Below are 115343 nucleotides of genomic sequence, written 5' to 3'. Positions count from 1 at the left end.
GATCCTCACGCAGCCGGTGGTCTACGAACTCGGCGCGATCCGCGTGCCGACGCTGCTGATGATCGGCGACAAGGACACGACCGCGATCGGCAAGGACGTCGCGCCGCCCGACGTTCACGCGAAGCTCGGCCACTACCCGGAACTCGCGAAGCGCACGCAGGCGGCGATCCCCGGCGCGCAGCTCGTCGAATTCCCGGCGCTCGGGCACGCCCCGCAGATCCAGGACCCGGACGCGTTCCACAAGGCGCTGCTCGACGGGCTGGCGGCCGTACACCCGCAGTGATGCGGGGCGGCCTGCGCCGTCAGCGCGCCTCGTTCGCGAGCTCGTCGCGGATCTGCGCGGTCAGTTCGAAGGAGCGCAGCCGCGCGGCGTGATCGTAGATCTGCGCGGTGGCGATCAGCTCGTCCGCGCCCGTCTGCGCGATACGGTCGCGCAGCTTGTCGCGCACCGTGTCGCGCGAGCCGACCGCCGCGAACGACAGCGAATGCGCGACGGTCGCGAGTTCGAGCTCGTTTGCCTCGAGCGCGTCGACGGGCGGCGGCAGCTTGCCCGGCGTGCCGCGCCGCAGGTTGATGAACTGCTGCTGCAGCGACGTGAACAGGCGCCGCGCTTCGTCGTCGGTATCGGCTGCGAACACGTTGACGCCGACCATCGCGTGCGGCTTAGGCCACGCGGCCGACGGCCGGTACTGCGCGCGATAGATCTCGAGCGCGCGCATCAGGTAGTCCGGCGCGAAGTGCGACGCGAACGCGAACGGCAGCCCGAGCATCGCGGCGAGCTGGGCGCTGAACAGGCTCGAGCCGAGCAGCCACACGGGCACGTCGAGCCCGGCGCCGGGCACCGCGCGCACGCGCTGGCCGGGCACCGGCTCCGCGAAGTAGCGCAGCAGTTCGGCGACGTCGTCCGGAAACGAATCGGCGCTGCCGATCAGGTCGCGGCGCAACGCGCGCGACGTGGTCTGGTCGGTGCCGGGCGCACGGCCGAGCCCGAGATCGATGCGCCCCGGATACAGCGACGCGAGCGTGCCGAACTGCTCGGCGATCACGAGCGGCGCGTGATTCGGCAACATGATGCCGCCCGACCCGACGCGGATCGTTTTCGTCGCGCCCGCGACATGGCCGATCACGACGGCGGTCGCCGCGCTCGCGATGCCGGGCATGTTGTGATGCTCGGCGAGCCAGTAGCGCTGGTAGCCCCAGCGTTCCGTGTGCTGCGCGAGATCGACGGTGTTGCGGAAAGCCTGCGAGGCGTCGGCGCCGGCCGGAATGGGGGCGAGATCGAGTACGGAAAACGGAGTCATCGGGTGGCCTTCGAAAGAGGGGGGCGCGGTGATGCGCCTACGCAACAAATGCCAAGGATTTTGCCAAAGGGTTCCGGAACGTGCTGGCGGCGCACCGATACCCATGCGCCTTACAGGGGTGCAGGGTTGCATTCGGCGATTGTTGCAAAAATCAATTCAATCGCCGATTAGTTACCAATCTTTACGGTGATTGGATGTGAATCCGCATCGACGTACAAATTTGCACGAAACGTCTTATTTTCAAGACTGCAATACGCCTGCAAAGCGCTTACGTTAACGTGAACGCGGTTGCGCCGAAATGGTTTGCCGGCCGCACAGCTTTGCTGGAATTGCACCAGTCCGTTTCTCGTAGCGCTGAGCGCGGGGTGCCGCGGACTGATAAAATCCGGCGCCTGCCCATGTTGTGCGGATGGTAGCCATTCGAGTCTTCCCGCATCCCGTTCGGGCGTTGCGCGGAAGTGCGCCACGCGAAGCCGGGCATGGCCATACCCGAAGCATGGGTCGTGCCTCCCCCAAACACAGACGCTGCTGGAACAAGGAGTCGGGTCGTGCCCGCGTTCGTCGCTGTCGGAATACCGAATCACGCTCAATCACGCGCAAGCGTTCGCCGTGGCGTTCAGGTCGCCGGGAGGCGTCGCGCATGACGCCAACCGCCACGCTGCTCGACTGGCTCCTGATCGCCTTCACGCTGGCCGCGGCCGGCTATGCGCTCGTCGCCGCCTTCGCGCCGCGTCCGCGCACGCCGCGCACGGCTGCGCGCGACGGATTCGAGCCGGTCAGCGTGCTCAAGCCGCTGTGTGGCGCGGAGCCGCACCTGTACGAAAATCTCGCGACCTTCTGCGAGCAGCGCCATCCGCGCTATGAAGTGCTGTTCGGCGTCCAGTCGGCGGTCGATCCGGCCATCGCCGTCGTCGAGCGGCTGCGCGCCGATTACCCCGAGTGCGACATCACGCTGGTGGTCGACTCGCGCGTGCACGGCAAGAACCTGAAAGTCAGCAACCTGATCAATCTTGCCGAGCGTGCGAAGTACGGCCGCATCGTGATCGCGGACAGCGACATCGCGGTGCAGCCCGACTATCTGGAGCGCGTGACGGCGCCGCTCGCCGATGTGTCGGTCGGTGTCGTCACGTGCCTGTATCATGCGCGCAGCGTCGGCGGGTTCTGGACGCGCATCGGCGCGCAGTTCGTCGACGCATGGTTCGCGCCGTCGGTGCGGATTACCCACCTCGGCCGCTCGAGCCGCTTCGGCTTCGGCGCGACGCTCGCGCTGACGCGCGACACGCTCGACCGGATCGGCGGTTTCGTCGCGCTGAAGGACGAGCTGGCCGACGATTTCTGGCTTGCCGAGCTGCCGCGCCGCCTCGGGCGACGCACCGTGCTGTCGGAAGTCGAGGTCGCGACCGACGTGATCGAGCCGTCGTTCGGGCCGCTGTGGCACCGCGAGACGCGCTGGCTGCGCACGATCCGTTCGCTGAATCCGGCCGGCTTCGCGTTCCTGTTCATTACGTTTACTGCGCCGTGGCTCGCGACCGGCGCGGCGCTCGCGCTGCGTCTCGACGGGACTTTTGCGGGTACGCTGGCAGGCGGTGCGGCCGTCGTCGGCGCATTCGGGCGGCTCGTGCTGCACGCGCGCGGCGAGGACGGCTGGCGCGCGTTCTGGCGCGACCTGCCGCTCGTCGTGGTGCGCGACACGCTGCTCGCGCTCGAATGGCTCGTGGCCGCGTTCGGCACGCACGTCGTGTGGCGCGGAGCAAGGATGACGGTCGTCGGCGGCGAACGCGCGACGGCGGCCGTGGAAGTGGCGGACGGCCGCTAAGGCCGCCGCCGACCGAATCCGGCCCGAAGGCCGAGACGCGCTGCGCGGCGAAACCGCGCGGCGCGACAGGATTGAGAGGCGGGCGCCGGCAGGGCGGCCCGCGGTTTTTTGACTGAATCGTTGAAACGAATCGAACTATGCAGGCTACCGGAGCACTCATGAAAACGCTGTTCTTGCAGGCCCCTTCGTATGACGGCTTCGACGGCGGAGCCGGCTCGCGCTATCAGGCGAAGCGCGAAATCCGTTCCTTCTGGTATCCGACGTGGCTCGCGCAGCCGGCCGCGCTCGTGCCGGGCAGCCGCGTCGTCGATGCGCCGGCCGACGGCCTGTCGGTCGAGGAAACGCTGAAGATCGCCAACGACTACGACCTCGTGATCATCCACACGAGCACGCCGTCGTTCCCGACCGACGCGATGTTCGCGCAGGATCTCAAGAAGATGAAGCCGTCGCTGCTGGTCGGCATGGTGGGCGCGAAGGTGATGGTCGATCCGCACAACTCGCTCACGGCGAGCGAGGCGATCGACTTCGTGTGCCGCGAGGAATTCGACTACACCTGCAAGGAAATCGCCGAAGGCAAGCCGTTCCCCGAGATCAAGGGCTTGAGCTGGCGCGCGAAGGACGGCTCGATCGAGCACAACGAAGCGCGTCCGATCCTCGAGAACATGGACGAACTGCCGTTCGTCGCGCCCATCTACAAGCGCGACCTGAAGATCGACAACTACTTCATCGGCTACCTGAACTACCCGTACGTGTCGATCTACACGGGCCGCGGCTGCAAGTCGCGCTGCACGTTCTGCCTGTGGCCGCAGACGGTCAGCGGCCATCGCTACCGCACGCGCTCGGTCGAGAACGTGCTCGCGGAAGCGAAGTGGATCCGCGACAACATGCCGGAAGTGAAGGAGCTGATGTTCGACGACGACACCTTCACCGACGACCTGCCGCGCGCCGAAGCCATCGCCATCGGTCTGGGCAAGCTCGGCATCACGTGGTCGTGCAACGCGAAGGCCAACGTGCCGTACAAGTCGCTCAAGGTCATGAAGGAAAACGGCCTGCGCCTGCTGCTGGTCGGCTTCGAATCCGGCGACGACCAGATCCTCGTGAACATCAAGAAGGGCGTGCGCACCGATTTCGCGCGCCGCTTCAGCGCGGACTGCAAGAAGCTCGGCATCAAGATCCACGGCACCTTCATTCTCGGCCTGCCGGGCGAGACGCAGGAAACCATCAAGAAGACGATCGAGTACGCGAAGGAAATCAATCCGCACACGATCCAGGTCTCGCTCGCCGCGCCGTATCCGGGCACGACGCTCTACAAGCAGGCCGTGGAAAACGGCTGGATGGAAGAGAACAAGACCATCAACCTGGTGAGCAAGGAAGGCGTGCAGCTCGCGGCGATCGGCTACGCGCACCTGTCGCGCGACGAGATCTATCACCACCTCGAGCAGTTCTATCGCCAGTTCTACTTCCGTCCGTCGAAGATCTGGGAAATTGTGCGCGAGATGCTGACGAGCTGGGACATGATGAAGCGCCGCCTGCGCGAAGGTGTCGAGTTCTTCCGCTTCCTGCGTGCACACGAGGCCTGATTCGTGGCGACGCAGCGGGCGGCGCGGGCGCTGATCTTCACCGCGGACGACTTCGGATTGCATCCGCGAGTCAACGCGGCGGTCGAGCGCGCGCACCGCGACGGCGTGCTGAACGCCGCGAGCCTGATGGTCGGCGCGAGCGCCGCGCAGGATGCGATCGAGCGCGCGCGGCGGCTGCCGTCGCTCTCGGTCGGCCTGCATCTCGTCCTCGCGGACGGGCCGGCCACGCTGCCCGCGCATGAGATTCCGGCGCTCGTCGGCCCCGACGGGCGCTTCGGTGACGCGATGGCGAAGGACGGCTGTCGCTTTTTCTTCCTGCCGCACGTGCGTGCGCAACTGCGCCGCGAGATCCGCGCGCAGTTCGACGCGTTCGCGGCGAGTGGCCTGCCGCTCGACCACGTGAACGCGCACAAGCATTTCCACCTGCATCCGACCGTGCTGTCGCTGATCATCGAGATCGGCCGCGACTACGGGCTGCGCGCGGTGCGGCTGCCGTACGAGACGAGCGCGCCCGCGCTGCTCAAGCCGTGGATCGCGCTCGTGCGCGCGCGGCTCGACCGCGCGGGGCTCGCGCACAACGACTACGTGGTCGGGATCGAGCATACGGGTGCGATGGACGAGGCTGTGCTGCTCGACGCGCTTGCGAAGCTGCCGCCGGGCGTCGGCGAGATCTACTGCCACCCGGCCGAGGCCGGCGACGGCCCGATCACGCCGACGATGGCCGGCTATCGTCCGGTGGACGAGCTGGACGCGCTGCTGTCGCCGCGCGTCGCGGCCGCGTTGAAGGCGTCGGGCATCGCGACCGGCGGCTTTGCCGACGTGTTCGGCCAGCCCGCGGCACGGTGCGGTGCGCCGGCGTCGCGCGCACCGGGAGCGCAGCCGTCATGACCAAGTGGATCAAATGGCTCGGCTGGCCGATCGGCATCGGCATCCTGCTCGCGCTGGGGCTGCACGAGGGTGTCGGCGACGTATCGCAGATGCTCGCGCGCGCCGGTTACGCGCTGCTGTGGCTCGTGCCGTTCCACGCGCTGCCGCTGCTGCTCGATGCGTACGCGTGGCACCTGCTGCTCGACAAGCGCAGCTCGCTGCCGTTCCTGTGGTGGATCGCGACCGTGCGCGAAGCGGTGAACCGGCTCTTGCCCGTGGTCGGGATCGGCGGCGAACTCGTCGGCATCCGGCTCGCGCGCTGGCAGGTGCCCGATGCGAGCCGCGTGACGGCGTCGGTGATCGTCGAGGTGCTCGTGACGATCGTCGTCCAGTATGCGTTCGCCGCGCTCGGCCTCGTGCTGCTGCTCGCGACGACGGACAACATGGGCGGCGGCACGATCGGCCTCGCGCTGCTGCTGACGCTGCCGCTGCCCGTGCTCGGCGTCGTGCTGATGCGGCGCGGCGGCATCTTCCACGCGATCGAGCGTTTCGCGGGCCGCCTGCTCGGCGATTCGCACCGGCTGCTGCAGGGCGTCGACGGCCGCCGGCTCGACGCCGACATCGACGGGTTGATGTCGCGCACGGGCCTGCTGTTCAGCGCATTCTTCTGGCAGCTGGCCGGCTACGTGCTCGGCGCGCTCGAGATCTACTGGGCGCTCGCGCTGCTCGGCCATCCGGTGTCGATCGGCGGCGCGATCGCGATCGAGGCGATGACGCAGGCCGTGCGGCATGCCGCGTTCATGGTGCCGGGCGGCCTCGGCGTGCAGGAGGCGACCGTCGTGCTGCTCGCGCAGATGTTCGGCGTCGACCGCGAGACGGCGCTATCGCTCGCGCTGGTCAAGCGCGGCCGCGAGGTGCTGTTCGGCTGCCTGGCGCTCGGTTCGTGGCAGCTTGCCGAACTCGTGCGCACGCGCCGTCGCATCAGTGTGCTGCCGGCCGGGCCGCGCGCGCCGCACACGGCGAGCCGCGCGGCGGAAACCGAAACCGAAACGACGCATTGAATACGAGACGGGCCGCGCGCCCGTCTCGCGCTTTTGGCCCCGTGCGGGTATGCTTGCCGCGTGTTTTCTCGACGCGCATTTCTTCCGATGATTTTTCGTTTCCGGCTGCTTCCCGTGACGATGCTGGCTGCCGCGCTGGCGCTGACCGGCTGCGACGACAAGCAAGGCAACCTCGACGTGCAACGTATCAGGGACTTCTTCAACGCGATCAAGCCCGCGCCGCTGCTGCTGAAGGGGCTGAAGGTCGGTGAATCGACCGAGGCCGACGTGCGCGGCACGATGGGCAAGCCCGAAACCGAGCGCGAGTTCACCGACGGTTCGAAACGTCTCGAATATCCGCGCGGCCCGATGGGCAACCAGACGTGGTTCGTCGATCTCGATGCGAACGGCCGCTACACCGGCGCGACGCAGGTGCTGACCGCCGAGAATTTCGCGAAGGTGCGCCCCGGGATGAACGAGGACGAGGTGCGGCGCCTGCTCGGCAAGCCCGGCGACATCGCGCAGTATCCGCTGAAGCCCGAGACGGTCTGGAGCTGGCGCTGGCTCGAGGACGGCGTCAACACCGATGCATTCTTCAATATCCATTTCGGCCCGGACGGGCTTGTCTATACGACTTCGCGCTCCGACATCCTGAAGGGGCGCTGAGTGCCGCCTTCGGCGCTATATCGAAAAAGCGACCGGAAAATTGCAAAAAGTCCGCTTCCCTGCGTGTTGTGCGGTTGTCAGGGAGCGGCTTTTTTCCTTTTGAAACAGCGGCGTAGGCCGCAGTTGCAAATGGTGGGACGGGTTGCTGCGATGCAGCAATCGCGTGCAAGGTGATTTGAGGCAATCAATTTCGCTTGCGACTATCCGCGTCAGCCCGGCGCGGGACAGGCATTCGCGTCGGCATCCATTCCAACTCTGGAGACGCGCGTGTTCCTTTACGGCTTTGGTCCTGTCCTCTGGGCCGGCACCGTGCAGACCATCGAGCTGTCGGTGCTGTCGCTCGCCACTGCGGTGGCGCTGGGGCTGATCGGCGCGGTGGCGAAGCTGTCGCACAACCGGGTGCTGCGAGCGATCGCGACCGGTTATACGACGCTGATCCGCTCGGTGCCCGATCTCGTCCTGATGCTGCTGCTGTTCTACAGCATCCAGATCTGGCTGAACCAGTTCACCGACCTCGTCGGCTGGGACCAGATCGACATCGACCCGTTCGTGGCCGGCGTGCTGACGCTCGGCTTCATCTACGGCGCGTACTTCACCGAGACCTTTCGCGGCGCGTTCCTGTCGGTCCCGCGCGGCCAGCTCGAAGCCGGCGCGGCTTACGGGATGAGCGGCGCACGCGTGTTCGCGCGGATCATGTTTCCTCAGATGATGCGCTTTGCGCTGCCGGGCATCGGCAACAACTGGCAGGTGCTCGTGAAGGCGACCGCGCTGGTGTCGATCATCGGCCTCGCGGACGTCGTGAAGGCCGCGCAGGACGCCGGCAAGAGCACGTTCAACATGTTCTTCTTCATCCTCGTCGCGGCGCTGATCTATCTCGCGATCACGACCGTTTCCAACCTCGTGCTGATCCAGCTCGAGAAGCGTTACTCCATGGGCGTGCGGCACGCAGAACTATGATCGAGATCCTCCAGGAATTCGGCAAGGCGTTCCTTTACTGGGACGGCCAGCGCCTGTCCGGCCTTGCGGTGACGCTGTGGCTGCTCGTTGCGTCGATTTCGCTCGGCTTCGTGTGCGCGGTGCCGCTCGCGGTCGCGCGCGTGTCGAAGAAGAAGTGGGTGTCGATGCCCGTGCGGTTCTACACGTACGTGTTCCGCGGCACGCCGCTCTACGTGCAGTTGCTGCTGATGTACACGGGCATGTACAGCCTCGAGTTCGTGCGTTCGCACTCGCTGCTCGACGCGTTCTTCAGGAGCGGCTTCAACTGCGCGATTCTCGCGTTCGCGCTGAACACCTGCGCGTACACGACCGAGATCTTCGCGGGTGCGATCCGCGCGATTCCGCACGGTGAGGTCGAGGCTGCGCGTGCGTACGGGATGTCGCCGTTCACGATGTACCGCCGCGTGATCCTGCCGTCGGCGCTGCGCCGTGCGCTGCCGCTGTACAGCAACGAAGTGATCCTGATGCTGCACGCGACGACCGTGGCGTTCACGGCGACCGTGCCCGACATCCTGAAGGTCGCACGCGACGCGAATTCCGCGACCTACATGGCGTTCCAGTCGTTCGGAATCGCCGCGCTGATCTATCTTGCGGTATCTTTCGCACTCGTCGCGGCATTTCGCCGTGCGGAGCGCCACTGGCTCGCGTATCTCGCGGCCGCCCGTCATTGATTTCACTTCGAGGAGAGCCAGTTGGCCGAGATCACTCAATCGAGCGCTGCCACCAAGCTTGCGGCGCTCGACATCCACAAGCGCTACGGCGACAACGAGGTGCTCAAGGGCGTGTCGCTGAACGCGAAGGCCGGTGACGTCATCAGCATCATCGGCGCGAGCGGTTCGGGCAAGAGCACGTTCCTGCGCTGCATCAATTTCCTCGAGCGGCCCAATGCGGGGCAGATCGTCGTCGACGGCGAGGCCGTCCGCACGAAGACCGACCGCGCCGGCGCGCTCGAAGTTGCCGATCACAAGCAGCTTCAGCGCATCCGCACGAAGCTCGCGATGGTGTTCCAGCACTTCAATCTGTGGGCGCACATGAACGTGCTCGAGAACGTGATGGAAGCCCCGGTGCACGTGCTCGGCATTTCGAAGAAGGAAGCCGAGGAGCGTGCGCGCGAGTACCTGGAGAAGGTCGGCCTCGCGCCGCGCGTCGAGAAGCAGTATCCGTCGCATCTTTCCGGCGGCCAGCAGCAGCGTGTCGCGATCGCGCGCGCGCTCGCGATGCATCCGGACGTGATGCTGTTCGACGAGCCGACCTCGGCGCTCGACCCGGAGCTGGTGGGCGAAGTGCTGAAGGTGATGCAGAAGCTGGCCGAGGAAGGCCGCACGATGATCGTCGTCACGCACGAGATGGGCTTTGCGCGCAACGTGTCGAACCACGTGATGTTCCTGCATCAGGGGCGGACCGAGGAAGAGGGCGATCCCAAGGAAGTGCTGGTGCGCCCGCAGAGCGAGCGGCTCAAGCAGTTCCTGTCGGGCAGTCTCAAGTAACGCGAAGGGCAGGTTTCATCCGTGGTACCGGTGTCCCGTCCCGCAGGCGCCACCCGCACGACGCAGGTGGTGATCGTCGCATTGCCGCCCGTGTCGATGTCGGGCGTGGGTCCGATCGTCGATGCGCTGAATCTGGCGAACGAGATCGACGGCCGGCTGCTGTATCGCTGGCAGGTATGTTCGTGGGACGGGCGGCCCGTGCCGCTCGCGGGCGGCGCGCAATGGCATGCCGATGCCGCCTTCAACGATGCGATCGCGTGCGACTGGCTGATCGTCGTGACCGAGCGATTCCAGCAGTTCGCCGACTATCGGCTGTTTCTCGCGAGTCTCGCGCGGGTCGGGCAGCGTACGCCGCTCGTGACCGGCATTCATCACGGCGTGTGGTGGCTTGCGATGGCCGGGCAGCTTTCCGGTTATCGCGTGAGCGTGAACTGGGAAACGTATCAGCAGTTCGCCGAGCAGTTCGAGCGGTCGATCGTCACGCAGCAGATCTTCGAGATCGATCGGGATCGCGCGACCTGCGCGGGCGGGCAGGCGACCGTCGATTTCATGCTGGCCATGATTGGCCGGGAACATGGGCCCGAGCTGGGGGAGCGCATTGCCGATGCGCTCGGCGCGGGGACCTTGCGCAGTGGCGAGGAGCGGCAGCGGATTCCTTTCGTGACCGCGCCCGGTGAGCGGCATCCCCGGTTGAACGATGCGTTGCAGTTGATGGAAGCCAATGTCGAAGATCCTTTGACCACTGACGAGATCGCCGGGTTGGTCGGCGTTTCGCGCCGGCAACTGGAGCGGCTCTTTCGGCAGTATCTCGGGGCAATGCCCTCGAAGTATTACCTCAATCTCCGGTTGCTCAAGGCAAGGACGCAGTTGCAGCGGACTAGCAAGTCCGTCGTGCAGGTTAGTCTCGCCTGTGGGTTTTCTTCTGCTGCGCATTTTTCTAATGCGTATCGCGAACGGTTTGGTGTTACGCCTCGGGAGGATCGGCGGGCGTGGCTCGAAAAACAGACAGGTGGGGAACCCCGCGGGGGCGCGTTGGTGGAGAGGGGGGGAAGGATTGATGGGTGGTTCGTCTGCTTTTTTCGTGAAGTACCTGTGATCTTTTCGGTCTATTAGTGTCGCCCCTGCGCGGGGCGGCGGTTACTTTTCTTTGTCTTGCCAAAGAAAAGTAACCAAAAGAAAGGCGCTCGGAAAACGCATGACTTCCCGGTGCCGTGGCCACCAAAGTGGCCCTCGCCTAAGTGTCCGCGCCAGGCCAGAACCCGGAGTGGCTCGAGCAATGGTTCTGACACCACTCACCACCCAACAGAGCGGTATACCGCTCATCAGCTCCGTCCTCGCTTCGCTCGGCCGACAGGGACACCCCCTCCAGCACCGCCAATGGGATAGCCCCAAAAATCCAATACGTGAGTGATCCCAACGAAAAAGGATGCAGCCGACCAACGACGTAACAGTAGCCAACACAACGTTGTTGAATAGGCGGCGAAGCAAGTGGCTGGACAGCATGGCATGAATCGCAGAATGCCTGCGCGCGATGTTCCGGGCAGGAGCAGAACGGCCCGCAGTCCGACCTGAAGTACCTTGCAGCCGAGCGTAGCGAGGATGGAGCTGATGAGCGGTATACCGCTCTGTTGGGTGGTGAGTGGTGTCAGAACCATTGCTCGAACCACTCCGGGTTCTGGCCTGGCGCGGACACTTAGGCGAGGGCCACTTTGGTGGCCATGGCACCGGGAAGTCATGCGTTTTCCGAGCGCCTTTCTTTTGGTTACTTTTCTTTGGCAAGACAAAGAAAAGTGACCGCTGCCCCGCGCAGGGGCGACGCTAATAGACCGAAAAGATCACAGGTGCTTCACGAAAAAAGCAGACGAACCACCCAACAAAGCAAACCCCCCAAAAAAAACCGAACCAGAACCCACCCCCACCGGGCAGGCAAAATAGCGAAAGAGAAAAGGCCCTTCCGATAGAACCCGTCGCAATTCCGCAAGACGCTTGCGTCACCCTTACCTAAACTTGATCCTGTTGAACCCTCTTACGAAACCGAAAGGAACGACCATGACGACCTCGACCGTGAACCGCCAGACATTCGACGAAGTGATGGTGCCGGTATTTTCCCCCGCGCCGTTCGTGCCGGATCGCGCAGAGGGCTCCCGCGTGTGGGACACGGCCGGCCGCGAGTACGTGGATTTCGCGTGCGGTATCGCGGTGACGTCGCTCGGCCACGGCCACCCGGAACTGCTGAAAGTCCTGGACGAACAAAGCCGCAAGCTCTGGCACATCGGCAACGGCTACACGAACGAGCCGGTGCTGCGTCTCGCGAAGCGCCTCGAATCGCTGACCTTCGCCGACCGCGCATTCTTCGCGAACTCGGGCGCGGAAGCGAACGAAGCGGCACTGAAGCTCGCTCGCCGCGTCGCGTTCGATCGCCACGGCGCCGATAAAGCCGAAATCATCTCGTTCGTGCAGTCGTTCCACGGCCGCACGTTCTTCACGGTCAGCGTCGGCGGCCAGCCGAAGTACTCGGAAGGCTTCGGCCCCGTGCCGGCCGGCATCAAGCACCTGCCGTACAACGACATCGAAGCCGCCAAGGCCGCGATCGGCCCGCAAACCTGCGCGGTGATCGTCGAGCCCGTACAGGGCGAGGGCGGCGTGATCCCGGCCGATCCGGCCTTCCTGAAGGCACTGCGCGAAGCGTGCGATGCAAACAATGCACTGCTGATCTTTGACGAAGTGCAAACGGGCGTCGGCCGCACGGGCCAGTTCTACGCATACATGGACACGGGCGTCACGCCGGACATCCTGACGACCGCGAAGGCACTCGGCAACGGCTTCCCGATCGGCGCGATGCTGACGACGAACGAACTGGCCGCGCACTTCAAGGTCGGCGTGCACGGCACGACGTACGGCGGCAACCCGCTCGCGTCGGCGATCGCGGACAAGGTCGTCGAACTGATCGGCGACCCGGCACTGCTTGAAGGCGTGCGCGAACGCAGCGTGCGCCTGAAAGGCGCGCTCGAACGCATCAATGCGCGCTTCGGCATCTTCAAGGACGTGCGCGGCAAGGGCCTGCTCGTCGGCGCTGAACTCACCGCCGCATTCGACGGTCGCGCGAAGGACTTCGTCAACGCGGCAGCCGAGAACGGCCTCATCATGCTGATCGCCGGCCCGAACGTGCTGCGCTTCGTCCCGTCGCTGGTGATCCCGTTCGACCTGCTCGACGAAGGCATGAAGCGCTTCGAGAAGGCGGTCGAACAGGTGCTCGCCGCACAGGAAGCCACCGCGCGCTGATCGGCGCCTCCATCGCAGACAGGAACGACGATGCTATTTGTTCGCCCCGGCAAACTCACGGATCTCGATGCGCTCGCGCACATGGCGCGCACGGCGCAGCCGGTCCTGCACTCGCTGCCGCACGACCGCGCGGCGCTCGAAGCGCGCGTGGCGCTCTCCGAGGATTCGTTTCGCGCGGACGTCGATTTCGCCGGCGAGGAGTTCTACCTCTTCGTGCTCGAGGATTCGTCGACGGGCAAGCTGCTCGGCACGGCGAGCATCGTGGCCGCGGCCGGCTACTCGGAACCGTTCTACGCGTTCCGCAACGACGCGCTGATCCACGCGTCGCGCGAGCTGCACGTGAACCGCAAGATCCACGCGCTCACGATGTCGCACGAGCTGACGGGCAAGAGCCGGCTCGCCGGCTTCTACGTCGATCCGTCGCTGCGCGGCGACGCGGCCGCGCACCTGATCTCGCGCGCGCGGATGATGTACATCGCCGCGAACCGCCGCCGCTTCACGCCCGAAGTGTTCACGCTGCTGCTCGGCGTGAGCGACGGCAACGGCGCGTCGCCGTTCTGGGAAGCGGTGGGCCGCAAGTTCTTCGGCCGCGATTTCACCGACGTCGACATCGCGTCGGGCGGCCGCAGCCGCACGTTCATCGCGGAAGTGATGCCGGCGTATCCGCTCTACGTGCCGCTGCTGCCGGAAGCCGCGCAGCGCGTGCTCGGCGAGCCGAACGAGACGGCGCTGCTCGCGTACGACATCCATCTCGAGGAAGGTTTCGAGCCCGACCGCTTCGTCGACATCTTCGACGCGGGCCCGGTGCTGACCGCACAGGTCGATCGCACCGCGTGCGTGAAGCACGGCACGGAGCGCGTCGTGCGCGAGGCGGCGCACCAGCAGGGCGACGTCGCATACATGGTATCGACGGGCAGCGGCGAATCGTTCCGCTGCGTGCTGGCCGACCTGCCGGGCGAGACGGGCGACGCGCCGCTGGCCGGCGACGTGCGCGCGGCGCTCGATGTGAAGGATGGCGATGTCGTGCGCTGCGTGCCGCTGCACCGCCGCGACGATGAAGATTTGAAGGGAGACGCAGCATGATCGTCGTTCGGGTCGTACAAACGGGCGACGTCGACGCGCTCGTGTCGCTCGCGAAGGAAACCGGGCCGGGCCTGACCACGTTCAAGCCCGACCGCGACGCGCTCGCCGCGCGTATCGAGCGCTCGCGCCGCACGCTGGACGGCCAGGCCGCGCCGGGCGAAGCCGGCTACTTCTTCGTGATGGAAGAATCGACGACGGGCGACATCGCGGGCGTATGCGGGATCGAGACGCAGGTCGGGCTCGAACAGCCGTTCTACAACTATCGCGTGAGCACGGTCGTGCACGCGAGCCAGGAGCTCGGCGTGTGGACGCGGATGTCCGCGCTGAACATCTCGCACGACCTGACGGGCTACGCGGAAGTGTGCTCGCTGTTCCTGAGCCCGCGCTATCGCACGGGCGGCGTCGGCGGCCTGCTGTCGCGCTCGCGCTTCATGTTCATCGCGCAGTTCCGCGAACGCTTTCCGGAACGCATCTGCGCGGAACTGCGCGGCCACTTCGACGAAGACGGCACGTCGCCGTTCTGGCGCGCGGTCGGTTCGCACTTCTACCAGATCGATTTCAACGCGGCCGACTATCTCAGCTCGCACGGCCGCAAGTCGTTCCTCGCGGAACTGATGCCGCGCTATCCGGTGTACGTCGACCTGCTGCCGCAGGACGCGCAGGACGCGGTCGGCCTCACGCACCGCGACACGCTGCCGGCCCGCAAGATGCTGGAAGCGGAAGGGCTGCGCTACCAGAACCACGTCGACATCTTCGACGCGGGCCCGGTGCTCGAATGCCACGTGAACGATCTGCGCACGGTGCGCGAGAGCGTCGTCGTGCCGGTCGCGATCGGCGTGCCCGATGCGCGGGACGACGCACCCAAATCGCTCGTGTCGAACACGTCGCTCGGCGACTTCCGCGTCGGCGTCGCGCCGGGCGTCGTCGCGAACGGCTCGTTCGTGCTGTCGGCCGCCGATGCCGCCGCGCTCGACGTGAAGGCCGGCGATCCGGTCCGCGTGCTGCCGCTCAAAGTCAAACAGGGATAAACGAATCATGACGGAACTCTTCATCGACGGCGCCTGGGTCGCAGGCTCGGGCCCCGTGTTCGCTTCGCGCAACCCGGGCACCGACGAAATCGCATGGCAGGGCGCGAGCGCGTCGGCGGCCGACGTCGACCGCGCGGTCGCGAGCGCGCGCCGCGCGTTCGCCGGCTGGTCGGCGCTCGACTTCGAATCGCGCTGCGCGATCGTCAAGCGTTTCGCGGCGTTGCTCAACGAACGCAAGGAAGCGATCGCGGCCGCGATCGGCCGCGAGACGGGCAAGCCGCTGTGGGAAGCGCGCACCGAAGTGGCGTCGATGGCCGCGAAGGTCGGCATCTCGATCCAGGCATACCAGGAACGCACGGGCGAGAAGCGCCAGGACATGGCCGACGGCGTCGCGGTGCTGCGTCATCGCCCGCATGGCGTCGTCGCGGTGTTCGGCCCGTACAACTTCCCCGGCCACTTGCCGAACGGCCATATCGTGCCGGCGCTGATCGCCGGCAATGCGGTCGTGTTCAAGCCGTCGGAACTCGCACCGGGCGTCGCGCGCGCGACGGTCGAAGTGTGGAAGGAAGCCGGGCTGCCGGACGGCGTGCTGAACCTCGTGCAGGGCGAGAAGGATACCGGCATCGCGCTGGCGAACCATCGGCAGATCGACGGGCTGTTCTTCACCGGCAGCTCGGACACCGGCACGCTGCTGCACAAGCAGTTCGGCGGCCGTCCGGAAATCGTGCTCGCGCTCGAGATGGGCGGCAACAACCCGCTCGTGATCGGCGAAGTCGAGGATATCGACGCGGCCGTCCATCACACGATCCAGTCGGCGTTCCTGTCGGCCGGCCAGCGCTGCACGTGCGCGCGCCGCATCTTCGTGCCGCAGGGCGCGTTCGGCGACCGCTTCCTCGCGCGCTTCGCCGACGTCACGTCGAAGATCACGGCCGACGTGTTCGATGCCGATCCGCAGCCGTTCATGGGCGCGGTGATTTCGGCGCGCGCGGCCGCGAAACTCGTCGACGCGCAATCGCGCCTGATCGAGCAGGGCGCGAAGCCGATCGTCGCGATGACGCAGCGCGACCCGCGCCTCGGGTTCGTGAATGCGGCGATCGTCGACGTGACGGGCGTGGCGAACCTGCCCGATGAAGAGCATTTCGGCCCGCTCGCGCAGATCGTGCGCTACGCGACGTTCGACGAAGCGATCGAGCGCGCCAACGACACGGCGTTCGGCCTGTCCGCCGGCCTGCTCGCCGATGACGCGCGCGCATGGGAGCACTTCCGCCGTACGATCCGCGCCGGGATCGTCAACTGGAACCGCCCGACCAACGGCGCATCGTCCGCCGCGCCGTTCGGCGGCACGGGCCGCTCGGGCAACCATCGCCCGAGCGCGTACTACGCGGCCGACTATTGCGCGTATCCGATGGCGTCGGTGGAAAGCACGCAACTGACCTTGCCCGCGAGCCTGTCGCCGGGCCTGCATTTCTGATCGAGGGAACGACGATGAACGCACAAGAAGCCAATTTCGACGGGCTCGTCGGCCCGACCCACAACTACGCCGGGCTGTCGTTCGGCAACGTGGCGTCGCTCAACAACGAGAAGTCGGCCGCGAACCCGAAGGCCGCCGCGAAGCAGGGGCTGCGCAAGATGAAGCAGCTCGCGGATCTCGGTTTCGCACAAGGCGTGCTGCCGCCGCAGGAGCGGCCGTCGCTGCGCCTGCTGCGCGAACTCGGCTTCTCGGGCAAGGACGCGGACGTGATCGCGAAAGCCGCGAAACAGGCGCCCGAACTGCTCGCCGCGGCGAGCTCGGCATCGGCGATGTGGACCGCGAACGCGGCCACCGTCAGCCCGTCGGCCGACACGAGCGACGGCCGCGTGCACTTCACGCCGGCAAACCTGTGCAGCAAGCTGCATCGCGCGATCGAGCACGAAGCGACGCGCCGCACGTTGTCGACGCTGTTCGCCGATCCCGCGCACTTCGCGGTGCACGAAGCGCTGACGGGCACGCCGGCGCTCGGCGACGAAGGCGCGGCGAACCACACGCGCTTTTGCGCCGAATACGGCAAGCCGGGCATCGAGTTCTTCGTGTACGGCCGCGCGGAATACCGCCGCGGCCCCGAGCCGAAGCGCTTCCCGGCACGCCAGACCTTCGAGGCGAGCCGCGCGGTCGCGCATCGCCACGGGCTCGCCGCAGAGGCGACGGTCTACGCGCAGCAGGACCCGGACGTGATCGACGCGGGCGTGTTCCACAACGACGTGATCTCGGTCGGCAACCGCGACACGCTGTTCACGCACGAGCGCGCGTTCGTCAACAAGCAGGCGACCTACGACACGCTGACCGCCGCGCTCGACGCACGCGGCGCGCGCCTGAACGTGATCGAGGTGCCCGAGGCAGCCGTGAGCGTGAACGACGCGGTGACGTCGTATCTGTTCAACAGCCAGCTGCTGTCGCGCGCGGACGGCTCGCAGGTGCTCGTCGTGCCGCAGGAATGCCGCGAGAACGCGAACGTCGCGGCCTATCTCGACCAGCTCGCGGCCGGCAACGGCCCGATTCACGACGTGCTCGTGTTCGACCTGCGCGAAAGCATGAAGAATGGCGGCGGCCCGGCCTGCCTGCGCCTGCGCGTCGTGTTGAACGACACGGAGCGCGCGGCGGTCACGTCGAACGTGTGGATCAACGACACGCTGTTCGCGTCGCTCGACGCATGGATCGACAAGCACTACCGCGATCGCCTCGCACCGGAAGACCTCGCCGATCCGGCGTTGCTCGACGAATCGCGCACGGCGCTCGACGCGCTCACGCAGATCCTGCGAGTCGGTTCGCTGTATGACTTCCAGCGCTGAGGTCTCGATGTCCGCCGCGCCGCTCGACGATTTTCTCGCGTTCACGCTGGCCGGCGGCGCGCCGGCCGTGACGGACGGCGCCTGCGCGGGCGGCGCGGTGCGCTGGCAATGGCTCGGCGACGGGCTGCTCGCGCTCGAACCGGCTGCGGCCGCCTCTGCTGCCTCTGTTGCCGATCTGCCGCGCGCGAGCGTGCTCGTGTCGGCCGGCGTGCACGGCGACGAGACGGCGCCGATCGAACTGCTGTCGATGCTCGTGCGTGATCTCGCGTCGGGCGCGCTGCCGCTCGCGTGCCGGCTGCTCGTCGTGCTCGGCAACGTGCCGGCGATGCGTGCCGGCGAACGTTATCTCGACGACGACCTGAACCGCCTGTTCAGCGGCCGTCATGCGCAGACGCCCGCGAGCCGCGAAGCGCCGCGCGCGGCCCAGCTCGAGGCGGCTGCTGCCGCGTTCTTCGCGGCTGCGCCGGCCGGCGGCGCGCGCTGGCACATCGACATGCATACGGCGATCCGCGCATCGGTGTTCGAGCAGTTCGCGCTGCTGCCGCACACGGGCACGCCGCCGACGCGCACGATGGTCGAATGGCTCGGCGATGCGCGCATCGCGGCCGTGCTGCTGCACACCGCGAAGGGCAACACGTATTCGCATTTCACGGCCGAGCACTGCGGTGCGCTCGCGTGCACGCTCGAACTCGGCAAGGTGCGGCCGTTCGGCCAGAACGACCTCGCGCGCTTCGCGCCGGCCGACTGCGCGGTGCGCAGGCTCGTATCGGGCGCATCGCCCGATGTCGATGCACGGGACGGCCAGCCGTCGTTGCCGCGCGTCTTCACGGTGATCGACCAGATCACGAAGCAGAGCGACGCGCTTGAACTGTTCGTCGCGGCCGACGTCGCGAACTTCACCGCGTTCGCGCGCGGCACGGTGCTCGCGCAGGACGGCGACTATCGCTACACGGTGACGCACGACGAGGAGCGGATCGTGTTTCCGAACCCGACCGTGAAGCCGGGCCTGCGCGCGGGCCTGCTCGTCATCGATACGACGCGCGAGACGATCGCGGCGCTCGTCTGACCGATCGGTACGGCCGCGATGAAGCGCGGCCTGCCTTGCGTATTTGCGACATCGTCTTGCAAGTTCGGCGGCCGGCATGAGCGGCGTCGTGCGCGCACTGCAGCATCGCGCGCCGGCAGCCGCTTTGCCATATCGGGCCGCGCGGATTGGTACAATCGCGGCCTTGCGGCTGTTGCGCCGCATCACGGCGCGGCATCGGCATTGCCGGTGTCATCTGGCCCTGCAATGATGCATGCGCCCGTAGTTCCGGAACATTCGAGTATCGAGGAGAGCACCTGATGAAGTTGGACTGGCGTAAAGTGGCCGCGCACGCGGTGGTGGCGGCATCGGCCGTGGCGGCAGGCAGCGCGTTTGCCGCGGATCTGAAAGAGATCCGCTTCGGCGTCGAGGCGTCGTACGCACCGTTCGAATACAAGACGCCCGACGGCAAGCTGACCGGCTTCGACATCGACATCGGCAACGCGGTGTGCGCGAAGCTGAAGACGAAGTGCGTGTGGGTCGAGAACGACTTCGACGGCCTGATCCCCGCGCTGCAGGCGCGCAAGTTCGATGCGATCAACTCGGACATGACGATCACCGACCAGCGCAAGCACGCGATCGCGTTCACCGATCCGATCTACACGATTCCGAACCAGCTGATCGCGAAGACGGGCAGCGGCCTGCTGCCGACCCCGCAATCGCTGAAGGGCAAGCGCGTCGGCGTGCTGCAGGGCACGATCCAGGAAGCGTACGCGAAGAAGAAGTGGGCGCCGGCCGGTGTTGAAGTCGTGCCGTACCAGACGCAGGATCTGGCGTATGCCGACCTGAAGTCGGGCCGTCTCGACGCGACGTTCCAGGATTCGGAAGCCGGTTCGAAGGGCTTCCTGTCGAAGCCGCAAGGCCAGGGCTTCGCGTTCGCGGGCGGCACCGTCAGCGATACCGAAATCCTCGGCTCGGGCGTCGGCTTCGGCCTGCGCAAGAACGACGCGGCACTGAAGACCGCGCTCGATCAGGCGCTGAAGGAGCTGAAGGCCGACGGCACGATCGACAACCTCGCGAAGAAGTACTTCAGCGTGCCCGTGACGCTCAAGTAAGCGTTGCGTTCTACCGCACGATGCAGCCGGCCGCTTATGCGGCCGGTTTGCTTTTGAGGACCGGAATCGGCAGAGGCGGGCCGGCCGGCGGCCGTGTCAGGCGGGGAAGAAGCGGCCCAGTTCGCGCGCGAGCTCGTTGAGCACGCTCATCTCCTGCTGCGTGATCTTGCGCGCGGGCTGCGCGCCGGCCCAGTCGCCGTAGAGCAGCGCGACGGTCGTCGTGCCGACGCGCACGGGCAGCAGCACGAACGCGCGCGTGTCGTCGAACGCGTCGAGATACCACGCGGGCAGCCGCTTGAGCATCTTCGGTTCCTGCGCCTGCTCGATGAAGATGCCGACCGAGTTCGTGATCGCGAGGTGGAACACGTCAGGCTCGAAACGCTCGTCGAAGCGCAGCCGGTCGAGCGCCGCATCGACGCCCGTGCCGAAGCCGAGGCGGGCGGCGAACATGCCGTCGTCGTGGCGCACGAACATCACGGTGCGCGTGAAGGCGAGGCCGGCCAGCAGGCTTTCCGACGCGAGCGCGAGCACCGGCGTCAGCACGTGCTCGGACGGCAGCGCGCGCAGGTCGGCGAGGCCGGCTTCGAGGCAGGCCTCGGGCTCGGCCTGCGCGCGCGCGATCGCATCGGCGTTCGCGCGCAGCTCGACGATCTCGCGCATCACGGTGTCGCTCGCTTCCTCGCGCGCGAGCCGGTCGGCGATCTCGACGAGCGCGTCGGAGTCCATCTCGAGTTCCGTGCCGTAGTGCTGCGCGAGCGTCGCGATGCGCGCATCGCGTTGCGGGCTCGCGGGCATCACGAGCGCGCTGGCCACATCGGTCGAGCAACGGCTCACCGCGCGCAGCCAGCGTACGCGGTCGTCCGGGTCGTCGTCGGCCGGATGGCCCGCGTTGCGGTCGTCGTCGTATTCGTCGTCGAACGCGTCGGCGCGGGCTGCGTGGTCGGTGTCGGCCATGCCCGCGCGGATCACGTCGGGCAGCCGCCAGCGCGTCGCGGCCTCGAGCCCGATCTCGTCGAAGCCGACGCCGAGCACGTCGGTGCAGGCGGCCGTTTCGTCGCCGTTCAGCTCGGCCGCGCGCCGGCGGATGCGGTCCCATTCGCTGTCGAGATAGCAGACCACGAGCAGCTTGCCGACCTGGCGCATCAGCGTGCAGACGACGGCTTCCTCGCCGGCGCGCAGTTCGGCGTGCTCGGTGAGCTTGCGCGCGACGCAGCCGGACAGGAGCGCGCGGTTCAGTTCGAGCTTCGCGTCGATGCGCCGCGGCGTGCTGTGGTGGAAATGGTCGACGAGCTTCAGCCCGACGACGAGATGGCCGACCGCGTCCATGCCGAGCACCATCAATGCGCGGGTGACGGTCGTGATGTTGCCGCCGAACGCCATGTACATCGCGGAGTTCGCGAGACGCAGCACTTTCTGCGTGAGCGCGAAATCGGACAGCACGACGCGCACGAGTGCGGTGAAGTCGAGGTCGTCGTTCTTCATCGCGGCCATCGTCGCGCGCAGCGATTCCGACAGCAGCGGGAAGTCGCCCCGTTCGCTCATCCGCGCCCACAGCTTGTCGAGCAATGCGGTGCGGGGCAGGTGTTCGGTGATTGACATACGGATCTGTCCGATTCGCCGCGCGCGTCAGGCGGCGGCGTGCAGGTGCAGTTGGTGTGCCTCGAAGCGCCGCGCGAGTTCCTCGGACGGTAGCGCCTGGCAGACGAGCCAGCCCTGGATATGATTGCAGCCCATCTCGGTCAGCAGCGCGCGCTGCGCCTCGGTCTCGACGCCTTCGGCGACGAGTTCGAGATCGAGCGTCTGCGCGAGACCGACCACGGCCGACACGATCGCGCGGTCGTTGCGCGACGTCAGCAGGTTCTCGACGAAGCTGCGGTCGATCTTCAGCTTCGCGAGCGGGAAGCGCTGCAGATACGCGAGGCTCGAATAGCCGGTGCCGAAATCGTCGATTGCGAAGCGGATGCCGAGGTCGGTCAGCTCCTCGAGCAAGACCTTGGCATGCGCGGGATCGTGCATCAGCAGGCTTTCGGTTATTTCGAGCACGATGCGGCGCGGGTCGATGCCCGTCAGCGCGATCGCCTCTCGCACGCTCTGCGTGAAGCGCGGGTCGCGGAACTGCTGCGGCGACACGTTGACCGCCACGTACTGCAGCGCGAGCCCCTGGCGGTCCCACGCGACGAGCTGCATGCACGCGGCCTTGAGCACCCAGTTGCCGAGGTAGTTGATCAGGCCGATCGATTCGGCGAGCGGAATGAAGGTGGCCGGCGGCACGAGGCCGTGCACCGGATGGCGCCAGCGGATCAGCGCCTCGACGCCGACCACCGCGCCCGACTGGCTGCGCGTGATCGGCTGGAAATGGAGCGAAAACTCGCCGTTGCGCACGCCGTCGTACAGGTCGGCTTCGAGCTTGAGCCGCTCGGCATCGGCCGGATCGTCGACGGGCGCGTGGAACGCGAGCGCGTTGCCGCCCGACGACTTCGCCTGCGCGAGCGCGTGGTCCGCGCGGCGCAGCAGCGGGCTGTGGTGCTGCGCGCGGTGGGGCGCGGCACGTTCGTCCGGATACAGCGCGATGCCGATACTCGCGGACAGGTGCACGGTCTGCCCCTGGTACACGTAGGGCTGGCGTACCGCAGCCTGCAGCCGGCGTGCCAGCGCGTCGGCGGTGTTGCTCGCCTGCGTGCGGTCCGGCGCGCCGAGCACGACCGCGAACTTGTCGCTCGCGACGCGCGCGAGCCGTTCGTTCGGCGTGACGAGCGCCTTCAGCCGCTGCGCGGTCTCGCGCAGCAGCGTGTCGCCCGCGTCGTAACCGAGCGCGCGGTTGATCCGCTGGTAGTCGTCGAGGTCGAGCAGCAGCAGCGCCGCGCAGGTGCCGTCCTCGTCGGCGGTCTGCTGCGCGCGCATCAGCGCCGGCACGAGCGCGGACAGGTTGTCGAGCCCGGTCATCGGGTCGTGGTGCATTTCATACGTGAGGCGCGCCTCGAGCGCGCGCCACGACGACACGTCGAACGCCGCGATCGCGAAGCCGTCGACGCCGTGGTGGCGGCTCTTGAACGCACGGATCTCGACGTCCAGCGGGTAGGTCAGCGACTTGACGATGCACATCGTCGCCTTCTCGACCTGGCCGGAACGTGCGGCGCGCGCAAGCAGGCCTTCGAGCGCCGGGGTATCCTGTTCGGCGATCAGGTCGCGCAACGTCAGCGTGTGCAGGTAGTCGCGGTGGTAGCCGATGAAGCGCAGGCTCGCGTCGGACACGTACAGAAAGCGCAGCTCGCGGTCGACATGGGCGAGGAAGTCCACCGTGCCGACCGTCTGTTCCAGCCAGTTGCGCACGGAGTCGTCGCGGCGCGGCGCGCCGGCGCGCGCGGGCATCAGCGCGCCGCCCGACCAGGCGAAGCGGCGCAGCGTATGCAAGGCGCTGCGCCAGGAGCCCTTGCGTGACGTCTGTTTCCTGTTGGCTTCCATGTTTCTCGCTGACGTGAAGGGCTGGAACCGGTTGTCCGGAAGGAATAACGGCAGACTGTGCGGAATCTTTAACGGACCGGCCTCGGATGGCGCTGCCGCCGGGCCGGATCATGCGCGGGCGTTCGACAGGCGAACGTCGACGTGGCCTACATCGAGGCTGACTTTATAAGAAATGAGGACGCAGATGAAGCGAAAACTGTTGGTGGGCGCCGTGGCGGCGCTGGTGGCCGGCCATGCGCTGATGGCGCAGGCGGAACTGAAGCCGGGCGCCGCGGCACCCGATTTCACGACGCAGGCGTCGCTGGGCGGCAAGACTTACACGTACTCGCTGGCCGACGCGCTGAAGCAGGGGCCGGTCGTGCTGTATTTCTACCCGGCCGCGTTCACGAAGGGCTGCACGATCGAGGCGCACGCGTTCGCGGATGCGGTCGATCGTTACAAGGCTTACGGCGCGACGGTGATCGGCGTATCGGCAGATAATATCGACACGCTGACGAAGTTCTCGGTGAGCGAGTGCCGCAGCAAGTTCCCGGTCGCGGCCGACCCGGACGCGAAGATCATCCGCGAATACGACGCGAAGCTGCCGGCGCTCGACCGCGCGAACCGCGTGTCGTACGTGATTTCGCCGGAAGGGAAGATTCTCTACGAGTACACGAGCCTGTCGCCGGACAAGCACGTCGAGAACACGCTTGCCGCCGTGAAGGCGTGGGCCGACGCGCATCCGAAGCAGTAAGCGGCCGCCGCGCGGCAAGACGGCCGGCGTGGCTGGCCTTGCCGCGGGCAGCGGAAAACGCGCCGCCGCACGGCGGCGCGTGCCGTGCGACTACGCGCGCAAGGCCTGTTCGATCGGCACGCTGCCGCCGACGAAGCCGACGATCTTGCGCGAAATGCCGAGCTTGATCGCCTCGATCGCAGCCCACGCCACGTCCTGGCGCGACACGGGCGGCGCGGGATCGAGCCAGGCGTCGGTCAGCGCGATCTTGCCGACGCCCGGGCCGTCGGCGAGCGGGCCGGGGCGCAGGATCACGTAGTCGACGCCCGATGCGATCACGCGCTCGTCGCCTTCGCGCTTCATCTGCGAATAGTGGCGCAGCGCGTCGGGGCCTTGCTCGGGGCGGTACGCGGACAGCGAGCTGATCACCACGAGCTTCTGCGCGTTGTAGGCAAGCGTGTATTCGGCCGCACGGGCGACCGCGTCGCGGTCGACCTGTTCCTCTTCGGCCGCGCCTTCCGATTCGGCCGAGCCGGCCGTGTAGATCACGTGCGTGATGCCCTGGAAGGCGTGCGAAAAATCGTTCGTCAGATCGGCCTCGACGACCCGCGCGCCCGCCAGCGCATAGCCGTGCCGGCGCACGAGCGCCGTGACTTCGAACTCCGGCTGCTTGAGCAGCAGATCCGCGCAGGCCTGGCCGGTGCGGCCGGTCGCGCCAATCAGCAGTACCTTCGTCGTCATGAAACCGCTCCTTGCTCGATGCGTCATCCTTCCAGATAGGGACGGACGACTGATAACTCAAGTGTAATGTCGATTTGGCCCGATGGCGGGCGGGTAATAAGGGGCGCACCGGCGCGGGCTGCCCGGCGCGGCGGACGTTCGGTCCGCCATTCATTCACCCGGATTCGGGAATGACGCGCCGACCGGCTATCATGTGCGCGATGCATTTTTCGCCGCTACGCAATACAACGCGTCGGCCAACCGGTTGGAGTACACATGGCATTACCCCTGGACAACGTCAGCATGGCCGTGTTCTGCGACTTCGAGAACGTTGCGCTCGGCGTGCGCGACGCGAAGTACGAGAAATTCGACATCCAGCCCGTGCTGGAGCGCTTGCTGCTGAAGGGCAGCATCGTCGTGAAGAAGGCCTATTGCGACTGGGATCGCTACAAGGGCTTCAAGGCGTCGATGCACGAGGCGAGCTTCGAGCTGATCGAGATTCCGCACGTGCGCCAGTCGGGCAAGAACTCGGCCGACATCCGGCTCGTCGTGGACGCACTCGATCTTTGCTACACGAAGTCGCACGTCGATACGTTCGTCATCATCAGCGGCGACTCGGATTTCTCGCCGCTCGTGTCAAAGCTGCGCGAGAATGCGAAGAAGGTGATCGGCGTCGGCGTGAAGAAATCGACGTCGGACCTGCTGGTTGCGAACTGCGACGAATTCATCTTCTACGACGATCTGGTGCGCGAGCAGCAGCGCGCGCTCGCCAAGCGCGAACAGCAGCGTGTGGGCAACGGCGGCCCGAAGCGGCCCGACGAGCCGTCGCGCAAGCACGACATGGACGCGCGCAAGGCCGAGGCGATCGCGCTGGCGGTCGAGACGTTCGATGCGCTCGCGTCGGAGCGGGACGACGTCGGCAAGATCTGGGCGTCGGTGCTCAAGAGCGCGATCAAGCGCCGCAAGCCGGATTTCAACGAGTCGTACTACGGGTTCCGCGCGTTCGGCAACCTGCTCGACGAGGCGCAGGCGCGCGGTCTGCTCGAAGTGGGGCGCGACGACAAGTCGGGCGCGTTCGTGTCGCGGGCGCGCCAGCAGGCGGCCGCCGAGCACGTCGCGACGGCCGGTGACGGCGGCGCCGCGCACCACGGCGCGCGCGCGGCGGAGCCGGCGCGGGCCGGGCGCGAGCCGCGACGTCGCGGGCAGCGGGCGGAAGCGGTCGTGCATGAAAGCGTGCAGGTCGAAGCGGAAGAGGCGGCCGTGGCCGAGCTCGCCGACACGGCGGCGGTCGCGCAGGCTGAAGCGACTGAAGTGGCCGAAACGGCCGAAGCGCACGGCGATGCGAAGGACGGCCGCAAGCGCGCACGCAAGAGCGCGGCGAAGAAAACCGGCGCCAAGAAGGGGGCCGCCGCGAAGGGTGCCGGCCGTCAGGCGGCCGGGAAGCCGGACGACGCGGCGCATGGCGCGGCGAAGCACGGCGACGACAAGCACGCGCACGGCAAGCATGCCGACGACGGCCATCGCGAGGCCGCGCAACGTGACGAGCGGCACGCTGCGGTGACGCACGCCGAGTCGGCAACCGGCGATTTCGGCGGCGACGCTGCTGCCCAACCGTCGCATGATGCCGCGCCGGTCGAATCGGCTGCCGAACCGATTGCCGACGCGCCGGCCGTAGCCAAGAAAAAGCCGGCCCGCAAGGCGGCGCCGCGCGCGCGCCGTCCGCGCAAGACGGCGACCGCCGCCGAGTGACGGCCGCCGGCCGGGTGCCGTCCGAAACCGGGCGGCGCCCGTGCCGCGCGATCCCGGCCGGCGCAACGCCGGCCTAGCCGTTCAGCGCATACGGCTGCGTCATCACTTCGAGGAAATGGCCGTCCGGATCGTCGAAATACACGCCGCGGCCGCCGTTGTGGCGGTAGATGTCGTCGGGTTGCCGCTTGGCCGGATCGGCCCAGTGCGGCAGCCCGCGTTCGCGAATGCGGGCGAACACGCGATCGAAACCGGCTTCGTCGATCAGGAACGCATAATGCTGCGCCGCGATCTCTCCCGCCTTTTCGTAAAAATCGAGCGACACGCCGTTGTCGAGCCGGACGACCAGCATCGCGCCGAACGGCGTCGGCGGCGGCAATTCCAGCAGCTCGGTGAGGAAGCGGCTCGACGCGCGCTTGTCGCGGCACCAGACGATCGTATGGTTGAGCTGGACGTTCATGGTGTGTCCCCGTGAAGGGCCCCGCGGTGGGCATGGACTCACGATAGCCGATCGCCGCCGCGGTTCAAGCGCGGAAAGCGGCCGCCCGGCAGGCAGCCGCTTCCGTCATGCGCCATCACGCACCTTCATGCACCGTCACTCTCCGGCGATCGCCTGCCCGCCGGAATTCCCGCGGCGGTCGCGCCGCTTCTCGGCCCACACGCGCAGCCGGTCCATGTACAGATAGACGACCGGCGTCGTATAGAGCGTCAGCACCTGCGACACGATGAGGCCGCCGGCGATCGCGATCCCGAGCGGCGCGCGCAGCTCGGCGCCGTCGCCGCTGCCGAACGCGAGCGGCAGCGCGCCGAGCAGCGCTGCCATCGTCGTCATCATGATCGGGCGGAAGCGCAGCAGGCACGCCTCGTGGATCGCGTCGAACGACGATTTCTGGTTGTTGCGCGTCTGGTCGATCGCGAAGTCGACCATCATGATCGCGTTCTTCTTCACGATGCCGATCAGCAGGATCACGCCGATCAGCGCGATGATGCTGAACTCGGTCTTGAACAGCAGCAGCGCGAGCAGCGCGCCGACGCCGGCCGACGGCAGCGTCGACAGGATCGTGATCGGGTGGATGTAGCTCTCGTACAGGATCCCGAGCACGATATAGACGGCCAGCAGCGCGGCGAGGATCAGGATCGGCTGGTTGTCCAGCGACTGCTGGAACGCCTGCGCGGTGCCCTGGAAGCTGCCGACGATCGTCGGCGGGACGCCGATCTGCGCCATCGTCTGGTAGATCACCTGCGTCGCCTGCGACAGCGACACGCCCGGCGGCAGGTTGAACGAGATCGTCGTCGCGACGAACAGGCCCTGGTGGTTGACCGACAGCGGCGTCGTGCTCGGCCCGAAGGTGGCGATCGCCGACAGCGGGATCATCGTCGACTTCGACGTCGAGACCGACGCGCCCGACGATGCACTCGACTTGCCGCTCGCCGCGATCGAGTTCAGCGCCTGGTTGCGCGCGGAATCGGACGCGATCGCCGCGGCGCTCTGCGTGGCCGTGCCGGCGCTCGACGTGCCGGCCGACGTCGCGACGTAGGTGCCGGCGGCCGCGTTGGTGGTCTGCGAGCCGTTCGCGCTGCCGCCCGACGTGCTGACCCACACCTGGTTCAGCATTTCCGGGCTCTGCCAGTATTTCGGCGCGACTTCCATCACGACGTGGTACTGGTTCAGCGGGTTGTAGATCGTCGAGACCTGGCGCTGGCCGAACGCGTCGTACAGCGTGTTGTCGATCTGCGCCGGCTTGATGCCGAACCGCGCGGCCGTCGCGCGGTCGATCGTCACCATCGCCTCGAGGCCGCCCTGCTGCTGGTCGGAGTTCACGTCGGTCAGCTCGGGGCGCTTCTGCAGCGCCTCGGTCAGGATCGGCCCCCACTTGTACAGATCGGCGCTCGAATCGCCGAGCAGCGTGAACTGGTACTGCGCGTTGCTCTGCCGGCCGCCGACGCGAATGTCCTGCGCGGCCTGCAGGAACGTGCGCGCGCCGGCGACGTCCGACAGCGGCACGCGCAGTTGCTGGATCACCTGGTCGGCCGACAGCTTGCGCTCGGTGCGATCCTTCAGCGTGACGAACATGAAGCCCGAGTTGGTTTGCGTGCCGCCGGTGAAGCCCGCGACGCTCTTTACGTTCGGGTTGCCCTGCACGATCCGCATCATCTCGGAGAACTTCAGCTTCATCGCCTGGAACGACGTCGACTGGTCGGCCTGGATGCCGCCGATCATCAGCCCGGTGTCCTGCTGCGGGAAGAAGCCCTTCGGCACGACGATGTACAGGTAGACGTTCAGCCCGATCGTCGCGAACAAGGTCATCAGGATCAGCAGCGGCCGGCGCAGCGCCCACGACAGCGAACGCTCGTAGCCGCGCTGCATGCGCGAGAAGCCGCGCTCGAGGAAGCGCCCGAAGCGGCCTTCGCTTTGCGGGTCGTGCGATTCGGCCAGCAGGCGTGCGCACATCATCGGCGTGACGGTGAGCGACACCGCGAGCGATACCGCGATCGCGAGCGACAGCGTGAGCGCGAACTCGCGGAACAGGCGCCCGACGATGCCGCCCATCAGCAGGATCGGCAGGAACACCGCGACGAGCGAGATGCTCATCGACAGCACGGTGAAGCCGACCTCGCGCGCGCCGTCGAACGCGGCCTGCATGCGCGGCTTGCCGTTCTCGATGTGCCGCGAGATGTTCTCGAGCACGACGATCGCATCGTCGACGACGAAGCCGGTCGCGACGATCAGCGCCATCAGCGACAGGTTGTCGATCGAGAAGCCGAGCAGGTACATCGCGCCGAACGTGCCGATGATCGAGATCGGCACCGCGACGCTCGGGATCAGCGTCGCGCGCCAGTTGCGCAGGAACAGGAACACGACCATCACGACGAGGCTCATCGCGATCAGCAGCGTGTGCTCGGTGTCCTTCAGCGACGCGCGGATCGTCGTCGAGCGGTCGAGCACGGGCGTGACCGTGATGTCGGCCGGCAGCGACGCGGTGAGCTGCGGCAGCGCCGCGCGCACGCGGTCGATCGTCTCGATGATGTTCGCGCCGGGTGAGCGGTAGAGGATCACGAGCACCGCGCGCTTGCCGTTCGACAGGCCGAGGTTGCGCAGATCCTCGACCGAATCGACGACGTCGGACAGATCGGACAGCCGCACGGCCGCGCCGTTGCGGTACGCGACGACGAGGTCGCGGTACTGCGACGCCTGGGACGCCTGGTCGTTCGTATAGAGCTGAAAGTGCTGCGGGCCGAACTCGATCGCGCCTTTCGGGCTGTTCGCGTTCGCGGAGGCAAGCGCGGCGCGCACGTCTTCGAGGCCGATCCCGTAATGGAACAGGGATTGCGGTTCGAGCTCGACGCGCACGGCCGGGTTCGCGGAACCGCTCACCGACACCTGGCCGATCCCGTCGATCTGTGACAGCGACTGCTGCAGCACCGTCGACGCGGCGTCGTACAGTTTCGCGGGCGACGACGTTTCCGACGTCAGCGACACGATCATGATCGGCGAGTCGGCCGGGTTGACCTTGCGGTAGGTCGGGTTGCTCTTCAGCGCTGCAGGCAGGTCGGCGCGCGCCGCGTTAATCGCGGCCTGCACGTCGCGCGCGGCGCCGTCGATGTCGCGGTTCAGGCCGAACTGCAGGATGATCCGCGCATTGCCGACCGTGCTCGTCGACGTCATTTCGGATACGTCGGCGATCGAGCCGAGATGCCGCTCGAGCGGGCTCGTCACGCTGGTCGCAACCGTCTCTGGGCTCGCGCCCGGCAGCGACGCCTGCACCGAGATCGTCGGGAAGTCGACCTGCGGCAGCGGCGACACCGGCAGCTTGATGAACGCGAACAGGCCCGCGAGCGCGACGCCGAGCGCGAGCAGCGTCGTCGCGACGGGGCGGGTGATGAAGGGACGCGACAGGTTCATGTCGGCACTCGCTGGGCCGCCCCGTGTTCCGACGGATGCGTTTTCGGGAGATGGGGGGGTGCGCCCCCCACGCGAACGAAGTGAGCGTGGGGGTCGTTTCATTTACGCATCCGTGCGCGTGCCGGCGTGGGGGCCGCGGCGTTCGAACCAGCCGCGCACGCGGCGCGCGAGCGAGTCGAAGCCGAGATAGATCACCGGCGTCGTGAACAGCGTCAGCACCTGCGACACGATCAGGCCGCCGGCGATCGCGATCCCGAGCGGCTGGCGCAGCTCGGAGCCCGCGCCGGAGCCGACGATCAGCGGCACCGCACCGAGCAGCGCGGCGAGCGTCGTCATCAGGATCGGCCGGAAGCGCAGCAGGCACGCCTGGTAGATCGCCTCGCGTGGCGGCTTGCCTTCGACGCGTTCGGCCTCGAGCGCGAAGTCGATCATCATGATCGCGTTCTTCTTTACGATGCCGATCAGCAGCACGATGCCGATGATCCCGATGATGTCGAGGTCGTGCCCGGTGATCATCAGCGCGAGCAGCGCACCGACGCCGGCCGACGGCAGCGTCGACAGGATCGTGATCGGGTGGATGTAGCTCTCGTACAGCACGCCGAGCACGATGTACATCGTGATGACCGCCGCGAGGATCAGGAACAGCTGGTTCGACAGCGATGCCTGGAACGCGAGCGCCGCGCCCTGGAAGCGTGTCTGGAACGACGCGGGCAGGCCGATGTCTTTCTCGGCGGCCTCGATGGCCTTGACGGCCTCGCCGAGCGACGCGCCCGCCGCGAGGTTGAACGAGATCGTCGTCGACGGGAACTGCGACAGGTGCGCGACCAGCAGCGGCGACGGCCGCTCGTGGAACGACGCGATCGACGTCAGCGGCACCTGGCCGCCGCCGGCCGACGGCAGGTAAATGTCGTTCAGCGATTCGGCGTAGTGCTGCTCCTTCGGCTCGGATTCGAGAATCACGCGGTACTGGTTCGACTGCGTGAAGATCGTCGACACGATGCGCTGGCCGAACGCGTCGTACAGCGCGTTGTCGACGGTCGCCGGCGTGATGCCGAAGCGCGCGGCGCTGGCGCGGTCGATCTCGATGTAGACGGACTGGCCGTTGCTCTGGAGATCGGTCGCGACGTCGGCGAGCGACGGCTCCTGCTGCAGCCGCGCGACGAGCTTCGGCACCCAGGTCGCGAATTCGTCCTGGTTCGGGCTCGTCAGCATGAACTGGTACTGCGTCGGGCTGACGGTCGAGTCGATCGTCAGATCCTGCACCGACTGCATGTACAGCGAGATGCCGGTCACGCCGTGCACGCGGTGCTGCAGGTCGCGGATGACCTGGGCCGCGGTCTCCGAGCGGTCGTCGCGCGCCTTCAGGTTGATCAGCATCCGGCCGCTGTTCAGCGTGATGTTGCTGCCGTCGACGCCGATGAACGACGTAAGGCTGTCGACGTTCGGGTCCTTCAGGATCTCGGCGGCGAGCGCCTGCTGGCGTTCGGCCATCGCGCCGTACGAGATCGATTGCGGCGCCTGCGTGATCGCCTGGATCACGCCCGTGTCCTGCGCGGGGAAGAAGCCCTTCGGCACGTACACGTACAGCAGCCCGGTCAGCACGAGCGTCAGCACCGCGACCACGAGCGTCGAACCCTGGCGGTTCAGCACCCATTCGAGCGCGACCGCGTAGCGTGCGATCACCCAGTCGATCGCGCGGTGCACGCGCGCCTCGAAGCGGTGGCTTTCCGGCGGCGGCGAATGGCGCAGCAGCTTCGCGCACATCATCGGCACGAGCGTGAGCGACACGATCGCCGAGATCACGATCGTCACCGCGAGCGTGATCGCGAATTCGTGGAACAGGCGCCCGACCACGTCGCCCATGAACAGCAGCGGGATCAGCACCGCGATCAGCGACACCGTCAGCGAGATGATCGTGAAGCCGATCTGCTTCGAGCCCTTCAGCGCAGCCTCGAGCCCCGATTCGCCTTCCTCGACGTAGCGCGCGATGTTCTCGATCATCACGATCGCGTCGTCGACCACGAAGCCGGTCGCGATGGTCAGCGCCATCAGCGACAGGTTGTTCAGCGAGAAGCCGGCCATGTACATCACCGCGAGCGTGCCGATCAGCGACAGCGGCACCGACAGGCTCGGAATGATCGTCGCGTAGATGTTCGCGAGGAACAGGTACATCACGAGCACGACGAGCCCGACCGCGAGCAGCAGTTCGAACTGCACGTCGCGCACGGCCGCGCGGATCATCGTCGTGCGGTCGGTGACGATCTCCACGTCGAGCGCGGCCGGCAGCGTTTCCTGCAGCTTCGGCAGTTGCGCCTTGATCGCGTCCACCGTCTGGATCACGTTCGCGCCCGGCTGGCGCTGCACGTTCAGGATGATCGCGGGCTCCGAATTCACCCACGCGCCGAGCTTGGTGTTCTCCGAGCCGGCGACGACCTTCGCGACGTCGGTCAGCATCACCGGCCGGCCGTTCTTGTACGCGACGACGGCGCTGTTGTACTGATCGGCGCTCGTGAGCTGGTCGTTGGCGTTGATCGTGTAGGCGCGCGTCGGGCCGTCGAAGTTGCCCTTCGGCGTGTTCACGTTCAGGTTCGAGATCGTCGTGCGCAGGTCGTCGAGGTTCATCCCGTACTGCGCGAGCGCGGTCGGGTTCGCCTGGATCCGCACGGCCGGGCGGTTGCCGCCCGACAGGCTGACGAGGCCGACGCCCGCGATCTGCGAGATCTTCATCGCGAGGCGCGTGTCGGCCAGGTCCTGCACCTGCGTGAGCGGGAGCGTCTTCGACTTGACCGCGAGCGTGATCACCGGCGCGTCGGCCGGGTTGACCTTCGCGTAGATCGGCGGGGCAGGGAGGTCGGACGGCAGCAGGTTGCCGGCCGCGTTGATCGCGGCCTGCACTTCCTGTTCGGCGATATCGAGCGGCAGGTCGAGCGAGAACTGCAGCGTGATCACCGACGAGCCGGCCGAGCTTTGCGACGACATCTGGTTCAGCGACGGCATCTGCCCGAACTGCCGTTCGAGCGGCGCGGTCACGGACGAGGTCATCACCTCCGGGCTCGCGCCCGGGTAGAAGGTCTGGACCTGGATCGTCGGGTAGTCGACTTCCGGCAGCGCGGCGAGCGGCAGGAAGCGCAATGCGACGAGGCCGGCCAGCATGATCGCCGCCATCAGGAGGGCGGTGCCGACCGGCCGGAGAATGAAGAGGCGGGATGGATTCATCGAGCGGCCCGCGCGTTATTGGGCCGCTGCCTGCGACGCGCCGTGCTTGTGTCCGCCGTGGTGGCCGGCCGTATCCGAGGCGCCCGACGCCGCGCCGGCGCCGCGCGCGCCCGATGCGCCTTTCGGCTTGTCGGCCGGAATCGAGATCTTCGACCCTTCGCGCAGGCGGTCGGAGCCGTCGGTCACCACGCGCTCGCCGAGCGCGACGCCGCTGACGATGCTCGTGCGTTCGCCGTCGACCGGGCCGATCGTGACCTTGCGTACCGTCACCGTGTTGTCGGGCTTCACGACATAGACGAACTGGCCGATCGAGCCCGTCAGCACCGCGGACGTCGGCACGATCGTCGCATTGCGCATCACGTCGACGAGCAGCCGCGTGTTGACGAACTGATTCGGAAACAGCATGCCTTCCTTGTTATCGAAGTTCGCGCGCAGCTTGACCGTGCCCGTGCTGGTGTCGATCTGGTTGTCGAGCGTCGCGAGCGAGCCCGTCTTGAGCGGCACCGTGTTGTTGCGGTTGTACGCGGTGACCGACAGCTTCTGGCCCGCGTTCACCTGCTTGACGATTTGCGGCAGGTTGTCTTCCGACGTCGTGAAGATCACGCTCATCGGCTGCAACTGCGTGATCACGACGATGCCGTTCGAGTCGCCCGGCGTCACGTAGTTGCCGGGGTCGACCTGGCGCAGGCCGACGCGGCCCGACACGGGCGCCGTGATGCGCGCATACGTGAGGTTCAGCTTCGCGGAATCGATCGCGGCCTGGTCGGTCTTCACCGCCCCTTCGTATTGCTTGACGAGCGATGCCTGCGTATCGACGGTTTGCGACGCGATCGAATCCTGCGACAGCAGCGTCTGGTAGCGCTTCAGGTCGAGGCGGGCCGTCGCGAGCAACGCCGAATCGCGCGCGTGCGTGCCTTCGGCGTTTTCGAGCGACACCTGGTACGGGCGCGGGTCGATCTGCGCGAGCACGTCGCCTTTCTTGACGATCTGGCCTTCCTGGAACGCCACCGATTGCAGATAGCCCGACAGTTGCGTCTTGACCGTCACGTTCGCGAGTGGCGTCACGGTGCCGAGCGCGGACAGCACGATCGGCATTTCGCCCTGCGTCGCGGTCGCGACCTGCACGGGCTGCGGAACGTTCGCCATCGCAGCGGGGCCGCCGCGGCTGTGACGCCCGCCGCCACCGCTGCTGGCCCCCTGGGCCGCGCTGCCGGCGCCGGGGGTGGCGGCCGGCGTGCGATTCCACGGATGCCACCACAGCAGGCCGCCGATGACGACGACCGCAATCGTCCCGGCCAGCAGCGTGCGGCGCGGACGTCGCGCAGCGGGTGCGGCGGAATCTTTCGAAGGGGGCGTGGGCTTTTGTTCGTTATCCATCGTTTTCTGTCAGGAAGACGGCGCGGCGTGCCGGGATGCGGACTGCTGGGCTGCGCGTGGGCATGCGGTGCCGGGAGGGCCGGCCGGCTCGGTCCGGGGCCCCGCCGACCCGCGCGGGAAAAGAGCGGTGCGCGCCGCGAAGGCGGCGCGACGATGGGCATGATCCTACGTCCCGCCCCCGTTACAGTCCAGCGGTCTATCTTTCAACGGGTTACGGTCGTTACAGAACGCGACGGGACGATGACGGAACGATTACACGCTGATGCGGCGGGCCGGTGCGCCGCCGATCTCGCGGGTGATTTTCGCGATGCATTCGTGCAGCGCGGGCACGACGTGTTCCTGCAGCCATTCGGGCGAGCACTGGTGCGCCGCGCCGCCGCAATTCACCGAGTAGCGCTGCCCCGACGGGCCGACGAAACCGGCAGCGACCGCATTCAGGCCCTCGCGCCATTCGCCGATCGCGATCGCGTGGCCGTCGCGCATGGCTTCGTCGAGCGCGGGGGTCAGGCGCGACGAGACGTGCGGCCAGTCGTCGCCCGCCGTGGTGCGTAGCGACTCGAGCAGCAGGCGCCGCTCGTCTTCCTCGAGTGCGGCGAGATATGCGCGGCCCACTGCCGTGCGCGCGATGTCCATCCGCGAGCCGATCTCGAGGCGCGTGACGAGCACGGCCGAGCGCGGCCGGATCACGTCGATCGCGACCATGTCGAGCCGGTCGCGCACCGCGAGGTGCACGGACAGCGACGTGCGCTCGGCCAGCTCGATCATGAACGGCCGCGAACGCGCGCGGATGTCGAAGTTGCGCAGGAAACCGTGGCTCAGCTCGAGCACCGACGCGGTGAGCACGAAGCGCTCGCTGTCGGGCAACTGGAACAGGAAGCCGGCGCTTACCAGCGTCGCGGTGATGCGCGAGACGGTCGGCTTCGGGATACCGGTCAATTCGGTCAGTTCGCGGTTGCTGACGGGGGCGTCGGCAGCCGCGATACGGCGCAGCACGGCAAGGCCGCGGGCGAGCGCGGTGATCTCGTCGGGCGACGATTCGCGTTCCCGGGACACGGGAGGGGTTACAGTTGTCGACACGAGGGATTCTCTCTAATTCCGAAACTCGATTTCAATTTTGTTGGTATTGTAGGACTATTGTCAAAAGATGCATGTTCCGCGGGCGAACCGGTCATTGGATGAGATTTTACGGGTTCACCCTTGGTTTATTAGGAAAACGCTCAAATGAGCATTGCCGGAATGTGCATGAACCGGTGCAAATACCGCTTGACTTGTCGGGCGGAAACGGAAAGAATGTCTCACGTTTTCGAAACATCGTTTCAGGAGTTTAACCGGCAACGGTGTTTCGCGCAGTCTCTCAGGTTCTAGCACGGCCCTCGGAATGGCTAGAACTTTTTTAGCGCCACGGTCTCCGTGGCGCTTTTTTTTGCCCGTCCGCCAGGACGCGTCAGGCCCGTATTATCACCCGACCTCGAAAAACGACCGCGCCAGCGCCGCGCGGGGTGTGTTCGTGCGCGCGCGCCGCGCGCAAAAAAAACGCGATGCCCGCACTGGGCATCGCGCATGAAACGGCGTGGAGCGCCGACGAATGAACGGTGATGAAGAAAGGAGGGCGAGCCCCCCTCGGACGGCCCGGTCAGGCCTTCGCGAGCTTGATGCTGGTCTGCTCGGCCGTCAGGTAGCCGACGCTTGCGCCGAAGCGATCCTTGAAGTTCGTGCGCACGAGCGGATCGAGCGTCGGCTTGACCTTGTCGTGCAGCGGCGATTCCCAGTCGCCGGCGTGCTGGAAGTTGCTCATGATGTACGTCCAGCCGTTGATTTCGTCGACCGCGTGCAGGCCCGTCGATTCGGCGCCGGCCGGGCACGACAGCACGCGCACGAGCGATTTCGTGTCGACGTTGTACGCCCACAGGAAGTTGTTTACGTGCATGCCCGAGTCCTCGCCGATGAAGAGCGTGCGCAGCTTCTCGGAGAACTTCAGGTTGTCCGGGTTCGCGATCTTGTCCGGGTTCGCGAGGTTGCCGAGCGCATCGGCCGCGGCGAGATCCTCGCCGACGAGCGCGGCCGGCGCGCCCATGTCGACCGGCACCCATTCGCTGTCGATCGCGTTGCCCGTCGTGTCGCGCTGGCTGGCCTTCAGGTTCAGCGCGTAGACGGCGCCCGCGGCGATCTTCTTGTCGACCGCGACGTCGCGCGACACCGCGTTGCCCTTGACCATCGACGTCTCGATCCGCGACATCGCCGTGTAGACGATCTTGTCTTTCGCGTTCACGGTCGTGCCTTCAAGCTTCGTGAAGCCCATGCTGCCGCCGAGCAGCGCCGCGTAGCGGTGCGTCTCGAGGAACGCGGCGGCCTTTTCCATCCCCGGCTTCACGCGCATCCAGTTGAACTTGCCGCCGAAGTGGATCTTCGTATAGCTCGCATCGTTCGGGTCGGTGGTCACCAGGTCCATGATGTCCGATGCCTTCAGCGTGTTCGCAAGCGTTTCGATTTCGCTGCTCGTCGCGTGGCCGATCCGGATCCACGTGAGCGTCGCGGTGCCGGCGCCGGCGGACGACGTCTGCGTCCACTTCGCGACGTACAGCGTGCCGGCCGACAGGTCGGCCGCCTTGTCGGCGACGAACATGAACAGGCCGCCGTTGGTTGCGTCGTCACCCATCATCACCGTGCGCTGGTCTGGCATCACCTGGATCAGCTCGTGCGAGATACGGCCGAGGCAGTAGTGCTTCTTCACGGTGCCCGTGCCGTCCGCGTTCACGGTGATCTCAGGCAGGTGGCCGTAGTGGTAGGGGTTCGCCTTCGTCTCGTCGCCGAACGTGTTCTTGCTGAACGCCTTGAACTGCGCGTCGGTCGCGACTTTCGTCGCGTCCGGCTCGTACTCCTCGCTCGACAGGTGCGTGCCCCACGGCGACAGGCTCGCGCCGCAGGTGATCCACAGGCCGTGTGCCTTCGACGTGTCGACGTTGTGGTACTTGACGACCTTCAGCGCGCCATTGGCCGGGTCCTGGTCGAGCGTGAGCACGGCGATCGGCGACGGCAGCTGGCCGTACTGCGATGCGCTGGCCTGGTCGCGCGTCGTGTATTCGAACTGCACGACTGCGAACACCGTGTTGCCCTTCACGCCGGGCACGTTCGCGTTCTTCAGCGTGAGCAGCGAGCTGCCGTCCGGGCAGTCGGAATAGAACTGGCGTTCCTTGCCGGCCACCGAACGGTCGATGATCGGCTGGTTGTTGATGTCGTAGTAGCCACCCGCGAGCGTCGTGCCGCCCTTGCCGTCCGGCACCATGTCGCCCGTCACGAAGAACGGCCGGTACGCGAGCTTGAAGTTGCGCGACGAGCCGTCCGAGAACGACACCGACAGCGTCGAGCCGACCGTCGTCGTGGCCATCGCGGCCGCGTTGTCGAGCGTGGGCGCGGCCATCGCGGAGAACGTCGCCGACGTGTAGGCGGCAGCCACCGGGGCCGGCGTCGACGCGGGGTTGTCGTCGCCGCCGCAACCTGTCAGCAGGGCCGGCAGCGCGAGGCCGGAAAGGGGCAGCATCGGCGCGCCGGCGAGGATCTTCAGGGCCTGACGACGGGCAACATTGGGCAACGCGGGCATGTGGAGTCCAGTTTCAGTTGTTGGAAGAATGGCCTTCGCGAAGCAGGCGATCGGCAAGCTTCGCGAAGGCGTATTGAAAACTGGACGGAAGTGTAAGGACGCTAGATGAAAGTTTTTTGAATTGAAAACGTAATGATGTGTCTGGCGTTCGTCAGGCGCTCAATCGCGTTCGGGCGTCGCCGAGATGCGGTGGATCGACAGGTCGGCGCCGTCGAACTCGGCTTCGCGGTCGAGGCGCAGCCCGACGGTCGCTTTCAGCGCGCCGTAGACGAGCGTGCCGCCCGCGGTCGCGATCGCGATGCCGCCGAGCGTGCCGACGAGCTGCGACATGAATGACACCCCGCCGAGGCCGCCGAGCGCGGGCAGCCCGAACACGCCGGCCGCGAGGCCGCCGAGCGCGCCGCACATGCCGTGCAGCGGCCACACGCCGAGCACGTCGTCGATGCGCCACTTGTTCTGCACGCAGGTGAACATCGCGACGAACAGCGCGCCGGCCATCGCGCCCGTGACGAGCGCGCCGATCGGGTGCATCACGTCGGAGCCGGCGCACACCGCGACGAGGCCCGCGAGCGGCCCGTTGTACGTGAAGCCCGGGTCGTTGCGGCCGGCCATCCACGCGGCGAGCGTGCCGCCGACCATCGCCATCAGCGAGTTCACGGCGACGAGGCCGCTGATCTTGTCGAGCGTCTGCGCGCTCATCACGTTGAAGCCGAACCAGCCGACCGCGAGCACCCACGCGCCGAGTGCGAGGAACGGGATGTTCGACGGCGGGTGCGCGGCGATGCGGCCGTCCTTCGCATAGCGGCCGTGGCGCGCGCCGAGCAGCAACACGGCCGGCAGCGCGACCCAGCCGCCGAACGCATGCACGACGACCGAGCCCGCGAAATCGTGGAACGGCGCACCGAACGCGTGCGTGAGCCATGCCTGCACGCCGAAGCGTTCATTCCAAGCGATGCCTTCGAAGAACGGGTAGATGAAGCCGACGATGATGAGCGTCGCGACGAGTTGCGGGTTGAACTTCGCGCGTTCGGCAATGCCACCGGACACGATCGCAGGGATCGCCGCCGCGAAGGTCAGCAGGAAGAAGAAGCGGACGAGCGCGTAGCCGCTGTGCTGCGACAGCGTGCCGATGTCGTCGAAGAATTCGATGCCGTACGCGATCGTGTAGCCGATGAAGAAGTACGCGAGCGTCGACACCGAGAAGTCGACCAGGATCTTCACGAGCGCGTTGACCTGGTTCTTCTTGCGGACCGTGCCGAGTTCGAGAAATGCGAAGCCCGCGTGCATCGCGAGCACCATGACGGCGCCGATCAACAGGAACAGTGTGTCGACGCCGGATTTCAGACCATCCATGCCGTGGCTTCCTTGCGCAAAAAACGGGCAAGGAACGCAAGTATCGAGCCAACTTGGTGAACGACTGCGTGGTGTTGGTGCCCGGGCACCGCGCGGTGCGGCATTCCGGTGAATCGTGCACGGCAAGGGGGCGTAGCCGGCGGTGATGTCGAGTGCACGGGCGTGGTGCGGCGCGTGCGGAACTGGTGCGTTTGGCGGGCGGCGTGGCGCAGCGTGGTGCGCAAGGGTGCGTCTTCACGCACCGATCTGGCGCGTCAGTGACGCGCGAACAGCGTGCGCGGCCGGCGCAACCGCAGCGCACACGCCGACCAGTACGCGGCGACGGTCGTCAGCCCGAGCGCGGCGAAGGCGAGCGAGAAGAAGCCCGCGAGCGACTGGCCGTCGCCGTCGGGGCCGAGGATGCCTTGCGCGACGATCAGCGCGGCCGTCCAGAAGCCGATCACGGCTTGCGTGAGCAGGCGCGCGGACGCGACGCGGCGCGGGCGTCCGGCCTCGGCCAGACGGCGCGCCGATGGCGGGCGCAGGCACAGGAACAGGGTGGCGGCGAGCAGCGCGGCCAGGGCGATGAACCAGTCGACGAGGAAATCCATGAGAAAAAAGGGACACGTATGAGGCGGATTGAAGCGTGCCCACTTTAGTGATGTCGCGCCTGCGATTGAATCAGACGAATCCGAAATTGAAAGGCATTTTTAATCGCGGGTCGTCATTGGGCCTGTTCCACAGGCGGTATCATCGACCTCGGTCCAACCATGAGGCCGTGCGACGCGCGGCCGGAGATTGCTGATGAACATGAAGACATCGCGGGCGCGTCGCGTGCCCGGGTTCGCGCTGGCGGCCGTGGCGGCCGGTGCGCTGTTGTTGCTCGCGGGCTGCGAGAAGTCCGGCACGCCGGTCGCGCAACCCGATACGGCCGCGAGCGCGGCGGCCGACGCCGCGAACAATGCGGCCAAGGCGCTCGACCAGGTGGCGAGCACCGTCAACCAGCAGATCAACGCCGCGAAGGCCGGTATCGCGTCCGCGGCGTCGGCCGTGCCGCCGCTGTCCGCCAGCGGCCTTGCGTCCGCCGCGCAGGCGCAGATCGACGCGGCGGCTTCCGCGGTCGTCGCGCATGCGGCGTCCGAAGCGGGCGCGAAGATCGCCGAAGCCGGCAAGAAGCTCCAGCAGTGGAGCCAGCAGAACGCGGCGGGCGCCAAGCCCGCGAGCGGTCAATGACGCCGGCTTGCGTTATTGGCTAAATGTACTTATCATGGTTACATATTGTCGCCGGCCGCGGTCCGGGCTGGCGTCGTCGGGTAGGTGAGGAATGAATACCAGCAGCCGGTTCGCGTTTGCCGTCCACGTGCTTGCCTTGTTGTCGGGGAAGGAAGGCGTGCCGCTGTCGTCCGACATCATCGCCGGCAGCGTGAACACGAATCCGGCGCTTATCCGCCGGTTGCTGTCGATGCTGGCAGCCGCGGGGCTGACCACGTCGCAGCTCGGCGCGGGCGGCGGCGCGCTGCTGGCGCGCGAGCCCGGCGAAATCACGCTGCTCGATGTGTATCGAGCAGTCGACGATGCGCAACTGTTCGCGCTGCACCGTGAGGCGCCGAATCCCGCGTGTCTGGTCGGGCGGCACATCCAGGGTGCGCTGATCGACTATATCGGCGACGCGCAGCGCGCGATGGAAGCGTCGCTCGCCACGCGCACGCTTGCCGACGTCACGGCTGACGTGCTGGATCTGGAGCAGCGTATGCAGCGTAAAGGGCGTGCCGGCGGGTAACCGGCGGCAGGCAGAGAAAGCGGCCGGGCGGCGCGCAGTCGCGCCGATCGGCACAACGGGGGGTTCCTCGTTTTTTTTGGTCTTTTGTGTAACTAAATATGTTACATATTTTTATGGAGCATCGATATGACCCAACGTACCTTGAATATCGCGCTGTTCGGCGCCACCGGCATGATCGGCTCGCGCATCGCAGCGGAAGCCGCACGACGCGGCCATCGTGTGACCGCGCTGTCGCGCCATTCCGGCGCAGCTGCGGACGGCATCACCGCGAAGGCGGCCGACCTGTTCGACGCGGCCAGCATCGCGGCCGCGCTGCCGGGTCATGACGTCGTCGCGAGCGCGTATGGTCCGAAGCAGGAAGGTGCGGCGAAGGTCGTCGCGGCCGCGAAGGCGCTGGTCGCCGGCACGCGTCAGGCGGGCCTGAAGCGGCTCGTCGTGGTGGGCGGCGCGGGATCGCTCGAAGTCGCGCCGGGCAAGCAGCTCGTCGACAGCGAAGGTTTCCCGGACGCGTACAAGCCGGTCGCGCTCGCACATCGCGATGCGCTCGATTACCTGAAGACGGTCGCCGATCTCGACTGGACGTTCTTTGCGCCGGCCGCGATGATCGCGCCGGGCGAGCGGACGGGCACGTTCCGCACGGGCGTCGGCAAGCTGATCGCGGACGCGCAAGGCAACAGCAAGATCTCGGCGGAAGACTACGCGGTCGCATTCGTCGATGCGCTCGAGCAGGACAGCTTCGTGCGCGAGATCGCGACGGTCGCGTATTGAGGCGGGCGACAAGCGGCGGCGCGTGAGCGCCGGCGTGGTCCCGATGCGGCGCCGAAGCCGCGACGGGCAACGCATGCGGGCGATTCCATCCTGACGGGTGGGATCGCCTTTCTTTTTTAGGGTTCGCGACCAGGCGACGGAGCGGGGCGGCAGGCCGTTTCATGCGAGGGCGCGCGGGCGCAGGATGGGCGCGTTGCCGTGGTCGCGCGTCCGCTCGGCGAATGCAGTGGTTCCGATTGGTGTTTATCCCGGTCGACGCGGAGAGGGGCATTTCATATCGTTCCCCGTTGTGCAGAATGCATAGAATAAATTTCTATTTACGAGGGACTGGAGAAATGGACGCCATCGATCGCAAGCTGCTGGAGTTGTTGCAGGCGGATGCCACGCTGCCGATCGCGGAGCTGGCGCAGCGCGTGAACCTGTCGCAGACGCCGTGCTGGAAGCGCGTGCAGCGGCTCAAGGAGACCGGTGCGATTCGCGCTCAGGTCGCGCTGTGCGATCCGCGCAAGCTCGGGGTCGGCACGACCGTGTTCGTCGCGATCCGCACGAACCAGCACACCGAAGAGTGGGCGCAGCGTTTCACGCAGGCCGTGCGCGACATGCCGGAAGTGGTCGAGGTTTACCGGATGAGCGGCGAGACCGATTACCTGCTGCGCGTCGTGGTGGCCGGCATTGACGATTACGACCGCGTCTACAAGCAGCTGATTCGCGCGGTGCCGCTGTTCGACGTCAGCTCGTCGTTCGCGATGGAGCAGATCAAGTATTCGACTGCGCTGCCCGTGCGCGATCTTGCCGAGCCGGCCTGACGCTCGCTGGCGGCAGGTTCAGCGGCCGCGCGCCAGTGCGCGCGCGCGTTCGTCGGCCAGCGCGTCGCGGCGCACGAAATCCGCGACGAACGGGCTGGCCGGATGGTGGTGCAGCGCATACGGGGTATCCCATTGCGCGAGCTGGCCGTCCTTCATCACGCCGATCCGGTCGGCGATCGCGAACGCTTCGGCCTGGTTGTGCGTGACGAGGATCGCGGTGTGACCGGTGCGTTTCAGGATGTCGCGCAGTTCGAACGCGAGCCGCTCGCGCGTGTCGACGTCGAGATTCGAGAAAGGCTCGTCGAGCAGCAGCAGTTCCGGCGACGGCGCGAGTGCGCGCGCGAGCGCGACGCGCTGCTGCTGGCCGCCGGACAGTTCGTGCGGATACGCGCCGGCGGAATCGGCGAGGCCGACGAGTTCGAGCATTTTCGCGACACGCATCCGCCGTTCGGCCTTCGGCATCCGCCGCAGGCCGAAAGCGACGTTGTCGGCCGCGCTCAGGTGCGGGAACAGCGCATAGTCCTGGAACATCATGCCGATGCGCCGCCGCTCGGGCGGCACGTCGAGCGACGGCGCCGCGACGGGCGTGCCGTCCAGCATGATGCGTCCCATGCGCACGGGCTCGAAGCCGGCGATCGCGCGCAGCACGGTGGTCTTTCCGCAGCCCGACGCGCCGAGCAGGCAGCCGATGTCGCCGCGCGGCAGCGCGAGGCTCAGCCCGTCGACCACCGTGCGGCGGCCGTGCGGCGTGTCGTAGGCGAGACAGAGATCATCGAGTTCGAGCAGGTTCACGGTGTCAGTTTCCGATCTTGTGGCGGGTGCGGGCGAGCAGGATCACGGGCACGAGCCCGGCCAGCACGATCGCGAGCGCGGCGACCGCGCCTTCCTCGTAGGTGCCGCGCGCAGCTTCCGCATACAGCCAGGTCGCGAGCGTGTCGAAGTTCAGCGGGCGCAGCAGCAGCGTCGCCGGCAATTCCTTCATCGCGTCGACGAACACCAGCAGCGCGCTCGTCGTGAGCGCGGGCCGCAGCAGCGGCAGATGCACGCGGCGCAGCGTGCCGCCGGCCGTCTCGCCGAGCGAGCGCGCCGCCTGTTCGAGCGACGGCGGAATGCGCGCGAGGCCGGCCTCGATGCTGCCGGCCGGGATCGCGAGAAAGCGCACGGTATAGGCGATCACGAGCGCCGCCGACGAACCCATCAGCAGCAATCCGTCGCGGCCGAGCGCCGCGCCGAACAGCCGGTCGGCCGCCGCGAACGGGATCAGCAAGCCGATCGCGAGCACGGTGCCCGGCACCGCATAGCCGAGGCTCGCGATCCGTGCGAACCCGCGGGCGGGGCCCGCCCGTGCGCTGTCGCGTTGCGCGCGCGCGGCCCATGCGACGACGAGCCCGCACGCGAGCGTCGCGGCGGTGGCGGCGGTGGCGATCGTCAGCGTGTTCGCGAGCCCCGTCATCAGCTGGGCGGACACGCCGCCGACGAGATGCAGCCGCTTGCCCGTTTCGACCGCGAGATACGCGGCCGGCGCGCCGAAGCCGAGCAGCACGGGCAGCCAGCCGAGCACGGCGGCGCCCAATGCCGCCGTGCCCGTCAGGCGGCGCGGCGCGATCGGCCGCATACGCCGGCCGTGCGCGTAGCGCTGGCGGCGGCGCCCGTAACGTTCGAGCGCGATCATGCCGACGACGATCGCCAGCATCGCGAGCGCGATCTGCGCGGCGCCGGCGAGATCGGAGCGCGTGATCCACGTCGTATAGACGGAGACGGTCAGCGTTTGCACGCCGAGGAATTCGGACGCGCCGATGTCGTTCAACGTTTCCAGCAGCGCGAGGCTCACGCCGACTGCGATCGCGGGCCGCGCGAGCGGCAGGACGACGCGCCGGAACGTCGCGATGCGTCCTGCGCCGAGCGTGCGCGCGGCTTCGAGCAGGCTCGCGGACTGCGTGACGAACATCGCGCGCGTGCTCAGGTACACATATGGATACAGCACAAAACCGAGCACGAAGATCGCGCCGGGCAGCGAGCGCAGGTCGGGCAGGCGGAACTGGCGCGGGCTGTCGAAACCGAGCAGCCAGCGGATCGCGCCCTGAACGGGGCCGATCGGGTGCAGCAGGTCGAGATACGCGAACGCGACGATGTAGGTGGGGACCGCGAGCGGCAGCAGCAGCGCCCACGTCAGCATCCGGCGGCCGGGAAAGTCGTACGCGGTGACGAGCCACGCGCAGCCGGTGCCGACGATCGACACGATCGCGCCGACGCCCGCGAGCAGCAGCAGCGTATTGACGAGCGCTTGCGGCAGCACGAATTCGGCGAGATGACGCCAGTGCGCGAGATCGGCGTCGAACGCGGCGGCCACGAGCACCGCGAGCGGCGCCGCGACCGCTGCGGCGATCGCCAGCGCCGCGATCAGCCACAGGCTGCCTGCGCGCGGCCGCAGCCGCGGCCGGTCGGGCTGCCGGCGTGTGCCGGCGAACGATGCGTCAGTTGTCAAAACCGACCTTGTCGACGAGCTGGCTCGCCTGCTTGCGATGCTTCGCGATGTCCGCCAGCGGCAGCGGGTCGATTTTCAGCGTGCCGAAGCTTGCGATCACCGGGTCGAGCTTCACGTTCGCGCGCACCGGGTATTCGTAGTTCGCCTGCGCATACAGCGCCTGCGCTTCCGGCGACACGAGGTATTCGAGCAGCTTCACCGCGTTGGCCTTGTGCGGCGCGTGCTTCGCGACCGTCGCGCCGCTGATGTTGACGTGCGTGCCGCCGCTCTTCGCGTTCGCGAACGTCGGCCGCACGACCTTGATCGCGTCGCCCCACTTGCGCGCATCGCTGCCCGGCTCGGCATTCTTCATGTGACCGACGTAGTACGCGTTCGCGAGGCCGACGTCGCAGATGCCGCCGAGGATGTCGCGCGCGACGTCGCGGTCGCCGCCGGTCGCCTTGCGCGCCAGGTTCGCCTTCACGCCGCGCAGCCACTTCTCGGTCGCCGCTTCGCCGTCGTGCGCGATCATCGCCGCGACGAGCGCCGTGTTGTACGGATGCTGGCCCGAGCGGATGCAGACCTTGCCTTTCCACTTCGGATCGGCGAGATCCTCGTAGCGGAACGCATCGACCTTCAGGTCCTTTTCGACGTACAGCACGCGGTCGCGCAGCGACAGCGCGTACCAGTCGCCGTTCGCGCCGCGCAGGTTCGCGGGAATCGCGTCGTCGAGCGCCTTCGAGCGCACCGGCTGCGTGAGCCCGCCGTCGACGAGGTCGAGCAGGTTGCCGACGTCGACCGTCATCAGCACGTCGGCCGGCGATTGTGCGCCTTCCGCCTTCACGCGCTCGAGCAGGCCGTCCTTCACGAACACGGTGTTGACCTTGACGCCGCTCTGCTTCGTGAACGCGTCGATGAGCGGCTGGATCAGCTTCGGTTCGCGGGTGGTGTACAGGCTCACTTCTTCGGCCGCCTGGGCAAGCGGTGCGAAGGCGGCCGCGGCAAGGGCGAGGGCGCCGGCAAGCGGCAGCAGGCGAGTGCGCGGATTCGACATGAAGACTCCGGTGGGGCAGGTGGACGAAGGGAGCGTTCCGGGGCGCGCCTGCCGCCCGAGCGATCCGGAACATTACAAAATGAAAGACTCAGGATTCTAGATCGAAATGGGAACGATTATCAAATGAAAGCTTGCGGCAAGCGGCGGGGACGGTGAAGACGAGGATCGGAAACGGGGCGGCGCAGCGGCGGCGCAAGCGCGTAGAATGCGCGCTTCGACGAATTTGACGGAGTTGCCCCGACCATGAACGATCAGCGCAAGAAGAACCCTGTCCGCAACGTGAGCATCCTGATCGTCGTGGCCGTGCTGCTCGTGATCGGGACGATCCTGTACAACGCGATTTCGCAGAAGCGCGCGTACGACGAGGCGCATCCGGCCGAGGCCGCGAGCGCGGCATCGCACTGACGTGCCGGTGCGCGGCCCGGTCGGGTCGCGCATGTCGTGCATGAGAAGGGAGCGTTGCGCGGCTTCCGGCGCGGCAGTCGCCGCGCAGAATCAGGCAAGCAGCGGTCAGGAAGCGGGCGCCCGCCGAAGCCGGCGCGCCGCGTATCGGTCAGCAGTAGGTCAGCCGTGCGTCAACGTGACGCAGGTGCGAATTTCGGGCGAATCCGCGCGTAGAACACGATCGCGAGCAGCGCGAGCCACGCTGCACCGACATACAGCGCGACACGCGTGTCCTCGAACCAGCCGAGCATCACGATCACGAAGCCCATGAACGCGATCGTCAGCGCCGGCGCGACGGGCCACAGCGGCACCTTGAACTTCAGCGCCGCGATTTCGGTGCTCGACAGCCGGCGACGCATCGCGACCTGCGACAGCAGGATCATCAGCCACACCCACACCGTCGCGAACGTGGCGATTGCCGCGACCATCAGGAACACGTCCTTCGGCATCAGGTAGTTGAGCAGCACGCCGAAGAGCAGCGCGCCCGCCATCACGAGCACGGTGACCCACGGCACGCCGTGTCGCGACGTCGTCATCAGCACGCGCGGCGCCTGCCCCTGCCGCGCCATCCCGAACATCATCCGGCCTGCGCCGAAGATGTCGCTGTTGATCGCCGAGATCGCCGCGCTGATCACGACCAGGTTGAGGATCGTCGCGGCCGACTTCACGCCGAGCGCCGAGAAGATCTGCACGAACGGGCTGCCGTCGCTGCCGACGCCCGTCCACGGGCTGATCGACATCAGCACGACCATCGTCAACACGTAGAACAGCAGGATGCGCGCGGGCACCGCGTTGATCGCGCGCGGAATCACGCGCTCCGGGTCCTTCGCCTCGCCGGCGCTCATCCCGATCACCTCGATTCCGCCGTACGCGAAAATCACGACCGACAGCGACGCGATCAGCCCGCCGACGCCGTTCGGCAGGAAACCGCCATGGTTCCACAGGTTCGCGAACGTCGGCACGTCGGCCGAATGGCCGAAGTGCATGCCGGTCAGCAGGATCGCGACGCCACCGCCGATCATCGCGACGATCGCGCCGACCTTGATGATCGACAGCCAGAACTCGAGCTCGCCGAACACCTTCACGTGGCACAGGTTCAGCCCGCAGATGATCGCCACGACACCGAGCACCCAGATCCATTGCGGGACATCCGGAAACCAGAAACCCATGTAGATGCCGAATGCGGTGATGTCGGCAATCGCGACGATCACCATTTCGAGCGTGTAGGTCCAGCCCGTGACGAATCCCGCGAACGGGCCGAGGTTCTCGGTAGCGTAGTGGCCGAACGACCCGGCGACGGGTTCGCGCACGGCCATCTCGCCGAGCGCGCGCATCACCATGTAGACGGCCGCGCCGCCGAGGATGTACGCGAGGATCACGGCCGGGCCCGCGAGCTGGATCGCGGTCGCCGAACCGTAGAACAGGCCCGTGCCGATCGCCGAACCCAGCGCGAGAAAGCGGATGTGCCGCGCGCTCAGGTGGCGCTGCAAGTTTTTCATCGAGTCTCCGATATCGTTATGCGACGAACCGGGCGAGCGGGGCCGGTCCGATTGGCTTAAGTTGTCTATACAACTTGAAATGTGAACGAATGATAACAAGCCGGGCCGGGTGACCGGAATCGGGTATTCCCTGACTGGCGCAACGGGCGGAATAGGGAGTGGGGCGGTCGCACGGCGTGCGGGCGGGCCGCGTGGGGCGGGCAGGTCATGCTTCGGTGAATCGTTGGATCGGGGAGCACCGGTGGCCGACCTGCGGCGTGCGCGGGCCGGCCACCGGCGGGAAAAGCCGGATGGATCAGGCGGGCAGGCGGATCACGCTCGCGTCCTTGCGGATCAGCAGCGACGACGCGAGCATCTGCTTGCACTGGTGCGCGAGCACCTTCAGGTCGTGCGTGAGCTCGGCGCCCACTGCGTCGGATTTTTCCGCCGACACGACCATCGCGTCGAGATCGCGCGTGATCTGTTTCGATGCCTCGAGCTGATCGGCGGGCGGTGGCTCGCCGGCCTCGGCCTTCTCGAGATTGTCGAGCACGGCCGTGAGGCCGCGATGCAGTGCATCGTCGTGCTCGATGCTGCTGTCGGCCGAGCACGCATTGCGGATCAGCGGCGCGGCGGCCGTGATCTGCGCGCCGAGCACGTGCGTCTGCACGAGCAGGTCGTTCAGCTCCGGCACGAAACGCTGGTGCGCCTTCGGCTCGATCATCATCCGCTGGAATGCCTGCCCGAGGTTCGCGAACGCGATGTGCACGTCCTTGCGCGCGAGGCGGTAGCGGTAGTCGTCGTCGAGGCTCGTGGTCGGCGTCTCGACCGCCGCGGCGATCACCGGCACCACGGCCGCGCCGTCGGCGGTGGGCACGGGCGGCGGCGATGCGCCGCGCCCGGCGCGCCATACGGCCTCGAAATACTTGCGGGTCGCGGTGAGCATGTCGGCGACCTGCTTGCCCATCAGCCGGTATTCCCAGTACGGGAACAGCCGGCTGGCGGCGATCGCGATCATGCAGCCGACCACGGTGTCGATTGCACGCTCGCCGATGATCCGCATGCTGCCCGGTGCGAGCAGGTGGAACATCAGCAGCACGTACGACGACGTGAACACGACGCTCGCCGCGTAGTTGAACAGCAGCAGGCTGTAGCTCATCACCATCGACCCGAACATGATTGCGATCAGCAGGTGCGGCTCCTTCACCGTGTAGATCAGCGCGATGCTCGCCGCGCAGCCGATCAGCGTGCCGATGATCCGCTGTGCGTTGCGCTGCTTGGTGAGCGAGTAGCCGGGCTTCAGGATGATGATGGTGGTCATCACGATCCAGTACGCGTTCGTGAGCGGCAGCAGCCGACCGAGCCAGAAGCCGACCGCCACCGCGATCGTCACGCGCAGCGCGTGGCGAAAGCTCGGCGAGCGCATGTTCAGGTTCGAGAAGATCAGCAGCGGCGACATCCGGCGGCGCTGCAGGAAGCGCGTGAGCGCCTTGTCGATCTTCAGTTCGGTTTGCTGCGGATCGGCGTGGCCCGACAGGTTGCGGCGCATCCGGTCGATCAGGCGCGTCGCGCTCCAGATGCGCCGGAACGTCGCGAGCACGGCCGCGTACGCTTCCGCGTTGGTGGCCGCGAAATTCTTCTTGCGCATCAGCTCGATCTCGTACTCGATCGCGCGCAGTTCGGCCTTCACGCTCACGTGCGAATGCGGCGCGCGGTTCTCGAGCACGGCGAGGCCGATCTCTTCGAGATCGGTGGCCGCCTTGCGGATCAGGTCACGGTAGAAAATGATGAGATCCGAGCCGCCGAACGTGTTGCGCACCAGCGGGTAATCGGTGTGTGCGCCGACGAACAGCTCGTGCAGGTCGACGCTGTTGATGAACAGGTTGTACATCGTCGTGCGGCCGGGATCGAGCTTGCCGCGGCGCAGCTTCGGCAGGTTGCGCAGCACGATGTCGCGCGCGGTTTCCTGCGTCTCGACCGCGGTGATCTGCTTCGCGACGAGATTGCGGTAGCACTCGTCGAGATCGGCGTCGAGATCGTAGAACTGCGCGCGTGCGAGCAGGTAGTCGGCGCACGCGAACAGGCTCTCGGCCAGCGCCTGCTGCTCGATCCGGCGCGCCTGCCATCGCGACACGAGCGTGGCCCAGTACGTATACCAAAGGCCGCCCGCGAGGATCCAGCCGGCGTTGATGAACGCCTGCAGCGGCGTGAATTTCTCCTCGAGCGTCATCACCATCATGAACAGCGTCGCGAAGCTGATCTGCGGCCAGCGGTTGCCGTAGACGACGATCAGCGACAGCACGAACGTGAGCGGCACGATCGTGAGCCACAGCGCGAAGATATTCGGTGTCGCGAGGCCGGTGGCGAGCGCGGCGAGGAAACCGATCACGCTGCACGCAAGCATTTCGTTGTGCTTGTACTTGAGCGGGCCGGGCATGTCGACGACGCATGCGCCGAGCGCGCCCGTCGAGATCGTGAAGCCGAGCTCCCGGTTGTTGAACACGATCAGGCACAGCACGGCCGGCAGCGAGACGCCGACCGCGATCCGCAGGCCGCCGAAAAAGTACTGGCTGTAGAAAAACTTTCTGATTTCGACCGAATAGCGCATCGATGGGCTGAATGGCAGACGAAGACGCCCGGGGGCGGCGTATTGACTGGCGACGAGTCTATCGTATTTCGTGGTCCGCAAAAGCTGGCTTTCCGGCCAATGGCCGTGGCGGCGGCCCTTTGCTATCCTTGGAGACCCTGTTCGCCCGGCCTGGCCGGCGCGAGGTTCCCACGCCTGCCTCATGCTCCATCTCTTCTATTCGAACCGTCACGAGACGCTGGCCGACGCGCTGCTCGAGGATCTGGCCGCGTTCCCGGCCCGCAACGCCCCGTGGGCGCCGCAACAGGTCATCGTGCCGAGCGCCGCGCTGCGCCGGCGTCTCGAGCTCGACATCGCCGCGCGCAACGGCGTGTGCGCGAACGTCGAGTTCACGTATCTCGCGCAGTGGCTGTGGGCGCAGATCGGCCGCGTGCTGACGGTGCCCGCGCGTTCGCCGTTCGCGCCCGACCGCCTCGTGTGGCGCTGCTACCGGCTGTTCGCGCAGGCGGCCGACGGCGCGCCGTGGCTCGCGTCGCCGCGGCTTGCCGCATATCTGTCCGCGTCCGACGATGCGATGCGCTACGAGCTCGCGCACCGCGTCGCGGCCGTGCTCGATCATTACCTGACCTATCGCCCCGGATGGCTGGCCGCGTGGCAGGCCGGCGAATCCGTGCTCGCGGGCGACGCCGCGCCGCGCGGGATCAGCGACGCCGCACGCGACGACGAGCGCTGGCAGGCCGCGCTGTGGCGCGCGCTGCTCGCCGAGCTGAGCGACAGCGGCACGCCGCCCGCGCATCGTTTTCTCGTCGAGGCGCGCCATCTCGATGATGAGGCGGCCGCGCGCGCGGACTGGCCGGAATCGGTCAGCATATTCGCGCTGCCGACGATGCCGCCGCTGCACATCGCGCTGCTGCGCGAACTGTCGCGCTGGATCGACGTGCGTGTCTATGCGCTGAACCCGTGCCGCGAATTCTGGTTCGACATCGTGACGGCCGCGCACGCCGAGGCGCTCGATGCGGCCGGCCGGCTCGATTACCAGGAAGTCGGCCATCCGCTGCTCGCCGAATGGGGCCGGCAGACGCAGGCGCAACTGCACATGCTGCACGAGCTGACCGAAAGCGCTGCGTCGGGCGACGCGTCGCGTTTCGTCGAGAATCCCGCGCCGACGTGGCTCGCGCGCGTACAGAACGCGATCCTCGAACTGCAGCCGGAGGCCGATGTCGGCGGCGCGCCGGCCGAGCGCGGGATCGAAGTGCACGTGTGCCATAGCCTCGCGCGCCAGCTCGAAGTGCTGCACGACCGGCTGCTCGCGTGGTTCGACGCCGATGCGAGCCTGCAGCCGTCCGACGTGCTCGTCGCGGTGGCCGATCTCGCGGCGGCGGGGCCGCTGATCGACGCGGTGTTCGGCACGGCCGGCGCCGGCGGCGCACGCGTGCCTTACCGGATCACGGGCCTGCCGCCGTCGCAGGCGAACCCGGTCGCACGCGTGCTGCTCGACTGGCTCGCGTTGCCGGACCGGCAGGTCGGCGCGCCGGAGCTGGTCGAATGGCTGCGCGTCGACGCGGTGGCCGCGCGCTACGGCATCGATGCGGCCGCGCTCGAAACGGTGCAGACGTGGCTCGCGGCCGCCGGCGCGCGGCGCGGGCTGTCGCCGCGCGCGAGCGACGACGCGGCCGTGCCTTCGCCGCGTCATACGTTCTCCGATGCGCTTGCGCGGCTCTTTCTCGGTTATGCGATGCCGGAAGGCGCGGCGCCGGTCGGCGCATGGCTGCCGATCGAGGCGGCCACTGGCAGCGAGGCCGAGTTGCTCGGCCGGCTCGCGCGCTTCACCGACGATCTCGACGGCTTTGCGCAGCGGCTGGCCGAATCGCATACGCCGCGCGGCTGGAGCGAGCTGTTCGCCGACACGCTCGCGCGTTTCTTCGACTCGGGTGCCGCGTTCGCGGACGCGCTCGCGGGCGTGCGCGACGCGCTCGACGCGATGCTGGCCGCGATGACGGAAGGGGCGCCCGACGAAGCGCTGCCGGCGGCCGTCGTCCGCGCGGGGCTCGCCGCGGCGCTCGACGATCCGGCGCGCGGCGGGGTGCCGTGGGGTGGCGTGACGTTCTCGTCGCTGACGAGCCTGCGCGGCCTGCCGTACCGCGTCGTCTGCCTGCTCGGGATGGACGACGGCGTGCTGCCGAGCCTCGCGCGCGCAGACGAATTCGATTTGATGGCCGTGTTGCCGAAGCTCGGCGACCGGCAGCGCCGCGACGACGAGCGCAACCTGTTCCTCGACCTGCTGCTCGCTGCCCGCGATCGGCTGATGATCGCCTACACGGGCCGCAGCATTCGCGACAACGCGCCGTTGCCGCCCGCGGCGCTCGTCGACGAACTGCTCGATCATCTCGCGCTCGTCACGGCCGGGCCCGACGCCGCACCGGATGCGGTCGACGCCGCGCGACGCGCGTTCATCGTCGAGCATCCGCTGCAACCGTTCGCGGCCGCCTATTTCCAGCCGGGCAGCGAACTCGTTTCGTATGACGCCGAGCGTGCGACGCTCGCGTCACTGCTGGCCGCCGAGGCATCGCGCGACGGGGCGCGCGAGCTGCGGTTCTTCGCGCAGCCGTTGCCGGCCGAACCGGTCGAGCCCGTCGCGTTCAGCGAATTCGAGCGCTTCTGGCGGCATCCGGCGCGTGCGGTGCTGCGCGCGCGGCTCGGCATCGTGCTGGCCGACGCGCAGGCCGAACTGCTCGACACGGAGCCGTTCGCGCTCGACTTCGCCGGCAGCGACGCACTTGCCGAGCGCGTGCTGCCGCTCCTGATCGAATCGGGCGACGCAGCCGTGCACGATCATGCGCTGCGCATTGCCGATGCGAGCCCCGAACTGCCGGGCGGTGCGACGGGTGCCGTGTGGCGCGACCAGGCGCTCGGCTCGATGACGCAGCTTGCGTCGAACGTGCGCCGTGCGCTGGCCGACGGCATGGAGCGGCGGCCGTTCTCGCTTGTTGTCGCGCCGGCGTGGCCGGACACCGAACAGGCGCTGTTCGGCGCCGACGACGCGATGCTGTCAGCCGACGCGGTGAGCACGCCGCTCGAATTGCACGGCACGCTGAACCGGCTGACGCCGGCCGGGCAGATCATCTACCGTTATGCGCGGGCGAGCGCGCGCGATTACCTGTCCGCGTGGCTCGCGCATCTCGTCTACTGCGCGGTCGAGCCCGGCGGCCCGCGCCGCACGCTGTGGTTCGGCAGCGGCGGCGCGTTCGAGCTGACGCCCGTCGCGGCGCCGCTCGAACGGCTCGCGCCGCTGGCCGCGCTGTTTCGCGCGGGGCGGCGCATGCCGCTGCGGTTTTTCCCGCGCAGCGCGTGGGCGAGGGTGTCCGACGGCGAAGCCAAGGCCGCGAGCGTCTGGATCAACGAGCGCGTCGTGAGCGAAGCCGACGATCCGGCCATCGCGATCGCGTGGCGCGGCGCGCATGCGTCGCTCGACGAGCCGTTCGGCACGCTCGCGAAGCTCGTGTTCGAGCCGCTCGTCGAACATCTGAAGGAGGTTGCATGAGCGCCGTGTCGCATCAACCGGCGCTCGAACTCGACGTGTTCGCGTGCCCGCTCGACGGCGTCAACCAGATCGAGGCGTCCGCCGGCACCGGCAAGACCTGGAACATCTGCGCGCTGTATGTGCGCCTGCTGCTCGAAAAGGATCTCGGCGCAGATGAAATCCTCGTCGTGACCTTCACGAAAGCGGCGACGGCCGAGCTGCACGAGCGGATTCGCGGTCGGCTCGCGCAGCTCGCGCACGCACTCGACACGGGCGACGACGGCGGCGATCTGTTCATCGCGCGCCTGCTCGACACGACGCTCGGCGAAGGCGGGGCGCTCGATCCCGAGACGGCCTTGAAGCGGATCCGGCGCGCGCTGCGCGCGTTCGACCAGGCCGCGATCCACACGATCCACGCGTTCTGTCAGCGCGCGCTGCAGGAAGCGCCGTTCGCGGCCGCGATGCCGTTCGCGTTCGACATGGAAGCCGACGACGCGTCGCTGCGCTTCGAACTCGCGGCGGATTTCTGGCGCACGCGCGTCGAACCGGCCGCCGCGCGCTGGCCGGGCTTCGCGATCTGGCTCGTCGAATCTGGCGCCGGCCCGGCTGCGCTCGATGCGCAGCTCGCGCGCCGGCTGAAGAAGCCGCTGGCCGCGCTGCGTTGGGACGGCGTGACCGAGCCTGACGAATCGGCCGAGGCCGCAGCGGCCGAATGCTTCGCCGAGGCGGCGCGGATGTGGGCGGCCGAGCGCGACGCGATCGATGCGCTGCTGCGCGTCGCGCAGCCTGCGCTGAACCAGCGCTCGCACAAGCCCGACGCGGTGGCCGACGCGCTCGATGCGTGGGCCGCACATTTCGCGCAGGGCGATGCGACGGCCGCGCTGCCGAAGGCCGCACTGAAGCTCACGCGCACCGCGCTGACGAAGGCCACGAAAAAAGGCGGCGCGACGCCCGAACATGCGTTTTTCGACGTCGCGGACGCGCTCGAAGCGGCCGTGGCGGCGGCCGAGGCCACGCAGCGCGCGCGCTGGCTCGCGCTGATCGCCGAATGGCTCGACATGGCGCCGGGCGAGCTGGCCGAGCGCAAGCGCACGCGGCGCGTCGTGTCGTTCGACGATCTGCTCGCGAACCTGTACCACGCGCTGCATGCGCATCCGTGGCTTGCCGAGACGCTGCGCGCGCGCTATCCGGCCGCGCTGATCGACGAGTTCCAGGATACCGACCCGCTGCAGTTCGCGATCTTCGACCGGATCTTCGCGCCGGGCGGCCCGCTCTTTCTCGTCGGCGATCCGAAGCAGGCGATCTACAGCTTCCGCGCGGCCGATCTGCATACCTACCTGGCGGCGCGCGCGCGGGCGAGCGCGTGCTATACGCTCGCGGTCAACCAGCGCTCGACGCCTGCGATCGTCGATGCGTGCAACCGCTTCTTCATGTCGAATCCGCACGCATTCGTGCTCGACGGGCTCGACTATTACGCGGTGCGCGCCGGCACGCGCGTGCGTGCGCCGTTCGTCGACGAAACCGATCCGGGCCCGGCCGGCGACTTCCGGGTCTGGGCGCTGCCGGGCGGCGAGGGCACGCTGCTCAAGCGCGACGCGCAAGCGCAGGCCGCGCAGGCCTGCGCGGCCGAGATCGCGCGGCTGATGCGCGGCGCGCGCGAAGGGCATGTGCGACTGGGCGACACGCCGCTGTCGCCGGGCGACATCGCGGTGCTCGTGCAGACGCACCGGCAGGGCAGTCTCGTGAAGCGCGTGCTCGCGACGTGGGGCATCGGCAGCGTCGAACTGGCGCAGGCATCGGTGTTCTCGACCGGCGACGCCGAGCAGCTCGAGCGCGTGCTGGCGGCGATCGATGCGCCGGGCGACTTGCGGCGCTTGCGTGCGGCGCTCGCGGCCGACTGGTTCGGTCTCGACGCCGGCGCGCTGTGGCGCATGGAGCAGGGCGACGGCGATGCGCAACACGAAGCGTCCGCGGCCGACAGCGCCGACGCGATGAGCTGGGTCGAGCGTTTCTCGCGGTATCGGCTGCTGTGGCGCGAACGTGGATTCGCGGTGATGTGGCGTACCTTCACGCGCGAGTTGCGGATCGCCGAGCGGCTGATGGCCGGCGCGGACGGCGAGCGCCGCGTGACCGACATCAACCACCTGGCCGAACTGACGCAGGCGCGCGCATCCGCGCAGCCGGGTATCGCGCCGACGCTGCGCTGGCTTGCCGCGCAACGGCTCGACGGCGGCGGCGAAGAAGCGCAACTGCGTCTCGAATCCGATCGCAACCTCGTGCAGATCGTGACCGTGCACAAGTCGAAAGGCCTCGAGTATGCGGTCGTGTTCTGCCCGTTCCTGAACGACGGCGGGTTGCGCGAGCCGCCCGCGTCCGCGTTGCCCGATGCGCGCGAGTATCACGACGAAGCAGGCGATGCGGTGCTGCATTACGGGTGCGACGACGAAGCGGCCGCGCATGCGGCGCGGCAGGCGTTGCGCGAGCAGGCCGCGGAACGCGCGCGGCTCGTCTACGTGGCGCTCACGCGCGCGGTCTATCGCTGTTATGTCGTCGCCGGGCCGTACCTGTCGTCGCGCTCGACGCGCGAAGCGCGGCGCAGCGTGCTCAACTGGCTCGTCGCCGGCGCCGGCCAGTCGTTCGATGCGTGGCTCGACGAGCCGCCCGACGAAGCCGCGCTCGATACCGCATGGCATGCGCTTGCGGGCGGCCCCGTGAGCGTCGCACCGCTGCCGGCGCCCGCGCGACGCGAACGCCTCGCGGCCGGGCACGACGCATCGCAGACGCTCACGGCGCGCCATGCGACGCGCGTGCTGCGCGATGCATGGCGGATGGCGAGCTTCAGCTCGCTGACCGCGTCGATGGCGCGCGAGCAGGCGGGCGTCGCGGCGGTGCCCGACGACGAGCTGCGGCCCGATCACGATGCGCTTGCCGAGGTGACGCCCGATGGCGAGTTCGTCCTGGCCGATACGGTTGCGCCCGAGCCGCCGGACGACGACATCCTCGTGTTCCCGCGCGGCGCGGCGGCGGGCGAATGCCTGCACCGCCTGTTCGAACTCAGCCGGTTCACGGAGCCCGAGTCGTGGCACCAGGCCGCGCTTGGCGCGTTGCACGACCGGCCGGTCGAGGCCGAGCCCGAGCTGGCGACGCGCCTGCCGGCGATGATGGCGCGGCTCGTCGGCGATGTCGTGCAAACGGAGCTCGTGCCGGGCATGCGGCTCGCCGGTCTCGATCCCGCGAAGCGGCTCGACGAAATGGGTTTCCTGTTTCCGGCGCCGTCGCTCGACCTGACGGCGCTGCGCCGGCTGCTCGTCGCGCACGGTTATCCGGACGTTGCACTCGAGGCTGGCATGCTCGCCGGTTTCATCAAGGGTTTCATCGACATGATCGTCGAACACGACGGCCGTTTCTGGATCGTCGACTGGAAGTCGAACCATCTCGGCACGACGCCGGACGCCTACGGCCCGCGCGCGCTCGACGTCGCGATGGCCGATCACGCCTATCACCTGCAGGCGCTGCTCTATACGGTCGCGCTGCATCGCTACCTGCGGGGGCGGTTGCCCGATTACGACTACGACACGCACATCGCGGGCTATCTGTACCTGTTCGTGCGCGGCGTGCGGCCCGACTGGCGCAGCGGCGGCGAGCCGGCCGGCGTGCATGCGCGGCGGCCCGCGCGCGCGCTCGTCGACGCGCTCGACCGGATGATGGAAGGGGGCCGCGCATGAACGCGTCCGACGACACGCTCGAATTCACCGGCGGCCTCGTCGCACGGCTGCCCGAACCTGCCGACTTCGGCATCGCGCTCGCGGAGGGTTTCGCGCGCCGTATCGGCGATCTGTCGCGTCGCGCCGGTGCGTCTGCCGCGTCCGCGCGGTGGGCGGCGCGCGCCGCGTTCGCGACGAGCCGCGCGACCGCGGGCGGCCACGTGTGCGTCGCCCTCGGCGCGCTCGCGCAGCGCTACGAAGCGCCGCTCGACGACGTCCGCGCGGCGCTCGCCGCGAGCGGCGTGGTCGCGTTCGGCACGCTTGCGCGTGGCGACGAGCGGCCGCTGATCGTCGACCGGCACGACCATCTGTACCTGTCGCGCTATTTCGATTACGAACGGCGGCTGGCCGATGCGCTGGTAGCGCAGGCCGGCGTCGCGGTGCCGGACGAATCCTTGTCGCCCGACCGGTTGCGCGACAGCCTCGCGCGCTACTTCGGGCCCGCGAACGGCGAAGTCGACTGGCAGCGAGTCGCGGCGATCGTCGCGTTGACGGGCCGCGTGACGATCGTCAGCGGCGGCCCCGGCACGGGCAAGACGACGACGGTCGTCGGCGTGCTGGCCTGCTTGCTCGACGCGCACCCGGGGCTGCGCGTCGCGCTGGCCGCGCCGACCGGCAAGGCCGCGCAGCGGATGCAGGAAGCGCTGCATGCGCGGGCCGGCGACCTGCCGCCCGAACTCGCCGCGCGCCTGCCCGATACGTCGTATACGCTGCATCGGCTGCTCGGCGGCGGCGGGGCAGCCGGCTTCCGGCATCATCGCGACAATCCGCTGCCGTACGACCTGATCGTCGTCGACGAAGCGTCGATGATCGACGTCGCGCTCGCCGCGCATCTGCTCGACGCGCTTGCGCCGGGCGCGCGGCTCGTGTTGCTCGGCGACAAGGATCAGCTGGCCGCGGTCGAGGCGGGCGCCGTGTTCGCGGAGCTGAGTGCGCGGCCGGCGTTTACCGCCGGGGCGCGCGCGCGCATCGCACAGGCGCTCGGCATCGACGAAGCGGCGTTCGTCGCGGCGCTGCCGGTGCCGGACGAAGCCGCAACGGCAGCGGTTGCGGCTTCCGCCGTGACGCCGGCCAACGCATCTCCGTCCGCATCGGCCGCCACGTCGCGCAAGCCGGCGTCGCGGCAGCGAGTCGATACGCGACAGGCATCGCTTTTCGACGACGAACCTCAGGATGACGAGGTTCCCGCAGCCGAAGTCGCGCCTTCGCTGCCCGCAGGTCCGGCGCCGGCCAATACCCGCGACGCGAGCGACGGCCCGGCATGGATCGAGGCCGACGAACTCGCCTGGCTCGACGCCGTCGAGTTGCCGCCGTTCGACGCAAGCGATGCGGCGCTCGCGTCGGTGAAGTCGATGACGGCGGCGCTGCCGGGCGAACCCGCCGCCGCGTCCGCAACACCTGCACCGGCACCGCTCGCGGATTGCGTCGTATGGCTCGAACGCAATTACCGCTTCGGCCTCGATTCGCCGATCGGGCGGTTGTCGCTCGCGATCCGCAGCGGCGACGTGCAGGCTGCGCTCGACGCACTGCCTGTGGACGACGCGGCCGCCGCGTCGTTCCTCGATGATGCGGGCGATACGCTTGCGCCATCGACGGTCGAGCGGCTCGCGCGGCGGTTCGGCGCTTATCTCGACGCATTGCGCGACGTGCTGGCCGCGCCGGTGCCCGATCCGCTGCCGCTGTTCGACGCGCTCAACCGGTTCCGGATCCTGTGCGCGACCCGCAGCGGCTCGCGCGGTGCGGAGCACGTCAATGCGCTCGTGGCCTCGCACGTGCGGCACGCGGCGCGCGTGCCGCTCGCGGTCGGCGCGCACTGGTTCACCGGACGGCCGATCATGGTGACGCGCAACGACTATGCGCTCGGGCTGTTCAACGGCGACATCGGCATCGCGCTGCCCGACGCGCACGGGGTATTGCGCGTCTGGTTCAGGCGCGCGGACGGGACCGCGCGCGCCGTATCGCCGGCCGCATTGCCGCCGCACGAAACGGCATTCGCGCTGACGGTCCACAAGTCGCAGGGCTCGGAATTCGACGAAGCCGCGCTCGTGCTGCCGGCATCGTTCGGCCGCGTGCTCACGCGCGAGCTCGTCTACACGGCGGTGACGCGTGCCCGCACGCGCGTGCAGGTGATCGGGCCGCGGCGCGTGCTTGCGCAGGCGGTCGCGACGCGTACGCAGCGTGATTCGGGTCTCGCGGCGCGCGTCGACGAGGCGCTTGCACGGCGTCGCATGGAGGCTGCGCGATGATGATCCGCTATACGCTCGATCCGGCCGAAGTGGAATGGACGGCCGTACGCGCACAGGGCGCGGGCGGGCAGAACGTGAACAAGGTGTCGAGCGCGATTCACCTGCGTTTCGACATTCGGGCATCGTCGCTGCCGCCGGTCATCAAGGAACGGCTCCTCGCACTGTCCGACCAGCGCATTACGCGCGACGGCATCGTCGTGATCAAGTCGCAGGAATACCGCACCCAGGAGAAGAACCGCGAGGCTGCGCTGGCGCGGCTCGATACGCTGATTGCGGGCGTCGCGTTCACGCCGCGCGCGCGGGTCGCGACACGGCCGACGCGCGCGTCGAAGGAGCGGCGGCTCGAGCACAAGTCGCGCCGCAGCGTGGTGAAGTCGGGCAGAGGGAAGGTGAGCGACTGACGAACGGCGGCTCCGAGGGCCGAATGCACGGCGGGCACGACGGGTGAGCGCCTGCCGCTACGCCGGCTAACGCATCACGGTTCCCGCGCTGTCGAGCACGAAGTCGACGCAGAACACGACGAGCCGGCTTTGCGCGCGGATCGCGACGGCGGCCGTATAGCAATCGCGGCCTTCCGTCAGCGAGAAGTGCGGGCCCATCAGCGCGACGCGCCCGGGCGCGGCGATCGCGCGCTGGAAGTACGGGCGCCGCGACCAGTTGCTGTGGGTTTCCGGGAACAGCGGTGCGAGGCGGGTCGCGCTTGCCTGGCCGTCTTCGGGATGCGCGCCGATCGACGGCAGGAACTGCTCGCCGACCTCGTCCGTGACGAATACGCGTCGCGCAGCCGGCACCGTGAACACGCGTTGTGCGGCATCCTGCAGGTTGCCGCTCGCGGAAAACGCCGCCGCGCCGGCGAGCACGAGTCGCTCGATCGCGTCGAAGCCCGGCTGCTCGGCCACGGCCGGCGCGTGCCGGCGGGCGATGAAGCGTTGCCATGCGGCGTCGAGCATCGCAGGCGCTGCCGCGCTGGCGTGCGCGATCGACGCGTCGGGCTGGCCGAACTGGAAACCCTGCACGAAATCGATGTCGGCTTCCATCAGCGCCTGCAGCGCGTCGTCGCTTTCGACGCCTTCGCCCAGCACCATCGCGCCGGCCTGATGCAGCATCGACGCGAGGTGATGCATGATGCGGCGATCGTCGGCCGACCCGGTCGAACGCTCGACGAGCGAGCGATCGAGCTTGACGATGTCGGGCCGCGCGCGCCACACGCGGTCGAAGTTCGAGAACCCCGTGCCGAAATCGTCGATCGCGATCAGGAAGTCGCGATGCTGGATCATGTCGATCGTGCGGGCGAGCGCGGCTTCGTCGCGCGCGGGCTGTTCGACGACTTCCAGCACGATGCGGTTCGGCGGCAGCGAGAAATGCCGGCACAGGGCCTCGACGAACTCGCGCTGCACGAGGCCCGAATCGAGCACGCGCGGCGTCACGTTCAGGAACAGCCAGCCGTCGCCGATTCCTTGCGCGACGAAGTTGGCCGTGTGCAGGCAGCGCGCGAGCCGGTCGAGCAGGAGTGCATCGGCGTCGGCGCGCGTCTTGTCGAACAGGGCAGCGGGCGAGACCAGCGCGCCGTTCGCGTCGACGACGCGCAGCAGCGCCTCGTAACCGACGACGCGCTTGTGCGTGATCGACAGCACGGGCTGGAACACGCTGCGCAGCGTCGTGGTGCGATAGGTGGCGATCCAGCCGCCGGGCGTTGGCGTGAGGCGTTCGAGCAGGGAGTCGAGCGACGGGTCGCGGGCGGGCTTCATGTCAACGGTGCCCGGGGGCGAGCGGCGGGGCGGCGGCGCGCCACCACGCTGAAGCAGTCGCACGCGCAGGCGGGCGCGAAAGAACGTAGGGCATCGTGACCGCCTTGTGCGGATAAGTGTTCGAAGTGTAACGGGAATGCGGCTGCGCGCGTATCAGGGAAACTCCAGACGCACGCGGTACGCGGTTTGCGGCCCTGGCTGGCCGTAGCGGCGACCGGTGCGGCCCGAGTGCGCGCCGCGCATGACCGCCACGCGGCGAAGGGTGTCGCGGCGGCACATCACGACCGGGCGGCATGACGATGACATTGCCGGGCGTCGCGGCCGGACGACATGCGTGATGGTGCGGGAAAGCCCGCCGCGGGCGGGCGTCGCCGTCAGACGAATGCCGACGTGCGGATCGCGAACAGGCGTCGCCGGCCCGTCGGCCGTCACCGCACGGCGCAAGGCGGCGCGTGCGGCCGAACCTGCGCGTGATGCCTCAGGTCGCTTCGCCGCTGCGCGGCCGGAGACCGGGAATCCGCTTGATGACGCCGGTCGCGAGCGCGGTGCCGACGAGTACGATCGCGCAGCCCTCGATCATTACGGCCGACACGTGTTCGCCGAGGAACAGCGCACCCCACAGCAGGCCGAACACCGGAATCACGAACGTCACGGTAATTGCGCGGGCGGGGCCGATATGCGCGATCAGGTAGAAGAAGATGAAGTACGCGATGCCCGTGCATGCGATGCCGAGGCCGAGCACGGCGCCCCATGCGTGCGTGCTGACCGGCGCGGCCGGCCACGTGGCGATCGCGAACGGCAGCAGCAGCACGGTCGAGCCGATCATGCTGCCGGCCGCGTTGACGAGCGGATCGACGCCGCTGAGCTTGCGCTTCGTGTAATTGGCCGCGATGCCGTACAGCAGCGTCGCGCCGAGCGCCGCGGCGGCGGCGAGCGCGGTCGCGCTGGCGCCCGTGTCACCGTGCGCGTTCGCGATCTGGTTCCATACGAGCGTGATCACGCCGGCAAACCCGATCACGAGGCCGAGCGCGCGCGGCAGCGACAGCTTGTCCTTCAGCCACAGGTAAGCCACGAGCGCGCCCCAGAGCGGCGTCGTCGCGTTGATCACCGACGTCAGGCCGGCCGACAGCGTCAGTTCGGCAAAGGCGAACAGGCAGAACGGGATGCCCGAGTTCAGCGCGCCGACCACGAACAACGGCCACGCGTGCCGGCGCAGCCGGGCGCCGAGATCGGCGGGTGCGAAGCGCGTCAGCGCGAAGCCGGTGAGAAAGATCGCGCCGATGCCCACGCGCAGCGCCATCAGCGGCGCGACGCCGAAATCGACGACGCCGATCCGGATGAACAGGAACGAGGCGCCCCACAGGGCAGCGAGCACGGTCAGCAGTATGGCGTTCTTGGGGGACACGATCGTGAGGGCGAGGGACGGGATGCGGAAGATCTTACACCGCGTTACCGCGCCGTCGTTTCACGATTCGATGAAACGACAAGAAACGGTAGATTCGCCGCCGGCGCGCGTGAAGCGTGCCGGCCGGCGGCGTTGCCCGGTCAGTGATGGCGCCAGCCGCCGCGTCCGCCGAAGCCGAAATTGAGCGACAGCGCCGGCCCCCAATAACCGCCCCACGCAGGCGCATAGGCGGGCGCCGGATAGTAGTAGGCGGGGCCCGGATCGACGTACACGGGCGCCGGCTGTACCGGCGCCGCCGTGTAATAACCGCCGGGATAGTAGCCGTAAGGGTAGTAGCAGCCGGCGAGCGTCGTGCAGGCGAGCGCCGTGGCGACGAGGATCCTGTTCATGATGTCTCTCCGGCGGAGCCGGCAATCGGCAGATGCTTAAGCTTAGGCCGCATGCCGATGACACGGTGTGCGAAACGGTAACGGGTCATTTCCGGGCCGAGGCGCGCATCTCGCGGCGGCGCATGCGAAAACGGCGCTTCCGCACCGCGGAAACGCCGTCTGGTCAGAGGAAAGTTGCAGTGCCGGGTGCGCTCGCCCGGCCGGCCTGCGCTTACTTGCCGACCTGGTTGCCGATGATGCCGCCGGCTGCGGCACCGCCGAGCGTCGACAGCGCGCTGCCGCCGATCGCGGCGCCGGCGACACCGCCGACACCCGCGCCGATCGCCGTGTCGCGCTGGCGTCTCGACATCGAATCGCAGGCCGACAGGCTGGCCATCGTCGCGACGAGGAGCGCGCATACCCCAATACGCCGAATCGAATTCATGATCGTTGTCCTTGTGGTAGTGAACGGAGGGCGCACGACCGGCTGGCGGCCGCGCATAAACCCAATCTACGCGCCGTCCCGCCACGCTGCTGTAAGCACTTGTTAAGCTTCACGCGGTTTCGTAATCATTTGTTTCCCGTGCGCCGGCAGGCACGCGACATGCATAAAAAAAGCCCGCTCGAAAGCGGGCTTCGTGCAGCGTAAGGCGTTTCCGGTGCGGATCGCCGCGTCGCTTACTGACGGTGATAGATCTCGGCGCCGGTCTTGACGAACTCGACCGCCTTGACTTCCATCCCCTTCTTCAGCGCTTCGGTTTCCGACACGCCCTGCTGCGCGGCGAACTCGCGCACGTCCTGCGTGATCTTCATCGAGCAGAAGTGCGGGCCGCACATCGAGCAGAAGTGCGCGACCTTGGCCGAATCCTTCGGCAGCGTCTCGTCGTGGAATTCGCGCGCCTTGTCCGGATCGAGACCGATGTTGAACTGGTCTTCCCAGCGGAACTCGAAGCGCGCCTTGGACAGCGCGTTGTCGCGCACCTGCGCGCCCGGGTGGCCCTTCGCGAGGTCGGCAGCGTGTGCGGCGAGCTTGTACGTGATGATGCCTTCCTTCACGTCGTCCTTGTTCGGCAGGCCGAGGTGTTCCTTCGGCGTCACGTAGCACAGCATCGCGGTGCCGAACCAGCCGATCATCGCGGCGCCGATGCCCGACGTGATGTGGTCGTAACCCGGCGCGATGTCGGTCGTCAGCGGCCCGAGCGTGTAGAACGGCGCTTCCTTGCACCAGTCGAGCTGGAGATCCATGTTCTCCTTGATCAACTGCATCGGCACGTGGCCGGGGCCTTCGATCATCACCTGCACGTCGTGCTTCCACGCGATCTGCGTGAGCTCGCCAAGCGTCTTCAGCTCGCCGAGTTGTGCTTCGTCGTTCGCGTCGTAGATCGAGCCGGGGCGCAGGCCGTCGCCGAGCGAGAAGCTCACGTCGTACGCCTTCATGATTTCGCAGATCTCTTCGAAGTGCTCGTACAGGAAGCTTTCCTTGTGATGCGCGAGGCACCACTTCGCCATGATCGAACCGCCGCGCGACACGATGCCCGTCATCCGGTTCGCGGTGAGCGGCACGTACTGCAGGCGCACGCCCGCGTGGATCGTGAAGTAGTCGACGCCTTGTTCGGCCTGCTCGATCAGCGTGTCGCGGAAGATTTCCCAGGTGAGATCCTCGGCCTTGCCGTTGACCTTTTCCAGCGCCTGGTAGATCGGCACCGTGCCGATCGGCACCGGGCTGTTGCGGATGATCCACTCGCGCGTTTCATGGATGTGCTTGCCGGTCGACAGATCCATCACCGTATCGCCGCCCCAGCGGATCGCCCACGTCATCTTGTCGACTTCCTCGCCGATCGACGACGTGACGGCAGAGTTGCCGATGTTCGCGTTGATCTTCACGAGGAAGTTGCGGCCGATGATCATCGGCTCGGATTCCGGGTGGTTGATGTTCGCGGGGATGATCGCGCGGCCGCACGCCACTTCCGAGCGCACGAATTCCGGTGTGATCTCGGCCGGTGCGTTCGCGCCGAAGGCCGCGGCGCCGAACGCCTGGCCCGGGTGCTGGCGGCCCATCATCGCGGCGAGCTTCGCGCCGTTCGGTCCGCTCGACTTCAGGCTCTCGAGGTACTCGGCGCGGCGCTGGTTCTCGCGGATCGCGATGTATTCCATTTCCGGCGTGATGATGCCCTGACGCGCGTAGTGCATCTGCGTGACGTTCTTGCCCGCCTGTGCGCGGCGCGGGTTGCGGTGCAGGCCCGGGAAACGCAGCTCGGCGGTGGCCGGGTCGGCCGCGCGCTCGAGGCCGTACTGGCTCGACAGGCCGGAGAGCCCCTCGGTGTCGCCGCGCGCTTCGATCCAGCCCTGGCGCAGCGCGGGCAGGCCCGCGCGGATGTCGATCTTCGCTTCCGGATCGGTGTAGGGGCCCGACGTGTCGTACACGTAGATCGGCGGATTCTTCTCGCCACCGAAGCCGGTCGGCGTGTCGGCCTGCGTGATTTCGCGCATCGGCACGCGGATGTCGGGCTGCGAGCCGGTCACATAAACCTTCCGCGAATTCGGCAGCGGCGCGACGGCGGCGGCGTCGACGTGGGCGTCGGCGGACAGAAACTTCGGATTGGCGTTCATGCAATCTCCTGTGTGAGCGCCGGACAGGCGCTTCGGCGCTTGCCCGGAGCCCTTGACGAATGTGGGGCTCGAGCTAAGCAGGAGACGAGGCTTGGTGAGGCGGCGGATTTCGTCAGAAGGATGGCGGCGAAATCCGTACGCTTCCCTGCGCTGGCATTATCCAGATCAGGTTCAAAGGGTATTTCTCACCCGCAATGCCGGTTTGTTGACCGGGCGCATTGCAGGACCCCCGCGTTAGCAGCGCACACGATACACTGGCTTGGCGGCGGTTTCAACCGGTGGCAGATCGGTTGCCGCGGTGCAGTTGCAGCATTGCCGACGGCGTACCCGCCGCGCAGGCCGCGATCCACGACACCGCCGCACGGCCCTGCAGCCCGGCTGACAACGACGGCGCGGTGCAGCATTGCGGCATCTTCGGCAGCTTCCAAAAATATTTTCGAAACGGCTGTCATTTCCCGCGACGTCCTCCGTCTATTCGGCTCCTCAAACCCATGTTTCGGAGAGATGTCATGAAAAAAGTACTGATCGCAGCCTGTGTCGCCGGTTTCGCCCTGGCCGCAACGGGCGCGTATGCGCAGAACGACGCAATGTCGAATGGCGGCTCGTCGATGTCGAAGGACGCAATGGGCCACGACGCGATGGCCAAGGACGGCGCGATGAAGAAAGACGGCATGAAGAAGCACGCGATGAAGAAAGACGCGATGAAAAAGGACGCGATGTCGCACGACTCGATGGGCAAGCCGATGTCGGGCGACAAGATGGCCCCGTCGAACTGACGGAAACGGACGGAGTGCGGCCGACGCGCGTGCCGCCGCTGCATGCCGGAACGGCACGCGGCACAGGCTGACGCGCGGGGCGCGCACCACGCACATTACGCGCCACGCCGCGCGCCGGCGCATGCGTTGCCCGGCCGGTCCACGGCCCCGTGTCGCACTCCGTCACCTCCTTTCGGGAGTCTTCATCATGCAAACCGTTCCCGTCACCGGGCGCGCGGCCGCCACGCCGCCCGCGCGCCCGATCCATCCGCTTTGGGTGCGCGCGAGCCACTGGCTCAACGCGCTCGCGGCCGTGCTGATGGCGCTGTCCGGCTGGCGCATCTACGACGCGTCGCCGATCTATCCGCCGTTCACGTTTCCTCACGGCATCACGATCGGCGGCTGGCTCGGCGGCGCGCTGCAATGGCATTTCGCGGCGATGTGGCTGCTCGTCGGCAACGGGCTGTTCTATCTGACGATGTCGCTTGCGACCGGGCGCCTTGTGCGCAAGATGCTGCCGGTCACGCCGGCCTCCGTGTGGCGCGACGTGCGCGCGGCGCTCGGCGGGCGGCTGTCGCATGCCGACCTGAGCGTCTACAACGCGGTGCAGCGCGCCGCGTACCTGGCCGCGATCGTCGATCTCGCCGTGCTCGTGCTGTCGGGGCTCGCGATCTGGAAATCGGTGCAGTTCCCGCTGCTGCGCGAACTGTTCGGCGGTTATGACAACGCGCGCGTCGTGCATTTCTGGGCGATGTCGCTGCTCGTCGCATTCTTCGTCGTGCATGTCGCGATGGCGCTGCTGGTGCCGCGCTCGCTGCTCGCGATGTTTCGCGGCCGTTGAACGGCACGAAGGTGCCGAAGGAAATCATCATGTCGGAATCCGAACCCAAGCGCGACCGCCCGCGCTGGTCGCTCGACCGGAAGTCGCTCGAACTCGACGTGCGCCGCGAGCTCGAGATGCCGTCGCGGCGGCTCTTCAACCGGCGCGTGCTGACGCTCGGCGGCCTGACGATGCTCACCGGCTGCACGCTGCAGGACGACGCATCGGTCAACACGTTCCTCGAGAAAGTGTCGCGCATGAACGATCGCGTGCAGGCCTGGCTGTTCAGCGGCGAACGGCTTGCGCCGACCTATACCGAGGCCGACATCACGCGGCCGTTCCCGTTCAACGCGTTCTACGGGATCGACGACGTGCCGCACGTCGATGCGTCGACGTACCGGCTCGTGCTGTCCGGCCGCGTGACGGGCAAGCGCGTATGGACGCTGGACGAGCTGTATGCGCTGCCGCATGCGGAGCAGATCACGCGGCATATCTGCGTGGAAGGGTGGAGCGCGATCGGCCGCTGGGGCGGCACGCCGTTCGGCGCGTTCCTCGCGCGCGCGGGTGCCGATACGCGGGCGAAGTACGTTGGCTTCAAGTGCGCGGACGACTACTACGAGAGCATCGACATGCCGACCGCGCTGCATCCGCAGACGCTGCTCGCGTTCGAGTACGACGGCCACCGCCTGCCGCCGGAATTCGGTTTCCCGATGAAGCTGCGGATGCCGACCAAGCTCGGCTACAAGAACCCGAAGCACATCATGGAAATCTTCGTGACCGATACGTATCCGGGCGGTTACTGGGTCGACCAGGGCTACAACTGGTTCGGCGGTTCGTGAGCGGTGCATGGCGCGGCGTCGCAGCGCGTGCCGTGCCGCACCGCACGTCAGGCGCCGCGTGTCACGCGGATTCGCGCACCTGCAGATCGACGCGCAGGCCGACGGCCGCCGCCATGTTCACGAGCGCGTCGAGCCCGAACAGGTTGATCTTGCCGCGCATCAGGTCGGAGACGCGCGGTTGCGTGACGCCCAGCCGTTGCGCCGCCTGTGCCTGACTGAGTTCGAGCTGCGCGATGCGCTGCTTGAGCGCGATCATCAGCTCGGAGCGCAGCTTCATGTTCTCGGCCTCGGCCGGTTGTCCCTCGATTGCGTCCCAGACGTTCGTGTAACGTTGATTGGTCATCGTTTCAACTCCATCATCAGCGAGCGATAACGCCGGGCGGCCAGGTCGATATCGGTCTTGTTCGTGCGCGCAGATTGCTTCCTGAAGCAGTGAAGCACGTAGACGGCGGCGGCGAAGGTCGCGACGTAGACGACCCGGAACGCGCCGCTTGCATCGCGCAGGCGAATTTCCCGCACGCCGACGCCGACCGTGCGCATCGGCTTCCAGTCGTCAGGCGCCAGGCCGCGCTGCACCTGATCGATCTGATGGCCGGCTTCGCGTCGCGCAGGCAGTGGAAAGTCACGAAGATCGTCGAGCGCGCTGCCGACGAAAACGACCGGCTTCGGCGGAAGAATGCTGGAATTATACAAAATATTGTATGGGCGGTGTGAGTGTCGAATGCGTGCAATGGATCGCACGGGGAGGGCATGTCGATCGTCACGATAAGCGGGAAGCGCGGGGTGGCGCGCATGACTGGCCGTCAGGCCGATGGCGCGATCGCGGCGGATCGCGGTGCCGCAGGCAACCCGTGCGCACCGGGTATCCGGCCCCGGATTTCACGCGCCCACAGGCCGAAAATGTCGCGCCGAAACGTCATTCCTTATCCTTTCAGACAGGTCTGACGATGCTTTCGAATCCTTGATGCCATAATGCCAAGCGTGCGCAGCCAAAGCGGTTGCGCACGTTTTTTTGTCCCTCTGCCGCCGCTTGCCGGTTCTCTTTCGTCGCCGTTCGCACTGCCATGTCGTTCCGCACGTTCGCTCTGCCTTCCCGGTCCCGCCAGGACCGTTTGCCGGCATCGCCGGCGTCTTTCAGCGGGGCACGCGGCGCGACGTGCGGGCGGGTCGCACGATGACCCCGCTCGACCGTCTCCTCGATTTCTTCTCCCGCCTGTCGTTCCGGATCCGCCTGCCGCAAAGCCGCAGCGGCCGCGTCGCGCTGGCGCTCGTGTTCATCTATTTCGTGTGGGGCTCGACCTACAGCGGCCTGCATTTCGCGCTGCAGTCGTTCCCGCCGCTGCTGCTGTCGGGGCTGCGCAACCTGCTCGGCGGGATCGGCCTGTTCATCTTCGCGCTGCGGCGCAAGCCCGAATGGCCGACGCTGCTGGAGATCCGCAATGCGGGGATCGTCGGCACGATGCTCGTCGCGCTGTCGTCGGGCACGATCGCGCTGGGGATCAGCTCGGTCAGCAGCGGTTCGGCCGCGGTGATGGTGGCCACGGTGCCGCTGTTCGCGACCGTGATCGCGGCCGTGGCCGGCCGGCCGGTGACCAAGGGCGAATGGACGGCGGTTGCGCTTGGGATGGTCGGCATCGTCATCCTGAATTCGGGCGGCGCAGCGGCCCGGAATTCGGCGCTCGGCACGATCTGCGTGCTGGCCGGCGCGTTGTTCTGGGCGGGCGGCGCGCACCTCGCGACGCGGCTCAAGCTGCCGTCCGACCTGTTTCTGTCGACGTCGCTGCAGATCGGCCTCGGCGGCCTGATTTCGACGCTCGTCGCATGGCTGATCGGCGAACGCATCGAACACGTGATGGTGGGGCCGGTGTTCGCGTTTCTGTATCTGATGGTGTTCTGCACGATGGCCGCGTATGTCGCGTACGGCTACCTGATCCGCCACACGAGCCCGATCATCGCGAGCAGCTGCATGTACGTGAACCCGATCGTCGCGGTCGCGCTCGGTGCGCTGCTGCTGGGCGAACCGGTGACGATGGCGACCGTGGTTGCGACCGTCGCGATCCTCGGCAGCGTCGGGCTGTCGTTCGTGTTCGATCCGGCGCGCCGGCCCGCGGCACGCGCGGCGGCGGCCAGTGCGGCGGCCACCACGGCCGCAGCCGCGGCGGCGACGGATGTTGCATCCGCCCCCGATCAGATCGCGGTGCCGGACGCGGCGCCCATCCTGGCGCCTTCCGCCGTGCCGCTTGCGGTACCGGTACCGGCCGCCGTGATGGACCCGGCGGCGGTCATCGATCCGGCTCCGGCGTTCGCGCCGCCGCCTGCCGACGAACCGGCCGCGCCCCGCGCCGACGCATGACGCCGGCGTGGCCGGCCGGGTTCAGCCGCGTCGGCCGCCGCGATGATGGGACCAGCCCGCGAGCGCGCTGAATAGCAGCCCGGTCGCGCACATGCCGGTCCAGCCGAACGCATGCCATGCGGCGACGCCGGCCGACGAGCCCAGTGCGCCGCCGATGAAATAGCACACCATGTACACCGTGTTCACGCGGCTGCGCGCCTCGGGCTTCAGCGCATAGATGCGCGACTGGTTGGAGATCTGCGCGGCCTGCACGCCGACGTCCAGCACGATCACGCCGATCACGAGCCCGACGAGGCTCGAGCCCGACAGCGCAAAAATCACGAATGACAGCGCAAGCAGCGCGATGGCGAGCGAGATGATCGCGCGCGGGCCGCGCTTGTCCGCGAAGCGGCCTGCGTACGGCGCCGCGAGCGCGCCCGCCGCGCCGACGATGCCGAACAGGCCGGCCGCCTGCGGGCCGAGATGGAACGGCGCGCCGGCAAGCAGCAGCGTGAGCACCGGCCAGAACGCGCTGAACGCCGCGAACAGCGCGGCGCCCGTCAGCGACGCCTCGCGCAGCCCGCGCAATTCGACCGCCAGGTGCCACATCGAGCCGAGCAGCTTGCCGTACGGCAGCGTCGACGTCGGCGTGCTGCGCGGCAGCCGCAACACGATCACGGCGGCGAGCGCGGCGAGCGCCGCGACCGACGCGCCGAACACCGCGCGCCAGCCGAAATACTCGGCGACGAAGCCGGCGGCCGTGCGTGCGAGCAGGATGCCGAGCAGCAGGCCGCTCATCACGGTGCCGACCGCGTGCCCGCGCTCGGCGGGCGGCGCGATTTCGGCGGCGAACGGCACCGCCTGTTGCGCGATGGTCGCGAGCACGCCGATCGCGAGGCTCGCGACGGCGAGCACGGCCAGCGACGGCGCGGCGGCCGCGACGATCAGCGCGATCGACAGGCCGGCGATCTGCAGCAGGATCAGCCCGCGGCGGTCGAAGCGGTCGCCGAGCGGCGCGAGCAGGAACATGCCGGCCGCGTAGCCGAGCTGCGTGGCGGTCGGCACCGCGCCGATCCACGACGCGCCGTCGGGAAAGGCCGAGCGGAAGCTGTCGAGCAGCGGCTGGTTGTAGTAGATGTTCGCGACCGACACGCCCGCGATCGTCGCGAGCAGCAACAGCAGGCTGCGCGAGTAGTGAGGCGAGGCGGCGTCGGTCGGACGGTCGGTGGACGTAGTGGACATGGCTGCACGGGCGAAGTTGGGCGGCGCGGCGCGTGGCGCACGCATCGGGTGCGCCGGCGGGCCGGGTGCCGGTCGAGGCCGCCGATCATACCGGAGCACCGTCAATCCTGCCGGGCGTGGGGCGAACCGAGCCCGCGCCCGTTACTGCACGTTCCGCGCGCGGTCAGTCGACCAGCTCGCCCGTCGGTTCATAGAACGGATACGGCCCCGCGCCTTCGTCCACGTACACGTGATGCGACGTCATCCCCGTATCCGGCGCATAACGATGCACCGCGAATGCCGGCGGTTCGAGCCGGAACGCGGACGGCGCATCGTCGCGCAGGTCGAATGCGACCTGGTGCGCGGGCGCCGGCACGGCCGACGCGAGCGTGCCGCCGAACCGCGTGAACATCGAGCGGTGCACGTGGCCGCAGAGCACGCGCTCGACGTTCGGATAACCGCGCAGCAGCGCATCGAGTTTCGCGGCGGCGGCCGGCGCGAGACGCAGCGCATCCATGTGGCCGATGCCCGACGCGAACGGCGGATGATGCAGCGCGACGATCACCGGGCGATCGCGCGCGGCGTCGAGTTGCGCGGCGAGCCACGCGAGCCGTGCGTCGCACAGGTCGCCGTAGCTCGCGCCCGGCACCTGCGAGTCGAGCGCGAGCACGCGGACCGCGCCGACGTCGAGCGCGTACTGCACGAATTCCCCATCGTGCAGCTCGGCGCGATCGGGGAACGCGCGGCGCAGCCCGGCGCGGTCGTCGTGATTGCCGATCATCAGGTAGTACGGAATCTCGAGCGGCGCGAGCAGCTCGCGCAGGTGGCCGTATTCGTCGTCGTGGCCGAAATCGGTCAGGTCGCCGGTGACGAGCACGGCGTCGGGGCGCGGCACGAGCGCGTTCAGCTTCGCGATGCAGCGCGCGAGCGCGGCCGCCGTGTCGACGCGCCGGTACGCGAGCTGGCCCGGACGCTTGATGTGGAGATCGCTGATTTGAGCAAGCAGCATCGTCGTTCCTCGGAATCGTCTGGTTGTTGTCGTGCGGCGTCGCGCGCCGCGGTGGGGTGGTGCGTGCGTCGCGCTCAGGCGCCGAGCGCGATCAGGCCTTCCGGTGCGATCTTAATGCCGACGGCCGTGCCGCGTGCGAGCTCGATGCGGCCCGGCACGTCGATCACGAGCGCGTCGGGCGCCGCGTGCTCGATCGTGAGCCGCGTGCGCTCGCCGAGGAACGCGCACGCGCCGATCGCGCCGCGCAGCGGCGCATGCGCGGGATCGACGAGTTCCGCATCCTCGGGGCGGAAGAACCATTCGTCGGCCGCGTGCGGCGTGACGATCGCGCCGCCGGCCGTCACGAGCGCGCCATCGCGCCATTGCCCGGCAAGCCGGTTCAGCGTGCCGATGAACTGCGCGACCGTGCGGTTCGCCGGCCGGTAGTAGATGTCGCGCGGCGTGCCGATCTGTTCGATGCGGCCCGCGCCCATCACGACGATCCGGTCGCCGAGCTCCATCGCTTCGGCCTGGTCGTGCGTCACGTACACGGTCGTCACGCCGAGCTCGCGCAGCAGCGCGTTCATCTCGCGGCGCAGCGCGTCGCGCAGCTTCGCATCGAGCGCGGTCAGCGGTTCGTCGAGCAGCAGCACGCGCGGGCGCACCGCGAGCGCGCGCGCCAGCGCCACGCGCTGACGCTGGCCGCCCGACAGCTGATCGATCGGCTTGTCCGCATGCGCGTCGAGCCGCATCATCGCGAGCAGTTCGTCGACGCGTTCGCGCAGCGCGCGCGGCTCGGTCTTGCGGATCTTCAGCCCGTAGCCGACGTTGCCGCGCACCGTCAGGTTCGGGAACAGCGCGTAGTTCTGGAACACCATGCCGACCTGCCGGCGCTCGATCGGAAGCTGCGTCACGTCGTCGTGGCCGAACGCGATCGTGCCGCCGGCGTCCGGCGTATCGAGGCCCGCGATCAGGCGCAGCGTCGTCGTCTTGCCGCAGCCCGACGGCCCGAGCAGCACGAGCGTTTCACCCGCGCCGATCGACAGGTCGAGCGGTTCGAGCACGCGCGTGCCGCGGAACGTCTTCGCGCAGTTGGCCAGCGTAATGGGAGTGGAATCGAGTTTCATGTGAGCGAAGAAATCAGCGCGGGCAGGTCAGCGCGGGCGGCGCTTGAGCGCACGCGTGCCGGACGGATCGACGCCGAGCCACTGCATCGCGACGAGCAGCGGCAGCGTCATCAGCAGGAACAGGATCGTGTACGCGCTGCCGACTTCGAGGCGCAGCGACGCATAGGTATCGGCCAGCCCGACGGGCAGCGTCTTGGTGTCGGGCGTGTGCAGCATCCACGTGAGGTTGAACTCGCCGATCGACAGCGTGAGCACCGCGAGCGCGCCCGCGACGATGCCGGGGCGCAGGTTCGGCAGCACGATCGTGACGAAGCGCGTGACGAACGATGCGCCGAGGCTCGCCGCGCCTTCCTCGAGCGTGCGCAGGTCGGCGCCGGCCGCGACGGCAGCGACCGCGCGCACCATGAACGGCAGCGTGAACACGACGTGGCCGACGACGATGAACCACAGGCTCATCCGGAACGCGGTGAAGCCGCCATAGACGACCAGCAGCGCGAGCGCCGACGCGAGGCCCGGCAGCGCGACCGGCAGCACGAGCGCTTCCTCGATCGCGCGCGCGATGCGGCTCTTGCTGCGCGCGAGCGCATAACCGGCCGGCACGCCGACGACGAGCACGATCGCGAGCGTCGCGAACGCGACGTAGAGCGACAGCGCGACCGAGCCGTGATACTGCTGCCACACCTGTTCGAGCCAGCGCAGCGTGAGGCCGCTCGACAGGCCGCGGAAATAGTTGACGGTCAGGCCCGCGAGCACCGACATCACGACGGGCACGATCAGGAACGCGCACAGCAGCAGCGTGACGCCCCATTGCAGCGCGGCGATCATGCGTGCGCCGGTCGCGCGCGGTGCGCGCCGGGCGACGCCGTTCACGTGCGCGGGCGCCGGTGCCGGCGACGGCGCGGAAGAGCCGGAGAGCGATTGCATCGAGGAATCCTCAGGCCGCGGCGGCGGCGGTGTGGCCCGTGAACCGGCGCGCGAGCGCGAGCACGGCCCAGGTGACGATGCCGAGCACGATCGACAGGCCGGCCGCCGTCGCGATGTTCGCGTTCAGCGTGAACTCGGTATAGATCGTCATCGGCAGCACGTTCAGGTCGGTGGCCAGCGTGAACGCCGTGCCGAACGCGCCCATCGCGGTCGCGAAGCAGATCGCGCCGGCCGCGATCAGGCCCGGCGCGAGCGCAGGCAGCACGATGTCGAGAAAGATGCGCCACGGCGATGCGCCGAGCGATCGCGCGGCTTCCTCGAGCGACGCGTCGAGCTTCGACGCGGCCGCGATCACCGTGACGATCACGCGCGGAATCGAGAAGTACAGGTAGCCGACAAACAGGCCCGCGACCGAATACGCGAACACCCACTTGTCGCCGGTGAGCTTCGCGGACAGCATGCCGATCAGCCCCTGGCGCCCGGCGAGCATGATGACCATGAAGCCGACGACGACGCCCGGAAACGCGAGCGGAAACGTGAGCAGCGCGAGCAGCACGCGCTTGCCCGCGAATTCGCGGCGCGCGAGCAGCAGCCCGGAGATCGTCGACAGCACGAGCGTCGCGAGCGTGACGCCCGCGGACAGCGCCACCGTCTCGCCGAGACTCTTCATGTAGCGCGCATTGCCGAGCAGCGACGCGTACTGCGAGAAGAACGCGCCGTCGGCGGATACCTGCACGAGTGCGGCCATCGGCAGCAGCCAGAACGCGGCGAATACCGCGAGCGCCGGCGCGACGAGTGCGACGCGCCAGCGCAGCGGAAAAGTCAGATCGAGCATCGATGGCGTTCCGCGGCTTACTGCATCACCTGCAGATATTGCTGGCCGAACGCCTGCTGGCCGGCCGCCATCTTGCCGAAGTCGACCGATTTCGCGCGCGCGTATTCGCTCGCCGGCAGGAACTTCGACGCGATGTCGGCGCCGAGCGTCTGCGCGCGTACCGGGCGCAGATAGGCGTTGGCCCACAGCTTCTGACCTTCGTCGGACAACACGAAGTCGAGCACCTTCTTGCCGTTCGCATCGTGCGGGGCGCCCTTCACGAGGCTCATCACGTACGGCACCGCGATCGTGCCTTCCTTCGGGATCACGAACTCGACGTTCGCGCTGTCCTTGTATTTCGCGCGATACGCGTCGAAGTCGTAGTCGAGCAGGATCGGAATCTCGCCGGACAGCACGCGCGCATACGCGGTCTGCTTCGGCACGATCGGCGCGTTCGCCTTCAGCTTGCGGAACCAGTCGAGCGCCGGCTTGAAGTTGTCGAGGCTGCCGCCGAGCGCCTGGTTGACGGCAACCGCGCCCGCATAGCCGACGAAGGCGCTCGACGGATCGAGATACCCGACCATGCCCTTGTATTCGGGCTTCAGCAGATCGGCCCACGAGCGCGGCACCGGCTTGCCGTCGAGCGCGTCCTTGTTCACGAAGAAGCCGAGCGTGCCCGAGTGGATCGCGAACCAGTAGCCTTGCGGGTCCTTCAGGTTCGCGGGAATGTCGTTCCAGTGCGCGGGCTTGTACGGCGCGATCACGCCCTTGTCCTTCGCCTGGAACGCCGACGACACGCCGAGGTAGACGACATCGGCGACCGGGCTTTTCTGCTCGGCGATCAACTGCGCGATCGACTGGCCCGAGTTCTTGTTGTCGAACGGCACGCGGATGCCGGTCTTCTGCTTGATCGCCGCGATCTGCGCGGCCCAGTCGGCCCATTCGGGCGGGCAGTTGTAGCAGATCGCCGTTTCGTCGGCGTGGGCGGCGGGTGCGCCGGCGATGAGCGCCGCGCAGGCGATGGGGGCGGCAAGCGCGCGCAGCAGCGAGGTCAGACGGAAGGGCACGGTGGGTCTCCGGACGAGGGTGTGGGGCGCGTGGCCGCGTGCGTTGGCGCGGCCCGCGCGTTCAGGCCTTGCGCAATTGCAGGTCGGTGGCCGGCGGCGCGACCGTCGCGCCGTCGCGCACCGTGTGCGGCAGGATCAGCGACGCGCGTTCGATCGTCGCGCCGCCGATGCATTCGACGAGACGCCGCCATGCGTGACGGCCGATGTCGCGGTTCGGCGTCGCGACGCTCGCGAGCGGCGGCGCGAGCAGCTCGCCGATCGAGATCCCGTCGAAGCCGAGCACCGACAGATCGTCCGGGATCGAGAAGCCCGCGCGGCGCAGGCCGCGCATCACGACCATCGCGAGCAGGTCGTTGCTGCAGAAGAGGGCGGTCGGGCGCGTCGCGTGCGCGGTGAGATGCGCGAGCACCGCGTCGGGCAGCTCGGGCGCGTTGAAGTCGACTTCGACGGGCGGCAGCGTCGCGACGCCGCTTTCCTCGAGCGCCTGCGCGTAACCGAGATGACGCTGGCGCGCACGATCCGACGCGGCGAGCGAACCGGCGAGCATCAGCACGCGACGGTGGCCGCGCGCGGTCAGCATCCGCACGCCGTCATAGGCGGCGCGGCGGTTGTCGACCGACACCGACGGGCGGCGCTGCGTGTCGTTGTGCATCAGCACGTAATGCGGGCCGTCGTGGTCGAGCATGTCGAGCAGCGGGTGCGTGTCCGCGTCCGCGACGGTGAGGATCAGCCCTTCGACGCGCTGTTCGCGCAGCGTCTCGATCGCGTGGCGCTCGCGCGCCGCGTCGTATTCGGTCGTCATCAGGATCAGCTTGAAGCCGGCTGCGGTCGCGAGCTCGTCGATCCCTTGCAGGCAGTCGGCGAACACGGGGTTCGACAGGGTCGGCACGACGACGCCGACGAGCCGTGTGCGCTCGCCGCGCAATTGCCGGCCGAGCGGGCTCGGGCGGAATTGCAGCGTGTCGATCGCGGTGCGGATCGTCTGCAGCGTGGCGGGGCTGACGGTATGCGGGGCGTTGATCGCGCGTGAGACGGTGGCGATCGAGAAACCCGCGAGGGCAGCAACGTCCTTGATGGTCGAGGTCATGAAGTAGCGCGATGTAAACGTTTTCGGCGAGGAAATTATCGAAAACGTTTGTGACTTCGCGATGACGCACGCGACGCTTGTTTCGCAAAAAGCACGACACAAACGTCAGACGGTTGGGCCCGTCGGACGAGGCGGGTTCGATTGTATCGGGGATGTTGCGGCACGGGACGAAATCGGCGGCGCAATCGTATCGGCGTCGATTACGAAGGATGAATCCGCGTGGCGGCGGCCGATGTCGTGATGCGGCGCGGCAGAATAAGGGAACGCATGCGCAAGCAATGGTAGAATCGCGTCCGCCCTCTTGCCGGGGTGATGAAATTGGTAAACATAGCGGACTTAAACGATTGAGTGCCCGGCCGGAAACGGTCGGTGCAGAACCCTTCAAATTCGGTGAAACCCCTGATGCGCGCATCGAGGCAACGCCGAGCCAAGCCTCGCGATACCCGCGAGGAAGGTGTAGAGACTAGACGGGGGGCGCCTAAGGCGCACGGGTGGCGATCACGCCCGCGCGCGACGGTGAAGGCATAGTCCAGCGCACGAACGGTATTGCCCAGACGATGCCGGCTTCGAAAGAAGCAGTGTGACGAAAATCCGCCGCCTTAACTGGCTTGCCGGTTCGAGTCCGGTCCCCGGCACCACGGATCGCTTTCATGCGATTCGATGAAGGCCCGAAAACCCGCGAGAGATCATGCACTCGCGGGTTTTTTGTTTTTGTGGCGTTGTATCCAGCACTAGCTGGTTTTTGTGACGTGCCGGTCGAGTGGCCGGTATCGGTACTGACCGTACTGTTCCTCCAGCGTAGCGTCGAGATGATCGATCTGATGGTTGCGATCAAGGGTCAATAGACCGCGGTCGTATGCTCGATGAATGTCGACGCGCAGCGGAATGCCGTGATCGGCGGTGTTGTCACCGTCCTGCCAATTGCTGCCGGTCAGGTGCGCTGCTTCCAGAAGGTCCTCAACGTTGCATTGGGTGACCATGCACGCCTTTCCGTGGCGGGCAAACACTGCAGCGCGAAATGCTTGCTGGTGCCGGCGCTGTTTGATAGTCGACATCTTGAACACGGGACCGTCGGGTGTCCGGGCGTTATCGGTGACGGCGCGCTCCCAATCGTCGGGATCAAAGTACGAATAGGTGACTGCGCCTGGCTTTTTCAGCGCTTTTCGCAGCGGTTCCTGCGTCGGGTTCGAGAAGTCCAGGTCCGGCACATGGAACCGCTGTACGCTTCCGACGATCAACGAAAACCGGCCGTCTCCTTCGTCGATCGTGCCCAGATACTCGCCGAGCCAGACCTCCTTGTACCGTTCGACGAGATGCAGCGCGAATGCGTTGGCAGGACTTACGTTTGCAGGTTGGCCTACCCAATAGCCATCGAGCATTTCGTCACGGTGATCAGGGTTTGGGCGATAGTTTTGTTCGGCATCCGGCCGGTTGTTTTTGGTGACTACCGTTCGCGTGCCGAGGGAAGCGAGCAGGGCCGTCAGGTCAACCGCGGTGATGTCGTCGCTGTTCGGGCCTTCGTTCCGGCTCAAGAATTCGGCGATCGTCATGACGCGCTCAACGACGGCGTATTTCGCGCCGTCCGGCTCGATCTCGATACGGCCGAGTTCGTAGACGCGGTCGTTTTCGTAAACGTATGAATCCCTGTCGTGAGAATCGGGGTGGCCGCGGACGATAGCGTACGTTTTCGCACCCGCGCTCATTCGTTCGATGTTGTTCTGACGTTCCCTGCGTCCCAGTTTCACCTCACTCTTCGGGACGGGGCGCCAGATGCCGATTCGCTCTCTTCCATCGGGCAAAGCCTGACGGTCTTTTTGCCATAGCTTCATGACTACGATGCCGTCATCGGCAGTCGCATCGTACGACCATAACTTGTTCTGGATATGAAGCTTCAGCGTTTCCTGCATGAATACGTTGATGCTTTCCTTATGCTTTTTGATTCTTCCTTTGCTGGTCATCTCGTTTCCCCGTATTACCGATTTTGTCGCCCGTGGTACGCGTCGTTGTTCTGTTATCAGTGCTGCGTCGGAATTTTGTCGTCGACAACGACGTGGATGTGAGCGGGAGATCGTACAGTCAGTTGCCTTGATCGCGGACGCAGGTATTCCCGAGTACATGAAATGCGGGCGGGCACTCGGGTGTCGTGAGGACGCCGGTTTTGCCGTTGCATCCCAGTCGATCGACGCCGGCAGGACATGTGATCGTCGACGTGTCTGTACTGGACACGACCGCGATTGGCGCAGGCGCGCTTTCCGGGCGCTCATGTTTCGGTGCCTTGCTGTCGGCGGTCGACATGCGCGGCTCTCGCGCTACCTGCCTGGTGGGTGTATGGCGAACACCGCGCGAAACGTTCGACGTTGGCCGCGATTCCTGCTTGCCGGCTTCTGATGCGTGTGCCTGCTTGGGCGCAGATGGGGTCGTTCGATGCCAGTGGACGCTTGCATAGGCAATTCCTGCGACAGCGAGCACGACCGATGCAGAGCGAAGTATCGCGCGGCGCCGTGTCGGACGCGTCTCGATTGTGCTGCTCAGCCCGAGTGGAACATGTCCGCGGGACTGTTCCATCGGGATTGGCTTGTGCTGCCCCGTATCGTTCGCGACGCGTGCCCGCTCGACAACCGGTCGTGGTGCGACAGTGAACGGTTGCGATTTGACGACCGCTTCGGGCACGCGATTCACGACCGCGTGCCTGGACGGCAATGGGGCAGCCGCGGTAGGCACAGGAGCGGTACGCTCGGCGACCTCATATGCATGGGCGACTGTCTGTGAGGTCATGGCGTCCGGTATGGACAGGGCAATCAGATTGCGGGCAAGCGCGAAGTCGCGCAACCACGCCAGCGGCCAAGGGTTTCGGCCGGGTGCCGACAGCAGGTGGTCGAGTTCGTCGGCTCCGCAGACTGTGACACGCGGGTCGGCGGGGATAAGGAGCGTCGATCCGTGCGGGATGTTGGGTTCAAACATCACAGCGCCTTTCGGATAGGAGACGGTTTCCCCGCTGTCGAGGTGTTTCGACATTTCGTCTCGCAGCGTCTGGTTATTGCGTAGCGCCTGCAGGTAGCCGTTCTTCACCTGCGCGATCGAGCCATCGGCGTACGTTAGTGTCCACTCGCCGTTCTGCTGGCCTGCCACTGGCGCCCGGTATCCCTTGATTTCGATTTGCAGCGTTGTCGTATGGGTGCCGACGAGGATGTCGATCTGACGATGGTGCAGCCATACATCGCAGATGACGATTGCCGGCTGCTGATGCTCGACAAGCCAGTGCAGGATGCGGCGTAATGCACTTTGTTCGGAAACATCCTGCTTTTCCGTACTGCCGAAGTAGAGTTCGATATTTTGCATCGTTGGTTTGATCGATCGGTGGCGTACACGACCGTTGAACGGAAGCCCAATTCCGTATTCAAACACAAACTGCTGATTTGTTATTTTTCAGGGTTGTGCTGCATGTATTTAAAATAAATCGAATTTAAAACAATGCATGGCATTGTTTTATCGAGTCCGGTCATCGGCGCCATGGATCGCTTTCATGCGATGCCACGCAGTTCCGAAAACCCGAAAGAAGCCAAGTACTCGCGGGTTTTCTGCGGGTGCGGCGTTTCATCGGATGTGATGTCCTTTCTCGATGCGTGGCGTCACGTTCCATCTTGCATCCGTGCGCTCGCCGATACAGCCGATCACGCTCGATCGGCACCGTTAGACGGCATGCGCAACATGTCGATCAACGCACGCAGCCCGCCCGACACGTGACGATGGCCGGGGTAATACAGGCACAGGCCCGGCATGACCGGACACCAGTCGGTCAGCACGCGTTCGAGACGCCCGCCGTCCAGTGCCTCGCGGACGAGATGATCCGGCACGAACGCGATCCCGATGCCGTCGATCGCGGCATCCACCATCAACGGCTGATCGGTCAGCGTGAGCGGGCCGCTGACATTCACCGTTTCGACGACACCACGACGCTCGAACTCCCAGCGGTAGATCGCACCGCTGTCGAAGCGAAAGCGAATGCAGTCGTGCCGATGCAGATCCGGCGGCACGTCGGGGCGGCCGCGCGCGGCGAAATAGGCCGGTGAAGCGACCGCCGCGAAGCGCACCGGGTCGGACACGCGAACCGCGATCATGTCTTGCGGCACGGCTTCGGTCAGCCGGATCCCCGCATCGAAGCCGCCGGCGACGATGTCGCCGAGCTTCCCGTCCGTCACGATGTCGAGATGAACCTGCGGGTAGTCGCGCAGGAAGCGCGCGAGCACCGGCTTCAGCACGATGCGAATCGCGCCTTCGCTTGCATTGATGCGCACGGTGCCGCTGGGCGCGTCGCGCAGCCCGTCGACCGACAGCATCGCCTCCGCCACCGACGAAATCGCGGGGCGCAGCTTGTCGACGAGCCGTTCGCCGGCATCCGTCAGCGACACGCTGCGTGTCGTGCGGTTGAACAGGCGAACCCCCAGACGCTGTTCGAGGCTCTTGATCGAATGACTGATCGCCGACGGCGTGACGTCGAGTTCGATCGACGCCGCGCGAAAACTGAGGTGCGTCGCCGCCACGAGGAACACATTCAGCGAGAAGAGATCGCCGCTTTTCAATTGATGAGCTGTTTTCATCGTGACGTAAAGATTGGCGAGATTGTCATGATAATGCGCCTTTTCTAGACTGGGGTGTTCGTCATCGCAGCGCCGGTCGCGGCGAAAACGTCATGGCGGCGGCAGGGGCAGACGGACTGGGCTGTGAACCCTACGTTCGGTTGAACAAGGAGCAAGCAATGAAGATGAAGGCGGTCGTGATGACCGGCGCCAATCGGCCCTGGGAAGTCCGGGAAGTGCCGGTTCCGGAAGCCGGTCCGGGGCAGGTGCTGGTGAAGGTCCATGCGTCAGGGATGTGCTACACGGATGTATGGGCGACGCAGGGCTACGGCGGCGACATTTATCCGCAGACGCCTGGCCACGAAGTGGTCGGGGAAATCGTCGAAGTGGGCGCGGGTGTGCACGCGCGAAGGGTAGGCGACCGGATCGGCACGACGTGGGTGCAGTCCGCGTGCGGCCGTTGTGCGTACTGTCGCGAGCATCGCCCGCTCTCCGGCCAGACGGCCGTGAACTGCGACGCGCCGCGCACGACCGGATTCGCTTCGCAGGGCGGGCATGCGGAGTACATCGCCGTGGCTGCCGAAGGGACCGTGCTGTTGCCCGACGGGCTGGCGTACGTCGACGCCGCGCCGATGATGTGCGCGGGCTACACGACGTGGAGCGGCCTGCGTGATGCGGCGCCGCAACCGCACGAGAAGGTCGCCGTGCTGGGCATCGGCGGATTGGGGCACGTGGCGTTGCAACTGTCCCGCGCCTGCGGCTTCGAGACCATTGCGATCACGCATTCCGCCGACAAGCGCGACCTGGCGACCCGACTGGGTGCGGATCACGTCGTTGCAAACGGCGAAGCGCTTCGCGATCTGGGCGGCGCGGATGTCCTGTTGGTCACGACGAACGAGTTCGGCACGGCGGAGGAAGCGATGGCGGGTTTGCGGGTCGACGGCCGGGTGATCCTCTGCGGGCTCGACTTCAGCAAGCCGTTCTCGATCGCGTCGCAGCGCAAGCCGTTTCACATGATGCGTCAGCAGGTCATCGGCTCCACGCACGGCGGCCTGCGTTACCTGAGCGAAGTGCTGGACCTCGCCGCCAAAGGCAAGGTCAAGCCGATCGTCGAGACGTTTTCGCTGGACGAAGCCACCGACGCATACAACCGGCTCGAGTCGGGGAAGATGCGCTTTCGCGGCGTATTCACGCCCGCACAAGGCAACTGACATTGCGACGGCCGGGTGGATGCAGCGCGTATTCACCCGGCAACTGCGAGATCTGTTCGCCGCGACCGGCACGCGCGCGACGATCGAGGCGATGCTGGCTCGATCGACCGCGCCCGTCCGCGATCGACATTCCTCCGACCTTGGCTATTCGCCCGTTTCCGGACGGATCGACGGCGGTCGTCCGCGATGCACCCGATCCCGGCTTCGGCATCGATCGCGATGACATGGGCAAATTCCCGTCAGGCCCCGTTCGCGCGCCACGGTAGCGGGGTGCCGCCAACCGCGGCACATCATCGCGCATCCTTCATGGCAAATCTGCTCACCGCAATCGACCGAATTGGTCATCGACGGCTGGCGCAGCATTGCATAGATTTCCAAGGTTGGCGTGCTTATCCGCGCGCCAGCCCGCGCGCAGGCCGGCAACCGGCCGCGCGTTCCTATCAGCGTGAGACACAATCGAGCGTGGAGACGACACGATGAGCCTGTCAGAGCCATTGCGTCTGCATGTGCCGGAGCCCACCGGGCGCCCGGGCTGCAAGACGGACTTTTCCTATCTGCATCTATCGCCGGCCGGCGCGGTTCGCCGCCCGCCGATCGACGTTGCCGCGGCGGACACCGCCGATCTCGCCCGCAGCCTCGTGCGCGTGCTCGACGACAGCGGCAAGGCCGTCGGCCCCTGGGCGCCCGATCTCGACGATGCACGGCTGATCGCCGGGCTGCGCGCGATGCTCAAGACCCGCATTTTCGACGCGCGCATGATGATCGCGCAGCGCCAGAAGAAGATTTCCTTCTACATGCTGAGCCTCGGCGAAGAGGCGATCGGCACCGCGCACGCGATGGCGCTGCGCGACGGCGACATGTGTTTCCCGACCTACCGCCAGCAGAGCATCCTGATCGCGCGCGACGTGTCGCTCGAACGGATGATCTGCCAGCTGATGTCGAACGAAGGCGATCCGCTGAAAGGGCGCCAGCTCCCCGTGATGTACTCGGATCGCGACGCGGGCTTCTTCTCGATTTCCGGCAATCTCGCGACGCAGTTCATCCAGGCGGTTGGCTGGGCGATGGCGTCGGCGATCAAGGGCGACACGAAGATTGCGTCCGCGTGGATCGGCGACGGCGCAACGGCCGAAGCCGACTTCCACACCGCGCTCACGTTCGCGCACGTGTACCGCGCGCCGGTCGTGCTGAACGTCGTCAACAATCAGTGGGCGATCTCGACGTTCCAGGCGATCGCGGGCGGCGAAGGCACGACGTTCGCCGGGCGCGGCGTCGGCTGCGGGATCGCGTCGCTGCGCGTCGACGGCAACGACTTCCTCGCGATCTACGCGGCATCGAGCTGGGCCGCCGAACGCGCGCGCCGCAATCTCGGCCCGACGCTGATCGAGTGGGTGACCTACCGCGCGGGCGCGCATTCGACGTCGGACGACCCGACCAAGTACCGCCCGAGCGACGACTGGTCGCATTTCCCGCTCGGCGATCCGATCGCGCGCTTCAAGCGTCACCTGATCGCGAAGGGCATCTGGTCCGACAGCGCGCACGACGCGCTGACGGCCGAGCTCGAAGCCGAGGTGATCGCCGCGCAGAAGGAAGCGGAGAAATACGGGTCGCTGGCCGATGACCGGATTCCGTCGCCGGCCTCGATGTTCGACGACGTGTACAAGGAGCTGCCCGCGCATCTGCGCCGTCAGCGCCAGGAACTGGGAGCGTGATCATGGCGCAACACGAGACAGATTCGGCGGCGCAGCCGATGACAATGATCCAGGCGCTGCGCTCCGCGATGGACGTGATGCTCGGGCGCGACAGCGACGTGGTCGTGTTCGGGCAGGACGTCGGGTATTTCGGCGGCGTGTTCCGCTGTACCGAAGGATTGCAGAACAAGTACGGCAAGTCGCGCGTGTTCGATGCGCCGATCTCCGAAGGCGGGATCGTCGGCGTGGCAGTAGGGATGGGTGCGTACGGGCTGCGCCCCGTGTGCGAGATCCAGTTCGCCGACTATTTCTATCCGGCATCCGACCAGATCGTGTCCGAAGGCGCGCGGCTGCGCTATCGCTCGGCCGGCCAGTTCATCGCGCCGATGACGATCCGGATGCCGTGCGGCGGCGGCATCTACGGCGGCCAGACGCACAGCCAGAGCCCGGAGGCGATGTTCACGCAGGTGTGCGGGCTGCGCACGGTGATGCCGTCGAATCCGTACGATGCGAAAGGACTGCTGATCGCATCGATCGAGAACGACGACCCGGTGATCTTCCTCGAGCCGAAGCGGCTGTACAACGGGCCGTTCGACGGCCATCACGAGCGGCCGGTCACGTCGTGGCTCAAGCATCCGGCGAGCGCCGTGCCCGAGGGCTACTACACGGTGCCGCTCGATACGGCTGCCGTGGTGCGGCCCGGCAACGACGTGACGGTGCTGACGTACGGCACGACGGTGCACGTGTCGCTTGCCGCAGCCGAGGAAACGGGCATCGATGCGGAAGTGATCGACCTGCGCACGCTGTGGCCGCTCGATCTCGACACGATCGTCGCGTCGGTGCGCAAGACCGGGCGCTGCGTCGTCGTGCACGAAGCCACGCGCACCTGCGGTTATGGCGCGGAACTCGTGTCGCTCGTGCAGGAGCATTGCTTCTATCACCTCGAGGCGCCGGTCGAGCGCACGACGGGATGGGACACGCCGTATCCGCATGCGCAGGAATGGGCGTATTTTCCGGGGCCGGCCCGGGTCGGCGAAGCGTTGCGACGCGTGATGGAGGCGTGAGATGGGGATTCATGTCATCAAGATGCCGGATATCGGCGAAGGGATCGCCGAGGTCGAGCTGGTGGCCTGGCATGTGGAAGTCGGACAGACGATCAAGGAAGACCAGCCGCTCGCCGACGTGATGACCGACAAGGCGGCGGTCGAGATTCCGTCGCCGGTGACGGGCAAGGTGATCGAACTCGGCGGCCGGATCGGCGAGATGATGGCGGTCGGCAGCGAGCTGATTCGCCTCGAAGTCGAAGGCGACGGCAACCTGAAGGCCGGTGCACCGGTGCGCGAAACAAAGGTAGAAACCGCACCGGTCGCGGCGACGCCGTCGAAGCCGGCTGCCGACGTGCCCGCAGAAAAGCCGGCGGCGCCGCGTGACGCGAAACGTGCGCCTGCGGCACCGCATCGAGCGGAACCTGCGGCGCAGCCGCGCGCGGCGCTCGCGCCGGGCGAACGTCCGCTCGCGTCGCCGGCCGTGCGTCAGCGGGCGTGGGACATGGGCATCGAGCTGCGCTACGTGCGCGGCAGCGGCGAAGCAGGGCGGATCCTGCATGAAGATCTCGATGCGTATGCGCGTACGAGCGGCAGCGCGGCACGCCCATCGCAAGCGCACGGTTACGACGAACGCAACGACGAAACCGACGTGCCGGTGATCGGCCTGCGGCGCGCGATCGCGCGCAAGATGCAGGAAGCGAAACGCCGCATTCCGCACTTCAGCTACGTCGAGGAGATCGACGTCACCGAGCTCGAATCGTTGCGTACGGAATTGAATCGCCGCTACGGCGACACGCGCGGCAAGCTCACGCCGCTGCCGCTGCTGATCCGCGCGATGGTGATCGCGCTGCGCGACTTCCCGCAGATCAACGCGCGCTTTGACGACGAAGCCGGCGTCGTCACGCGCTACGGCGCGGTGCACATGGGCGTCGCGACGCAGACGGACGGCGGTCTCACGGTGCCCGTACTGCGTCATGCGGAAGCGAAGGACGTGTGGTCGATCTCGGCCGAGATCGCGCGGCTTGCCGATGCGGTGCGCGCGAACCGCGCACAGCGCGACGAGCTGAGCGGTTCGACGATCACGATTTCGAGCCTCGGCGCGCTCGGCGGCATCGTGTCGACACCGGTGATCAATCATCCGGAGGTCGGCATCGTCGGCGTGAACCGGATCGTCGAGCGACCGATGATCCGCGACGGCGCGGTGGTCGCGCGCAAGATGATGAACCTGTCGTCGTCGTTCGATCATCGTGTCGTCGACGGCGCGGACGCGGCCGAATTCATCCAGGCCGTGCGCGCGGTGCTCGAACGCCCGGCACTGCTGTTCGTGGAGTGAGCGCAATGAAGAACGAACACACCACGCTGCTGGTAATCGGCGGCGGCCCGGGCGGCTACGTCGCCGCGATCCGCGCCGGCCAGCTCGGCATTCCGACCGTGCTTGTCGAGCGCGACCGGCTCGGCGGCACGTGCCTGAACATCGGCTGCATTCCGTCGAAGGCGCTGATCCACGTGGCCGACGCATTCGAACAGGCGTGCGGTCACGCCGGCGAAGCGGCGCTCGGGATTCGCGTGCGCACGCCCGAGATCGACATTGCGAAAAGCGTCGCATGGAAGGACGGCATCGTCGAGCGGCTGACGCGCGGCGTCGGCGCGCTGCTCAAGAAGAACGGCGTGCGCGTGGTGCACGGCGAAGCGCACGTGATCGATGGCAAGACCGTCGAAGTCGTCGCCGGCGGCCACACGGTGCGGATCGGTTGCGAACACCTGCTGCTCGCGACCGGTTCCGAGCCGGTCGAATTGCCGTCGATGCCGTTCGGCGGCCATGTCGTGTCGTCCACCGAGGCGCTGTCGCCCGCGACGTTGCCGAAGCGGCTGGTCGTCGTCGGGGCCGGGTATATCGGGCTCGAACTCGGGATCGTCTATCGCAAGCTCGGCGTCGACGTCACCGTCGTCGAAGCGGCGGAGCGCGTGTTGCCTGCGTACGATGCCGAACTCGTGCGGCCGGTCGCCGATTCGCTCGCGCGGCTCGGTGTCGGGCTGTGCCTCGGCCACAAGGTGCTCGGGCTCGCGGAGCAGGGCGCGGTGCGCGTGCAGGCGGCCGACGGCGCCGAAAAGACGCTGCCGGCCGATCGCGTGCTGGTCGCGGTGGGCCGCCGGCCGCGCGTCGACGGCTTCGGGCTCGAAGCACTGCTGCTCGATCGCAATGGTCGCGCGCTGCGGATCGACGACGAATGCCGGACGTCGATGCGCAACGTGTGGGCGATCGGCGACGTCGCCGGCGAGCCGATGCTCGCGCATCGCGCGATGGCGCAGGGCGAGATGGTGGCCGAGCTGGTCGCCGGCCGCCGCCGCAAGTTCATGCCGGCAGCGATCCCGGCCGTGTGCTTCACCGATCCTGAGATCGTGACGGCCGGCTGGTCGCCGGACGACGCGCGCGCGGCCGGCGTCGATTGCTTGAGCGCGTCGTTCCCGTTCGCGGCGAACGGGCGCGCGATGACGCTGCAGGCAAACGACGGTTTCGTGCGGGTCGTCGCACGGCGCGACAATCACCTGATCGTCGGCTGGCAGGCGGTCGGGCGCGGCGTGTCGGAGCTGGCCGCGGCGTTCTCGCAGTCGCTGGAGATGGGCGCGCGGCTGGAAGACATCGGCGGCACGATCCATGCGCACCCGACGCTGGGCGAAGCACTGCAGGAGGCGGCATTGCGTGCGCTGGGGCACGCGTTGCACATTTGACGAACGTGTTGTTGCGACAGGAAACGGCCGGGTCGTAGCGCACGATCCTCAACGGTGCCGACGACGCAAAAAAGCCCGCGAGCGACCTGCGCTCGCGGGCTTTTCCGCTTCTGCGGTAGTGCAGGGCGGCACATAGCGCGCCGCCCCGCACGGCTTACCACGAATGCCCGATGCCGCCGTTGACCATCACGCGCGAGCCGTTCACCGTGCCGACGCCCAGCTTGATCACCGTGTTCTGCGTGATCCGCGCGCTGCCGCCGACCGCGACCGCCGTATAGCCGCCGTAGTTGCCGAAGCCGGCGCCGACCGAGATGACCTTGCCCGGATCGACCTGCGGCATGCCCGCGAGCGCACCGGCGATCGCGATGCCCGAATACGCGTTGCGTGCGAGATCGTTCACGCCTTGCTGGATCGCACCGATGCGCTGATCGGTGTAGCGGTTCGCCGATTCGGTCGCCGTCGTGAGCTGGTTCAGGTTCACCGCGTCGGTGCCCTGCGTGCCCGGCGCGACGTTGACGATCTGGCGCTGCTGTTCTGCGTTGCCGACCGAGACCACGTTCGAGCGGCCGCCGTCGTTCGAATTCGCGCCGATCGCAACCGAGTTGGAGCCGGCCGTGACGGTCGGCGCATCGGTGCCCGTGCCGTTCATGTCCGCCGTGATGCCCGTGTTGCGCGATGCCGACGTCGACAGGTTGTTGATCTGCGTGTTGATGTTCGTCACGCTGGTCGACAGCGACGACACGCGGTCGTTGGTCGTCGACAGGCCGGTGGACAGCGACGTCACGCTCGTCGACGTGGACGTCGACAGCGAGCCCAGCGCCTCGTTGGTCGACGACAGGCCAGTCGACAGCGAGCCGATGCTGGTCGAGGTCGACGTGGACAGCGACGCGAGGTTGCTGTTCGTCGAGCTGAGGCCGGTCGACAGCGATGCGACGTTGCGGTTGGTCGCATGCAGCTGGCTGCCATTGATCGCATCGGTGCTGTCGGCGCTTACGCGGCCGGCCGCGACGTTCTGGATCTGGCGTTCCTGGCCGGGCGCGCCGACGCTGAACACGCCGAACGGGTTGGCGCCCGCATACCCGCCGAAATGCAGGTCGCCGATGTTCGACGACGACACGCCGACGGCGGCACCCGTGATCGAGCGATTGCCGATCGCCACCGAGTTGTCGATGTTGGCGATCGCGTTCGGGCCGATCGCGACGCTGTTCGCGCCGGTGGCCTGGCTGTCGGCCTCGGTCGAGTTCGCGTGGAAATACTTCGCACCCTTCGCGTTGAGGTTGTCGATCGCGTCGCCCACGCTCGCATTGGTGGTGGTCGTGCCGTCGTTGTTGTACGTCACGTACGCCGGCGCGGTGATCTTCCCGGTTGCCGGATCGTACGTCGCACCGCCGCCGAGCGCGTCGGCCGTGCTGTTGCCGAGGTTCGTCGTGTTGACGGTCACCGAGCTGATGCTGGTCGACAGCGAGCTGAGGCCCGACGACGTCGACGTGGACAGCGACGTCATCGTGCTGTCCGTCGCGCTGAGGCCGGTCGACAGCGAGTTGATGCCCGTCGATGCGGAGGTCGACAACGACGCGAGCGTGCTGTTCGTCGTCGACAGGCCGGTCGACGTGGACGTCGACAGCGACGTGACGGTGTCGTTGGTCGTGCTCAGGCCGGTCGACAGCGACACGATTCCGGTCGACGTCGAGGTCGACAACGAGACCAGGTTATCATTCGTGGTACTGATCGTGGTGGACAAGGAACCGACGGTCGTCGACGTGGCGGTCGACAGCGACGTCAGGTTCTTGCCGAGCGTGTCGATGCCGGTCGACGCGGACGTGGACAGCGAAACCAGCGCATTGTTGGTCGTCGACAGGCCGGTGGACGTCGCGGTCGACAGCGATGCGACGGTGTTGTCGGTCGTGCTCAGGCCGGTCGACAGCGAAGCGACGTTGTTGTCGACGATGCGCAGGCTGTCGGCGGTCGACGTCGACAGCGAGACCAGCGTGTCGTTCGTGGTCGACAGGCCCGTCGAAGTGGACGACGACAGCGACGTGATCGACGACTCGGTCGACGTCGACAGGCTCGTGAGGCCGGCGCCGACCGCGGTGAGCTCGACGTTGGTCGCGTTCAGTTGCGAGCCGTTGACGGCGTCGGTGCTCCGCTCGGCCAGCCGGCCGGCGGCGACGTTGGTGATGGTGCGTTCGCGGCCTGCCGCGCCGACGCTGACGGTCGATGCGGGCGCGTTGCCGGAGAAGTTGTACGTGGTGCCGTTGATCGTCGCGCTGCTCGTACCGACGGCCGCGCTGGTCACGGAATTGGCGCCCAGTGCGACCGCGCTGGCGTCGGAAGCCGTTGCGCTCGCACCGATCGCGACAGCGCCTGCGCCCGACGCGATGGCGCGCGGCCCGATTGCGCTGGCGGCCTGTGCGCTGGCGTTGGCCTGCGTGCCGATCGACACGCCGCTGGCGGCCGAGCTCGTCGCCCGATCGCCCAGCGCGATCGCGCTCGTCGCGGTGGCGGCGGCGGACGATCCGGCGCCCAGCGCGCCGCGAGCGGTCGCTTCCGCGGAGCGGCCGAGCGCCGTGCCGGTCTGGCTCGACGATGCGTTCGGGCCGATCGCCATGCTGTTTTCGGTGGCGGAGCTGTTGTAGCCGATCGCGGTGGCGCCCGTGTAGCCGCCCGTGCCGGCCTTCGCGCCCGCGCCGAGCGCGATCACGCCATAGCCGCCGCCCGACGTGATCGCGCTGGCATCCTGGCCGATCGCGACGTTGCCGGCGCCCGTCGAGCCGCTGCTGCTCGCCGCGCCCGCGCCGATCGCGACGTCCCCCTGGCCCGCGGCCGATGCGTTGATGCCGGCCGCGAGCGCGTTCAGGCCGGTGGCGCCGTCGTTGTTGTAGTTCGCGCCGGCGGTGCCGCCGTCGTTGACGCCGTAGTAGCGCGTGGTCGCGGCGTCGATCGCGGCCGACGTGGACGTCGACAGCGAGCTGAGGCCGGTCGCGACCGATGTCGACAGCGTGTTGACCGACGTGTTGGTGGCGTCGATGCCGGTCGACAGCGACGACATGCGCGTGCCGGTCGTGCTCAGCCCGGTCGACAGCGACGCGAGGCCGGCCGACGCCGCTGCGTCGACGGCGGACAACTGCCGAACGTTGACGGCGTCCGTGTCCTGCGTGCCGCCGGCCACGTGGGTGATTTGCCGTTCCGCGCCGGTGCTGCCGACGGACACGACACCGTTCGACGCGACTGCCGCGTTGGAGAAGCGCTCCGCGCCCGACCCGGTACGGTCGGCGATCGAACCCTGGCCGAGTGCGACGGCATTGGCCGCGGCCGCGCTCGACTGGTAGCCGACGGCGACGCCGCTCGCGCCGGACGCCGTGGCCTTGCCGCCCATCGCGAGCGAGCCTTCGCCGGTGGCGTTGGCTTCGGCCGCGAAGGCCGCGGCGTAGGTGCCGCCGGACGCCTTGGAGCGCGCACCGACCGACGTCAGGAAACTGGAGGTCGTCGCGCCGGCGCGGTTGCCGGTTTGCGTCGCCGTCGCCTCGTCGCCGATCGCGACGGACCAGTAGTCGGCACACGCCGCCCAGCTGCCGGAGCACTGGGAGCCGGTGTTGCCGCCGACCGATACGTAGGCGAGGCTGTCGAGGGGGATCAGGGCTGCGGCGGCAACGGAGAGCGTGGCGGCAGCGCGCGCGCTGGCCGACACCTTGCTCGAGGTCTTCTTGCCGTTGGCGCGGGTGGTTTCGGAGGTGGCGACCCAGGCGCCCAGTGCGTCGTTCCAGATCGTACGGAAAGTGCGGTTCATAGTCTGTCTCGGAAAAAAAGAGGACGCCGCACCGCGATACGATGACTTGAGGAATTAAGACAGCTGGATGGGCGTTCCTGGGTGAATTAAGAGATAACGAATGAGTTGAATCTTACAGATTGAAATGTGGTTGTAATGTAAAACAACGAAAAATGAATGCACTTTCTTACGTTGTTTAACATTATTTGTCGTACAAACATCGAGAAAACGGGTGTTTTGTGAGATAGGGTGCGATGAAAATAACGAAAATGCGTGTAAATGTGCGACGAATTGTTGCGGGGAGGCTGAGGCGCTCGAGTACGACGCATAAAATTTGAGATATCTGTTGAGTGCGTTCCGTAATATTTCGAGATGCGGTGAGGTTGTCGGCGCCACGTTGGCCGACGATCATGTGGGAAGCCGGAAACCGGGCCGCTCCCGGCCCGCCAACTCAGGCTCCACACGGAAGAACCGGACATGAAATTGCTGCTCGTCGGCGCGACGGGACTCGTCGGGCGTCACGTCCTCGAAGTCGCGCTCGCCGATTCGCGGGTCGATCGCGTGGTCGTCCTCGCGCGCCGGCCGTTGTCGCCGCATCCGAAGATGCGCGCACTGGAGGTCGACTTCGATCACCTGCCCGACGAAGCCGACTGGTGGCAGGCCGATGCGGTGATCTGCACGCTCGGCACCACGATGCGGGTCGCGGGATCGAAAGAGGCATTCCGGCGCGTCGATCACGACTATCCGCTCGCGGTCGCGCGGCTCGCGCACCGGTTCGGCACACCGGCCTACGTCCTGAATTCCGCACTCGGCGCGGATCCTGCATCGCGCATCTTCTACAACCGCGTGAAGGGCGAGGTCGAGCAGGCGCTCGCCGGTATCGGCTTCGCGTCGCTCACTTATGTGCGGCCGGGCCTGATCGGCGGCAGCCGCGACGAATTCAGGGCCGGCGAGCGGATGCTCGTGTTCGCGTTGAGCGTCGCCAACCCCGTGTTGCCGGCGAAGTGGCGCGTGAATCCTGCGCCGCGGATTGCACGCGCGTTGCTCGACGCCGCGATCGATGCGCGGCCGGGCGTGCAGGTCGTCGCGTCTGACCGGCTCGTCTGACCCGGAGCGGGCCGCCGCTGCTGCCGCGCGGCGGGCCGGCTACCGGGCCGCGCAACCCTCGAGCCCGCCGAACCGTTCGGCGAGCGCTTCCGTGAAGGCTTCCAGCGCTTCGCCGCCGTCGCAGTTCCTCGGCGTCGCGAGCTGGAATTCGACCGTGTGACTCAACTTGCTCGCGAGCAGCCTGCGCATCTTCCCCGCGGCGATCCACGGCGCCGCGACGTGGTCGGGCAGGAAGCCGACATGCGCGCCGGACAGGATGAAGATCACGTCGGCATCGACGTTTTCGGAGAACGCGGTCGGCTGCGCGTTGCGCGGCGCCGAACCCGACGTGTTCGTCTTGTAGAGCCGCGCGACGTTGCTCGCGCGCGCGATGTCGTCGGCCGACACGGTTTTCTTCGCAAACAACGGATGCCGGGCGCCGCAATGCAGCGACTGGTGTTCGACGAACAGCGGCGCGTAGTGCAGGCCGGCCTGGTGGCCGGAAAAGTAGCCGATCGCGAGCTGCAGTTCGCCTTTCAGCAGCCTGCGCTCCAGTTCGTCGGGCGGTATGGCGACCATCTCGATCAGCACGTCCGGCGCCCGCTCGCGGAAGCGGCCGACGGCCGCCGCGATCGATTCCACGATGTCCGGCGCGAGCCGCTCGGACAGGCCGATGCGCAACTCGCCGAGCAACGCGCCCGACACGTGCTGCGTATCGCGCGTGAAGACGTCCATTGCCTGCAGGAGCCGCCGCGTCGACTGCAGCACACGCTCGCCCTTGGGCGTCAGCCGGAATCCGCTCTTGCCGCGTTCGCACAGCCGGAACCCGAGACGCGTCTCGAGCTTGGCCATCTGCGTGCTGATCGTCGAAGGCGCCATGCCGAGCGTGCCCTGCGCGGCGCTGAAGCCGCCGCTTTCGACGATCGTCAGAAAGAGCCGCAGCAACTGCAAATCCATGTCTCTGAGTCGGGTCAGCATGGCGATACATCGCGTTTTGTGAAGTCGGCTTATGTTAGTTCATATTTTTCGTCGAATGCCGCGCCGGCAGAATCGGGCACGAGGTCGCCGGTCGCGCGACCGTGTCCCCCTTCAGACAGGAATCCGACGATGAGCCACAACGATCTCGCGTTCACGCGCGACAGCCTCTACGGCACGCAGGCCGAACCGACGTTCGCGGGCGCGACGAGCTTCATGCGCCGGCGTTTCAGCCGCGATCTCGACGGCGTCGATCTCGCGATCACCGGCGTGCCGTTCGATTCGGCCGCGTCGCACCGGCCCGGCACGCGTTTCGGTCCGCGCGGGTTGCGGATCGCGTCGACGGGCATCGCGTGGGAGCGTCCGTGGCCGTGGGAGTTCGATCCGTTCGACGTGCTGGCCGCGGTCGACTACGGCGATTGCGCATTCGATCTCGGGCAACCCGAATCGGTGCCGGGCGCGATCGAGCGGCACGCCGACGCGATCCTCGCGCGCGGTTGCGCGATGCTGACGCTCGGCGGCGATCACTTCATCACGTATCCGCTGCTGAAGGCGCATGCGAAGGTGCACGGGCCGCTGTCGCTCGTGCATTTCGATGCGCATACCGACACGTGGCCCGATCGCGACGTGAAGCGCATCGATCACGGCACGATGTTCTATCACGCGGCGCGCGAAGGATGGGTCGTGCCGGAGCGGTCGGCCCAGGTCGGCATCCGGACGACCAACGACGAGCCGATGGGATTCGACATCCAGGATGCGCGTCGCGTGCATGCGTCGACGCCTGCCGCGGTCGCCGCGCGGATTCGCGAGCGCGTCGGCGATCATCCCGTGTACCTGACGTTCGACATCGACTGTCTCGATCCGGCGTTCGCGCCGGGCACCGGCACGCCGGTCTCGGGCGGGCTGTCGAGCCATCAGGCGTTCGAGATCCTGCGGCACCTGGATGGCATCAACCTGGTCGGCATGGATGTGGTCGAAGTGTCGCCGCCGTACGATCATGCGGAAATCACGTCGCTGGCCGGCGCGACGATCGCGCTGGAACTGATCTGCCTGTACGCGTCGCGCCGTCGCGGCGCGCGGTGACGGCAGCACGCAAGAGGACGATTCGAACGATGGAAGCCCTTACCTGGCGCAGGGCCGTGCCCGCCGACGCAGCCGCGTGCATTGCACTGCGCGGCAACACACGCGAAAACGCGTTCACCGAAGCGCAGTTGCGCGACCTCGGCATCACCGTCGAAAGCTGGGGCGACGGTATCCGGGACGGCCTGTTCTCGGGCCACGTCTGCTGCGCGAACGCACGCATGGTCGGCTACTGCTTCGGCGACACCGAATCGGGCGAGATCGTCGTGCTCGCGATGCTGCCCGAATACGAGGGAGCAGGGATCGGCAAGCGGCTGCTGCGGCAGGTGATCGACGATTTCGCGGCGAACGGGTTCACGACGCTGTTCCTCGGCTGCTCGACCGATCCCGCATCGCGCTCGCACGGGTTCTACCGGCACCTCGGCTGGACGCCGACCGGGGAGCTCGACGACGCCGGTGACGAAATCCTGACGTTCGAGACAGGACGCATCGCGCGTTCGTAACGCGGCTTCGTCATACGAAACAGGCCTCGCCCGCAAGCGCGAGGCCTTTCATTTTTCAAACGAAAAACTGACGAAAAACTCCGCCGGCGAATCCCGATCGTTCGAACAATTTCGAAAATCGACGGATACCGGGTAATCACCGATTTCTCGCAAGTTGTATATACAAGATCATCCGCTGGCAATGTCGGCACACGTCGTGCCGCTTGCGCGCCAGCGTGCAAACCGTGCGTGCGTGGCGCATGCCGGCGATCCACGGCGCCCCGCACCCGAAGAGCCGAAAGGGCGGCTTGGCAGGTTCCCTGCCTCTTTCAAACCATTTGTGATCCAGAGTATTGTGGAGATCGACCCGTGTCAACGAATTCCAGTGGAAAAGCCGGCGGCCTGATCGAGGTTCGCTCGATCGACTTCATTCCCGATGCCGAGCGCCACGGCGGGCTGCTGAGCCAGTTCACGCTGTGGCTGTCGGCCAACATGCAGATCACGGCGATCGTCACGGGCGCGCTCGCCGTCGTGCTCGGCGGTGACGTGTTCTGGTCGCTGGTCGCGCTGCTGCTCGGCCAGCTGGTCGGCGGCGCGGTGATGGCGCTGCATGGCGCGCAAGGGCCGCAGCTCGGGCTGCCGCAGATGATCTCGAGCCGCGTGCAGTTCGGCGTGTACGGCGCGATGATCCCGATCGTGCTCGTGTGCCTGATGTACATCGGTTTTTCCGCAAGCGGCTCGGTGCTGGCCGGGCAGGCCGTCGCGCAGTTGCTGCATGTCGACGACGCGGCCGGCATCCTGCTGTTCGCGGCCGTGATCGTCGTGCTGACCGTGTTCGGTTATCGCGCGATCCACTTCGTCGGCCGGATCGCGAGCGTGGTCGGCATCATTGCGTTCGTCTACATGTTCACGCAGTTGTTCGCGAACCACGACGTCGGCGCGCTGCTCGCGAACAAGCATTTCTCGCTCGCGAGCTTCCTGCTGTCGATGTCGCTGTCCGCGTCGTGGCAGATCGCATTCGGCCCGTACGTCGCCGACTATTCGCGCTACCTGCCGCGCTCGACGTCGTCGGTCGCGACGTTTCTCGCGGTTGGCCTGGGCTCGGTGATCGGCGCGCAGGCGGCGATGGTGTTCGGCGTGTTCGCGGCCGCGCTGGCCGGCGGCCAGTTCGCGCACCATGAGGTGTCGTATATCGTCGGCCTCGGTTCGACGGGCGCCGTGGCCGCGCTGCTGTACTTCAGCATCGCGTTCGGCAAGGTGACGGTGACGGCGCTCAACGCGTACGGCAGCTTCATGTCGATGGCGACGATCGTCAGCGGTTTTCGCGGCAAGGGCGCAGTGTCGTCGAAGAGCCGCCTCGTCTACATCTTCGGGATGATCTGCGTGTCGACGCTGATCGCGCTTGCGGGCCGCCATTCGTTCCTGAAGGAATTCACCGCGTTCATCCTGTTCCTGCTCGCGTTCTTCACGCCGTGGAGCGCGATCAACCTGGTCGATTACTACTGCTTCACGCGCTCGCGCTACGACGTGCCGGCGCTGTCCGATCCGGACGGCCGCTACGGCCGCTGGAACGTGATGGCGATCACGATCTACGTGGTCGGCATCCTCGTGCAGTTCCCGTTCATGTCGACGCACATCTACACGGGGCCGCTCGTCGACGCGCTCGGCGGTACCGACATCTCGTGGATCCTCGGCCTCGTCGTGCCGGCCGTGCTGTATTACATCTGCGCGCGCGTGTCACGGCGCAGCATCCCCGAACGCCTGATCCTGCCGCTCGAACGCGGCGAAGTTCACCACTGACGTCACGCATCGTGCATCGGGCCGGCCGGTAGCCGGCCCGGGCAGCACATCGCGTCGGGCCTGGCGTTGCCTGCGCCGGGCGGTCCACCCCGTTTCTTGTATTGCGATGCCGGCGCGGCACGATCGTCGCGTCCGGGATCGTTTCCTTTTCCTTTCATCAAATAGTATGACTAAACAAATGAAATGCCGCGGGAGCGCGTCCCCGGTACGGCTGCCGCATGCCTTGCTCCGCACGACGGTCGCGGTTGCGTGCCTGTGCGGCTCGGGCGCCGTGCTCGCGCAGGATGGCGTCACGCTGTACGGCGTGATCGACGAATTCGCGCAGTACGTGAATACGGGCAACGGCTATACGGCGGCGATCGGCTCGGGCGGCCAGTGGGGCAGCCGGTTCGGGATGAAGGGCGGCGAGGATATCGGCGGCGGGCAGAAGATCGAGTTCGCGCTGGAGAACGGCTTCAACCCGAACGACGGCTCGCTGGCGAGCTCGGGCAGCATGTTCAACCGGCAGGCGTGGGTCGGCATCGCGGGGCAATGGGGCAAGGTGCGCGCGGGCCGCCAGAACTCGCCGCTGTTCAACGACCAGGGCGGGCAGGATGCGTTCGGCGGCGTCACGCAGGCGTCCGGCATGGACAACCTGACCGTGTTCTCGTTCCGTACGAGCAACACGCTGTCGTACCAGAGCCCGGAGATCGCGGGCTTCCAGGGCGGGCTGTATTTCGGGTTCGGCGATGCGGGCGGCGTGCGCTCGGCAGGCTCCAGCCAGCAGTTCGACCTGACCTACGAACACGGGCCGTTCGCGGCGTTCGTTGCGGGCCAGTGGCTGAAGAATGCAACGGCGACCACGACCGATCGCACGATCATGGCCGGCGCATCGTACGCGATCGGCAAGGCCACCGTGTACGGCGGTTTCTCCGCGGTGAAGTGGGCCGACTTCGGGATCGATTCGCGCGTGTACGGGCTGTCGGTCAAATACCAGTTCAACCCGGCGAACACCGTCGCGCTTGGTTACGCGTATCTGCACGACCAGTCGTCGCAGGGCAACAATGCGGACCAGCTCGGGCTGATGTACGAGTACGACCTGTCGAAGCGCACGAGCTTCTACGGCGCGCTGTCGTACCTGCGCAACCGCAACCAGGCCGGCTACACGCTCGCCGGCGCGGCCAACCCCGGTCTGCCGCTCGCCTATCCGGGCGCGAATGCGCGCGGCGTGCAGCTCGGCATCGTGCATCGCTTCTGACGATCGCGATGCGCCGGGCCGCGTGCGCCCGGCGCTTTCTTGTGCGGCGCGTTCGCGCCGTTACTTCCCCAGCCGCTCCGCGAGCGAATAGCGCTGCATGCAGCGCTCCATCGCGTCGAGGAACGCATGCTCGGCCGCGTTCATCTTGCGGTCGCGATGCCACAGCAGGAACACGTCGACATCGACGAGCCCGTCGTCGGGCGGCAGCCGCCACAGCCGCTGCTGCGCGATGTCGTCGCGCACGATGTGCTCGGGCAGGCAGCCGATCCCGTACCCCGCGAAGATCAGCCGCCGCACTTCCTCGAGGCTCGGCGACGACGCGACGATGCGCCCCGTGAAACCCTTCTGGTCGCGGAAGACGGTGAGCGGCGACAGGCTGTCGCCGATCTGGTCGCTCGTGAACGACACGAAATTCTCCGCGAGCAGATCGTCCATCCGCAGTTGCGTCTGCCCGAACAGCCGGTGATGGCGGCCGCAGTAGATCGCATAGCGCTGGCGCAGGAAGCAGCGCATTTCCAGCTTGTCGTGCGGCGTGCGGCACAGGCCGAGCCCGGCCGTGGCCGTTTTCTGCAGCAGCGACGACAGAATGTCCGACGAGCGCATCACCTCGATCTGCAGGTCGATGCGCGGATACGCGCGATGGAATTCGGCGAGGAACTCGTCGTAGACGGGCGATTCGATGCGGCTCACGGTGAGCAGCCGGATCGAACCGGTCAGGTCGGCCGTGCTGTCGTCGATTTCGGTTTCGAGGCGCGAGATGCCGCCGTAGATGTCGCTCGCGATCCGGTACACGGCTTCGCCGGCCGGCGTCGGCGCGAAGTGCGCGCCGCGTCGTTCGATCAGCCGGCGCTCGAGCGTGTCCTCGAGCCGCCGCAGCGCCTGGCTCACGGCCGGCTGCGTGACGTGCAGGCGCGCGGCCGCGCGGCTCACGCTGCGCTCCTGCATGATCACCAGATAGGTGCGCAGCAGGTTCCAGTCGAGGCGGTCGTTCAGGAACGGGGCAAGGTCGGGGCGCATCGTGTCTCCGGGCGAAGCGTCGGGCTGGACATTAGTTAAATTTATACGGCGAATAATAACTTGAAATTTGACTAATGATTTGCGGTCGCCGATAAAGGAGGGGTGCCGCAGCGTGCGGCGCGAGGCCGCGACAGACGGCTGCCATCACGATATTGCGCGTCGCACCGCAGCGGCGCGCGTCAGGAGCCCGCATGACCCAGTCCCTTCCTTCCGCCCGCCAGCCGGGACGCGCCGCGACGGCCGCGTTCATCGGCACGATGATCGAGTGGTACGACTTCTACATCTACGCGACCGCCGCCGCGCTCGTGTTCGGCGAACTTTATTTCCCGTCGCATGACCCGTTCGTCAGCACGATGGCGTCGTTCGCGACGTTCGCGGTCGGCTTCTTTGCGCGGCCGCTCGGCGGGCTGATCTTCGGCCACCTCGGCGATCGCATCGGCCGCAAGAAGGCGCTGATGACGACGCTGATGATGATGGGCGTCGCGACCGTCTGCGTCGGGCTGCTGCCCGATTATTCGAAGGTCGGCATGCTTGCGCCGGCACTGCTCGTCGCGCTGCGCGTCGTGCAGGGGATCGCGGTCGGCGGCGAGTGGGGCGGCGCGGTGCTGATGGCGGGCGAGCACGCACCGCAGGGGCGCCGCACGTTCTTCGCGTCGTTCGCGCAGCTCGGCAGCCCGGCCGGGCTGATCCTGTCGCTGATCGCGTTTCGCGCGGTCACGTCGATGGACAAGGCCGACTTCCTCGCGTGGGGCTGGCGTCTGCCGTTTCTCGCGAGCTCGGTGCTGCTCGTGGTCGGCATCATGATCCGGCTCGGCGTGAACGAGTCGCCGGAATTCGCGCGCGTGAAGGAAGCGAACCGCACCGTGAAGCTGCCGGTCGCCGAAGTGTTCCGCTCCGCATCGGGGCTCGTGCTGCTTTGCATCGGCGCGAACACGATCGGCATCGCAGGCGTCTATTTCACGAACACGTTCATGATCGCGTACACGACGCAGTACGTCGGCGTATCGCGATCGCTGATCCTCGACAGCCTGTTCGCGGTCGCGATCATCCAGTTCTTCGCGCAGCCGGTCGCCGCATGGATCGCCGAGCGCATCGGCGGCGCGCGCTTCCTGAAGCTCGCGGCGCTGCTCGCGATGCTGTCGCCGTATCCGATGTTCATGCTCGTGCAGGGCGGCACGTCTGCATCGCTGATCGCGGGTATCGCGCTCGCGGTCGTGTGCATGGCCGGTTTCTATTCGGTGATCGCGGGCTTCGTGAGCGAAGTGTTTCCCGCGCACGTGCGCTATTCGGCGATCTCGCTCGCTTATCAGATTTGCGGCGCGATCGCGGGCGGCCTGACGCCGCTCGTCGGCACGTGGCTCGCGCATCGCTTCGCGGGCCAGTGGTGGCCGCTCGCGGTGTTCTACACGTGCCTCGCCGGCATTTCGCTGCTCAGCATCGTCGCGCTCGACGCGCGCCGCGCGGCGCAACCGGCCGCTGCCGAAGCGCTCGGCTCGCATTGAACCTCAACGAACGAATTCATCCGGAGTGCACATGAAAGACCTGTTGGACATCGACGGCGCCCGACTGTGGCAGAGCCTGGCGGACATGGCGCGCATCGGCGCGACGCCGCGCGGCGGCGTGCAGCGCCTCGCGCTCACCGACGACGACCGGCGCGGCCGTGACCTGTTCGCGCAGTGGTGCCGCGACGCGGGCATGACGGTGAGCGTCGACGTAGCCGGCAACCTGTTCGCGCGGCGCGACGGCGCCGATGCACAGGCCGCGCCGGTGCTGATCGGCAGCCATCTCGACACGCAGCCCGAAGGCGGCCGTTTCGACGGCGTCTACGGCGTGCTCGCCGCGCTCGAGCTCGTGCGCACGCTGAACGACGCCGGCATCGTGACGGGCAAGCCGATCGAGATCGTGTCGTGGACCAACGAGGAGGGCGCGCGTTTTGCGCCGGCGATGCTCGGTTCGGCCGTGTTCACGGGCGCATTGCCGCTCGCCGACGCGCTTGCGAAGCAGGACGCCGACGGCGTGACGCTCGGCGCCGCGCTGGACGCATGCGGCTATCGCGGCACGCGGGCGACGGGCGGCGCGGTCGACGCGTATTTCGAGGCGCATATCGAACAGGGCCCCGTGCTCGAAGCGAACGGCACGACGATCGGCATCGTCACGGGCGGGCAGGCGATCCGCTGGCTCGACGTGACGGTGACGGGCGTGGCTGCGCATGCAGGGACGACGCCGATGCCGTATCGCAAGGACGCGTATTTCGCGAGCGCGCAGATCGCGCTCGAACTCGAGCGGATCGTCGCCGGTTATGCGCCGCGCGGGCTCGCGACGATCGGGCAGGTCGGCATCCGCAACGCATCGCGCAACACCATCGCCGGCGACGTGACGTTCACGGTCGACCTGCGTCATCACGACGATGCCGAAGTCGATGCGATGGAGCGCGACCTGCGTGATGCGTGCGCCCGCGTTGCCGCCGCGCGCGGCGTGCAGATTGCGATCGACACCTGCTGGCGCAGCCCGGCGACACCGTTCGATCGCGACTGCGTCGAGCTCGTAGCTCAGGCAGCGGCCGAGTTTGGCTACACGAACGAGCGGATCGTCAGCGGCGCCGGCCACGACGCGATCCTGCTCGCGCGTCGCTTCCCGACCGCGATGGTGTTCATTCCGTGCGTCGACGGCCTGTCGCACAACGAGGCCGAGGACGCGCTGCCCGACGACGTGACGCGCGGCACGAACGTGCTGCTCCATGCGGTGCTCGCGCGCGCGGGCGTCGCGGCGAGCGTCGATGCGGCGGCTGCCGCAGCCGCGCACGGCGCATGACGCGACGAACCGACGAGGACGAACGATGAAAACCTATTTCCATCCCGAACAATTGCTGCACCACCCGCGCACCTACCTGTCGCGCGGCCAGATGCGTGAACCGCAGGAAGTGCCGGATCGCGCGGCGCGGCTCGTCGCGGCCGTGCGGGCGCTCGACTTCGACGTGCGCGAGCCGGCCGACCGCGGCACCGCACCGATCGCGGCCGTGCACGACATGAACTACCTGCGCTTTCTCGAGGACGCGCACCGCGACTGGAAGCAGATGCCCGACGACTGGGGCGACGAGGTGATGTCGAACGTGTTCGTGCGCGATCCGAACCCGCTGCGCGGCGTGCTCGCGAAAGCCGCGCGCTACCTCGCCGACGGCAGTTGCCCGATCGGTGCGAATACGTGGCGCGCCGCGTACTGGTCTGCGCAGGACGCGCTCGCGGCCGCGGCCGACGTCAACGACGGCGCGCGCGAAGCCTATGCGCTGTGCCGCCCGCCCGGCCATCATGCGCGCCGCGACGCGGCCGGCGGCTTCTGCTACCTGAACAATGCGGCGATCGCCGCGCAGTCGCTGCTCGGCCGCCATCGGCGCGTCGCGATTCTCGACACCGACATGCATCACGGGCAGGGCGTGCAGGAGATCTTCTACGGCCGCGACGATGTGCTGTACGTCTCGATCCACGGCGACCCGACCAACTTCTATCCGGTCGTCGCGGGCTACGAGGAAGAGACGGGCGCGGGGGCGGGCGACGGCTTCAATCTCAACCTGCCGATGCCGCACGGCTCGCCCGAGTCGGCGTTCTTCGAGCGGCTCGACGACGCGCTGCGCGCGCTCGCGCGGTTCCAGCCCGACGCGCTCGTGCTCGCGCTCGGCTTCGACATCTACAAGGATGATCCGCAATCGCAGGTTGCGGTCACGACCGAAGGTTTCGGGCGGCTCGGCGGCGCGATCGGCGCGCTGCGACTGCCGACGGTGATCGTGCAGGAGGGTGGTTATCACCTCGACAGCCTCGATGCGAACGCGCGTGCGTTCTTCGGCGGGTTCGCCGGCGCGCGCTGACGCGGCGGGGCCGGATCGCGTGCGCGGGGGTTCAAGTTTTCCTCGCGCACGCCGATAATTCGCGCATACGCTGGACGGATGCACGAAGGAGGGCCGAACGATGAACGCAACCGGCCGAATCAAACACGGAGCGATCGCGCTCGCCGCGCTGGGCGCGTGGTCGCTCGCCTGCGGGACCGAGCCGTCGATCCCGCTGCGAATCAGTCTCACCATTCCGGAAACCTGCACGATCGGCCCCGGTGCCGGGCAGGCCGCCGACGCCGACATGCCGAGCGTCAGCTGCGCGCACGGCACGCCGTTCGTGCTGAGCCGCGCGCCGCTGCCCGACGCGCGAGCGGCGCCGCGCAGCGTCGGCACGGGCGCGCCGCCTGCATGGACCGTCACGTTCTGAACGGCCCGTTGTCCCGCTAGAAGCTGATCGTCGCGGTGATCGTGTCGCTGTAGTTGCCGGGCGCGGGCGTGGTCTGCGCCGGCACCGCGCCGTACACGGTCACGACTTGCGACGTGCCGGTGCCGACGCCCGTGACCGTCGTGCTGCCGCCGGTGCCGTCCCCCCACGGGATCGAGCGCGCGGCATCCGTATAGAGCCCATAGCCGATCGTGCCGCCGCCGCCGCCGCTGCGCTGCATCTCGCGCGCCGTCACGTTGCCGGCGTTACCGCCGTTCAGCGCGATTTTCCACGCATCGCCGTTGGTGCACTGCGCGGTGATCGAGCCGGTCGCCGCGAGCGTGCCCGACAGTACGCTTGCGGTGCCGAAGCTGACGTTCGTCGCGCTGATGTTGCAGTTGTTGACGACGGTGGCGGTCGCCGAGAACGGAAACGTGCCGTTCGACGTCAACAGCGACGCGCAGGTCGGCGCGCCGAGCAGGTAGAACCCCGCGTTGAGCGACGTCGTGTTGCCGCCGAACTGTTGCGAATAGACCGTGTTGCTGTTGCCGGTGGTCGGCACGGTCGGCTGGTTCGACGTGATCTGCCCGTAGATCGTGACCGTCGCGCTCGCGCTGGTGCCGAGCGCGGGCTTCACGAGCGTCACGGATGCCGGCGTCGTGCCGGAATACACGGATCCCCATGCGACCGAATGCCCGCCGTCGAGATACAGGTCGTACTGCATCGCATTGCTGCCGTTGACGAGGCTGCGCGGGCTCGTGCCGCCGAGGTTCAGGCACACGAGCACGTTCGGCGTCAGCGTGATGGCCGACCACGTGCACGTGATATTGACGGAGCCCGTCGCGGTGACGGCCGCGCGCGAGATCGGGCTGACCGAGCCGAAGCTCACCGTCGACGCGGTGGCCGTGCAGGTCTCGGCCTGCGCGTGGCGCGGCACGCCGCACCACACGGCGAGCGCGACGACGAGCAGCAGCATGAACCTCATGGCGCGGGCCGGCAGGTGAGCGGGCCGACGGTCGGCAGCGTGCCGTTGCCGGGCGCCGTGAACGCGAATTCCGCGACGCAGCGTTGCGTGCCGTAGTCGATCACGAGATGGTTGTCCTCCTTCAGGCCGTCGACGAACGTGAGCCCGTCGTAGCCGACGATCGTGTCCGCGCCGCTCTCGGCGTGATGCACGCGCGCGCCGGCCGGCAGCGGCTGGCCGGCGGCGTCGCGCAGGATCACCGACGCCGCGCGATAGCGCGACACGCCGAAATGCGCGACGACGCCCGATTGCGCCTGCGGCACGATCGTCATCGACGTGCGGGCGATCCGCGCATCGGCGGGCAGTTTCATCGAATCGATCGCGACCTGATTGTTCTGGTACGCGTTCAGGTCGGGCACGAGCAGGTGCCCGGCACGATCGGTCGTGCCGATCACGCGGTTCTCGTGCAGCACCGGGATGCCCGCGACGCCGTCGGTCGACACGAGCGCGAAGCCGTCGTCGATGCGGCGCGACAGTTGCAGGCTGCGATCCATGAACACGAGCGCGCCGCTCACGTCGAGCGACGCGCCGGTCTGCCGGTCGATGCCCTGCGCGGCGGCGATGACTTCGCCCGCGCGGCCGAGATAGCGCAACTGCGCCTGCCGGTACGGCACCGCGCCCGTGCCGCCGGTCTGCACGCCCCAGCCCCAGCCGCCGTCGTAGTCGGGCGGGCGGCTCGCGTCGACGGAGTAGTTCGACTGGCCGCGCTGGCGGCCGACGGTCGCGTTGATCGACGTGTTGCGGCCGAGCCCGATGTTCAGCGACACGAACGCGCCGTTCGCGCCTTGCTGCGCGAAATCGCGGTACGCGCTCACGCTCAGCGACGCGAGATCGCCGAAGCTCAGCGTGTACGACACCGTGCCGATTCGCGCGCTCGGGCCTTGCGGCAGCCGGAAGCCGATGTAGCTGAGCGACAGCGTCTGGCGGTGCAGGAACGGCAGCGCGAGCGTCGCCTGGTCGGTCGCCGACGGCACCGGCGAGCCGTCGCGCGACGCAAGATCGCCGTAGCGGCCGAACGCGCGGATCGTCTGCGCGTTGATCGAGAAGCGCGGTTCGATCAGCTGGTAGCCGACGCTCACCTGCGTGCCGGAAAAGCGGCCGACGCTGCCCGCGACCGCACCATTCACGACACCCGCGTAGCCGAGGCGCATCAGCGCGCCGACGCCGGCATTGAGCACGCCGCCGGTCGCTTCCGCGTGTCCTTCGACGGTCAGCGTATCGCTGAGCCCGCGCCGCATCGAGCCGCTGACGGCCGGCCGCGCGTCGTAGTCGAACGACTCCAGCCCGTAGTTGCGGCGCAGGAAGCCGGTTTCGAACGAATAGCTCGACAGCCCGGCGGACAGCATGCGCGTGTCGACGTAAAGCGGCACCGAGGTCGCGACGGTGCGCCCGAGCGCGTCGCGCGTGATGACGGTCGCCTGGCCGGCGCCGGTGATGCCCGGCACGTCGTGGATGATGAACGGGCCGCTCGGCACGTTGCCGGTGTACTGGCGCACGTTGTTGATGTACAGGTCGACCGCCGTCGGCACGGCCGCCGAGCCCGAGAGCGACGGAATCGGGAACGTGACGAGATCGGGCCGCAGCGCGAAGTTGCTGCGCCACTGGAAGCCGCCGAGGCGCACCGAGCGCGTCCACGGGAGCGATCCCGAGATCGTGTCGCCGATCTGCGTCGTGCTCGGCCGGGCCGGGTCCGAGCGGCTCCACGACGTGTCGAAGCGCGTATAGCGGCGGTGGCCGTTGTAGAAGTACGCGGTGCCCGTCGTGTCGAACACGCCGTTCGGATCGAAGTAGCGCACGTCGGTATAGAGCGAGAACTGCCGGTCGCCGATCGTCTGCGCGTACGCCTCGTAGTTGATCGCGATGCCGCGCGACGCGGTGGCCGCCTGCGTGGCCGGCAACGCGCGGCTGTCGACCGCATACGGGCGGCGCAGCGCATCGGGCATCTGCAGGTCGACGCTCTGGCGCGCCGCGTCGTAGCGGTAGCGCAGGCCGGGAATCGTGTCGAGGTCGACCGTCGCCGAATCGGCGATGCCGAGCCGGCCAGTCGCGAAGCCGATCGTGCGCAGGTCGGCGCCGCTTGCCGACAGGTGGCCGTCGCGTTCGCGGAAATGCGCGAGCAGCGCCGTGTTTTCGCCGTTGACGCTGACTTCGAGGATCACGTCGTGCGCGCTGTCGCTCATCACGAGTGCCGCAGGTTCGTCCGCGCGCGTCCAGCCGGGCGCAAGCAGGCCGCCGGCCACGATCGCCGCGAGCGCGGCGCGCGGCCACCGCGGCGCGCGGGCGTTGGCCGCGATCGTTCCGGCGCGGGGCGTTGGGGAAGGGGCCGGGCGGCGCACCGGCGGTCTAGCCCGGCGGCTCCACCGCGACGACCGCGCTGGCCGGCTGCGAATTGACGGCGGCCCGCACCGTGACCTTGCCGCCGAGCGCGACGCCGGCCGGCAGCGGCACGCTCCACTGGCCCGTGCGGCCCGCGAGCGCATAGCCGAGCAGCCCGCGCGTGAGCGGGTACGCGCGGCCATCGCCGGTCACGAGCTCGACCGACGCCAGTTGCGCGCGGCGCGCGCCGCCGTTGCGCACGCGCAGCACCCAGCCGCCGTTGCTGCGCAGCAGCGCCCAGTCGAGTTGCGGCGTGCCTTTGCCGGCCGGTTCGACGAACACCGGGATCGAATAGCGCAGCCGGATCGACACGCCGTTGGTCGGCGCTTCGCCGGGTTGCGGCAGCTCGTCGATCAGCAGCCGGTAGCTCTGCTCGATGCCGGATGGCGTGCGCGATGCGCGCACGACGCGGATCAGTTGCTCGGATTGCGTGCCGACCTCGATCAGCGGCGGGCTCGCGACGAGATCCTGCGTGGGCGTCAGCGTGTCCTGGCCATCGGCCTGGTCCCAGCGGAAGACGCGCACCTGCCCGTACACGGGCCGCTCGCCCGGATTGCGCAGCGTGATGCCGGTGGCCGTGTCCTCGGTGCCGAATTCGATCGTGACGGGGGAAATCTGCAGCGACGCGGCGTGCGCGGCGCCGGCCGCGCACAGCAGCGCGGCGAGCGTTCGACGTAATGCGGTCATGCGAAGCGGCGCCGGTCAGAAGTAGACGGTTGCGGTCACGGTCGTCTGATAGGTGTCGGGCTTCGGCGTGGCCTGCGCGGGTACCTGGCCGTAGACGGTCAGCGACTGCGCGGCGCCGGTGCCGGTGCCGGCCACCGTGTTCGTGCCTTGCGTGTTGCCCCAGATCGTCGTGCGCCCGGCGTCCTGGTAGAGCTGGAAGCCGACGGTCGTCGTCGTGTTGCCGGTCGACGTGCCGGCCATCAGGCGGCTCGCGACGCTCGAACCCGTGACCGTGCCCGCATCCAGGCCGACGTTGTACGGTGTCGTGTTGGTACAGGTCACGCTGACGGTCGTCTGCTGGTTGATCGCGGTGGCGAGCACCCCGTTGGTGCCGAACGCCAACGGGTTCGCGGCGATCGTGCAGTTCGGCTGCAGCGTCAGCGTCACGTTGAAGGTGGCGGTCGCGGTGCCGTTCGAATAGGTGGCTGCATCGGCGGCGGGTGTCGAAAGGCCGACAAACAGCGCGAGCGACAATGTCGTGGAAGTGATGGCGACTTTCACACTGATCCCTCATCGAGCGGTTTTTCATTGGATTTATGCCGCGCGTCGCATGCCACGGCTTGCTAAATGCTGATACGAATCGACGAGTCTTTCAATCTCAATGTTTGCGCTGTTACATTTTATTGAGGTTGAATTGACCGTTGACGGAATAAAGCCGGAAAACATTACGCTTTTCGATTTATTCATTCGCATGCCGGACGCAAGTTTTTCCTGCGATGCGGCAATTGCTGCGTGCTTGGAAAAGGATGTGACACGATTTTCCGATTGACATTACGTATCGAATCGATCGATGCGAATTGAGCAATCGATGTGCCTGACGAAATCAAAATGTCGGGCAGGGAATCATTCGGGCGGATTGAATCGATTTCTGTAATTCGGTGAATCGATTCGATTTGAGTGGTGGCGCCGCGACCTTATTCCGGTTTTTTCGGCGTGAATCGCTGGCGAATCCCGATCGGCAACTGAAAACGAAAACGGCCGCATTGCGCGGCCGTGAAGATGCTGACTGTATGTGTCGTAGTTCCGGCGTGTGTTGCCGAAGCATGAACCCGCGCCGGGGCCGGCGCGGGGCGTGTCGCGATTATGAGTTCGCCGTGGCCGGCGCGCGGCGGCGCTGCGCGATCTGCAGCATGACGAGCGCCAATCCCGACGCGGCGATCAGCCCGCCGACGAGCGGCACGGCCGCGTAGCCGAAGCCGGCCGAGATCGCCGCGCCGCCGGCTGCCGCGCCCACTGCATTGCCCAGGTTGAACGCGCCGATGTTGACCGCCGACGCGAGCCCCGGCGCCTCGTGCGCCGCGCGCATCACGCGCATCTGCAGCGGCGGTACGACCGCAAAGGTCGCAATGCCCCAGACGAGCAGCGTGACGGCGGCGCCGGCATGCGTGCGTGCGAGCAGCGGGAAAGCGGCCATCGTCACGATCAGCAGCAACAGGAAGCCGATCAGCGTGCCGTCGAGCGAGCGGTCGGCGAGGCGGCCGCCCGCGATGTTGCCGATCGAGAAACCGACGCCGATCAGCACGAGCATCGCGGTCACGAAACCGGGCGTCGCGCCGGTCAGGTGTTCGAGCGTCGGCGCGACATACGTATAGAGCGTGAACATCGCACCGGCGCCGAGCACCGTGGTCCCGAGCGCGCCGAGCACGACGGGGCGCGTCAGCACCGAGAGTTCGGCGCGCAGGTCGGGCATCCGGCCGGCTTCGCCCTTCGGCAGCGCGGCGAACAGGCCGGCGATCGCGACCAGGCCTAGGCCCGCGGTCGCCGCGAACGACATGCGCCAGCCGATGATCTGGCCGAGCCAGGTCGCGGCCGGCACGCCGCCGACGTTCGCGATCGTGAGACCCATGAACATCGTCGCGACCGCGCTGGCCTGCTTGTCGCGCGGCACGAGGCTCGCCGCGACCACCGAGCCGAGGCCGAAGAACGCGCCGTGGTTGAGGCTCGTCACGAGGCGGGCGAGCAGCAGCGTCGTGTAGTTCGGCGCGACGGCGGACAGCAGGTTGCCGATCGTGAAAATCGTCATCAGCGCGATCAGCGCCGAGCGGCGCGGCCAGCGCGCGAGCAGCAGCGTCATCAGCGGGGCGCCGGCCATCACGCCGATCGCATACGCGCTGATCAGCATGCCGGCCTGCGGAATCGACACGTGGACGCCGTCGGCGATCACGGGCAGCAGGCCCATCGGCGAGAACTCGGTCGTGCCGATGCCGAACGCACCGGCGGCGAGCGCCAGCAGCGGCAGCGCGGCGCTGTTGCCCGGGCGGGTAGGGGAAGAAGTCGGGGTGTTCACGCGATGGATTCCTGTATTCGAGGAGCAACGGCACCGGGCCGTTGAGGACAGTGTGAAGTGTGCCTGCTTTACTTTTGCGGAAAAAGCCGCATGTAGACGAAATTATCTTGATTTGATGTCAATAATGCCGGGCGTGTGCGACCCATGCGCGAAGCCTGCTGTCGGCGCCGTGGCCGGGCGGGCAAACGGCGGTGTTTTTAGTGAAAGGCTTCGGTAATCAGGCAGGAGGCGATTCCGGCCGCCGGAACGTGGTCCGGTGGCGATTCGCGGCGGATGGCCGGTCGTCCGGCGCGGCACGCGGCAAGCCGGCCGGCGACGGTGCCAGGACGTGCGGCCAGGCGGATCGACGAGGCCGCCCGGTTGCCGGCCGCAACCCGGCGCGGGCATCGCGGCGTGGCCGCGAATCCTTTGCCGGCGCGGTACATAGGCAAAAAAAGCCCCGGCCACAGGGGGACCGTGACCGGGGCGGAAACGCATCCTCTCTTTGGCACGAGGGTTGGATGCGCGCGAAGTATATTTCGGCGCATGACGATTCGAAATGACGTTAAACGACCGTTTTGGGTGCCAATTTAAAAATGCCGGAGTTGTAGCCTCTTCCGTAATTGATTTGAAAGATTTTTCGTCGCGATGATGATGTTGTTTAGCGCGTAAAAGCAGCTTGATCGACGTTGTGACGGAGGCTGGAATCCGCGTGTGGGCCGGGGGCGCGAACCGTGCGCGCCAGCTCCCCCGGTGTCCGGTCAATCCGGCTCGCCGACCGCTTCGCGCACGGCCGCGAGAAATCGCGCGACGACGGGCGACGGCGCCACGCCGTCGAACACGAATTCGATGTCGAAGCGGCTGGCGAGCTCGTCGAGCGCGACGAGCCGCACCGTGCGCGGGCAGGTCGGCGACGCGCTTTCCGGCACGAACGCACAGCCCATCCCGGCCGCGACGAGGCCGATCAGCGTCGGAATGTCGCTGCCGACCTGCGCGATGCGCGGCGTGAAGCCGGCCTGCTGGCACTGCGCCATCAGGAACCGGTGGTGCGCGGCGGAGCGCTGCGCGTCGAACCAGACGAACGGCGCGTTCGCGACGTCGGCCAGCGTGCGCGGCGCGTGGAAGCGGCCGCCCGGTGGCGCCGGCATCGCGAGCACGAAGCGGTCGCTCAGCAGCCGCACGCCCGACAGGTGCGGCGCCTCGTCCCGACGCCACGCCATGATCCCGCCGTCGAGCTGGCCGCGCACCATCGCGCTCGCCTGTTCGGCCGACAGCATCGGCGCGATCGACAGCTTCACGTCCGGGCACGCGTCGCGAAACGCCTTGAGCACGTTCGCGACGACCGCCAGCGGCAGGCAGTTCGGCAGCGCGCCGAGCCGCAGTTCGCCGAGCTGGCCGGCTGCGCTGCGCAACGCGCGTTCACGGCTGTCCTGCAGTGTCGCGAGCAGGTCGGTCGCATCCTGCAGGAAGCTCGCGCCGGCGGCGGTGAGCGTGACGCCCGTGGCGCGGCGGATCAGCAGCGGCGTGCCGATCGCGTCCTCGAGTTCGCGGATCTGCCGCGACAGCGCAGGCTGGACGATGCCCGCCGCGCGGGCGCCGGCCATCACGCTGCCGGCTTGCGCGACGGCCACGAAATAGCGCAGGTGACGCAGTTCGATCTGGCGCATGCGGTATCCGCTCCGTTTTCGTTGATATACCTGTGGAGCATAGCAAATGCCATTCGATGGTATTGGAAAGCATGACTGGCATCCCGTACGATGGCCGTCATTGCCGCGCTTGCGTGCTCGCTCTCGAGTTGCGCGCGTTCCTTCCGTTCCCATCGCGTCCCGTGCCATGCCGCTCCATATCCAGACTCCCTATATCCGCTCGCAAATCGCGTCCCGCCGGCTCGGCAGGACCATCCGGCTGAAGCTCGATGCGCTTCAGCCGTCGGGCTCGTTCAAGCTGCGCGGCATCGGTGCTGTCTGCGAAGCGCGGCACGCAGCCGGCGCGCGGCGGTTCGTGTCGTCGTCGGGCGGCAACGCGGGCATCGCGGTCGCGTATTGCGGCCGCGAACTCGGCGTGCCGGTGCGCGTCGTCGTGCCGGAAAGCGCATCGGCCCGCGCGCGCGAATTGATCCGCGTCGAGGGTGCGGAGCTCGTCGTGCACGGCGCGAGCTGGGCCGAGGCGAACGCGTTCGCGCAATCGGCGCTCGGCGAACACGATGCGTTCGTGCATCCGTTCGACGATCCCGGGCTGTGGCAAGGCCACGCGACGATGATCGACGAGATGGCGGCGGCCGGGCCGAAGCCCGGCGCGGTCGTGCTCGCGGTCGGCGGCGGGGGCCTGCTGTGCGGCGTGCTCGAAGGACTGGCGCGCAACGGCTGGCACGACGTGCCGGTCGTCGCCGTCGAAACGGAAGGCGCCGACTGCTATGCGCGCTCGGTTGCGCAGGGGCGTCCGGTCGAATTGCCGGCGATCACGAGCATCGCGACGTCGCTCGGCGCGAAGCGGCCGTGCGATGCGGCGGTCGAATGGGCGACGCGGCATGCGATCCATCCCGTCGTCGTGTCCGATGCCGATGCGGTGGCGGCATCGCTGCGGTTCCTCGATGAGCACCGGATCGTCGTCGAGCCTGCGTGTGGCGCCGCACTGGCCGCGCTCGAACGGCCGGTGCCCGTGCTTGCGTCGGCGACGGATATCGCCGTGATCGTCTGCGGCGGCGTGACGGCGACGGTCGAGGATCTGCATACGCTGCGCTCCAGGTTGCGGTAAGCGGGGAGTTGGCGCGCGGGTTTGTCGGGTGGCGGCCGGGCAGTCGCCGATTCAGGCGACT

At 67.6% G+C, this 115343-nt stretch carries 90 protein-coding genes and 1 riboswitch (1 of these 91 running past the window's edge); of the genes, 47 read left to right on the top strand and 43 right to left on the bottom strand.

Going from position 1 to position 115343, the window contains the following annotated elements:
* Positions 1-283 carry the 3' portion of an alpha/beta fold hydrolase gene (locus tag BBJ41_RS06250; protein ID WP_069745789.1) on the top strand. It extends 779 nt beyond the left edge of the window, so the window shows 283 of its 1062 coding nt (coding positions 780-1062); its start codon lies off the left edge, out of view; it ends in the stop codon at positions 281-283.
* Between the two features lie 19 nt (positions 284-302).
* On the opposite strand, the gene BBJ41_RS06245 is transcribed toward BBJ41_RS06250, so the two are convergent.
* Positions 303-1301, bottom strand: a complete 999-nt coding sequence (locus BBJ41_RS06245) for an LLM class flavin-dependent oxidoreductase (protein WP_069745788.1) — start codon at positions 1299-1301, stop codon at positions 303-305.
* 640 nt (positions 1302-1941) lie between these two features.
* Between BBJ41_RS06245 and hpnI the strand changes: the two genes are divergently transcribed.
* The 16 genes from hpnI (at position 1942) to BBJ41_RS06165 (ending at position 20111) form a co-directional block, all read left to right on the top strand.
* Positions 1942-3117 carry a bacteriohopanetetrol glucosamine biosynthesis glycosyltransferase HpnI gene (hpnI, locus tag BBJ41_RS06240; protein WP_069745787.1) on the top strand — a complete coding sequence of 392 codons (1176 nt, stop codon included), beginning with the start codon at positions 1942-1944 and terminating at the stop codon, positions 3115-3117.
* 158 nt (positions 3118-3275) lie between these two features.
* Positions 3276-4697, top strand: a complete 1422-nt coding sequence (gene hpnJ, locus BBJ41_RS06235) for a hopanoid biosynthesis associated radical SAM protein HpnJ (RefSeq protein WP_069745786.1) — start codon at positions 3276-3278, stop codon at positions 4695-4697.
* 3 nt (positions 4698-4700) lie between these two features.
* Positions 4701-5585, top strand: a complete 885-nt coding sequence (gene hpnK / locus BBJ41_RS06230) for a hopanoid biosynthesis-associated protein HpnK (RefSeq protein ID WP_069745785.1) — start codon at positions 4701-4703, stop codon at positions 5583-5585.
* Positions 5582-6625, top strand: coding sequence for a lysylphosphatidylglycerol synthase domain-containing protein (locus tag BBJ41_RS06225; RefSeq protein WP_069747607.1), 1044 nt, complete (start codon positions 5582-5584; stop codon positions 6623-6625). The genes hpnK and BBJ41_RS06225 overlap by 4 nt, the downstream gene beginning before the upstream one ends.
* 87 nt (positions 6626-6712) lie before the next feature.
* The gene (locus BBJ41_RS06220) at positions 6713-7270 is read left to right on the top strand and encodes a hypothetical protein (RefSeq protein ID WP_069745784.1); all 558 of its coding nucleotides are present in this window, start codon (positions 6713-6715) and stop codon (positions 7268-7270) included.
* 267 nt (positions 7271-7537) lie between these two features.
* Positions 7538-8227, top strand: coding sequence for an ABC transporter permease (locus BBJ41_RS06215; RefSeq protein WP_069745783.1), 690 nt, complete (start codon positions 7538-7540; stop codon positions 8225-8227).
* Positions 8224-8937, top strand: a complete 714-nt coding sequence (locus BBJ41_RS06210; RefSeq protein ID WP_069745782.1) for an ABC transporter permease — start codon at positions 8224-8226, stop codon at positions 8935-8937. The genes BBJ41_RS06215 and BBJ41_RS06210 overlap by 4 nt, the downstream gene beginning before the upstream one ends.
* 21 nt (positions 8938-8958) lie before the next feature.
* Positions 8959-9753, top strand: coding sequence for an ABC transporter ATP-binding protein (locus tag BBJ41_RS06205; RefSeq protein WP_069745781.1), 795 nt, complete (start codon positions 8959-8961; stop codon positions 9751-9753).
* A 21-nt stretch (positions 9754-9774) separates the two neighbouring features.
* Entirely contained in the window at positions 9775-10866 is a 1092-nt protein-coding gene (locus tag BBJ41_RS06200) for a GlxA family transcriptional regulator (protein WP_069745780.1), read from the top strand.
* Positions 10867-11802: 936 nt separating this feature from the next.
* Positions 11803-13035, top strand: coding sequence for an aspartate aminotransferase family protein (locus tag BBJ41_RS06195; RefSeq protein WP_069745779.1), 1233 nt, complete (start codon positions 11803-11805; stop codon positions 13033-13035).
* Positions 13036-13065: 30 nt separating this feature from the next.
* Positions 13066-14118 carry an arginine/ornithine succinyltransferase subunit alpha gene (gene aruF, locus BBJ41_RS06190; protein WP_069745778.1) on the top strand — a complete coding sequence of 351 codons (1053 nt, stop codon included), beginning with the start codon at positions 13066-13068 and terminating at the stop codon, positions 14116-14118.
* Positions 14115-15146, top strand: a complete 1032-nt coding sequence (astA, locus tag BBJ41_RS06185) for an arginine N-succinyltransferase (RefSeq protein ID WP_069745777.1) — start codon at positions 14115-14117, stop codon at positions 15144-15146. The genes aruF and astA overlap by 4 nt, the downstream gene beginning before the upstream one ends.
* Before the next feature lie 7 nt (positions 15147-15153).
* The gene (astD, locus tag BBJ41_RS06180; RefSeq protein ID WP_069745776.1) at positions 15154-16617 is read left to right on the top strand and encodes a succinylglutamate-semialdehyde dehydrogenase; all 1464 of its coding nucleotides are present in this window, start codon (positions 15154-15156) and stop codon (positions 16615-16617) included.
* Between the two features lie 14 nt (positions 16618-16631).
* Positions 16632-17972, top strand: coding sequence for an N-succinylarginine dihydrolase (astB, locus tag BBJ41_RS06175; protein ID WP_069745775.1), 1341 nt, complete (start codon positions 16632-16634; stop codon positions 17970-17972).
* Positions 17956-19038, top strand: coding sequence for a succinylglutamate desuccinylase (gene astE / locus BBJ41_RS06170; RefSeq protein WP_069745774.1), 1083 nt, complete (start codon positions 17956-17958; stop codon positions 19036-19038). Before astB ends, astE begins: the two co-directional genes overlap by 17 nt.
* Positions 19039-19316: 278 nt before the next feature.
* On the top strand, positions 19317-20111 hold the full coding sequence (locus tag BBJ41_RS06165; protein ID WP_069745773.1) for an ABC transporter substrate-binding protein: 795 nt from the start codon (positions 19317-19319) through the stop codon (positions 20109-20111).
* 96 nt (positions 20112-20207) lie between these two features.
* Here BBJ41_RS06165 and BBJ41_RS06160 read toward each other — a convergent pair whose 3' ends face one another.
* Both BBJ41_RS06160 and cdpA read right to left on the bottom strand, forming a co-directional pair.
* On the bottom strand, positions 20208-21710 hold the full coding sequence (locus tag BBJ41_RS06160) for an HDOD domain-containing protein (RefSeq protein ID WP_069745772.1): 1503 nt from the start codon (positions 21708-21710) through the stop codon (positions 20208-20210).
* Positions 21711-21737: 27 nt separating this feature from the next.
* Entirely contained in the window at positions 21738-23480 is a 1743-nt protein-coding gene (gene cdpA / locus BBJ41_RS06155; RefSeq protein WP_197680896.1) for a cyclic di-GMP phosphodiesterase CdpA, read from the bottom strand.
* 277 nt (positions 23481-23757) lie between these two features.
* Here cdpA and BBJ41_RS06150 point away from each other — a divergent pair, with 277 nt between their 5' ends.
* Entirely contained in the window at positions 23758-24306 is a 549-nt protein-coding gene (locus BBJ41_RS06150; RefSeq protein WP_069745770.1) for a peroxiredoxin, read from the top strand.
* A 90-nt stretch (positions 24307-24396) separates the two neighbouring features.
* On the opposite strand, the gene BBJ41_RS06145 is transcribed toward BBJ41_RS06150, so the two are convergent.
* Entirely contained in the window at positions 24397-25026 is a 630-nt protein-coding gene (locus tag BBJ41_RS06145; protein WP_069745769.1) for an NAD(P)H-binding protein, read from the bottom strand.
* Between the two features lie 255 nt (positions 25027-25281).
* On the opposite strand from BBJ41_RS06145, the gene BBJ41_RS06140 reads away from it, so the two are divergent.
* Positions 25282-26754, top strand: coding sequence for an NYN domain-containing protein (locus tag BBJ41_RS06140; protein ID WP_069745768.1), 1473 nt, complete (start codon positions 25282-25284; stop codon positions 26752-26754).
* A gap of 73 nt (positions 26755-26827) precedes the next feature.
* Here the strand turns inward: BBJ41_RS06140 and BBJ41_RS06135 are convergent, their stop codons facing one another.
* The 8 genes from BBJ41_RS06135 to BBJ41_RS06100 form a co-directional block, all read right to left on the bottom strand.
* Positions 26828-27211, bottom strand: a complete 384-nt coding sequence (locus tag BBJ41_RS06135; protein WP_069745767.1) for a VOC family protein — start codon at positions 27209-27211, stop codon at positions 26828-26830.
* Between the two features lie 135 nt (positions 27212-27346).
* Positions 27347-30655 carry an efflux RND transporter permease subunit gene (locus BBJ41_RS06130; protein ID WP_069745766.1) on the bottom strand — a complete coding sequence of 1103 codons (3309 nt, stop codon included), beginning with the start codon at positions 30653-30655 and terminating at the stop codon, positions 27347-27349.
* Positions 30656-30757: 102 nt separating this feature from the next.
* Positions 30758-33871, bottom strand: coding sequence for an MdtB/MuxB family multidrug efflux RND transporter permease subunit (locus tag BBJ41_RS06125; protein ID WP_069745765.1), 3114 nt, complete (start codon positions 33869-33871; stop codon positions 30758-30760).
* A gap of 15 nt (positions 33872-33886) precedes the next feature.
* Complete coding sequence (locus BBJ41_RS06120; protein WP_069745764.1) at positions 33887-35248, bottom strand: MdtA/MuxA family multidrug efflux RND transporter periplasmic adaptor subunit; 1362 nt, start codon at positions 35246-35248, stop codon at positions 33887-33889.
* A gap of 252 nt (positions 35249-35500) precedes the next feature.
* Positions 35501-36325 (bottom strand): IclR family transcriptional regulator, encoded by an 825-nt coding sequence (locus BBJ41_RS06115; RefSeq protein ID WP_069745763.1) that lies wholly within the window; start codon positions 36323-36325, stop codon positions 35501-35503.
* A gap of 556 nt (positions 36326-36881) precedes the next feature.
* Entirely contained in the window at positions 36882-38846 is a 1965-nt protein-coding gene (locus BBJ41_RS06110; RefSeq protein ID WP_069745762.1) for a PhoX family protein, read from the bottom strand.
* Positions 38847-39005: 159 nt separating this feature from the next.
* Entirely contained in the window at positions 39006-40199 is a 1194-nt protein-coding gene (locus tag BBJ41_RS06105) for an ammonium transporter (protein ID WP_069745761.1), read from the bottom strand.
* A gap of 254 nt (positions 40200-40453) precedes the next feature.
* Positions 40454-40789, bottom strand: a complete 336-nt coding sequence (locus tag BBJ41_RS06100; protein WP_069745760.1) for a hypothetical protein — start codon at positions 40787-40789, stop codon at positions 40454-40456.
* Between the two features lie 193 nt (positions 40790-40982).
* On the opposite strand from BBJ41_RS06100, the gene BBJ41_RS06095 reads away from it, so the two are divergent.
* From BBJ41_RS06095 to BBJ41_RS06080, 4 genes are all read left to right on the top strand, one after another.
* Positions 40983-41411 (top strand): hypothetical protein, encoded by a 429-nt coding sequence (locus BBJ41_RS06095; RefSeq protein ID WP_069745759.1) that lies wholly within the window; start codon positions 40983-40985, stop codon positions 41409-41411.
* A gap of 91 nt (positions 41412-41502) precedes the next feature.
* A complete protein-coding gene (locus BBJ41_RS06090; protein ID WP_069745758.1) occupies positions 41503-41958 on the top strand; it encodes an Rrf2 family transcriptional regulator in 456 nt (151 codons plus the stop codon).
* Between the two features lie 126 nt (positions 41959-42084).
* Positions 42085-42726 (top strand): NAD(P)-dependent oxidoreductase, encoded by a 642-nt coding sequence (locus BBJ41_RS06085; protein ID WP_069745757.1) that lies wholly within the window; start codon positions 42085-42087, stop codon positions 42724-42726.
* A gap of 335 nt (positions 42727-43061) precedes the next feature.
* Positions 43062-43532 carry an Lrp/AsnC family transcriptional regulator gene (locus tag BBJ41_RS06080; protein WP_011351482.1) on the top strand — a complete coding sequence of 157 codons (471 nt, stop codon included), beginning with the start codon at positions 43062-43064 and terminating at the stop codon, positions 43530-43532.
* An 18-nt stretch (positions 43533-43550) separates the two neighbouring features.
* Here the strand turns inward: BBJ41_RS06080 and BBJ41_RS06075 are convergent, their stop codons facing one another.
* Genes BBJ41_RS06075 through BBJ41_RS06065 form a run of 3 tightly spaced genes read right to left on the bottom strand, consistent with a single transcriptional unit; the run spans position 43551 to position 47050 of the window.
* The gene (locus tag BBJ41_RS06075) at positions 43551-44324 is read right to left on the bottom strand and encodes an ABC transporter ATP-binding protein (RefSeq protein ID WP_069745756.1); all 774 of its coding nucleotides are present in this window, start codon (positions 44322-44324) and stop codon (positions 43551-43553) included.
* 4 nt (positions 44325-44328) lie between these two features.
* Complete coding sequence (locus BBJ41_RS06070; RefSeq protein WP_069745755.1) at positions 44329-46017, bottom strand: ABC transporter permease; 1689 nt, start codon at positions 46015-46017, stop codon at positions 44329-44331.
* Positions 46007-47050, bottom strand: a complete 1044-nt coding sequence (locus BBJ41_RS06065) for a Fe(3+) ABC transporter substrate-binding protein (protein WP_043182119.1) — start codon at positions 47048-47050, stop codon at positions 46007-46009. Before BBJ41_RS06065 ends, BBJ41_RS06070 begins: the two co-directional genes overlap by 11 nt.
* A 243-nt stretch (positions 47051-47293) precedes the next feature.
* On the opposite strand from BBJ41_RS06065, the gene BBJ41_RS40230 reads away from it, so the two are divergent.
* Entirely contained in the window at positions 47294-47455 is a 162-nt protein-coding gene (locus BBJ41_RS40230; protein ID WP_009688068.1) for a hypothetical protein, read from the top strand.
* A gap of 170 nt (positions 47456-47625) precedes the next feature.
* On the opposite strand, the gene BBJ41_RS06060 is transcribed toward BBJ41_RS40230, so the two are convergent.
* Together BBJ41_RS06060 and BBJ41_RS06055 are read right to left on the bottom strand one after the other, a co-directional pair.
* On the bottom strand, positions 47626-48993 hold the full coding sequence (locus BBJ41_RS06060; RefSeq protein ID WP_069745754.1) for an amino acid permease: 1368 nt from the start codon (positions 48991-48993) through the stop codon (positions 47626-47628).
* A 295-nt stretch (positions 48994-49288) separates the two neighbouring features.
* Complete coding sequence (locus BBJ41_RS06055; protein ID WP_069745753.1) at positions 49289-51580, bottom strand: FUSC family protein; 2292 nt, start codon at positions 51578-51580, stop codon at positions 49289-49291.
* A gap of 181 nt (positions 51581-51761) precedes the next feature.
* Between BBJ41_RS06055 and recC the strand changes: the two genes are divergently transcribed.
* The 4 genes from recC to arfB are packed head-to-tail and all read left to right on the top strand — an operon-like array spanning position 51762 to position 61490.
* Positions 51762-55100, top strand: a complete 3339-nt coding sequence (gene recC, locus BBJ41_RS06050) for an exodeoxyribonuclease V subunit gamma (RefSeq protein ID WP_069745752.1) — start codon at positions 51762-51764, stop codon at positions 55098-55100.
* Entirely contained in the window at positions 55097-58804 is a 3708-nt protein-coding gene (gene recB / locus BBJ41_RS06045) for an exodeoxyribonuclease V subunit beta (protein ID WP_069745751.1), read from the top strand. The genes recC and recB overlap by 4 nt, the downstream gene beginning before the upstream one ends.
* The gene (locus BBJ41_RS06040) at positions 58801-61089 is read left to right on the top strand and encodes an AAA family ATPase (RefSeq protein ID WP_069745750.1); all 2289 of its coding nucleotides are present in this window, start codon (positions 58801-58803) and stop codon (positions 61087-61089) included. Before recB ends, BBJ41_RS06040 begins: the two co-directional genes overlap by 4 nt.
* On the top strand, positions 61086-61490 hold the full coding sequence (gene arfB / locus BBJ41_RS06035; RefSeq protein WP_069745749.1) for an alternative ribosome rescue aminoacyl-tRNA hydrolase ArfB: 405 nt from the start codon (positions 61086-61088) through the stop codon (positions 61488-61490). The genes BBJ41_RS06040 and arfB overlap by 4 nt, the downstream gene beginning before the upstream one ends.
* Before the next feature lie 66 nt (positions 61491-61556).
* Here arfB and BBJ41_RS06030 read toward each other — a convergent pair whose 3' ends face one another.
* From BBJ41_RS06030 to thiC, 5 genes are all read right to left on the bottom strand, one after another.
* Complete coding sequence (locus BBJ41_RS06030) at positions 61557-62837, bottom strand: EAL domain-containing protein (RefSeq protein WP_069745748.1); 1281 nt, start codon at positions 62835-62837, stop codon at positions 61557-61559.
* Positions 62838-63315: 478 nt separating this feature from the next.
* The gene (locus tag BBJ41_RS06025; RefSeq protein ID WP_069745747.1) at positions 63316-64242 is read right to left on the bottom strand and encodes a DMT family transporter; all 927 of its coding nucleotides are present in this window, start codon (positions 64240-64242) and stop codon (positions 63316-63318) included.
* Positions 64243-64382: 140 nt separating this feature from the next.
* Entirely contained in the window at positions 64383-64631 is a 249-nt protein-coding gene (locus BBJ41_RS06020) for a hypothetical protein (protein WP_069745746.1), read from the bottom strand.
* Positions 64632-64842: 211 nt separating this feature from the next.
* Complete coding sequence (locus BBJ41_RS06015; protein ID WP_069745745.1) at positions 64843-65055, bottom strand: glycine zipper 2TM domain-containing protein; 213 nt, start codon at positions 65053-65055, stop codon at positions 64843-64845.
* A gap of 233 nt (positions 65056-65288) precedes the next feature.
* Complete coding sequence (gene thiC, locus BBJ41_RS06010; RefSeq protein ID WP_069745744.1) at positions 65289-67220, bottom strand: phosphomethylpyrimidine synthase ThiC; 1932 nt, start codon at positions 67218-67220, stop codon at positions 65289-65291.
* A 124-nt stretch (positions 67221-67344) separates the two neighbouring features.
* Positions 67345-67461: riboswitch (TPP riboswitch) on the bottom strand.
* A gap of 268 nt (positions 67462-67729) precedes the next feature.
* Here thiC and BBJ41_RS06005 point away from each other — a divergent pair.
* The 3 genes from BBJ41_RS06005 to BBJ41_RS05995 all read left to right on the top strand — a co-directional run bounded on the left by BBJ41_RS06005 (position 67730) and on the right by BBJ41_RS05995 (position 69634).
* Positions 67730-67996, top strand: a complete 267-nt coding sequence (locus tag BBJ41_RS06005; RefSeq protein WP_069745743.1) for a pentapeptide MXKDX repeat protein — start codon at positions 67730-67732, stop codon at positions 67994-67996.
* Positions 67997-68183: 187 nt separating this feature from the next.
* On the top strand, positions 68184-68816 hold the full coding sequence (locus BBJ41_RS06000) for a cytochrome b/b6 domain-containing protein (protein WP_069745742.1): 633 nt from the start codon (positions 68184-68186) through the stop codon (positions 68814-68816).
* A 29-nt stretch (positions 68817-68845) separates the two neighbouring features.
* Positions 68846-69634 (top strand): molybdopterin-dependent oxidoreductase, encoded by a 789-nt coding sequence (locus BBJ41_RS05995; RefSeq protein ID WP_069747606.1) that lies wholly within the window; start codon positions 68846-68848, stop codon positions 69632-69634.
* A 61-nt stretch (positions 69635-69695) separates the two neighbouring features.
* On the opposite strand, the gene BBJ41_RS05990 is transcribed toward BBJ41_RS05995, so the two are convergent.
* Positions 69696-69977 (bottom strand): helix-turn-helix domain-containing protein, encoded by a 282-nt coding sequence (locus BBJ41_RS05990; RefSeq protein WP_069745741.1) that lies wholly within the window; start codon positions 69975-69977, stop codon positions 69696-69698.
* Positions 69974-70327 (bottom strand): type II toxin-antitoxin system RelE/ParE family toxin, encoded by a 354-nt coding sequence (locus tag BBJ41_RS05985; RefSeq protein WP_069745740.1) that lies wholly within the window; start codon positions 70325-70327, stop codon positions 69974-69976. Before BBJ41_RS05985 ends, BBJ41_RS05990 begins: the two co-directional genes overlap by 4 nt.
* Before the next feature lie 481 nt (positions 70328-70808).
* Here BBJ41_RS05985 and BBJ41_RS05980 point away from each other — a divergent pair, with 481 nt between their 5' ends.
* Positions 70809-71987 carry an EamA family transporter gene (locus BBJ41_RS05980; protein WP_069745739.1) on the top strand — a complete coding sequence of 393 codons (1179 nt, stop codon included), beginning with the start codon at positions 70809-70811 and terminating at the stop codon, positions 71985-71987.
* 21 nt (positions 71988-72008) lie between these two features.
* Here the strand turns inward: BBJ41_RS05980 and BBJ41_RS05975 are convergent, their stop codons facing one another.
* The 10 genes from BBJ41_RS05975 to BBJ41_RS05935 all read right to left on the bottom strand — a co-directional run bounded on the left by BBJ41_RS05975 (position 72009) and on the right by BBJ41_RS05935 (position 83792).
* Complete coding sequence (locus tag BBJ41_RS05975) at positions 72009-73208, bottom strand: MFS transporter (protein WP_069745738.1); 1200 nt, start codon at positions 73206-73208, stop codon at positions 72009-72011.
* Between the two features lie 163 nt (positions 73209-73371).
* On the bottom strand, positions 73372-74196 hold the full coding sequence (locus BBJ41_RS05970; protein ID WP_069745737.1) for a phosphodiesterase: 825 nt from the start codon (positions 74194-74196) through the stop codon (positions 73372-73374).
* Positions 74197-74270: 74 nt separating this feature from the next.
* Positions 74271-75302: an ABC transporter ATP-binding protein gene (locus tag BBJ41_RS05965; RefSeq protein WP_069745736.1), complete on the bottom strand. Its 1032-nt coding sequence runs from the start codon at positions 75300-75302 to the stop codon at positions 74271-74273.
* Between the two features lie 27 nt (positions 75303-75329).
* A complete protein-coding gene (locus BBJ41_RS05960) occupies positions 75330-76226 on the bottom strand; it encodes an ABC transporter permease (protein ID WP_069745735.1) in 897 nt (298 codons plus the stop codon).
* A gap of 10 nt (positions 76227-76236) precedes the next feature.
* On the bottom strand, positions 76237-77061 hold the full coding sequence (locus tag BBJ41_RS05955; protein ID WP_069745734.1) for an ABC transporter permease: 825 nt from the start codon (positions 77059-77061) through the stop codon (positions 76237-76239).
* A gap of 17 nt (positions 77062-77078) precedes the next feature.
* Entirely contained in the window at positions 77079-78107 is a 1029-nt protein-coding gene (locus BBJ41_RS05950; RefSeq protein ID WP_069745733.1) for an ABC transporter substrate-binding protein, read from the bottom strand.
* Positions 78108-78168: 61 nt separating this feature from the next.
* Positions 78169-79194, bottom strand: coding sequence for a LacI family DNA-binding transcriptional regulator (locus BBJ41_RS05945; protein WP_069745732.1), 1026 nt, complete (start codon positions 79192-79194; stop codon positions 78169-78171).
* Positions 79195-79925: 731 nt separating this feature from the next.
* On the bottom strand, positions 79926-81152 hold the full coding sequence (locus tag BBJ41_RS05940; protein ID WP_069745731.1) for an HNH endonuclease signature motif containing protein: 1227 nt from the start codon (positions 81150-81152) through the stop codon (positions 79926-79928).
* A 118-nt stretch (positions 81153-81270) separates the two neighbouring features.
* Positions 81271-82533, bottom strand: a complete 1263-nt coding sequence (locus BBJ41_RS38580; RefSeq protein ID WP_083281809.1) for a nuclease-related domain-containing protein — start codon at positions 82531-82533, stop codon at positions 81271-81273.
* 332 nt (positions 82534-82865) lie between these two features.
* Positions 82866-83792 carry a LysR family transcriptional regulator gene (locus tag BBJ41_RS05935; protein WP_069745730.1) on the bottom strand — a complete coding sequence of 309 codons (927 nt, stop codon included), beginning with the start codon at positions 83790-83792 and terminating at the stop codon, positions 82866-82868.
* Positions 83793-83950: 158 nt separating this feature from the next.
* On the opposite strand from BBJ41_RS05935, the gene BBJ41_RS05930 reads away from it, so the two are divergent.
* The 5 genes from BBJ41_RS05930 to lpdA all read left to right on the top strand — a co-directional run bounded on the left by BBJ41_RS05930 (position 83951) and on the right by lpdA (position 90446).
* A complete protein-coding gene (locus tag BBJ41_RS05930) occupies positions 83951-84982 on the top strand; it encodes an alcohol dehydrogenase catalytic domain-containing protein (protein ID WP_083281808.1) in 1032 nt (343 codons plus the stop codon).
* Positions 84983-85458: 476 nt separating this feature from the next.
* Complete coding sequence (locus BBJ41_RS05925; protein WP_069745729.1) at positions 85459-86691, top strand: 3-methyl-2-oxobutanoate dehydrogenase (2-methylpropanoyl-transferring) subunit alpha; 1233 nt, start codon at positions 85459-85461, stop codon at positions 86689-86691.
* A gap of 2 nt (positions 86692-86693) precedes the next feature.
* Complete coding sequence (locus tag BBJ41_RS05920; RefSeq protein WP_069745728.1) at positions 86694-87734, top strand: alpha-ketoacid dehydrogenase subunit beta; 1041 nt, start codon at positions 86694-86696, stop codon at positions 87732-87734.
* Position 87735: 1 nt separating this feature from the next.
* A complete protein-coding gene (locus tag BBJ41_RS05915) occupies positions 87736-89049 on the top strand; it encodes a dihydrolipoamide acetyltransferase family protein (RefSeq protein ID WP_069745727.1) in 1314 nt (437 codons plus the stop codon).
* 5 nt (positions 89050-89054) lie between these two features.
* Positions 89055-90446 (top strand): dihydrolipoyl dehydrogenase, encoded by a 1392-nt coding sequence (gene lpdA, locus BBJ41_RS05910; RefSeq protein WP_069745726.1) that lies wholly within the window; start codon positions 89055-89057, stop codon positions 90444-90446.
* Between the two features lie 154 nt (positions 90447-90600).
* Here the strand turns inward: lpdA and BBJ41_RS05905 are convergent, their stop codons facing one another.
* On the bottom strand, positions 90601-94233 hold the full coding sequence (locus BBJ41_RS05905) for an ESPR-type extended signal peptide-containing protein (protein WP_069745725.1): 3633 nt from the start codon (positions 94231-94233) through the stop codon (positions 90601-90603).
* Positions 94234-94689: 456 nt separating this feature from the next.
* Between BBJ41_RS05905 and BBJ41_RS05900 the strand changes: the two genes are divergently transcribed.
* On the top strand, positions 94690-95319 hold the full coding sequence (locus tag BBJ41_RS05900) for an NAD-dependent epimerase/dehydratase family protein (protein WP_069745724.1): 630 nt from the start codon (positions 94690-94692) through the stop codon (positions 95317-95319).
* 39 nt (positions 95320-95358) lie between these two features.
* Here the strand turns inward: BBJ41_RS05900 and BBJ41_RS05895 are convergent, their stop codons facing one another.
* Positions 95359-96276, bottom strand: coding sequence for a LysR family transcriptional regulator (locus tag BBJ41_RS05895; RefSeq protein WP_069745723.1), 918 nt, complete (start codon positions 96274-96276; stop codon positions 95359-95361).
* Positions 96277-96405: 129 nt separating this feature from the next.
* Here BBJ41_RS05895 and speB point away from each other — a divergent pair, with 129 nt between their 5' ends.
* The 4 genes from speB (at position 96406) to BBJ41_RS05875 (ending at position 100872) form a co-directional block, all read left to right on the top strand.
* Complete coding sequence (gene speB / locus BBJ41_RS05890) at positions 96406-97356, top strand: agmatinase (RefSeq protein WP_069745722.1); 951 nt, start codon at positions 96406-96408, stop codon at positions 97354-97356.
* A gap of 29 nt (positions 97357-97385) precedes the next feature.
* Positions 97386-97856 carry a GNAT family N-acetyltransferase gene (locus tag BBJ41_RS05885; RefSeq protein ID WP_069745721.1) on the top strand — a complete coding sequence of 157 codons (471 nt, stop codon included), beginning with the start codon at positions 97386-97388 and terminating at the stop codon, positions 97854-97856.
* A 348-nt stretch (positions 97857-98204) separates the two neighbouring features.
* Positions 98205-99635, top strand: a complete 1431-nt coding sequence (locus BBJ41_RS05880) for a purine-cytosine permease family protein (RefSeq protein WP_069745720.1) — start codon at positions 98205-98207, stop codon at positions 99633-99635.
* 166 nt (positions 99636-99801) lie between these two features.
* Positions 99802-100872, top strand: coding sequence for a porin (locus BBJ41_RS05875; RefSeq protein ID WP_069745719.1), 1071 nt, complete (start codon positions 99802-99804; stop codon positions 100870-100872).
* Between the two features lie 60 nt (positions 100873-100932).
* Here the strand turns inward: BBJ41_RS05875 and BBJ41_RS05870 are convergent, their stop codons facing one another.
* Complete coding sequence (locus tag BBJ41_RS05870) at positions 100933-101889, bottom strand: LysR family transcriptional regulator (protein WP_069745718.1); 957 nt, start codon at positions 101887-101889, stop codon at positions 100933-100935.
* Positions 101890-102080: 191 nt separating this feature from the next.
* On the opposite strand from BBJ41_RS05870, the gene BBJ41_RS05865 reads away from it, so the two are divergent.
* The 4 genes from BBJ41_RS05865 (at position 102081) to BBJ41_RS05850 (ending at position 106139) form a co-directional block, all read left to right on the top strand.
* The gene (locus BBJ41_RS05865; RefSeq protein WP_069745717.1) at positions 102081-103391 is read left to right on the top strand and encodes an MFS transporter; all 1311 of its coding nucleotides are present in this window, start codon (positions 102081-102083) and stop codon (positions 103389-103391) included.
* 31 nt (positions 103392-103422) lie between these two features.
* Positions 103423-104700, top strand: coding sequence for a Zn-dependent hydrolase (locus BBJ41_RS05860; protein ID WP_069745716.1), 1278 nt, complete (start codon positions 103423-103425; stop codon positions 104698-104700).
* A 25-nt stretch (positions 104701-104725) separates the two neighbouring features.
* On the top strand, positions 104726-105748 hold the full coding sequence (locus tag BBJ41_RS05855) for a histone deacetylase family protein (RefSeq protein WP_069747604.1): 1023 nt from the start codon (positions 104726-104728) through the stop codon (positions 105746-105748).
* Between the two features lie 100 nt (positions 105749-105848).
* Positions 105849-106139 carry a hypothetical protein gene (locus tag BBJ41_RS05850; protein WP_069745715.1) on the top strand — a complete coding sequence of 97 codons (291 nt, stop codon included), beginning with the start codon at positions 105849-105851 and terminating at the stop codon, positions 106137-106139.
* Positions 106140-106155: 16 nt separating this feature from the next.
* Here BBJ41_RS05850 and BBJ41_RS05845 read toward each other — a convergent pair whose 3' ends face one another.
* From BBJ41_RS05845 to BBJ41_RS05820, 6 genes are all read right to left on the bottom strand, one after another.
* A complete protein-coding gene (locus BBJ41_RS05845) occupies positions 106156-107121 on the bottom strand; it encodes a Csu type fimbrial protein (protein ID WP_069745714.1) in 966 nt (321 codons plus the stop codon).
* The gene (locus tag BBJ41_RS05840) at positions 107118-109496 is read right to left on the bottom strand and encodes a fimbria/pilus outer membrane usher protein (protein WP_069745713.1); all 2379 of its coding nucleotides are present in this window, start codon (positions 109494-109496) and stop codon (positions 107118-107120) included. The genes BBJ41_RS05845 and BBJ41_RS05840 overlap by 4 nt, the downstream gene beginning before the upstream one ends.
* A gap of 7 nt (positions 109497-109503) precedes the next feature.
* Positions 109504-110223 (bottom strand): fimbrial biogenesis chaperone, encoded by a 720-nt coding sequence (locus BBJ41_RS05835; protein ID WP_069745712.1) that lies wholly within the window; start codon positions 110221-110223, stop codon positions 109504-109506.
* Between the two features lie 15 nt (positions 110224-110238).
* Positions 110239-110724 carry a Csu type fimbrial protein gene (locus BBJ41_RS05830; protein WP_412473020.1) on the bottom strand — a complete coding sequence of 162 codons (486 nt, stop codon included), beginning with the start codon at positions 110722-110724 and terminating at the stop codon, positions 110239-110241.
* 619 nt (positions 110725-111343) lie between these two features.
* The gene (locus tag BBJ41_RS05825; protein ID WP_069745711.1) at positions 111344-112549 is read right to left on the bottom strand and encodes an MFS transporter; all 1206 of its coding nucleotides are present in this window, start codon (positions 112547-112549) and stop codon (positions 111344-111346) included.
* A 740-nt stretch (positions 112550-113289) separates the two neighbouring features.
* A complete protein-coding gene (locus BBJ41_RS05820) occupies positions 113290-114195 on the bottom strand; it encodes a LysR family transcriptional regulator (RefSeq protein ID WP_069745710.1) in 906 nt (301 codons plus the stop codon).
* A gap of 166 nt (positions 114196-114361) precedes the next feature.
* On the opposite strand from BBJ41_RS05820, the gene BBJ41_RS05815 reads away from it, so the two are divergent.
* Positions 114362-115282 carry a pyridoxal-phosphate dependent enzyme gene (locus BBJ41_RS05815; protein WP_069745709.1) on the top strand — a complete coding sequence of 307 codons (921 nt, stop codon included), beginning with the start codon at positions 114362-114364 and terminating at the stop codon, positions 115280-115282.
* Positions 115283-115343 lie beyond the last annotated feature (61 nt).

It is taken from the genome of Burkholderia stabilis, from assembly GCF_001742165.1.
GTDB lineage: Bacteria > Pseudomonadota > Gammaproteobacteria > Burkholderiales > Burkholderiaceae > Burkholderia > Burkholderia stabilis.
This window is presented reverse-complemented; position numbering and strand designations above follow the sequence as displayed.

Bases quoted from the DNA above. Each gene is read 5' to 3' on its own strand.
- BBJ41_RS06090 (WP_069745758.1), top strand. From the start codon at position 41,503: ATGAATACCAGCAGCCGGTTCGCGTTTGCCGTCCACGTGCTTGCCTTG.
- BBJ41_RS05920 (WP_069745728.1), top strand. From the start codon at position 86,694: ATGGCGCAACACGAGACAGATTCGGCGGCGCAGCCGATGACAATGATC.
- BBJ41_RS06100 (WP_069745760.1), bottom strand. From the start codon at position 40,789: ATGGATTTCCTCGTCGACTGGTTCATCGCCCTGGCCGCGCTGCTCGCC.
- BBJ41_RS05820 (WP_069745710.1), bottom strand. From the start codon at position 114,195: ATGCGCCAGATCGAACTGCGTCACCTGCGCTATTTCGTGGCCGTCGCG.
- BBJ41_RS06125 (WP_069745765.1), bottom strand. From the start codon at position 33,871: ATGAATCCATCCCGCCTCTTCATTCTCCGGCCGGTCGGCACCGCCCTC.
- BBJ41_RS05965 (WP_069745736.1), bottom strand. From the start codon at position 75,302: ATGAAACTCGATTCCACTCCCATTACGCTGGCCAACTGCGCGAAGACG.
- arfB (WP_069745749.1), top strand. From the start codon at position 61,086: ATGATGATCCGCTATACGCTCGATCCGGCCGAAGTGGAATGGACGGCC.
- BBJ41_RS05835 (WP_069745712.1), bottom strand. From the start codon at position 110,223: ATGACCGCATTACGTCGAACGCTCGCCGCGCTGCTGTGCGCGGCCGGC.
- astE (WP_069745774.1), top strand. From the start codon at position 17,956: ATGACTTCCAGCGCTGAGGTCTCGATGTCCGCCGCGCCGCTCGACGAT.
- BBJ41_RS05895 (WP_069745723.1), bottom strand. From the start codon at position 96,276: ATGCTGACCCGACTCAGAGACATGGATTTGCAGTTGCTGCGGCTCTTT.
- BBJ41_RS06000 (WP_069745742.1), top strand. From the start codon at position 68,184: ATGCAAACCGTTCCCGTCACCGGGCGCGCGGCCGCCACGCCGCCCGCG.
- BBJ41_RS06150 (WP_069745770.1), top strand. From the start codon at position 23,758: ATGAAGCGAAAACTGTTGGTGGGCGCCGTGGCGGCGCTGGTGGCCGGC.
- BBJ41_RS06015 (WP_069745745.1), bottom strand. From the start codon at position 65,055: ATGAATTCGATTCGGCGTATTGGGGTATGCGCGCTCCTCGTCGCGACG.
- BBJ41_RS06020 (WP_069745746.1), bottom strand. From the start codon at position 64,631: ATGAACAGGATCCTCGTCGCCACGGCGCTCGCCTGCACGACGCTCGCC.
- BBJ41_RS06120 (WP_069745764.1), bottom strand. From the start codon at position 35,248: ATGGATAACGAACAAAAGCCCACGCCCCCTTCGAAAGATTCCGCCGCA.
- cdpA (WP_197680896.1), bottom strand. From the start codon at position 23,480: ATGCCCGCGCGCGCCGGCGCGCCGCGCCGCGACGACTCCGTGCGCAAC.
- BBJ41_RS05980 (WP_069745739.1), top strand. From the start codon at position 70,809: ATGACCCCGCTCGACCGTCTCCTCGATTTCTTCTCCCGCCTGTCGTTC.
- BBJ41_RS06055 (WP_069745753.1), bottom strand. From the start codon at position 51,580: ATGCGCTATTCGGTCGAAATCAGAAAGTTTTTCTACAGCCAGTACTTT.
- BBJ41_RS05860 (WP_069745716.1), top strand. From the start codon at position 103,423: ATGAAAGACCTGTTGGACATCGACGGCGCCCGACTGTGGCAGAGCCTG.
- BBJ41_RS05915 (WP_069745727.1), top strand. From the start codon at position 87,736: ATGGGGATTCATGTCATCAAGATGCCGGATATCGGCGAAGGGATCGCC.
- astB (WP_069745775.1), top strand. From the start codon at position 16,632: ATGAACGCACAAGAAGCCAATTTCGACGGGCTCGTCGGCCCGACCCAC.
- BBJ41_RS05845 (WP_069745714.1), bottom strand. From the start codon at position 107,121: ATGAGGTTCATGCTGCTGCTCGTCGTCGCGCTCGCCGTGTGGTGCGGC.
- aruF (WP_069745778.1), top strand. From the start codon at position 13,066: ATGCTATTTGTTCGCCCCGGCAAACTCACGGATCTCGATGCGCTCGCG.
- BBJ41_RS05995 (WP_069747606.1), top strand. From the start codon at position 68,846: ATGTCGGAATCCGAACCCAAGCGCGACCGCCCGCGCTGGTCGCTCGAC.
- BBJ41_RS05875 (WP_069745719.1), top strand. From the start codon at position 99,802: ATGACTAAACAAATGAAATGCCGCGGGAGCGCGTCCCCGGTACGGCTG.
- BBJ41_RS05970 (WP_069745737.1), bottom strand. From the start codon at position 74,196: ATGCTGCTTGCTCAAATCAGCGATCTCCACATCAAGCGTCCGGGCCAG.
- BBJ41_RS05815 (WP_069745709.1), top strand. From the start codon at position 114,362: ATGCCGCTCCATATCCAGACTCCCTATATCCGCTCGCAAATCGCGTCC.
- BBJ41_RS06160 (WP_069745772.1), bottom strand. From the start codon at position 21,710: ATGTCAATCACCGAACACCTGCCCCGCACCGCATTGCTCGACAAGCTG.
- BBJ41_RS06095 (WP_069745759.1), top strand. From the start codon at position 40,983: ATGAACATGAAGACATCGCGGGCGCGTCGCGTGCCCGGGTTCGCGCTG.
- BBJ41_RS05990 (WP_069745741.1), bottom strand. From the start codon at position 69,977: ATGACCAATCAACGTTACACGAACGTCTGGGACGCAATCGAGGGACAA.
- BBJ41_RS05940 (WP_069745731.1), bottom strand. From the start codon at position 81,152: ATGACCAGCAAAGGAAGAATCAAAAAGCATAAGGAAAGCATCAACGTA.
- BBJ41_RS06105 (WP_069745761.1), bottom strand. From the start codon at position 40,199: ATGGATGGTCTGAAATCCGGCGTCGACACACTGTTCCTGTTGATCGGC.
- BBJ41_RS06040 (WP_069745750.1), top strand. From the start codon at position 58,801: ATGAACGCGTCCGACGACACGCTCGAATTCACCGGCGGCCTCGTCGCA.
- BBJ41_RS06225 (WP_069747607.1), top strand. From the start codon at position 5,582: ATGACCAAGTGGATCAAATGGCTCGGCTGGCCGATCGGCATCGGCATC.
- BBJ41_RS05855 (WP_069747604.1), top strand. From the start codon at position 104,726: ATGAAAACCTATTTCCATCCCGAACAATTGCTGCACCACCCGCGCACC.
- hpnI (WP_069745787.1), top strand. From the start codon at position 1,942: ATGACGCCAACCGCCACGCTGCTCGACTGGCTCCTGATCGCCTTCACG.
- BBJ41_RS06060 (WP_069745754.1), bottom strand. From the start codon at position 48,993: ATGAAAAACTTGCAGCGCCACCTGAGCGCGCGGCACATCCGCTTTCTC.
- thiC (WP_069745744.1), bottom strand. From the start codon at position 67,220: ATGAACGCCAATCCGAAGTTTCTGTCCGCCGACGCCCACGTCGACGCC.
- BBJ41_RS05945 (WP_069745732.1), bottom strand. From the start codon at position 79,194: ATGACCTCGACCATCAAGGACGTTGCTGCCCTCGCGGGTTTCTCGATC.
- BBJ41_RS05935 (WP_069745730.1), bottom strand. From the start codon at position 83,792: ATGAAAACAGCTCATCAATTGAAAAGCGGCGATCTCTTCTCGCTGAAT.
- BBJ41_RS06220 (WP_069745784.1), top strand. From the start codon at position 6,713: ATGATTTTTCGTTTCCGGCTGCTTCCCGTGACGATGCTGGCTGCCGCG.
- BBJ41_RS05885 (WP_069745721.1), top strand. From the start codon at position 97,386: ATGGAAGCCCTTACCTGGCGCAGGGCCGTGCCCGCCGACGCAGCCGCG.
- BBJ41_RS38580 (WP_083281809.1), bottom strand. From the start codon at position 82,533: ATGCAAAATATCGAACTCTACTTCGGCAGTACGGAAAAGCAGGATGTT.
- BBJ41_RS05975 (WP_069745738.1), bottom strand. From the start codon at position 73,208: ATGTCCACTACGTCCACCGACCGTCCGACCGACGCCGCCTCGCCTCAC.
- BBJ41_RS05870 (WP_069745718.1), bottom strand. From the start codon at position 101,889: ATGCGCCCCGACCTTGCCCCGTTCCTGAACGACCGCCTCGACTGGAAC.
- BBJ41_RS06165 (WP_069745773.1), top strand. From the start codon at position 19,317: ATGAAGTTGGACTGGCGTAAAGTGGCCGCGCACGCGGTGGTGGCGGCA.
- BBJ41_RS06030 (WP_069745748.1), bottom strand. From the start codon at position 62,837: ATGAAGCCCGCCCGCGACCCGTCGCTCGACTCCCTGCTCGAACGCCTC.
- BBJ41_RS06145 (WP_069745769.1), bottom strand. From the start codon at position 25,026: ATGACGACGAAGGTACTGCTGATTGGCGCGACCGGCCGCACCGGCCAG.
- BBJ41_RS06110 (WP_069745762.1), bottom strand. From the start codon at position 38,846: ATGCCCGCGTTGCCCAATGTTGCCCGTCGTCAGGCCCTGAAGATCCTC.
- BBJ41_RS40230 (WP_009688068.1), top strand. From the start codon at position 47,294: ATGAACGATCAGCGCAAGAAGAACCCTGTCCGCAACGTGAGCATCCTG.
- BBJ41_RS06085 (WP_069745757.1), top strand. From the start codon at position 42,085: ATGACCCAACGTACCTTGAATATCGCGCTGTTCGGCGCCACCGGCATG.
- BBJ41_RS06005 (WP_069745743.1), top strand. From the start codon at position 67,730: ATGAAAAAAGTACTGATCGCAGCCTGTGTCGCCGGTTTCGCCCTGGCC.
- BBJ41_RS05865 (WP_069745717.1), top strand. From the start codon at position 102,081: ATGACCCAGTCCCTTCCTTCCGCCCGCCAGCCGGGACGCGCCGCGACG.
- BBJ41_RS05905 (WP_069745725.1), bottom strand. From the start codon at position 94,233: ATGAACCGCACTTTCCGTACGATCTGGAACGACGCACTGGGCGCCTGG.
- BBJ41_RS05925 (WP_069745729.1), top strand. From the start codon at position 85,459: ATGAGCCTGTCAGAGCCATTGCGTCTGCATGTGCCGGAGCCCACCGGG.
- lpdA (WP_069745726.1), top strand. From the start codon at position 89,055: ATGAAGAACGAACACACCACGCTGCTGGTAATCGGCGGCGGCCCGGGC.
- BBJ41_RS05850 (WP_069745715.1), top strand. From the start codon at position 105,849: ATGAACGCAACCGGCCGAATCAAACACGGAGCGATCGCGCTCGCCGCG.
- recB (WP_069745751.1), top strand. From the start codon at position 55,097: ATGAGCGCCGTGTCGCATCAACCGGCGCTCGAACTCGACGTGTTCGCG.
- BBJ41_RS06140 (WP_069745768.1), top strand. From the start codon at position 25,282: ATGGCATTACCCCTGGACAACGTCAGCATGGCCGTGTTCTGCGACTTC.
- speB (WP_069745722.1), top strand. From the start codon at position 96,406: ATGAGCCACAACGATCTCGCGTTCACGCGCGACAGCCTCTACGGCACG.
- astA (WP_069745777.1), top strand. From the start codon at position 14,115: ATGATCGTCGTTCGGGTCGTACAAACGGGCGACGTCGACGCGCTCGTG.
- BBJ41_RS06245 (WP_069745788.1), bottom strand. From the start codon at position 1,301: ATGACTCCGTTTTCCGTACTCGATCTCGCCCCCATTCCGGCCGGCGCC.
- BBJ41_RS05930 (WP_083281808.1), top strand. From the start codon at position 83,951: ATGAAGATGAAGGCGGTCGTGATGACCGGCGCCAATCGGCCCTGGGAA.
- BBJ41_RS05900 (WP_069745724.1), top strand. From the start codon at position 94,690: ATGAAATTGCTGCTCGTCGGCGCGACGGGACTCGTCGGGCGTCACGTC.
- hpnJ (WP_069745786.1), top strand. From the start codon at position 3,276: ATGAAAACGCTGTTCTTGCAGGCCCCTTCGTATGACGGCTTCGACGGC.
- BBJ41_RS06080 (WP_011351482.1), top strand. From the start codon at position 43,062: ATGGACGCCATCGATCGCAAGCTGCTGGAGTTGTTGCAGGCGGATGCC.
- BBJ41_RS06130 (WP_069745766.1), bottom strand. From the start codon at position 30,655: ATGAACCTGTCGCGTCCCTTCATCACCCGCCCCGTCGCGACGACGCTG.
- BBJ41_RS05955 (WP_069745734.1), bottom strand. From the start codon at position 77,061: ATGCTCGATCTGACTTTTCCGCTGCGCTGGCGCGTCGCACTCGTCGCG.
- BBJ41_RS06210 (WP_069745782.1), top strand. From the start codon at position 8,224: ATGATCGAGATCCTCCAGGAATTCGGCAAGGCGTTCCTTTACTGGGAC.
- astD (WP_069745776.1), top strand. From the start codon at position 15,154: ATGACGGAACTCTTCATCGACGGCGCCTGGGTCGCAGGCTCGGGCCCC.
- BBJ41_RS06135 (WP_069745767.1), bottom strand. From the start codon at position 27,211: ATGAACGTCCAGCTCAACCATACGATCGTCTGGTGCCGCGACAAGCGC.
- recC (WP_069745752.1), top strand. From the start codon at position 51,762: ATGCTCCATCTCTTCTATTCGAACCGTCACGAGACGCTGGCCGACGCG.
- BBJ41_RS06065 (WP_043182119.1), bottom strand. From the start codon at position 47,050: ATGTCGAATCCGCGCACTCGCCTGCTGCCGCTTGCCGGCGCCCTCGCC.
- BBJ41_RS05960 (WP_069745735.1), bottom strand. From the start codon at position 76,226: ATGCAATCGCTCTCCGGCTCTTCCGCGCCGTCGCCGGCACCGGCGCCC.
- BBJ41_RS06195 (WP_069745779.1), top strand. From the start codon at position 11,803: ATGACGACCTCGACCGTGAACCGCCAGACATTCGACGAAGTGATGGTG.